Below are 111880 nucleotides of genomic sequence, written 5' to 3' on the forward strand. Positions count from 1 at the left end.
GCCGAGTCGCGTCGGCTTCCACGACGCGACGGGCCCCCACACGCCGTCGTTCGGGCGAAGAGGACAGTCCCTCAGGCGCGACGGTACAGGTACACGTCCGTGAGATGCGGCAGATCGAGTTCCGCGCGCCCTGCGGTGTCGACATGCTCATCGAGCACACGATGGACGTCGGCCAGCATCTCCGCGCGTCGCGGCTCATCGGCGACGAGGAAACTGCTCACCGTGGTCCATCGACCGATGTAGTCGTCCCGTGAGATGACCTCCCGCCAGGTGAGCTCCTCGTGGCGGAAGAAGCGGAATCCGGGAAGCTCCTCCGCGGCGGCGCGCGTGGTGTCGTCTGACGCACCGACGGCCGGGTGCACGATTCGATGGCACGAACGGTCCCAGGCGCATGCAGGATCGGCGCGGTTCCAGATCAGCGCCATCGCGCCTCCGGGAGCGAGTACCCGGGTGATCTCGGCGCACGCCGGCTCGCGATCGAACCAGTGGAACGCCTGAGCGACGGAGACGGCGTCTGCGGCCCCATCCTCCAGCGGAATCCGCTCCGCGGTGCCACTCAGGGCGGTCACCTCGGGCAGCTTGGCGTGCAGCACGTCGAGCATGGCGGTCGACGGCTCGACGGCGACCACACGATCGGCGCGCCCGATCAGCAGTTCGGTGAACTTGCCGGTGCCCGCTCCGAGGTCGAGTATCGTTCCCACCCTGTCGGGGGCGAGGAGCTCGACCGCCCCGACAGGGAACCCTGGTCGGTACCTCTCGTACTCCGACCCGATCCCCTCGAAGGAGCGCGCCAGGGTTTCATCGACCATGACTCGACGCTATCAGCGCAGGGCGCGCCCGGATCGACACGGCTGTGCCATATTGAGTGCATGATTCCCCAGGATCGTCACGTGCCCGACCGCGTGTACCTGGTGCGCCACGGGCAGACGATCTGGAATCTCGAGCACCGCCTCCAAGGGCAGCTCGACTCCCCTCTCACCGTCGACGGCGTGCGTCAGGCCGCGTCCACGGCCCTGCGGGTCAGCGCTGTCGGCATCACGACGATCTGCAGCAGTCCTCTCGGCAGAGCCGTGCACACGGCGGGCATCATCGCCGAAGTCCTCGGAGCGCGCGTCGTGGAGATCGACGAACTCGCGGAGCTGCACCACGGCGAGATGGCGGGGATGACGTGGGACGAGATAGACCTCGCATTCCCGACCGCCCGTGAGGAGCGCGCCGAGAACCGCTACGGCTGGGCGTTCCCCGGCGGCGAGAGCTACGCACAGGTCCGTGCGCGGGCGCGTCGAGCTCTCTCGGCATGCGGGTGGGCTGCTGAGGGTGCACCGCTGATCGTGAGTCACGAGATGATCGGACGGATGCTGCGTGCGGAGCTGCGCGGGCTGGATTCCTCGACGGCCCTGGGCCTCCGGCATCCGCCCGGCGTGGTCTTCGAGATCGACCACGGTGCGGAGAGGATGCTCTAGTCGTCCTGCTCCGACAGGAGGTCGGGTCGGCGCCGAGCGGTGCGCTCGAGCTGCTGCTCGCGGCGCCAGGTCGCGATCGCCGCATGGTTGCCGCTGAGCAGCACGTCCGGCACAGCGCGATCGCGCCACATGGACGGCTTCGTATAGGAGGGGTACTCGAGCAGCCCGTCCTCGTGGGACTCCTCGACGAGGCTCTCGGGGTTGCCGACCACTCCGGGGATCAGTCGACCGATCGCCTCGATCATCGCCATCGTGGCGACCTCTCCGCCGTTGAGGACGTAGTCCCCGAGGCTGATGAGGCGCACCTCGCCGACGGTGTCCGCGTACTCGAAGACGCGCTCGTCGATGCCCTCGTAGCGTCCGCACCCGAAGATCAGGTGCTCGCGCGTCGCGAGATCCCTCGCAGTCGCCTGGGTGAAGACCTCGCCCGCCGGGGACGGGAAGATGATCGTCGGCCGTTCGGATGCCGTGGCGAGCTCGTCGAGTGCGACGCCCCAGGGCTCGGGCTTCATCACCATCCCGGCGCCGCCGCCATACGGTGTGTCATCGACGGTGCGGTGACGGTCGTACGTCCAGTCGCGGAGGTCTCGGACGTTCAGATCGAGGATCCCGGCGTCCTGCGCCTTGCCGAGCAGCGACAGCGTGAGCCCGTCGAAGTACGACGGGAAGATGGAGAGGACGTCGATGCGCACGGCGGCCGCGATCACTCGGCCGCGTCTGCGGCGGCGTCCTCTTCCGAACCTGCGGCATCCGGCAGCTCCTCGAAGAGGCCGGCAGGAGGGGTCACGATGACCTTGCCCGCCGCCACATCGACGGTCGGCACGATGGCCTCGACGAACGGCACCATGATCTCCTGGTCGCCGGCCTTGACGATCAGCAGGTCCTGCGCGGGGAAGTGCTCGATGCGAGCGACCTTCCCGACGACGACGTCATCGCGGACGACATCGAGGCCCACGAGCTGCTGGTCGAACCAGGCGTTCTCCTCGACCTCGGACGTGTCCTGGTCGATCCAGAGGATCGCACGGACGAGTCCTTCGGCGGCGGACCGGTCCTCGACATCGTCGAGGAACACGACGGGGTTGCCGTTCATCACGCGGTACTCGCGGACGGTGACGGTCTTGCCGTGCCACGGAGATGCCTCTGGCACCTGCAACGTGAACTCGGCTCCCGTGACGAATCGACGCTCGGGATTGTCGGTGTACAGCTCCAGCTTGAGCGCGCCCTTCAGGCCGTGGGCCTTGACGAGGCGGCCGACGCGAAGCTGGTTCTTGCCCTGATTGCGGTCCTTCTGCACCACGTCAGTCGTCCGCGACATCGACACGGACACGACGCCCGTCCGCCAGAGCGGAGATGAGGGTGCGAAGTGCCTTCGCGGTGCGGCCGCCGCGCCCGATCACGCGTCCACGGTCGTCGGGATGCACACGCACCTCGAGCAGATCGCCTCGCGGCGAGGTGGATGCGGTGATGTGCACATCTTCGGGGTGATCGACGATCCCCTTGACGATGTGTTCGAGCGCGGCGGCGAGCACGACGATTACTCTGCGTCGGCGGCGGGGGCCTCAGCGGCCTCCGCGTCGGCCTCGACGGCGGCGGGAGCCTCCGCAGCGGGAGCCTCCTTCTTCTCCGCCTTCGGCTTCACGACGGACTTCTTGGACGCGTCGATCTCGAACGCGGCCTTGGGCTCGGCGACCCGAAGGGTGGACTTCGCGTCCTTGTCGCCCTTGAACTTGCCCCAGTCGCCCGTGATCTTGAGGAGGGCGGTGACCTGCTCGGTCGGCTGAGCGCCGACGGAGAGCCAGTACTGGGCACGCTCGGAGTCGACCTCGATGAACGAGGGCTCCTCGGTGGGGTGGTACTTGCCGATCTCCTCGATCACACGACCGTCGCGCTTGGTGCGCGAGTCGGCGACGACAATGCGGTAGTAGGGCGCACGGATCTTGCCCAGGCGCTTGAGACGAATCTTGACAGCCACGATTCTCCTGAATTGTGTGGAAGGAAACGAACCGATCGCCTGGAGAGTGGGGTGCACACCCGGCGGAAGCTCTGAAAGGGTGGATGAGTGCTGGATAGAGGGTCGAGCACGTCGTCCAAACCTCTATTCTGCCAGATGCGGGCTCCTGGCGCGAAACGTGGCGACACGGGGGTTGCCGTGTCGCGAGAGCTGCGTGCGAGACTGTGCTCGTGAAGCTCGAATTCGCTCCATCCGCCAGGTCCACCGTCGGCCTGGAATGGGAGATCATGCTCGCCGATCCGGTGAGCGGCGACCTCGTCGGCCGCGCCCCCGAGCTGCTCGCCGCGCTGGAAGCGGAGAGCGCCGATGAGCGCCACACCGTCACCGGCGAGCTGCTCACCAACACGATCGAGGTGACCAGCGGCGTCGGCACGTCGGTCGCGCACGCGGTGGACGACATCGCGAAGGCGATCGCCGCGGTCCGCGCGGCGACGGACCCGGCGGGCATCGAACTGCTCTCGGCGGGGAGCCATCCGTTCGCGCAGTGGTACGAGCAGCAGGTCACCGACAAGACCCGCTATCACAAGCTCATCGAGCGCACCCAGTGGTGGGGCCGCAACATGATGATCTGGGGCATCCATGTGCACGTGGGCGTCGAAGATCACCGCAAGGTCTTCCCCATCATCAACGCTCTCGCCGGCTTCCTCCCGCATCTCCAGGCTCTGGCCGCGTCCAGCCCGTTCTGGGCGGGCGAGAGCACGGGGTACGCCTCCAACCGCGCTCTCGTCTTTCAGCAGCTCCCCACCGCGGGTCTCCCCTGGCCTCTGCACGACTGGTCGCAGTTCGAGGGGTACCTCGACGACATGATCCGCACCGGCGTGATGGCCGACGCCTCCGAAGTGCGCTGGGACATCAGGCCCGCGCCGCGCTGGGGCACCATCGAAGTGCGCGCATGCGACGGGATGTCGACCCTTCCCGAGCTCGCCGCCGTGGCGTCTCTGGTTCAAGTCCTCGTCGAGCACTTCTCGCGCGAGCTCGACGAAGGACGCACTCTGCCCGAGCTCCCCGCCTGGTACCACCGTGAGAACAAGTGGCGAGCGGCTCGGTACGGGCTCGATGCGCGCGTGATCGTCGATGCCGACGGCATCCAGCGTCCCGTCAGGGACCACCTCGCCGAGACGCTCGAGCAGCTCGCACCGGTGGCGCACGATCTGGGGTGCGCGAAGGAGTACGCGAGCATCGGCACGATCCTGGCCGACGGCGCAAGCCACGCGCGGCAGCTGGCGGTCGCGGATGCCGCAGGTGGCGATCTGTCGGCGGTCGTGCAGCACCTGATCCGCGAGTTCCGCTCAGGGCCGGAGACGTCGACCCACGACTGACCTCAGTCCTCGACGAGCTGGCGGGCGAGCCCCTCGTCGAGGACGACATCGGTGACGAGGTCGGCCGCGATCGCCGATCTCAGGCTGACCAGCTTCGGGATGCCTGAGACGACGCAGACCCGTCGGGGAACGCGACGGAGCCGATCGAGTCCGGGGCCCGTGGCCCTCGCGTTGACCCGGATGTCGCGCCATGACCCGTCCGCACGGAAGAAGACCGTCGCGACGTCGCCGATCGCGTGATCCTCCCGAAGACTCCGGTAGTCGTCCCGGCTCAGATACCCGCCGACGTAGACCCGGCTGGGCACCTCCGCGGCCGGGGAGCCGAGGCTGAAGACCGCGATGTCCATCTTCGCCTGCAGATCGAGCACGCGCCGGGTGCTCCTCTCCCGCCACATCGCCTCACGCGTCGACGGATCGTCGAAGAAAGCGGGAACGGGGAACTGCTGGACCTGCGCGCCGAATGCGCTCCCGAACCTCTGCAGGATGTCGCTCGAGTACTCGACGCCGCTGGTCTGGGTGTTGCCCGCGCCGTTGAGCTGCACGAACGTGGTGTTGTGCGTCTCCTTCTGCGTCAGTCCACGACTCACCGCGCTGATGGTCGACCCCCAGGCGACGCCGATGATCATGTTCGAGTCCACGAACTGCGAGAGCAGCCGCCCCGCGGTGAGGGCCACGCGCTCCAGCCGCTCCACCTCGCTGACGATCTCGGGCATCGGGACCACGTGCGCCGCGACGTGATGGCGGTCGCGGATGCGCTGCTCCAGCATGCCCAGGCGTTCGAGCGGGGAGTTGATGCGGATGTCGACCAGTCCGCTCTCCCTCGCGAAGCTCAGCAGCCGTGACACGGACGACCTGGAGGTGCCCAGCTCCTGGGCGATGACCTCCATCGTCTTGTCCTGCATGTAGTAGAGCTGCGCCGCGGTGAGCGCGGCGATCAGCTTCGAATCGCGTGAATGCGCGTCTGCCTGTGCCATCACGACCTCCCGTACCCCGATCCTTGCACATATGTGCAGCGGACTTGCGCGCGCCGGTCCACCGGGTCGAAGCTGGGGGCAAGCAGAGAAGAGAGGTCGAGGATGATCGAGTCGACACACTCATCGGCGGAGCGCGCCGAGGTCACAGCAGTCCGCGAAGCCGAACGCACCAGCGTCCTGGTCATCGGCGGAGGCATCAACGGCATCTCGACGTTCCGCGATCTGGCGCTCCAGGGCGTCGACGTGGTCCTGGTCGAGCGCGGGGACTTCGCGTCCGGCGCATCGTCGGCGTCGAGCCACATGATCCACGGCGGGATCCGCTACCTCGAGAACGGCGAGTTCCGTCTCGTTCGTGAATCCGTGGAGGAGCGCAACGGCCTGCTGAAGATCGCGCCGCACTACGTGAAGCCGCTGCAGACGACGATCCCGATCTACTCCACGTTCTCCGGCATCCTGTCCGCTCCCCTGCGCTTCCTGACGCACAAGAGCGGGAAGCCCCAGGAGCGCGGCGCGTTCCTGATCAAGGTCGGCCTCACCATCTACGACACGTTCTCGCGTGACGGCGGCATGGTGCCGCGCCACCGCTTCCTCGGTCGCAAGAAGTCCCTCGCGGAGCTGCCCGCGCTCGACCCGCACATCAAGTACACGGCGACCTACTACGACGCCTCGATGCACGACCCCGAGCGTCTGGCCCTCGACGTCCTCCAGGACGGCCGCGCTGCGCACCCTGGAGCGATCGCGCTCAACTACGTCGAGGCCATCGGCCGTGACGGCGACAAGGTCCTGCTGCGCGACCGCGAGAGCGGCACCGAGTTCAGCATCGCCTCCGACGTGGTGGTGAACACCTCCGGCCCGTGGACCGACCTCACGAACGATGCGCTCGGCGACATCACGCGCTTCATGGGCGGCACCAAGGGCTCGCACATCGTGCTCGACCACCCGGAGCTGCTCGAGGCGACCCGCGGTCGCGAGATCTTCTTCGAGCACTCCGACGGCCGCATCGTGCTCATCTACCCGCTCAAGGGCCGCGTGCTCGTCGGCACCACCGACATCGACGCCGACCCTCGCGAGGTCCCGGTGTGCACGGACGAGGAGGTCACGTACTTCTTCGACCTCATCCATCACGTGTTCCCGCAGATCGACGTCTCCCGCGACCAGATCGTCTACAACTTCTCCGGCATCCGTCCGCTGCCCCGCCACGAGGACACCGCGCCCGGTTTCGTCTCCCGCGACTACCGCATCGAGGTGGACGGGAAGGGCGCCACTCCCCTGGTCAGCCTCGTCGGGGGCAAGTGGACCACGTTCCGCGCCCTGGGAGAGTCGCTCTCCGATGTGGTGCTCGGCCTGGTCGGCCGCACCCGCACCGTGTCGACCGCCGGTCGCGCCATCGGCGGCGGTCGTGACTTCCCCCGCACCGAGAAGGCGCGCCGCATCTGGATCCAGGAGAACCTCCCCGGCGCCGGCGCCCGTGCCGATCACCTCCTCGCCCGCTACGGAACGCGAGCGGCTCAGGTCTGGGACTACATCGAGCAGGGAGAAGACGCCCCCCTCGCCGGCGGCGACCTCTCCACTCGCGAGCTCGAGTGGATGGTGAAGAACGAGCTCGTCGCTCGACTGCAGGACGTGATCCTGCGGCGCACGAGCATCGCCTTCACCGGACATGCGAGCGCAGAGGTTCTCGACGAGATCGGCGACGCGCTCGCTCCCCTGCTGGACTGGGATCGCGACCGCCACGATGCAGAGATCGAGCAGACCCGACTCCTCCTCAACGAACGACACGGCCTGAACATCTCGTCCCGCGCACGCGGCTGACGAGATTCCCACCGTCGCCCTCCTCTGCGACGTGAAATCCCTCATAACGCGGCAGGACTGAGGGGTCCTGCCGCACAAGAAAGGTCAATGAAGACATGACTGATGTGAATCTCGGTCTCTACTTCCTGTCTGAGCTCGTCGGCACGGCGATGCTCATCATTCTGGGTTGTGGAGTCGTCGCGAACGTCGCGCTCGCCAAGAACAAGGGCAACGGCGGCGGCTTCCTCATGGTCAACTGGGGGTGGGGCCTCGCGGTGTTCGCGGGTGTGCTCGTCTCCGCATACTCCGGCGCGATCCTGAACCCCGCCGTCGGCATCGGACTCCTGGTCGCCAAGAAGATCGACTTCGCCATGTTCGCCACCGCCACCGGTGCAGAACTGCTCGGCGCGATCATCGGTGCCATCATCGTCTGGCTCGGCTACAAGCAGCACTTCGACGAGGAGCCCGAAGCCGCCAACAAGCTCGGCGTGTTCTCGACCGGTCCCGCGATCCGCTCGTACGGCTGGAACCTCGTCACGGAGATCATCGGCACGTTCGTGCTCGTGTTCGTCATCTTCGCGTTCGCGGACTACGGCGACATCGAGGTCGGAACCCCCGGAGGCCTCGGCCCGCTCACGGCACTGCCGGTCGCCCTCCTCGTCGTCGGCATCGGCGCGTCCCTCGGTGGCCCCACGGGCTACGCCATCAACCCCGCCCGTGACCTCGGTCCGCGCATCGCTCACGCGATCCTGCCCATCAAGGGCAAGGGCTCCAGCGACTGGTCCTACTCGTGGGTCCCGGTCGTCGGTCCGCTCATCGGCGGTGTGATCGCCGCTCTCGTGGCGCCGGCACTGCTCCACCTCGCCTGACCCCTGAATTCAAAGGAGAACACACCATGGCTGACTACATCATCGCCATCGACCAGGGAACCACCTCCAGCCGCGCGATCATCTTCGACAAGAAGGGCAGCATCATCGCGACGGGCCAGAAGGAGCACGAGCAGATCCTGCCGCAGGCCGGCTGGGTCGAGCACGACGCGGCCGAGATCTGGCGCAACGTGCAGGAGGTCATCGGCCTGGCCCTGAGCCGCGCCGACCTGACCCGCCACGACATCGCCGCAGTCGGCATCACCAACCAGCGCGAGACCGCGGTCGTCTGGGACAAGACCACGGGTCAGCCGGTGTACAACGCGATCGTCTGGCAGGACACGCGCACGCAGGCCATCGTCGACCGTCTCGCGGCGGAGGGCGGCGTCGAGCGCTTCAAGCCCGTCGTCGGCCTGCCCCTGGCGACCTACTTCTCCGGCACGAAGATCGCGTGGATCCTCGAGAACGTCGAGGGCGCTCGCGAGAAGGCCGAGGCGGGCGACCTCCTCTTCGGCACCACCGACTGCTGGGTTCTCTGGAACCTCACCGGCGGCGTCGACGGCGGCGTGCACGCCACCGACGTCACGAACGCGTCTCGCACCATGTTCATGGACCTCGAGACGCTGGAGTGGCGCGACGACATCCTCGAGGCGTTCGGCGTGCCGCGCTCGATGATGCCCGAGATCCGCTCCTCTTCCGAGGTCTACGGCGCCGCAGAGGACTCCTCGCTGCTTCGCGAGACGCCGATCGCCGGCATCCTGGGCGACCAGCAGGCCGCGACCTTCGGACAGGCCGCGTTCAACGCCGGCGAGAGCAAGAACACCTACGGCACGGGCTGCTTCCTCATCTTCAACACGGGCGAGGAGATCGTCCACTCGAAGAACGGGCTGCTCACCACCGTCGGCTACAAGCTCGGCGACGGACCGACCCACTACGCTCTCGAAGGTTCGATCGCCGTCACGGGATCGCTGATCCAGTGGCTGCGCGACCAGCTCGGCATCATCGACTCCGCCCCCGAGGTGGAGGAGCTGGCGAAGCAGGTCGACGACAACGGCGGCGTGTACATCGTCCCCGCGTTCTCCGGTCTGTTCGCGCCCTACTGGCGTCCGGACGCCCGCGGTGCGATCGTCGGCCTCACCCGCTACGCGAACAAGAACCACATCGCTCGCGCAGCGCTCGAGGCCGTCGCCTTCCAGACGCGTGATGTGCTGGATGCCGTGAACGCAGACGCCGGTGTCGACCTGACTGAGCTGAAGGTCGACGGCGGCATGGTCGCCAACGACGCGCTCATGCAGTTCCAGGCGGATGTGCTCGGCGTCCCGGTCGTCCGTCCGGTCGTGGCCGAGACCACCGCGCTCGGCGCCGCCTATGCCGCAGGTCTGGCCGTTGGATTCTGGAACGGCCTCGACGACCTGTCCGCGAACTGGCAGGAGGACGAGCGCTGGGAGCCGTCCATGGAGGTCGCTGAGCGCGACCGCCAGCTGCGCCTGTGGCGCAAGGCCGTCACCAAGTCGATGGACTGGGTCGACGACGACGTGAAGTGATCTCGCTTCGCTGAACGACAGGGCGGGTCCGGAGTCCTCTCCGGGCCCGCCCTGCTGCGGTCAGCCGAGATCTGCGGTCTCCAACTCGACGAGAAAGGCCCTGGCGACGGTCCTCGGCGCCTGCTCATCCCACGCCGCGTACTCGACCCGGATCGGACCGTCGTCGACCGGCACCGACTCGACCGCGGCCTGCGACCGGGCGACGACACCCGGAGCGAGCAGGGTCATCGCCAGTCCTGCGGATACGAGGCCGAGGATCAGCTCTGCCGAGTCGGCCTCGAACGCCACATCTCTGACCACACCGGCGCCCGCGAATGCGGAATCGCTCTGCGCGCGCCCTGACGTGCCCGCGGGGAAGTCGGCGAACACCTCGCCGGCGAGATCGGCGAGTCGGATGCTCTTCCGGCGGGCGAGTCGATGATGCGGCGGCATCGCGGCGACGAGCCGCTCCCTGGACAGCGTGCGCAGGGCGACACCGCTCGGGATGCTCTCCTCTCGAAGCCCGAGGAGGGCGACGTCGAGATCGCCGTGTCGGACGGATGAGATCAGGGTGTCGCTGTTGCCCACGGTGAGCTCGACGCGAACGGACGGATGCGCCGCGCGGAACCGCGCGATGAGGGCGGGGACGTCCACCGCGGCGACGGTCGGGATCACACCGAGGCGCAGAGTCCCGATGACCCGTCCCACGGCAGCCGCGGCATCCTCCCTCGCGCCCTCCGCGGCGGCGAGGGCGACTCGTGCCCTCCGCACGAAGGCCTCACCGGCCTCGGTCACCCGGACGCTCCGACTCGTGCGGGTGAACAACCGCTGACCGAGTTCGCTCTCCAGCGCGGCGATCCGATGACTCAATGCGGACTGCGTGACGAAGCAGCGTTCGGCTGCGCGGGTGAAGCTCGATGCGTCCGCGATCTCGACCGCGTATCGCAGTTGCTGAAGGTCCATTCATTCATGATCTCTGCTCATGCATGAGTTGACAACTATGCGTTGGACTCATTCCTCTGCAGCCATCACGCTGGAATCATGAATCGACTGACCACGGTGCTCCTCACCGCTCTGGCTCCGATGGCCTGGGGCACGACATACCTCGTCACCACCGAGCTGCTGCCCGCCGGGCATCCGCTGCTCGCGGGTCTTCTCCGCTCGCTTCCCGCCGGACTGGTCGCCATCGCGATCGGACGGTCCCTTCCCCGCGGCTCCTGGTGGCTCAAGTCGCTCACCCTCGGCGTCCTGAACATCGGGGCGTTCTTCCCCCTGCTGTTCCTCGCGGCCGAGCGTCTTCCCGGTGGAGTGGCGGCGGCCGTCGCCGGCGTGCAGCCGCTGATCATCCTCGCACTCGGTTCTCTCGTGCTGCACGAGAGGATCCGTCCGCTCACCGCGGCGGCGGCGACCGTCGGCGCCGGCGGCGTCGCACTCGTCGTCCTCGGGCCCGCAGCTGAGCTGGACGCCATCGGCATCCTGGCGGCCCTGGGGGGCGTCACGGCGACCGCGGTCGGAATGATCCTCACGAAGCGCTGGGGTCGTCCGGAGGGCGTCGGACCCATCGCCTACGCAGGATGGCAGCTCACCGCCGGAGGACTTCTGCTGCTGCCGCTCACGTTCCTGATCGAGGGCGCGCCGCCGCAGATCGACGGCGGTGCCGCGCTCGGCTACCTGTGGCTGGGCACTGTGGGCGGCCTCTTCGCCTACACGCTGTGGTTCCGCGGCATCCAGCGACTCCCGGTCATCGCCCCGGGGCTGCTCGCGCTGCTCTCGCCCGTCGTCGCGACGATCCTCGGAGCGACCGTCGCCGGAGAGAGCTTCACGCCCCTGCAGGCGATCGGAATGACGCTCGTGCTGGGCGCGCTCGTCTCAGGCCAGCTCGTCACTCGACCGAAGCCCGTGCCGGCCGTTCCCGGCGCAGCCGAGACCGCGCTCGTCCGACGCTGAGGGGATCAGCCCTTGCCGAAGAGCTTCTGGATCTCGGCGAGGTCGGCCTCGCTCGGTGCCGCCTTCGCCCCGCCGAGGCCGAAGCCCGACCCGGTGGGAGTGGTCGGGGCGGTGAGACCGGCGTTCTCCGCGGCGCGCTTGGCCGGGTTGCCCGACCTCGAACCGCCGGAGGACTTGCCCTTCTTGCCGCGCTTCGACGACGCTCCGGGGCGTCCCATCCCGGGGACGGGTCCCATGCCCGGGATGTTCGGCGTCCCCCCACGGGCGACCGTCTTCATCATCTTCGCGGCCTGGTCGAAGCGCTGCACGAGCTGATTCACATCCGTCACCGTCATGCCGGAACCGCGCGCGATGCGCAGTCGTCGGGAGCCGTTGAGGATCTTGGGGTTGCGGCGCTCGACCGGAGTCATGGAGCGGATGATCGCCTCGGTGCGGTCGATCTCGCGCTCGTCGAAGTCCTCGAGCTGCTGCTTCATCTGGCCCATGCCCGGCAGCATGCCGAGCATCTTCTTCATCGAGCCCATCTTCTTCATCTGCTGAAGCTGGCCGAGGAAGTCCTCGAGCGTGAACTGCTCGGTCGCGAGCTTCTCGGCCATCTTCATGGCCTCTTCCTCATCGAAGGCCTGCTGGGCCTGCTCGATGAGTGTGAGGATGTCGCCGAGGTCGAGGATGCGGCTCGCCATGCGATCGGGGTGGAAAGGCTCGAGGTCTTCGAGGCGCTCGCCCGTCGAGGCGAAGATGATGGGGCGCCCGGTCACGGAGGCGACGGACAGAGCCGCACCGCCTCGGGCATCGCCGTCGAGCTTGGAGAGCACGACGCCGGTGAAGTCGACGCCGTCCTGGAAGGCCTTGGCCGTGTTGACGGCGTCTTGACCGATCATCGCGTCGATGACGAAGAGCACCTCGTCGGGGTCTACGGCCTTGCGGATGTCGGCGGCCTGCTTCATGAGCTCCGCGTCGACGCCGAGACGTCCGGCGGTGTCGATGATGACGACGTCGTGCTGGTGGCGACGGGCGTGCTCGACGCCGTCGCGCGAGACCTTGACCGGGTCGCCGATGCCGTTGCCCGGCTCGGGGGCGTAGACGGTCGCGCCGGCTTGTTCCGCGACGACCTGGAGCTGATTCACGGCGTTCGGACGCTGCAGGTCAGCGGCGACGAGGAGCGGGGTGTGCCCCTCGCCTTCGAGCTGCTTCGCGAGCTTTCCGGCGAAGGTCGTCTTTCCCGAGCCCTGAAGGCCGGCGAGCATGATGACCGTCGGCGCCGTCTTCGCGAACTGGAGGCGACGCTGTTCGCCGCCGAGGATCTGGATGAGCTCCTCGTTGACGATCTGCACGACCTGCTGGGCCGGGTTGAGGGCCTTGTTCACCTCATCGCCGAGCGCGCGCTCGCGCACCTTCGCGGTGAACTCCTTCACGACGGACAGCGCGACGTCGGCGTCGAGGAGTGCGCGACGGATCTCGCGCACGGTGCCGTCGACGTCGGCGGCGGTGAGCTTTCCCTTCGTGCGCAGGTTGCGGAAGGTCTCGGTGAGCCGATCGGAGAGCGTGCCAAACGTAGCCATGGTGCTTCGATTCTACGCGAGCGGAACCTCGATGCTCAGCGCGGCACGGAGTTCCTCCTTCGCACGCTGATAGCGGCCTCTGGCCGTCGATGCAGGGATGCCGAGAAGCTCGGCCGCCTCCGTGAGCGAGAAGCCGTCCCAGTGCACGAGACGCACGATCTCGGCGCGATCGGGATCGAGACGCGTGATCGCGTCGCGCACCTCCGCACCTGCATCCGCCGCCGGGCCGCTCCTGCCCTCGGCCGCATCGCCGCGGATCCGATCGACCAGAGCCCAGCGTCGGCGCTGGCCGCGCGCGTGGTTGAGCAGTGTGCCTCGCGCGATGCCGAAGAGCCACATCCGCGCTCGTTCCGCGTCGACGGGGAGTTCCCGTACTCGGCGCCAGGCGACGACCATGGTCTCCCCGAGCAGGTCGGGGGCGTCGTCCGGACCGACGCGGCGCGAGACATAGGAGAGGAGGTCGGATGCGTTGGCCTCGACCGCCGTGGTGAGACGGACGGAATCGGGACTCACTCGGCCTCGCATTTGACTCCGCCATCCGCGCTGAACATCCACGTGTCCTCCGGGAACCCGGCGCCGACGAGATGATCGATCATCGCCTCGTGCACCGCACGGTTCACCGCGAACGCTCGAGCGTCATCGGCATCGGGACGCCCCGGTGCGATCGCGGCGTCGGCGAGCCAACCATCCGCGCCGATCAGCACGGTCATCCCGTACCTGTCCGCCTGTTCCGCGAGGATTCGCGCGGCCTCGTCGTCCGCCGCTTCCAGGTCGAGCTCACGCTCCAGCGCGCCATCGCGCAGCCAGGTCGCGACGGAGTCCTGCACGTCACGTGTCGACACGTCGTCCTGACCGGCATCGGTCGTCGAGGCCGTGCGATCCTCGACGAGCAACCGCACCTCACAGGCTCTGCCGCTGGGAAGCGCGAACCCGTAGGAGCCGTCCGGATGTTCGAGCGAGCCGGGCCACGTGACGAGACCGGCGGCGACGGCGACTCCACCGCCTCCGACGATCAGGGCGAGCGCAGCACCGGCTGTCAGAGCCGTCCTCACGCGCCGTCGGGGTCGCTTCGGCCCCTCAACCACCCGGGCCTCCGCCATCATCGCCCGCACGTCGCGGGGGTCGAGTGACCAGGCGACGGGTGCGGAGGAGTCGAGCAGATCGTCCAACTGTCCTGTGTCCATGAGTGCGTCCCTTCTGGATGGGTTCACTCCGTACGTGTCCGGCATCGCGCCGGATGTCCGCGGACTACTTCCAGCGCAGGTCGTCGAGGCTGTGCAGCGCCTCGTCGAGGACGGCCTCCGGGGTCCGCGACCCCGCACCGTGCTCCGCCCAGACGCGCAGCGACGACATCAGCGCCGCCGCAAAGGCGGCCCCCAGGATGTCGGAACGGATCTCTCCGACCCCGCCGGCTCGCGCCGCATCGGATATGGCGGACGACAGCCGCGCGTGACGCATGCCGGTCTCGCGGACCAGTTCCTCGTCGAGGCCCATGGCCGCACGGTTGCGGAGCGCGAGGGCGAGCGGGTCGGGCGCGAAGTCCTGCACGACCGTGTGCAGCACGCCGCGGACCTGAGCCGCCTCGGCGCCGGTCGAGAGCGCGCCGAGAGCCGCAGCCGCCTCCGCGAGCCGTGCGTCGAACTCCGCCCAGATCACGTCGCTCTTCGAGGCGAAGTAGTTGAAGAAGCTGGAGCGGCTCACGCCCGCGCGCTGCGTGATGTCCGCGATCGACGTGGACTCGTAGCCGCGCTCGAGGAACAGCTCGCAGGCCGCTTCGGCGAGAGTCTCCCTCGACGACGCCTTCGGGCGTCCTGCTCGGCTGATGGTCATGGTCACACGCTACCGCGCGGCGCGCGGAGGCGCGAAAGCCTCCACCTCGGAGTATTGTTAGACCGCATCCAACTAATAGAGCGAAGGTGGCACGAGCATGCTCGACGTCCTCACCGCGGGTCTCGCCCCGGATTTCGTCCCCTACACCGACGGCTGGGATCTGCAGCGCCGCATCCATGCGGATGTCGTCGCGGGAGTCCGCTCCGACACGCTGATCCTCCTCGAGCACGAGGCCGTGTACACCGCGGGGAAGCGCACCGAGGCGCACGAGCGCCCGCAGGACGGCACGCCGGTCGTCGACGTCGATCGCGGCGGCAAGATCACCTGGCACGGGCCGGGGCAGCTGGTCGGCTATCCGATCGTTCGCCTCCCCGAGCCCCTGGACGTCGTGGCGCACGTCCGTCGACTGGAGCGCATCCTGATCGAGGTGCTCCGCCCGCTCGGCGTCGACGGCTACCAGGTCGATGGACGCAGCGGCGTCTGGGTGCGCCGTCCCCTCTCCGAGGACAAGGTCGCGGCGATCGGCGTCCGCGTCCAGCAGGGCGTGACCATGCACGGCTTCGCCGTCAACTGCGACAACACCCTCTCCGGATTCCGCGGCATCATCCCCTGCGGGATCACGGATGCCGGTGTCACCACCGTCAGCGAGGTCGTCGGCGCCGACATCTCGCCGTCCGACATCCTCGGCGGCGTGATCGCCGCCTTCACCGACGAGTACGCATCCGCCGAGTACGCAGGAGCACCCGCATGACCGCCGCCCCGGAAGGCCGCAAACTCCTCCGCCTGGAGATCCGCAACGCCGAGACCCCCATCGAGCGCAAGCCCGCCTGGATCAAGACCAAGGCGAAGATGGGACCGGAGTACACCGCCCTGCACTCGCTCGTGAAGAGCGAGGACCTGCACACGGTGTGCCAGGAGGCCGGGTGCCCCAACATCTACGAATGCTGGGAGGACCGCGAGGCGACGTTCCTGATCGGGGGGTCGCAGTGCACGCGCCGCTGCGACTTCTGCCAGATCGACACGGGCAAGCCCGCCGACTACGACACCGACGAACCGCGTCGCGTCGCCGAGAGCATCGTCCGGATGAACCTCCGCTACGCCACCGTCACCTGCGTCGCCCGTGACGACCTGCCCGACGGCGGGGCATGGCTCAACGCCGAGACCATTCGGCAGATCCACGCGATGAACCCGAACACCGGCGTCGAGCTCCTCGCCACGGACTTCAACGGCGACCCTGCGCTGCTCGGCGAGGTCTTCGAGGCCCGCCCCGAGGTCTTCGCGCACAATGTCGAGACCGTCCCGCGCATCTTCAAGCGCATCCGCCCCGCTTTCCGCTATGAGCGCTCGCTCGACGTGATCACGCAGGCTCGGGATGCCGGTCTCATCACGAAGTCCAACCTCATCCTCGGCATGGGCGAGGAGCCGGAGGAGGTCGTGCAGGCGCTGAACGATCTGCACGACGCCGGGTGCGACATCATCACGATCACGCAGTACCTCCGGCCCTCACCCCGCCACCTCCCCGTGGCCCGCTGGGTCAAGCCAGACGAGTTCGTCGCGTTCAAGGAGGAAGCGGAGCGGATCGGCTTCCTCGGCGTCCTCGCCGGTCCCCTCGTGCGCTCGTCCTACCGCGCCGGGCGGCTGTGGGCGCAGTCGATGATCTCGAAGGGGCGCGAGATCCCTCCGCACCTGGCGCACATCGCGGAGAGCGCCGACCTGGGATTCGCTCAGGCCGTCTGACCGGCCTCGTCTCGCGTCGCCCCGCTCCGGCGGGGCGGCGCGGGAATACGTCTCCGACCTCAGTCGGCGCTCATGACCGACTGCACGCTGCCATCGGAACCGAGGTTCACGAGCAGCACGTCATCGGTGGAATCGGCGTCGAGAGCGTACTCGAGGACGGCGAAGGGCTCGGAGCCCCCGTGCTCGTCGGCGAGGATCGTCATGCTCATGAGGCGCAGGGAGCGGATGATGTCGACCGCGGCATCGCCGCTCACGTCGACGAGGACCTCCTCGAGTTCCTCTCCATAGGCCTCCTGCTGCTGCAGGATGTACTCGGTCACCTCGCTGGTGCGATCGTCCACCTCCGACAGCATCCCTCGCCGTGCGGTGGCGTCGACGTTCTCCAGTCCGGAGATGAGGGATGCGGCGATGTCGAGCGCGTCGGCGGAGACGTCGTCCTGGTCGGGCGCCGTCAGATCCACGGTGACGCTCTGGTCACCGAGCTCCACCGTCTCCGACCAGAAGATCGAGCCGTCGGGACCGGAGGAGAGCAGTCCGAAGTAGTCGTGTTCGATCGCCATACCGCTATGAAACCAGCCTCGTGCTCGCGGCGGTAGTCCCGCTCTCAACCGACAAGGGACTGCACGAACACGTGGGGGGTGAAACCGGTGAGATCGTCGATCCCCTCGCCCTGTCCGAGAAGCTTGACCGGGATGCCGGTGCGCTCCTGAACGGCGAGGACGAAGCCGCCCTTGGCCGAGCCGTCGAGCTTGGTGAGCACGAGTCCGGTGACCCCGGCGTGCTCGAGGAAGGCCTCGGCCTGCATCACGCCGTTCTGGCCGGTGGTCGCGTCGAGAACGAGGAGAACCTCGCTGATGGGAGCCTGCTTCTCGATCACGCGGCGGATCTTGGACAGCTCGTCCATCAGCCCGCCCTTGGTGTGCAGTCGACCCGCGGTGTCGATGATCGCGATCTCGATGCCTTCGCGCTGCGCGAACTCGATCGTCTGGAAGGCGACGGATGCCGGATCCTGCCCCTCCTGCTGCGGGCGGACGATCGCCGCTCCCCCGCGCTGCGCCCAGGTCGCGAGCTGGTCGACCGCGGCCGCGCGGAACGTGTCGGCTGCGCCCACGACGACGCTGCGCTGATATCCCCGGAGGAACTTCGTGAACTTGCCGATGGTGGTCGTCTTGCCGACGCCGTTGACGCCGACGACGAGCACCACCGCGGGGCGTTCCGTGAGCTTGAGAGTGGTGTCGAACTTCGCGAAGTGCTCTTCGAGGGTCTCGCGGAGCATCCGCTGGAGATCCTTGGGATCGGTGGTCCGGTAGCGCTCCACCTTCTCGCGCAGCTCCTCGACCACCCGCTCGCTGATGTCGGGGCCGAAGTCAGCCGTGATCAGCGCCGTCTCGAGGTCCTCCCACGTCGTCTCGTCGATCGTGGGCTTGACGAACATGCCGCGCAGTGCGCGACCGAGGGACCAGGACTTCTCCGCCATGCCTCCAGCCTACGGGTAGCATGCGGGAATGATCCGCGAGCAGCCGCTCCGGTCGAGGCCTCCCTGCCACGCTGACGTCGGGAAACCCAGGACGAGACGGATGCCGGGCGGCGTGTCGCGCCTCGACTCACCGTGTCGACACGGAACGGTCAGGGTTCTCCGACCGGCGACGGCGATGTCAGCTCACTGTGGCCGCCCGGTCGCCCACGCGCTGTCCGACGACGGCCGAGACGCCGTCCTGGCGCATCGAGACGCCGTAGAGGGCGTCGGCGATCTCCATCGTGCGCTTCTGGTGAGTGATCACCAGAAGCTGAGAGCTCTCGCGCAGCTGCTCGAACACGCTCAGAAGCCGGCCGAGGTTGGCGTCATCGAGCGCAGCCTCAACCTCGTCGAGGATGTAGAAGGGGCTGGGCCGCGCCTTGAAGATCGCGACCAGCAGCGCCACCGCCGCGAGCGAGCGCTCCCCACCGGACAGCAGAGACAGGCGTTCGATCTTCTTCCCCACGGGGCGCACAGAGACCTCGATCCCGGTCGTGAGCATGTTGTCGGGATCGGTGAGCGAGATGCTCCCCGTTCCACCGGGGAACAGCAGCGGGAAGACCTCGCCGAAAGCCGTCTTCGTGTCGTCGAATGCGCTCGCGAAGATCGTCTGCATGCGCTCGTCGAGGTCGGCGATGATCGTCAGCAGATCCTGCCGGGTCTGCGTGAGATCGGCGAGCTGCTCGGTGAGGAACGCATGCCTCTGCTCCAGCGCGGCGAACTCCTCCAGAGCGAGCGGATTGACTCGTCCGAGCTGCGCGAGCTTGCGCTCGGCATCCGCCAGTCGACGCTGCTGGATACGGCGATCGAAGGGGATCGCGGTGTCGTCTGCGCCGTCGCCCTCGGGTGGCTCGACGCCAGGATCACGCGGAACGAGCTGATCAGGTCCATATTCCGCAATGAGAATATCTTCGTCGAGTGCGAGTTCTGAGGAGACGCGCTCGAGCAGGCTGTTCAGATGCAGCTTCTTCTCGTGGATCTGCAGCTCGAGCCCGTGGACGCTCTCGGTGAGGCCGGCGAGACGCTCGCGGAGCGAGTTCTCCTGAGTGCGCAGCGCGGTGAGCTCCTCGTTCTGCGCGGAGCGAGCGGCCTCCGCCTCGGCCAGGGCGACACGGGCTTCCGTCACCGAGCGGTCGAGGGAGTCGAGGATGCGCGGAAGCTCCTGCGCGACCCCGGATGCCGACTCGCGCTGAGCGCGGCGCACGACCGCCCTACGAGCAGCTTCGGCCGCGGCATCGCGCTCCTGTTCCCGCTGCCGTTCCAGAGACGCGACGCGGGCTTGGCCCGCTCGCACGCGCTCCCGCAGGGTCTCGATGTCGAGGCGTGCCCGCACCTCCCCCTCACGGGCGAGCTCGAGCGCCTCGAGAAGGCCGTCTCTGGCAGAGGCGTCGAGGACCGGGCGAGGTGCGTCGACGGCCTTCTCCAGCTCCGCTTTCGCGGCGTCGGCCTTCGCCTCGGCCTCGGCGACGGCGGCCTGCGCCTGGTCGAGTCCTGACTTCAGCCGCTCGCACTCCGCGACCGCGGACTCGTGTCGCACCGTGATCCGGTTGACCTGCTCCGCGTGGCTCGCCAGTGCGGCGTCGTGCTCCCGCAGCGCGCGCAGCGCGTCCTTCGCCTGACGGCGGGTCGTCTCCATGAGGTCGTTCGCATCCTCGCGGGCCTCGCGGAGCGAGTCGACGATCACCTGCACCTCGGCGAGCCGCTCCGTGGCGGCGTCGCGCTCGGCGGCGAGTTCGATGCGCGAACGCTCCCCGCCCGAACCGGTGCGCAGGGTCTGGGCGGTGACGACGTCTCCACCCAGCGTGACGATCGTGGTCGTGGTGTCGCCCGTCGCATCCAGGGCCGACCGAGCCGCGCGTGCGGCATCGAGGTCGTCGGCGATCAGGACGTGCGAGAGGATGCCGAGGACTCCCTCTGGCGCGGTGACGGTGTCGATCGCGGGGGTCACCCCGGGCATCGACGGCAACGACGCCGACGGACGCGGCGCCTCGGCGACGACGAAGTCCACGACTCCCCTGCGCTGCTCGGCAGCCTCCGCCGCAAGCGTGAACGCATCGACGGGCGTGTCCACGAGCACGCCCTCCACGAGGGGACCGAGTACGGCGGCGACGGCCGCCTCGAAACCCGAGCGGACCTGCACCGAGTCGCCCACGAGTCCGCGGATGCCCGCGCCCCCTGTCCTGACGATCTCCGCGGCCCCGCCGGACAGGGACAGCGCGCTGCCGAGGGCCGCGGCCTTGGCCGTCAGCGAATCCACCTCGCGCTCGGCCGCGTGCAGCCGTTCACGCAGGGTCTCCCGTTCGGCCTCGGCGGCCGTCGCCGCCTTCTGCGCCGCTTCGTATGCCGCGGCGTGCTCGGCGGCCGTGCCATCAGGCGCCTCGGCGTCATCGATCGACTCCAGAGCCTCCGCCGCTTCCCGGCGACGCGCCTCGGCCGCCTCCAGCGCGTTCTCCTGACGGAGCACAGCGCCGCGGACGGCGGCGAGAGTGGATGCGGCGGCCTCTGCGGCTCCTCGAAGCGCGGTCAGACGCATGTCGTACTCGGAGACGAGCGCGCTCTGCTCGGCGATGTCGACGTCCAGGGTGTCCAGCTCTGCGCGAGCGTGCACGACCTCTCTGCTCGCGACCGTGGCCGCATCCTGCGCGTCGCCCAGACCGGCGGAGATCTCGGTGATCTCGTCCTTCACCTCGTCGATGGTCGCCTGTGTGACGGTCACCGCGGTCACCGCGGCGTCGTCCTCCTCCGATCCGAGGAGCGCGAGGCGCTGATTCGCGAGCGTGTAGAGCCCGCGCATCCGCTCCTGCACCTGCTCCAGGCCGAAGGCGATCCCGCGCGCCCTGTCGACCGCGACGGAGTTCTGATCCTGCTCGAGGCGGGTGATCCCCGCGCGCACCGCCTCCGCCTGGTCGGAGAGCACCAGGCGCTCGGTGTGGCGCTCGTGCTCGGTGCGCGTGTGATCCGCGAGAGCCGCGCGGAGCGCGACGACGTCGTCGGCGAAGATGCGGGCCTTCGCATCGCGCACGACGGCGGCGATCGTCTGCGCCTCGCGGGCGATCTCGGCCTGGCGTCCCAGAGGCTTGAGCTGTCTGCGGATCTCGCCGGCCAGGTCGCTGAGGCGCGTGAGATTCGCCTCCATCGCGTCGAGCTTGCGCAGGGTCTTCTCCTTGCGCCGTCGATGCTTCAGGATGCCGGCGGCCTCCTCGATGAAGCCACGACGGTCTTCGGGCGAAGCCTGGAGAACGGTGTCGAGGCGCCCCTGACCGACGATGACGTGCATCTCACGGCCGAGACCGGAGTCGCTGAGCAGCTCCTGCACATCGAGAAGCCGGCAGTTCTCCCCGTTGATCGCGTACTCGCTGGATCCGTTGCGGAACAGCGTGCGACTGATCGTCACCTCGGCGTAGTCGATCGGGAGGGCTCCGTCGGCGTTGTCGATCGTGAGCTGGACCTCGGCGCGCCCCAGGGGTCCTCGCGTCGAAGTCCCGGCGAAGATGACGTCCTCCATCTTGCCGCCGCGGAGCGTCTTGGCCCCCTGTTCGCCCATGACCCAGGCGAGCGCGTCCACGACGTTCGACTTGCCGGATCCGTTCGGCCCCACGATGCAGGTGACCCCGGGTTCGAAGACGAAGCTCGTCGGCTGCGCGAACGATTTGAACCCCTTGAGCGTCAGGCTCTTCAGATGCATGCGGAGGCCACTCGGTCAGGGAGAATCACGCCCATACGCTACCGGAATCACGGGCGTCGGCGGGGATACCGCGCGGAACGCGACCGAACCCGATCGCCTCGCGACACGCCGTGCGACACGCCCGGTGCTTGACTCCCGATCCGAACGTTCGCTACGGTAACCACCGGATCGCAACACGAAAAGGAGGTTACCGATGATGATTCTGCTCAACGCACAGGCCACTGGCCTCGCCGCGCGTGTTTATGCCGCGCCGCGTTCTGCGTTCTCGGTGACCGCTTTCGGCGACCGTCGCAGCGCGCTCTCGTAGAACCGCACTCTGAGATTCGCCCGCCACAGGTGGGTTCTCTCTTCGTGGTCTCTCCGCGCCCCGTCCTCTGATCTCCTCGCAGATCACGGCCACCGCCGTTCCGGCTCCCGCTCTTCTCAGCGGCATCCGTCGGCGGACCTCCACCGCACCCACCGCTCCCGCCGAACGGCTCCGGTCGTCGTCGGTGGCGTCTCCGCACCCCATCACCATCATTCATCGAAGGAATCACCGTGAATACCACGCTGTACGCCAGCACCACCCACCCGCCGGATACCGAGGACCAGCTGGTCCTGCAGATCCCCGCACCCCGCGATCAGCGGCGCCTGGCGCTCGCCGATCGGCTGTCCCTGAGGATCGGTCTGTGGCTGCTCCAACGGGCGCAGCGGCCTCGTCGGGCACCGCGCGCACTCGCGCTCGCTCCCGACGACGGCTTCTTCATCGAGCGGCGGGAACGTTCTGCCGCCGAGACCCACGCCCTGCTCATGTACGAGCTGCAACGGCAGATGCGCTGACCAACGCGCAGTGAAAGCTGCGCCGACAGGAGAACACACATGAGCATCCCGCTCACCGATACCGCCACGCTGCATCCGCTCGTGCTCCCCGCACGGGCGGATGCGGCGGACGCGGCCGACCTCATCGAGTACGCGCGAGTGCGGAACGCCTCGCTGACCGAGATCACGGGCAGAGACGACGATCACCTCGCGCCGGCTGCCCTGCTGGCGCTCCTCCGGTCGGACGCCGACCTGGAGCGCCGGCAGTGGCTGATCCGCATCGGCGAGGAGGCCGTCGGCGTCGCCGTCCTGAACATCATCGCGGACGACGGCGGCCGCGCGGCCTTCTTCACGATCAACCTGCTCCGCTCCGTATGGAGCAGGGGCATCGGCACTGCGGCGCTGCGCTTCATCGAGCAGCAGGCCGCGATCGCAGGAGTCGCGCGGTTGCTGGTCTGGATCGAGCACACCGACGCCGACGAGTCCCGGCTGGACTCGCCCACCGGCTTCGGAAGCATCCCGAAGGACCACGGCGCTCGTTTCCTGCTCCGCCACGGATTCGCGCTGGAGCAGGTCGAACGCGTCAGCGCCTTCGAGCTGAGTGGCGACGCCGACCGGCTCCGCACTCTGCACGCGGAGGCCGCTGCGCACGCGCCGGGATACCACATCGTGAGCTGGCAGCTGCCCACTCCCGCCGAGTTCGTCGACGGGTACGCCCGCCTGAAGCAGGCCATGTCGACGGACGCCCCTGACGCCGACCTCGACATGCCGGAAGAGGAGTGGGACTCCGAGCGTGTCGCTCGTCACGACGACCGCTACCTCCAGCGTGGGGAGACGGTGCTCGTCACCGCCGCCCAGCACGCGGAGACGGGTGAGCTCTGCGCCTTCAACGAGCTGTCGATCGGCGGGGAGCTGGGTCTCACGACCCACCAGGCCGACACCCTGGTGCGTTCTGCGCACCGCGGGCATCGACTCGGGATGCTCGTCAAGACGGCGGGGCTGCTCGACTGGAGGGATCTCCGACCCGACAGTCCCCGCGTGATCACCTGGAACGCCGAGGAGAACCGGCCGATGCTCTCCATCAACGAAGCCCTCGGCTTCACCCCGATCGCCTACGAAGGCGCCTGGAGGAAGGACCTCTCATGACCACCCCGCCCATCACGATCTCTCCGCTCGTGGTGCCACGAACCCTGAGCGATGACGACGCCGGCGACTTCCTCGCGTTCGCCGCCCTGAACCGCCGCATCTGCGATGAGGCCGTCGGACTGCCCGATCTCTCCCCCTCCGCCGAGGAGCTGCTGCCCTCATGGCTGGACGACACGGACACCCAGGAGGTGGGTTTCGTGGCTCGTGTCGACGGAGAGATCCTCGGCATGGTTTCCGTCGCGTTCGCGCAGGAGGACGGTGCGCAGACGGCCGAGATCGACCTGCTCGTCGCGGAGGAGCACTGGGGCCGCGGCGTCGAGGAGGCGCTCCTCGCAGGCGCCGAGGAGGAGTCCCGGTCGCGCGGACGCAGCATCCTGCAGACGTGGACCCTGCACCGTCCGATCGACGCGGAGCGCATGCTGACGCCCGGCACGGGGTGGGGCCGCATCCCGGCCACTCCCCTGGCCGATCTCTTCGCCGGCGCGGGGTACGGCCTCGAGCAGGTGGAGCGCAACAGCGAGCTCGATCTGCATGCCGACGACACCGGCATCCGGCAGGCGCTGGCGGACGCCGAGGCCTTCGCGGGGGCCGACTACCGCGTCATCTCCTGGAACCTGCCCACCCCTGCCGAACTGCGAGAGGGGTACGCCTCCATCCTCGCCCGGCTGTCGACGGATGCTCCGAGCGGTGACATGGAGTTCGTCGCCGAGCACTGGGACGCCGAGCGCGTGATCCGCCGAGAGTCGCGGCTGCTCGACGGGGGTCAACTGGTCTCCGTCGCCGCGGTGCAGCATGCGCCGACCGGCGCGCTCGTGGCCTACAACGAGCTGGTCATCGCGAAGGAGCGCGCAGGGGTCACCCATCAGTTCGGCACCCTCGTCGCGAAGGAGCACCGCGGGCACAGGCTCGGAACGATCGTGAAGTGCGCCAACCTTCTGCGGTGGCGCGATCTCGTCCCCGCGGCGACGGTGGTCTCCACCTTCAACGCCGAGGAGAACCGGCCGATGCTCGACATCAACGAGGCCATCGGTTTCGTCCCGGTCTCGTACGCCGGCGCGTGGCAGAAGAGGATCTGAGACATCATCCGTCCGATGTAGCCGGATCACTCCTCTGGCCGATGACGGCGGTGAGGGCGTGACGAGAGGCTGGGAAGCATGAACTCCTCCGTCCTCGAAGCTCACGCCCTCACCAAGACCTACGGCACGACCCGTGCCCTCGCCGGGATGGACCTGGCGATCAACCGCGGCGAGTCCGTCGCGATCATGGGCGCGTCGGGGTCGGGCAAGACGACCCTCCTGCACGTGCTCGCGGGGATCGTCACCCCCGACAGCGGCTCGGTGACCTTCCGACCCGCTGTCGGCGACCCCATCCTTCTCACCGGACTCGGCGAGTCCGCGCGCTCGCGCCTGCGGAGAGAGCGTCTCGGCTTCGTCTTCCAGCAGGGTCTCCTCATCCCCGAACTCACCGCCGTCGAGAACGTCGCACTCGCCTCCATGATCAACGGGACCAAGCGAGCGGATGCCGTGCAGCATGCGGCATCCTGGCTGTCCGCGCTCGGACTCGCAGGCATGGAAGACCGGCGCATCGGCGAGCTGTCCGGAGGTCAGGCGCAGCGCGTGGCCATCGCGCGCGCCCAGGCGACCGGCGCCGAACTCGTGTTCGCCGACGAACCGACGGGGGCCCTCGATTCGCGCACCTCGCACGAGGTCATGGACGCGCTGCTGTGGTCGACCACCGGTCAGGGCCGCACGCTCGTCGTCGTCACCCACGATGCGGAGGTCGCCTCCCGCTGCTCACGGACGATCGCGGTCCGCGACGGCCTGATCGTCTCGTCGGCGGTGTCGGCATGAACCCCCGCGTCCTCGCGCTGCTGCTGCGCCCATCCCCCGGGCAGGCGGGAGTGCTGATGCTCCCCGTCGTCGCGTTCGGCGTGGTGACGACGCTCGTGCTCACGGTCGTCGGCGGCGCTCAGTCGTTCTGGTCCTGGACCGACGAGTTCGCGCCCCTCTACCAAGCGCTCGCGGCGATCGCCCTCGCGCTCCTCATCGTCCCCCTCATGAGTCTGGGCGGCGCCGCCGCGCGGCTGTCGGCTCGACGCCGCGACGAGCGCCTGTCGACTCTGCGTCTGCTGGGCGTCACCCCGCTCGGCGTCGGGGTCGCCACGGTGTTCGAGTCCGTGCTCCTGGCCGGTACCGGTGCACTCGTCGGGGTGCTCGGTCATCTCGCCATCAGTCCGCTCATCGCCCTGATCCCGTTCCGGGGTCAGGCGCTCGGGCTCGGCGCGGTCCTGCTCCCGCCCCTGCACGTCCTCGCCGTCATCGCCGGGGTGCTGCTCGTCGCGGCCGCCAGCGCTGCGATCGGCCTGCGTCGAGTCGTGATCTCGCCGCTGGGAGTGCGGATGCGGGCCACGGCATCCGGTGTGCACTGGATCCGCTTCGTGCTCGGCGCCTCCGTGATCGCGATCGCCTTCCTCCTCATCAAGCTCGTTCCGCAGATCGCCGGTCTCGTGACGACCATCGTCGTGCTCGCCGCTCTCTTCGGCGCCGCTCTCGCGGTCCTCAACCTCGTCGGACCGTGGGTGCTCAAGGTGTCGGCGTCCCGTCAGCTGCGCCGAGCCGAGGTGCCCGAGAGACTGCTCGCCGCACGGATCGTGCTCGACTCCCCCAAGTCCGCATGGCGCCAGGTGAGCGGCATCGCGATGGCGAGCTTCATGGCCGTGTTCGCCGGAACCGGAGTCTCGCTCATGAACGTGATGAGTTCCGCGGGCGCCGAGAGCGGAGACATCGCGATCGCGCGCGACATGCGCACCGGACTGATCATCACGCTCGTCGCCTCGTTCCTCATGGTCGCGGCATCCGTCGGAGTGAACCAGGCCTCGTCGATCCTCGACGAGCGCGAGCTGCACCGCAGCCTGCACTATCTCGGTGTGCCCATGGCGACGGTCGACCGAGCCCGTCGGCGGGCGATCATGTCGCCGCTGCTCATCACGTCCATCGGTTCCGCGCTCTGCGCCGGGCTCCTCGTGTTCCCGCTTCTGGGGATCGCCATGATCATCGCCCCGGAGTCGCTCCTCACCATCGCGCTCGTCGTCGCGGTCGGCATCGGGGTGGTCTGGGCGGGTGCACTGGCCACGCGACCGCTCCTCGCCCGCTCGTTCCAGGCGGCCTGAGTCGCCTGCTAGTCTGCTCGCTGACCGTGAGGAGACGAGAGTGTCGGAACGCCGTGTGCCCATTGCCCCGCAGCAGGTCGATGCGCCGCTGACGAGGACGGCGATCTTCCTGGTGGTCACCCTCGCGGACACCGGGACGGATGCCGCGCGGGAGGTCGTCTCCGGCATCGAGGACCTCGTGAAGACCGTCGGCTTCCGAGACCTCGGCGCGCGACTCTCCTGCACCGTCGGGGTCGGCGCGCGGGTGTGGGAACGGCTCACCTCGCACCCGCTGCCGTCGGAACTGCACGCGTTCCCCGAAGTGCAGGGGCAGGTGCATACGGCGGTTTCCACTCCGGGGGATCTGCTGTTCCACATCCGTTCCGAGAGGCAGGATCTCTGCTTCGAACTCGAACGGCTGATCCTGGAGCAGCTCGGCGACGCCGCACACGTCGAAGACGAGACCTGGGGGTTCCGCTACTTCGACGCGCGCGATCTGCTCGGCTTCGTCGACGGGACGGCCAATCCGGTCGGTCCCGATCTGCCCGAGGCCACCCTGGTCGGGGCGGAGGACTCGGCGTTCGCCGGCGGCAGCTACGTCGTGGTGCAGAAGTACCTGCACGACCTCGGTGCGTGGCAGAGTCTGTCGACCGAGCAGCAGGAGGCGATCATCGGGCGACGCAAGGCCGACAACGTCGAACTCGACGATGCGGCGTCGGGCACCCAGCAGGCGCACAAGTCGCTCGCCACGATCGTCGATGAGACGGGCGAGCACGACATCCTCCGCGACAACATGCCGTTCGGGCGGCCAGGCGCCGGTGAGTTCGGCACCTACTTCATCGGCTACTCACGACGTCTCTGGGTCACGGAGAAGATGATCGAGCGCATGTTCATCGGTGACCCGCCGGGCCTGCACGACCGCATCCTCGACTTCTCGACCGCGCGCACGGGGACGACGTTCTTCGCGCCCTCTGCGACGTTCCTGGCCTCGCTCGGCTGACTCCGCCATCGTCGCCCGGCCTGAGCCGCGACCAACGACGCTGATCGAATCTCAGGTGTCGTACTCGCCCGAATCCCAGGGGGCGTAGACCGCCATGTAGTCCCCCGGCTCGACCGTGACGTTCCAGTACCATTCCTCGTCCGGATCGTCGGCGTCGGGGCCGTTCAAGACCATCCCGAACGCGTGTCCGTGCGCCACGATGCTGAACGGGGCGATCGTGATGTCGTCGAAGGTCACGGGACCGAGCTGCGCCAGGAGGGCGGCAAGGGCATCGGACTGCTCCGTGGAGTCCGCAGGATTGCCCGGGAGCGCCGAGTCCTCCGGCCGGGGTCCGAGTGCCACGATCTGCGCGTCCATGAGATCGCCCTCGCCGTCGAACAGGTACCGCGCGACGAACTCGGCGCTCGCTCCGGACGTCACGGCACTCGTGAAGGGCGTGGTGATGAAGAACTGCTGACCGTCCGCGGTCCTGCCGACGTACCGTGCGTGATAGTCGTCATGTGCGATCAGGAACACGTCGGGCGCCGGCGCGTCATCGTGATCGAGGAGGGCTCGGTCGAGAGGGGCGGGCATGCCATCAAGCTACACCGGACGCCGGACCGCTCATTACGCAGTCAGCCTGCCGCTCAGCGTCGTCGCTGACACCTCGGGCAGAAGTGCGATCCTCGGTTCATGAAGCTCTCGCGCACGATGGGTGTCCCGCATCGATGGCACGGCGTGCCCTGCTGCCCGTAGGCGTTGAGCGAGTGCGCGAAGTACCCGGCCTGTCCGTTGACGTTCACGTACTGTGCATCGAAGCTGGTGCCGCCCTCTGCCAGCGCCTTCGCGAGCACCGAGCGCACCTCGGCGAGGAGTCGCCGAACGGCCTGCGTCGACAGCGCGTTCGCCGGTGTCTCGGGGTGGATGCGCGACGCCCACAGCGACTCGTCCGCGTAGATGTTGCCGACGCCGCTGATCACGCCCTGATCGAGCAGCACGCGTTTGACGGCGCTGCCGCGGGTGCGGAGCGCCGCGCGGAACGCACCGTCATCGAACTCGGGATCGATCGGATCGCGAGCGATGTGGACGACCTGGGACGGGATCGACGTCCGTCCGTCGATGACGAGCGGATCGACCGCGAGCGAGCCGAACGTGCGCTGATCGGAGAAGACGACGGCCAGCTCGCCGTGCGTCGGATGTTCCAGATGGATGCGGATGCGCTCATGGCGCTCAGCCGGAGCCTCCGGCGCCCGGAGCAGCATCTGTCCGCTCATGCCGAGGTGCGCGATGAGAGCATCGCTGCCGGTGTCGAGCGGGAGCCAGAGGAACTTGCCACGCCGCTCGGCTCCGGTGAAGGTGCGTCCTTCGAGGCGTCCGACGAAGTCTGCTGCTCCGGCGGGATGCCGGGTCAGTGCGCGCTCGTCGAAGACACTGACCGCGGTGATCTGCGAGCCGATGGCGGCGGGAGCGAGACCCGCTCGCACCACCTCGACCTCTGGCAGCTCAGGCACGCTCGTCGAGCACGCGCCAGGCGTTGAGCGCCGCCGCCATCTCCGCGGTCTTCTTGCTGGTGCCGTTGCCCGTCATGCTGACGTCCCCGACGACGACGGTCGCGGTGAACCGACGGTCGTGATCAGGCCCGCTGGCCTCGATCGAGTACTGCGGCGGCGTCGCGCCGACGCGCGCGGCGAGCTCCTGCAGGCTCGTCTTCGGGTCCATCGCTGCCCCGTACCGTTCGGGGTCGGCGAGGAGCGGCTTGGTCAGCCGGAGCACCAGTTCCGTGGCGGCATCGGGACCAGCCGACAGATAGGTGGCACCGATGACGGCTTCCATCGTGTCGGCGAGGATCGAGTCCTTGTCGCGTCCACCGGTCTGCTCCTCGCCGCGGCCCAGCAGGAGATGATCGCCGAGGCGGATGCCCCGGGCGACCTCTGCCAGTGCCACGGTCGAGACGACACTCGCCCTGCGCTTCGCCAGCTCGCCCTCATCGAGGTCGGGATTCGTCGTGAAGAGCATGACGGTCACCGCCTGCCCGAGGACCGAGTCGCCGAGGAACTCCAGGCGCTCGTTGTGAGGGATCCCGCCGTGCTCGTACGCGTACGAACGGTGGGTCAGGGCCAACTCCAGAAGCTCCGCGTCGATATCGACGCGGAGCTTATCCGGAAGAGGCCGTGCCCCGTCGGGCGCCTCTGTCAGCGACGTGATGAGCGTCTCAGACGTCGGCGACCTTGCGGCCCTTGTACTCGAGGAAGAGCTCGGTGCCCTGCGAGTCTGTGACGACCTTCGCCTGGTGGGGGCGGCTGTAGACGACCTTGCCGTTCTCGATCGTCTTGACGAGGGCAGGAGCCTCCGCCTTCCACTGCGCACGGCGCGAGCGGGTGTTCGAACGGGAAACCTTGCGCTTCGGGGGGTTACCAGCCATGACTAGCTCTCTTCTTTCTCGGCGGCGCGGCTCTCTGCCGTTCCGTCTTGGTCTGTGATCTGCTGGAGCGCACTCCATCGAGGATCGATGGGAGCGGCCTGCTCCGTTCCGGTGCTCACGGTCAGCCTCTCGCCCGTTCTCGGGTCGAGACCCAGGCAATCCGGCTGACACACCGGCTGAAAAGGAAGCGACAACACGGCCGCATCCCTGACCAGAGTTTCAAGATCCACGTGGTCGTCTTGAACCTCGAAGTCAGTTTCTTCCTGACCAGGATACGCGAAAAGCTCCTGGAACTCGACTTCGACAGGCTGTGCGATGTCGATCAGGCATCGGCCGCACACTCCGGAGTACTCGCCTTCGGCCGTTCCGGACACCAGAATGCCCTCGTGGACGGACTCGAGACGCACATCGAGGTCGAGTTCAGAGCCCTCGGCATAGGTGACGATCCCCTCGCCCCACTGCTCGTCGAGACGGACGGTGAAGGCGTGCTCGCGCATCTCTCCCGGGTGGCGGACGATGTCGCGGACAGGGAGGATGAAGGGGCCATTCAGACGGGGACGCACCCCGCCATGTTACCGGCTCTCACCTGGGTGATCGCCGACTCAGATCCCGCGTGCGCCGGTGTCGAGGAAGGCCGCGACGGCCGGAGGCACGAAGGGCGTGACATCTCCGCCGAGGCCCGCCACCTGACGGACCAGCGAGCTGGACACCATCGCGTGCGAGGGGTCGGGCAGCAGGAACACGGTCTCGATGTCGGCCAGGTGCCTGTTCACGATCGCCATGGGTGATTCGTAGGCGACGTCGATCTGCGATCGGATGCCCTTGACGAGCACCCCCGCGTTCACGTCGCGCGCGTAGTCGACGAGCAGGCCCATGCTCCACGAGCCGATGACGATGTTGCCGCCCATGCCGTCTTCGGCGATGGACTGCTCCAGCAGCGCGAGGCGCTGGGCGATGGGCAGCATGGCCTCTTTGCCGGGATTGTGCACGACGAGCACGTGCAGCTCGTCGTACAGCTTCGCCGCACGACGGATCACATCGAGGTGACCCAGGGTCGGCGGATCGAAGGAACCCGGGACGACGGCGATCCGGCTGCTCACTTCGACTCCTTCGATCGCTCAGTGCACCGCATGCCACAAGCCTAAGGCACGTCAGTTCTTCGCCAGCGCCGCACGGTCTTCGTCAGTCACACGTCGCTCGATCGCCGCTCTCAGGCCGGGGTGCGCGTCGAGGGAGGGATCGGATTCGAGGATCGCCTCCGCGAGTTCCCGCGCGCGCACGATGAGGCCGGAGTCCTTCACCACGCGCAGCAGCTTCAGCGAGGAGCGGACGCCGGCCTGAGCCGCTCCGAGCACATCGCCCTCCCCCCTGAGCTCGAGGTCGACCTCCGCCAGCGCGAAGCCGTCGAGGGTGGCGGCGACGGCATCCACCCTCTCGCGCGCGACAGAGCCGGATTCCGCCTCCGTCACCAGCAGGCACAGCCCGGGGACGCCGCCACGCCCGACGCGACCCCGGAGCTGGTGCAGCTGCGAGACGCCGAACCGATCGGCGTCCAGCACGATCATCGTCGAGGCGTTGGGCACGTCGACGCCGACCTCGATGACCGTGGTCGCGAGGAGCAGGTCGATCTCACCTCTCGCGAAGGACTGCATCACGGCGTCCTTCTCATCGGAGGGCATCTTCCCGTGCAGCACCGCACGTCGCAGGCCGCCCAGCGTCGGATGCGTGGCGAGGGCCTCATCGAGCTGCACGACGCCCCAACGGGGCCCGTTCGCGCCCTCGGCCGCGGGAAGCGCTCCGGCCTCGGCGGTCTTCTTGGTCGTGTCGATGGCCGCGCACACGGCGAACACCTGCCGCCCCTGGGCGATCTCCTCGGACGCGCGCTCCCACACGCGGTTGAACCACCCCGGATGCTCTGCGAGGGGCGCCACGAACGATTGGATGCCCGCTCGTCCGGCCGGCATCGTCCGGATGACGGATGTGTCGAGATCGCCGAAGACCGTCATGGCGACGGTCCGCGGGATCGGCGTTGCCGTCAGCACGAGGGCGTGCGGACTCGATCCCTTCGCTCGCAGAGCCTCGCGCTGCTCGACTCCGAAGCGATGCTGCTCGTCGACGACGACGAGGCCGAGATCGGCGAATGTCGTCTTCTCACCGAGCAGCGCATGGGTTCCCACGACGATGAGCGCCTGACCCGATGCCACGCGAAGCGCCGCCTTGCGCCGGTCGGCGGCCGGCATCTGACCGGTGAGGAGCGTCGGCATCACGAGCGGCGCGAGTTCGGGGCCGAGCATCTTCGCGATCGACCGCAGATGCTGGCCTGCAAGAACCTCCGTCGGAGCGATCAGCGCCGCCTGGCCTCCGGACTCCGCCACCTGCAGCATCGCCCTGAGCGCGACCAGCGTCTTGCCCGAGCCGACCTCGCCCTGCACGAGGCGGTTCATGGGCCACGCGCCGACGAGGTCTTCCGCGACCTGCTCGCCGACCGTCTGCTGGTCCGGGGTGAGGGTGTACGGGAGCGCCGCGTCGAATCGTTCGAGAAGCCCACCGGGCCGTGCGGGGCGCGTCGTCGCCGCGAGCGCGCGCACCGCATCGCGCTGCTGCAGCAGTGCCGTCTGAAGGGTCAGCGCCTCGTGCATGCGCAGCGTCCGCACCGCAGGATCGATGTCGTTCCGGGTCTTCGGGCGATGGATCTGGTCGAGAGCCTCTCTCGCGGTGAGCAGCTCCTCTCGACGGCGGACGGCGTCGGGCAGCGGCTCCGGGACATCGCCGAGATCGTCGAGGACTCTGACCACGAACTTCGCGATCTGCCAGGTCTGCAGGCTCGCGGTCGCGGGATAGATCGGGATGAGGACGGCGGCTCGCGCGTCGGCGCGTCGACGCGCCGCATCCTCGTCGTCGAACAGCTCGTACTCCGGATGGGCGAACTGCGTGACGCCGTTGAACTCCCCCACCTTGCCGGAGAAGACCCCGCGTCTCCCGACCGCGAGCTCCTCGGAACGCCACTTCGCCGCACCGAGGTTCTTCGCGAAGAAGGTCAGGGACATCTTGCCGATGCCGTCGCCGATCACCACATCGACCATGGCGCCCTTGCGGTTGCGCATGGCCCGCGCGCTGGACGAGAGGACCTCGGCGACGATCGTGACGGTCTCCCCGAGCGGCAGCTCGCGGATGGGCGTGAGCTCGCCTGGGTCGGCGTAGCGACGTGGGTAGTGCGACAGCAGGTCGCCGACGCTCTGCATCCCGAAGGCGCGGTTCAGCGTCTTCGCGGGCGTCGGCCCGAGCGCCTCGTCCAGCGACGAGTCGAGAGTGAGCGGCATGACAACGACTCTATCGACGCCGACGGACACCGAAACCGGTGACCGGCCCTGGCCATCCCTCCGTCGCCTCTGTCGTATCGTGAACAGGTGACTAGGATCATCGCCGGCAAGGCCAGAGGAGCGCGCCTCGACGTGCCGAGCTCGGGCACCCGCCCGACCAGCGACCGGGTGCGGGAGTCGCTCTTCGGTGCGCTCGAATCCGCGGAGGCGATCGCGGGTGCGCGTGTCCTCGATCTGTACGCCGGCTCCGGTGCGCTGGGCCTCGAGGCGCTGAGTCGAGGGGCCCTGAGCGTCGACCTGGTCGAGCGGGGGCGCCCGGCCGCCGCGATCGTGCGACGCAACGCCGCGACCACGGCGAAGGCCGGAGGTCTCGAGATGGCCCGCGTGCACGAGAGCGCGGTGCATCAGTTCCTCCTGCGCGCCACAGGACCCTACGACCTGGTCTTCTCCGACCCGCCCTACGACATCGAGGACGCGGCGATGAACGCAGACCTCCTCGCGCTCGCCCCGCTCCTCTCCCCCGACGCGCTGGTCATCGTCGAACGCGCGAAGCGGTCGGCCGCACCCGACTTCGACGGCGCCGGACTCTCCCTGTTCCGGGAGAAGAACTACGGCGACACGACGCTCTGGTGGGCCGAGCCCGCCGACGATCAGCCCGCCGCGGAGTCCCAGTCCCGATAGGGATCCCAGCCGCTGATGTCGACGAGTGCCTCATCGCAGAGGAGCGACTCGGCGCCGGCCGTGCGCACGACGCCGATCGTGCGGAAACCGGCCGGAACGGAATCGGCGGGGAAGGTCGCGAGCAGGGCGTGGTCCTCGCCGCCCGCCAGCGCCCTCGTCGGGTCCGCCCCGAGGCGGGCGCCGTCCAGGGCGATCGTCACACCGGATGCCGCCGCCAGGCGCCGCGCGTCCAGCGCGAGGCCGTCGGAGATGTCCATCATCGCCGTCGCCCCGGCGACGGCGGCGAACGGACCGAGTCCGATCGGCGGAGACGGGCGCAGCTGGGCGTCGAGCGCCGCACGCTCCCCCTCGGCGAGCCGCGTGGGGTCGACCGGGACAGGCGTCTCGCCGTCTCGGAAGCGGCCGAACAGCACGGCGAGTCCGCGGGCCGCTGCTCCCAGCTCTCCCGCAACCGCCACGACGTCACCGGGCCGAGCCCCCGCCCGCGTCACGGCAGCTCGACCCTCGAGGTCTCCGAGTGCCGTCACCGCGACCGTGAGCACGTCGGACACGGTCAGGTCACCGCCCACGACCGAGCACCCTGGAGCGAGGGCTGCGCAAGCGTCTCGGAAGCCGTCGGCCAGACTCTCCACGAGGGACAGCCGGAGGTCGCGGGGCACGGCGAGAGCCACCAGCAGCGCGGTCGGGCGCGCCCCCATGGCCGCGACGTCGGCGAGGTTGACAGCGGCCGACTTCCAGCCGAGGTCGTAGCCGCTCGACCAGGCGAGACGGAAGTCCGGACCGTGCACGAGCGTGTCCGTCGTCGCGACGACGGTTCCCGACGGCGCAGCGATCACGGCGGCGTCGTCGCCGGGCCCGATGATCGTGTGCGAGGCGGGAGCGGTCCTGGCGAGGATGGCCCGCAGGATCTCTCCCTCGGACAGCTCTCCGAGGTGCGGATCGTCGGCATCGGGTCGGGAGGGCATGAAGTCAAAGGTAGCCTGGAAGCATGCGCCTCTCTCGCCGTCTCGCCGTCGCCGCGGGTGCAGTGACTCTGCTCGCCGCACTCTCCGGATGCTCGACGACGATCCACCTCGAAGCGGCCAAGGACGCGAACAATCCCGCCTGCGCCGATGTGTCGGTTCTCCTGCCGTCGGCGCTCGGAGAGCTCGACAGGGTGTGGACGGATGCCCAGGCCACCGGAGCCTGGGGAGACGACCCGACGGTGGTGCTCCGCTGCGGCGTCGCCGTGCCTGCTCCCTCTGCGCTGGTCTGCCAGACCTTCAGCGGCGTCGACTGGCTCGTGCTCGACCAGGAGGAGGACCGCCAGCGACTCGTCACGTTCGGCCGCGACCCCGCGATCGAACTGAGCATCCGCCGGGGCACCGAGGTGGACTTCCGCACGATCGTGGACAAGCTCTCCACGAGCATCCAGGCCGGTCTCCAGCCCGCGACGGCGAAGTGCACGGCTCGGGAGGGCTGATGAATCCCCTGATCCCCACGGAGTACGACGTCGCCATGAGCGTGCTGGCCGTCGCGGCGATGCTGTTCACGCTGTGCGCGTTCGTCTCGATGGTGCGCGATCGGAACGCGACCGGGGTGACGTTCCTGGTCTGGCTCCTGATCGTCGTGCTGGCGCCCGTGCTGGGGCCTGCCGCATGGTTCTGCTACGGACGCACGGCCGTCGCCGCACGCCCGTAGCGGGGGACGCTCAGCGGCGCAGGCCGGCCTCGATCAGCTCGGAGATCAGATCGCCGTAGCTCAGCCCTGAGGCGACCCAGCACTTCGGGAACATCGAGATCGGCGTGAAGCCGGGCATCGTGTTCAGCTCGTTGACGACCAGCTCGCCCGCGGGCGTCAGGAACATGTCGACGCGAGCCAGACCACGACCGTCGACGGCCTCGAACGCGCGGACACCGGCCTCCTGGATCGCCGAGACCTCGGCATCCGTGAGCTCCGCCGGGCACACCACGTCGACGCCGTCTCCGCCGAGGTACTTGCCCTCGAAGTCGTAGAAGCCGCGCGAGGTCAGGACGATCTCCCCCGGCAGCGACGCCCGGACGCCCTCCGCGCCCTCGAGAACGGCGACCTCGATCTCGCGGCCGGACACTCCGGTCTCGATGAGCACCTTGTCGTCCTCAGCGAACGCGATGGCCAGAGCCGCATCCAGCTCGGCGAGGTCGTCGACCTTGGACACGCCGACGCTGGACCCCGCACGGGCGGGCTTGACGAAGAGCGGCAGCCCCAGCACCTCAGCCGAGGTGCGCACGCCTGCGGCATCCGTGGCCCATTCGCGGGCGCGCACCGTCACCCAGGGCGCCACGGCGATGCCTGCGGCCCGCAGCGCGATCTTCATGAAGTGCTTGTCCATGCACAGCGCGGAATCGAGCACGCCGCCACCGGCATACGGGACCTCGAGCGTGTCGAAGTAACCCTGGATGGTGCCGTCCTCGCCGTGCGGTCCGTGGAGGATGGGCAGGACGACGTCGATCTCGCCGAGCCCGTCGATCGAGCCGTCGGGCTGCACGACGCGCAGGGTGCGGTCTCCGCCGGGCTCCGGCCACAGCACCCGGGTGCCGTTGTCCACGACCTCGGGAAGGTGCGCGGCATCCAGCGGGAACTTCGCCGGGTCGTCCTCCTCGAGCACGAACGCCCCCTCGCGGGTGATCCCCACGGGGATCACGGCGTAGCGGTCGCGATCAATCGCGCCCAGAACCCCGCCCGCCGTTGCGGAACTGATCGAATGCTCGCTGGAGCGCCCTCCGAAGAGCACCACCACCGTCTGCTTGTCCAAGATTGGTCCTCTCCCCCTGCGGGGTGTCGTCGTCCGTCGTCAGGTGCGGTGCGATGTCACGGGGATCCATCTTCCCGTCCAGCACCATCTTCACCTGTTCGACGATGGGCATGTCGACCTCCGACTCGCGTGCCAGCTGCAGCACCGGAGCGACGGACGCGAGTCCCTCGGCGGTCTGCTGCATCTGCTTCACGACGTCCTGGAAGCTGTACCCCTGGCCGAGCAGGCGCCCGGCCGTGTTGTTGCGGCTCAGCGGAGACTGGCACGTGGCGATCAGATCGCCCAGGCCTGCGAGGCCCTGCAGAGTCTCCGGGTGCGCGCCGTTGGCGACCGCGAAGTCGGTCATCTCCACGAGTCCGCGGGTGATGATCGACGCCTTGGTGTTCTCACCGTACCCGACGCCGTCGACGATGCCGATCGCGACGGCGATGAGGTTCTTCAGCACGCCGCCGAACTCGGTGCCGATGACATCCGTGTTCACGAAGGTGCGGAAGTAGCTGTTGCGCGCCGCCCTGGCGATCGTCTCCGCCGTCTCCAGGCTCCGCGAGGAGATCACGGCCGCGGTGGGCTGCTCACGCGCGATCTCGAGCGCGAGGTTGGGCCCCGAGGCCACCGCGATCCGCTCCGGGTCGCAGCGGAGCTCCTGCTCGATGACCTGGCTCATGCGCAGACCCGTCGAGCGCTCCACGCCCTTCATCAGGCTGACGATCTTCACGTCGCTGTCGGCGAGAAGAGGGCGCAGCGCCTTGAGGTTCTCGCGGAGTGACTGGCTGGGCACCGACAGGTACACCTGCTCGACGTCGCGCATCGCGATCGCGAGCTCATGCGTCGCCGCCATCGTGCGGGGCAGGTTGATGCCCGGAAGGTAGCGGGAGTTCCGCTTCGCCTCGTCGATCTCGTGGGCCAGCTCGGCGCGACGCGCCCACATCGTCACCTGGGCTCCGCCGTCGGCGAGGATCTTGCCGAAGGTCGTCCCCCAGCTTCCGGCGCCGACGACGGCGACCTTCGGCCCCGCCTGCGGGGTTCTCTTAGGAGTCAAGGCGACCCGTCTCCTTCTGACCGTGCGACGCCGGGTTCCAGCGCTCCGCGGGAGCCTTCTCGTCGCGGAGGTCTTCCAACAGCGCAGTGATGGCGTTCATCAGACGGTTGGTGGCCTCGGTGAGCGCGGACTGCTCCCCCGCACGCCCGCGGAGGTCCGAGAGGTCCACGGGGTCGCCGATGACGATGTTCACCGGCTTGCGCAGAGGCCACAGGCTCAGCCCCTTCTGGTAGCGGCCCATGATCGCCTGCGTGCCCCACTGCGCCATCGGGATGAGCGGGATGTCGTCGGCGAGTGCCAGACGCACCGCGCCGGACTTCCCCCGCATCGGCCACAGGTCGGGGTCGCGGGTCAGCGTGCCCTCCGGATAGACGATGACGCCCCTCCCGTGCTCGACGAGCTCCTCGGACTGCTTCATGGTCTGCTTCGCGGCGGTCGCCGACGAGGAGCGTGCGACCGGGATCATCCCGGTGCGGCGGAGCAGCCACCCCAGGACCGGGATCTTGAACAGGCTGTCCTTCGCCATGAACCGCGGAGCACGTCCCAGCCGCCACACGGCGACGGCGACGATCAGCGGATCGAACTCCGAATAGTGGTTGGGCGCGAGCACGAAGGCGCCCTGAGCGGGCAGCTTCTCCTTGCCCGTGACCCGGATCTTCGCGAGCAGCGAGATCAGCGGGACCACGATCACCGCGAGCGGCCAGAACAGGCTCGGCCGCCGGGTCTCCGACCTGGCACCCATTCCGGTCACCGGATGACGTCGAAGTCGGCCCCGAGGGCGTCGAGCTTCGCCAGGAACTTCTCGTAGCCGCGGCTGAGGATGTCGACGCCGGAGACCTTCGACTCGCCGGTCGCCGTGAGCGCGGCGATCACGTGGCTGTAGCCGCCGCGAAGGTCGGGAACCACGATGTCGGCGCCGTGCAGCGGCGTGGGCCCGGTGATCACCGCAGCCTGCTCGAGGTCGCGACGGGGCACCCGACGCGGACCGTCCTGGAGGCCACGCGGATGCACGACGATGTCGGCGCCCATCTTGACGAGCGCGTCAGTGAAGCCCATGCGGTTCTCGTAGACCGTCTCGTGCACGACAGAGCGTCCGTGGGCCTGCGTGAGCGCCACGACCAGCGGCTGCTGCCAGTCGGTCATGAAGCCGGGGTGCACGTCGGTCTCCACGACGACGGGCTTGAGCTCGCCGTCGCGGCGGAAGAGGATGCCGTCCTCCTGGATGTCGAACCAGCCACCCGCCTTGCGGAACACGTTGAGGAAGGTGAGCATCTCCTGCTGCTTGGCGCCTCCGACGAAGATCTCCCCGTCGGTGGCGAGGGCGGCGGAAGCCCAGGATGCGGCCTCGTTGCGGTCGAAGATGGAACGGTGGTCGTAGCCGCGCAGCGTCTCCACGCCCTCGATCACGATGACGCGGTTGGGCTCGTAGGAGATGATCGCGCCCATCTTCTGCAAGACGGCGATGAGATCCATGATCTCCGGCTCGATGGCCGCGTTGCGCAGCTCCGTCGTGCCCTCGGCGCGGACGGCGGTGAGCAGGACCTGCTCGGTCGCCCCGACGCTCGGGTACGGGAGGTGGATGTTGGCCCCGTGCAGTCGGGCGCCGCCGGTGGACAGTCGGATGCCGCTGGGCAGCTTCTCGACGATGGCGCCGAACTTGCGCAGCGCGTCCAGGTGGAAGTCGATCGGACGGTCGCCGATGCGGCAGCCGCCGAGATCGGGGATGAACGCCTGCCCGAGGCGGTGCAGAAGCGGGCCGCAGAACAGGATCGGAATGCGCGACGCACCGGCGTGGGCGTCGATCTCCTCCATGTGCGCGGACTCGACACCGACCGGGTCGAAGACCAGGGAGCCCGGCTCGTCGCCCGGCTTGACCTGGACGCCGTGCACCTCGAGCAGCGAGCGCACCACGGCGACGTCGCTCAGATCAGGCACATCCCGGAGCGTGCTCGCTGTCTCGCCGAGGAGGGTCGCGACCATCGCCTTGGTGGCGAGGTTCTTCGCCCCCTTGACGTCGACGCGGCCGCGCAGCGGGCGCCCTCCGCGAATGGCGAGGACGTCTCCGGTGAGAGCGGGAACTCCGTCCGGAAGAGCATCGCGCACGGGTGTCGTCATTCGGAGCCTCACTTCAATCCACTGTTTCGGGGGCGGGTTTGCCCCTGGCTCGCCCGCCCCTTCCGTGTCACTGAACGGGGAGGGTTCGAGGCCGCCACGACTCGCGTCGGGCCTCGAACTGCGCGATCTTGTCTTCGTTGCGCAGCGTGAGCCCGATGTCATCGAGCCCTTCGAGGAGCCGCCATCTAGTGTAATCGTCGATCCCGATGTCGGCCTGGATCCCGCCGATCGACGCGGTGCGCTCCTCGAGGTTCACGGTGATCCGCGCCCCGGGATTCCGGTCGATCTCGGCCCAGATGCTCTCCAGATCCTCTTCGGAGATCGTGGCTGCGAGCAGGCCCTGCTTGCCCGAGTTCCCCCGGAAGATGTCGGCGAATCGCGGGCTGAGCACGACCGAGAAGCCGAAGTCGCGCAGCGCCCAGACGGCGTGCTCGCGGCTGGACCCGGTGCCGAAGTCGGGCCCGGCGACGAGCACGGATGCGCCCTGGAACGGCTCCTGGTTCAACACGAAGTCGGGGTCCTGACGCCAGGCGTGGAAGAGGGCGTCGTCGAAGCCGGTCTTGGTGACGCGCTTCAGGAACACCGCGGGGATGATCTGGTCGGTGTCGACGTTCGAGCGCTTCAGCGGCGCCGCGATGCCGGTGTGGGTGGTGAACTTCTCCATGATCAGACCTCCGCCGTCTCGTTCAGATCGCTCGGGCTGGACAGGGTTCCGCGGATGGCGGTCGCCGCGGCGACCAGCGGCGAGACCAGATGAGTGCGCCCGCCCTTGCCCTGACGGCCCTCGAAGTTGCGGTTAGACGTCGAGGCGCAGCGCTCCCCCGGAGCGAGCTGATCGGGGTTCATGCCGAGGCACATCGAGCAGCCGGCGAAACGCCACTCCGCACCGAAGTCCGTGATGATCCGGTCCAGGCCCTCGGCCTCGGCCTCGAGGCGCACGCGCGCAGACCCGGGGACCACCATCACGCGGACCCCGTCTGCCTTCTTCTTGCCCTCGATGATGGACGCGAAGGCCCGCAGATCCTCGATGCGGCTGTTGGTGCACGAGCCCATGAACACGGCATCCACGGGCACCTCCTTGAGCGGGGTGCCCGGAGTCAGGTCCATGTACTCGAGCGCGCGCTCGGCGGCCGCGCGCTCGTTCGGGTCGGCGATGTCGGCCGGGTTCGGGACGGATGCCGACAGGGAGCTGCCCTGACCGGGGTTGGTGCCCCACGTGACGAACGGCTCCAGCGCGTCGGCGTCGATGAACACCTCAGCGTCGAAGACCGCACCCTCATCGGTGGGAAGCGTGCGCCAGTAGGCGACGGCGTCCTCCCAGTCCTGACCCTTCGGAGCGTGCGGCTTGTCCTTCACGTACGCGAAGGTCGTCTCGTCGGGGGCGACCATGCCCGCGCGGGCTCCCGCCTCGATCGACATGTTGCAGATCGTCATGCGGCCCTCCATCGAGAGCGCGCGGATGGCGCTTCCGCGGAACTCGAGGACGTACCCCTGACCTCCGCCGGTGCCGATCTTCGCGATGACCGCGAGGATGATGTCCTTGGCCGTGACGCCGGGTCGCAGAGTGCCCTCGACGTTGATCGCCATGGTCTTGAAGGGCTTGAGCGGGAGCGTCTGCGTCGCCATGACGTGCTCGACCTCGCTCGTGCCGATGCCGAACGCCATCGCGCCGAACGCGCCGTGGGTGGAGGTGTGCGAGTCGCCGCAGACGACCGTGATGCCCGGCATGGTCAGTCCCAGCTGGGGGCCGACGACGTGGACGATGCCCTGCTCAGCGTCGCCGAGAGAGTGCAGGCGGACACCGAACTCCGCGGCGTTGCGGCGGAGGGTGTCGATCTGGGTGCGGCTGGTGAGGTCGGCGATCGGCTTGTCGATCTCCCACGTTGGCGTGTTGTGGTCCTCCGTGGCGATCGTGAGGTCGAGCCGCCGCAGCGGGCGCCCCTCGCTGCGGAGACCGTCGAAGGCCTGCGGGCTCGTCACCTCGTGGACGAGGTGCAGATCGATGTAGATGAGGTCCGGTTCGCCGTTCTCACCCTTGACGACGAGGTGATCGTCCCAGACCTTCTCGGCCAGGGTGCGTGCGGAAGCGGATGCTGCTGCGGGGGTGTTCATCGAATGTCTCCTGAAGCTGGCGGTTCGGCCCACAGTGGACTCCGCGACGAGGAGGGGCTCAGAACGAGGTCTCGTCGCGGCCGCTAAGAAGGAGCACGATCCGCATGACGTCAGATTACCACCGGTTCCGCGTGCTCCGGCACGGCGTGACACGCTGAGGAATCCGCACCACCGAGAGGCACCGCATGACCGTCGACACCGCCAGCTTCTTCACCCGAGCGCTGCACGCGGGGCGCGATCGGGAGACGGCTTCATCGCGCGCGACGCCGATCTACCTCACGGCGGGCTTCGAGTTCGACGACTTCGACCACGCGGCCCATCACTTCGGCACCGGAGACGGATTCGGGTACACGCGCACCGGCAACCCGACGGTCCGCGCCGTCGAACGCCAGCTCGCGGCTCTCGAGTCTGGCGCGGACGCCGTCCTCGTGGCCAGCGGCCAGGCGGCCGTCGCCGTCGCCCTGCTCACGGTCGCAGGGGCCGGCGACCACATCGTCTCGTCCGCACACATCTACGAGGGGACCCGCGGGCTGCTCGTCGACAACCTCGCCCGTCTCGGCATCGAGACGACCTTCATCGACGACATCGGCGACCCCGATGCCTGGCGTGCCGCGATCCGCCCCACCACACGCGCGCTGTTCGCGGAGTCGATCGCGAACGCGCGCAACGACATCCTCGACATCGCCGCCATCGCCGCGATCGGCGACGAGCACGCCGTCCCGCTCATCGTCGACAACACCCTCGGCACGCCGTATCTGGTGCGGCCGCTCGAGCACGGGGCATCCATCGTGGTCCACTCCGCGTCGAAGTTCCTCGCCGGCCACGGCTCGGTGCTGGGCGGCGTGGTCGTCGACGACGGACGCTTCGACGCCGATCGCGCGGGTCACAACGCCCCGCACCTGGTGCTCCCCGGGCGCGGCGGACTGCCGAGCGTCGCCGCGCGACACGGCGGCCTCGCCCGCATCGCGTACGCGCGGGAGTCCGTGGCTCCGCGCTTCGGCGCATCGCCGTCGCCGCTCAACGCGTTCCTCATCGGGCAGGGAGCCGAGACGCTGGGGCTGCGCGTCGAGCGCCAGTCCAGGAACGCGCTCGACGTCGCCCGTTGGCTGGAGGCGCACGACGCGGTGGAGAGCGTGGACTACGCGGGGCTGGAGAGCCACCCCGACCATGCTCTCGCGCAGCGGTACCTCGGCGGAGGCCACGGCTCGATCTTCACGTTCACTCTCCGCGGCGGTCTGGAGGCGGCGCGTGATGTCGTCGAGAGCGTGAGCGTGTTCACGCACATGACGCACATCGGCGACGTCCGCTCGCTCGTGCTTCATCCCGCGACCACGAGCCACGCGTACCGGACCCAGGAGGAACGCGACGCGCTCGGCATCCGACCGGGCACCCTCCGTGTGTCCATCGGCATCGAGGACGTCGACGATCTCATCGCCGATCTCTCGCGGGCACTCGCCACCGTCTGGGAGAAGGTCGCATGACGCGCCAACAGCACTTCGGCTGGTTCCTCGCCCGCGGCTTCGGCCCGCAGGGATGGGGATACCCGTCTCTCGACTGGGACTACGACTGGACCCGCCCCGACATCTATCAGGAGGCCGCCCGCACTCTCGAGCAGGCCGGATTCGACCTGGTGATCATCGAGGACGCCCCGTCGCTCGGCTCCGCCGAGACGATCGGCCTCCGCGTACGACACGCCTTCGGCGGCCCCAAGCACGACCCGCTGCTGCTCGCGCCCTACATCTTCCAGGCGACCCGCCACCTGGGCGTCGTGCCGACCGTGAACCCGGCCGCCTATCTCCCCTACACGGCGGCACGGCAGTTCTCGACCCTCCAGCACCTCAGCGGTCACCGACTGGGCCTCAACGTCGTCACCGACACCGGGAGCGCTCGGCACTTCTCCGCCGCACCGCAGCTCGGACACGACGAGGCCTACGACCGCGCCGAGGAGTGGCTCGACGGCATCCGCTCGCTCTGGCGCAGCTGGGACGACGGCGCTCTCCTCGCCGATCGAGCGAGCGACGTGTACGCCGACGGTTCCCGGCTGCGCGCCGTGCAGCACCGTGGCGAGCACTTCGCCTTCGACGGACCGCTCAACGCGATCCCGTTCCCACACGGCGAGCCCGCGATCGTGTCGCCGGGCGGCTCAGGGCGAGGCCTCGGGTTCGCAGGCGCGAACTCCGATGTGCAGCTCGCACTGGCGCCTCTGCATGAGGCTTCTGTGCGCGCCTACCGGGCGAAGATCCACGACGCCGCGATCGCCGCCGGCCGGACGCCCGAGGACATCAAGATCCTGTTCGCGATCCAGCCCGTGATCACCACGTCCGCCGAAGAAGCCGACCGCATCGTGGCGGCCTCGGCTCGACCGGACGACACGGCACTCGTGCAGATCGCGCGCAAGCAGTCCAGCGATCTCGAGACCGACCTCACGGCGCTCGACCTCGACCGCCCTCTGGACGTCTCGATCTTCGGGGCGCATGTGTCGCGGGGCAGCATCCAGCGCCTGATCGGCGACCGCGGAGAGGACGCACCGCTGCGCGCGCACCTGACCGCCCTGGCCAAGGCCGGTCGCATCTCCGACCGCACGGGATTCGTCGGCACCGCGGAGGAGTTCGCCGATCTCATCGAGGAGCTCGGCGAGTGGGGCAACGACGGCGTGCTGCTGTGGGGCGACTTCCACCCCGTGACGTTGCACCGCACACTCGATGAGCTGGTCCCTGTGCTGCGTCGCCGCGGCATCCTCCGCCGGGAGTACGTCGACGGCGGGCTGCAGGCGAACCTGCGCGCCTTCTGAGCGCGCAGGTCCGCCTCAGGACTACTCGCTGATCGACGCCTTCTCCGCACGCTTCTCGCGCGCCGAGGCGATGAGGCTGGCGACGGTCGCACCGACCATCGAGACCAGGATCACCGTCAGCGACAGCCAGATGGGGATGTCGGGGGCCCACTCGATGTGCTGCCCGCCGTTGATGAACGGCAGCTCGTTCACGTGCATGGCGTGCAGCACGAGCTTGATGCCGATGAACCCGAGGATCACGGCGATGCCGTAGTGCAGGTAGCGCAGGCGGTCGAGCAGGTCGCCCAGCAGGAAGTAGAGCTGGCGCAATCCCATGAGAGCGAAGATGTTCGCCGTGAACACCAGGAAGCTGTTGTGCGTGATGCTGAAGATCGCGGGGATCGAGTCGATCGCGAACATGAGGTCGGTGACGCCGATCGCCACGAAGACGATGAGCATGGGCGTCCAGACGCGCTTGCCGTCGACGACGGTGCGGAGCTTGTTGCCGTCGTACTCGTCGCTGATGTCGACACGACGACGCAGCAGACGCACGATGAAGTTCTCGCGCTGCACCTCTCCGTCGTGGTCGCCCTCGGGCATCGCCTGCCTGATCGCCGTCCAGATGAGGAACGCGCCGAAGATGTAGAACACCGGCGAGAAGTTCTCGATGATCGCGACGCCGAGGAGGATGAAGATGCCGCGCAGGACGAGCGCGATGATGATGCCGACCATCAGCACCATCTGCTGCAGTCGCCGTGGAACCGCGAACTGCGCCATGATCAGCACGAACACGAAGAGGTTGTCGATGGAGAGGCTGTACTCCAGCGCCCACCCGGTGAGGAACTCGCCCGCGTACTGACCGCCGGCGAACAGATAGAGCAGACCGGCGAAGATCAACGCCAGCGCGACGTAGAAGACCACCCAGAGCGTGGATTCCTTGGTCGACGGGATGTGCGGTCGGAATTTGGCGAGCAGCAGATCGCCGATGAGGATGAGCACGAGGACGACGAGGGCGCCTACCTCGAACCAGACGGGGATGTTCACGGGTGCGCAGCACCTTTCGGGGAGGGTCGGAAAAGAACCGAAAGTCTCTCCCCCGCACAGTGTGCGTCGCGCGCCCGGAGCAGCTCAGTCGATGCTCGTGATGACGTTACGCGCGGAATCGGGATACTCCCTCTCGCTTCTGCAATGCTAGCGGAGTTTTCTGAGACGATCGGAGCTCAGCCGACACTTTCCGGGTGAGAGACACCGAACGGAAGAACGATGCCCGTACAGACGAGTGATCAGAAGTGGGCGGCGAAGGCCGCTGGAGGCGACGAGAGCGCCTTCCGCGAGCTCTACCGCGCCTACATCCGCCCGGTCTACTGGATCGCCCACGGCATCCTCGGCTCCGCACCGGATGCAGAGGACGTGGCCCAGGAGACCTTCGTCGCCGCGTGGCGGAAGCTCCCCGGCTTCGAGCTGCAGGGACAGTCGATCCTGCCCTGGCTCGCGACGATCTGCCGCTTCCAGGCCGCGAACAGGCTGCGCCAGAAGCGACGGGACCAGGCCTACACCGCGGAGGCGATGGACGAGAACCTGCCTGCGACGGTCAGCGTCGAGGACCAGGTGATCACCTCGGCGCTCGCGGAGCGGATCGCGCAGGAGGTGGGCTCGCTGAGCGAGCTCGATCGCGAGATCTTCCGCCTGTGCGCCGCCGAGGGGTACGCCTACCAGGCCGCCGCAAAGGAGCTGGGCGTCAGTCACGCCGTGGTTCGGAACCGTCTCTCGCGAGTGCGCACCCGACTGCGCGGTGCCGTCAAGGAAGCGAGCGAGGCATGACCGACAACACCACCACCCCAGACCTCCCCGAGCTGTCGGATGCCGCGATCGCACGCATCGAGTCGGCCGTGTTCGACGAGATCGAGAGCGAGCGCGCCCCCAGGAGGACGCCCGCGGAGCGCTCCCGTGCGCGCCGTCGCGGCTGGCTCACCGGCGCCGGGGTCGCCGCGGCCTTCGCCGTCGGCGTCCTCGTGACACCGCCGATCCTCTCCGCCGTCGGCGGGTTGGCATCGAGCACGGCGGACGGCGCGATCTACTCCAACGGAGTGGCGTCGGACACCTCCGGCGGCTCGCAGGACAAGAGCACCGAGCTCGCCCCAGGGACCGCCCCTGACGGCGCCCTGCAGAGCGCCGATACCGGAACCGGTCGAGAGATCATCGCGACCGCCGACGCGACCGTTCAGGTGAAGGACATCGCGAAGGCCGCCGAGGGCATCGCCGCGCTCGCGGAGAAGCACGGCGGGTTCGTGGAGAGCACCCAGATCGGCAAGGGCGGAGGCGTCGTGTACGACACGACTCAGCCGGCCGCACCCGACGACGGCGGATACGGCTGGATCAGCATCCGCGTCCCCTCGGCCGACCTCACCGCGGTCATCGACGCCCTGTCGGAGTCGGGAGAGGTGCTGTCGACGTCGATCTCGAAGCAGGACGTCACGTCGACGGCCATCGACCTCCGCGCTCGCGTCGATGCGACCAAGACCTCCGTGCAGAGGCTCACCGAGCTGATGGCGCAGTCAGGGTCCGTGTCCGAGCTCATCGAGGCCGAGGTCGCTCTGACAGATCGTCAGGCGCAGCTCGAGTCCTACGAGCAGCAGCTCGCATCCCTCGAGGATCAGATCGCGATGTCGACGCTGCAGGTGCAGCTCACCCGCGCCTCCGCTCCGACGACGGCGGACCCCGCAGGGTTCGGCGACGGCCTCCTCGCCGGCTGGAACGGCCTCGTGGTCTCCCTGAACGCCCTCGTCATCGCGATCGGGTTCATCCTCCCCTGGCTCGGGATCGCCGCGATCGTCGTGCTGCTCGTGTGGCTGATCCGGCGTGTGCGCCGCTCGCGCCGAACGGCAGCATCGGACGCCACCGCCGACGAAGGCTGAGAAGCAGCATCCGAAGAAGCCGTTCCCGCACGGGCGGGAGCGGCTTCTTCGTTGTCTTTCCGGGGTATACAAGAAGTCTTGTGCGTCTGTGCATCCGCCTCTAGCGTTGCATCCCGTGGAAGACATCTCCGTGATCACCGCTGTGCATCACCCGCTGCGCCGGCGCATCTACGACTATCTGCTGCTCTACGGGGCGTCTCAGGTCACGACGCTGGCCCGCACGCTCCACAGCCAGGTGGGCAGCATCAGCCACCACCTCCGGATGCTCGAGCGCGCAGGAGTCGTGGAACGCGCGGACGACCCGACCGGCGACAGGCGGACCAGCTGGTGGAAACTCGCGCGCAGAGGGTTGACGTGGTCGGCGGATGACTTCGCCGACTCCCCCGCCGACGCCCTCCTCGCTCGCGAAGCGCAGCGCCAGGGCATCCGCATGCAGATCGAACGCCTGCAGCGCTGGCACCGCAGGCACGGCGATCCCGCGGTGGCCGCCTACGACGGCTCGAACACCGAGACGACGGCGTGGGCCTCACCTGACGAGCTGCGCGATCTGAGCGCCAGGCTGCTCACGACGCTGCGGGAGTGGCAGGAGTCGATCGACCTCGACGACGGCCAGGAGCGCACGCCGATCTTCTTCTTCGCCCACGCGTTCCCCACGGAGCCCTGATGACCACGGCAGAGCCTCGCCAACTCGTCGAACCTCCCGAGTTCCGGCGCGACGCCCGTGTTCACGCCTGGATCGGCGTCAAAGCCCTCTCCGACGCCGGAGACGCGCTGTGGAGCATCGCCCTCGCGTGGACGGCCGTGCAGATCGCCTCTCCCGCCGTCGCGGGGCTCGTCGTCGCCGCGGGCACGGTGCCGCGCGCGCTCGTCCTGCTCTTCGGCGGCGTGCTCGCAGACAGGGCGAACGCGCGGAGAGTGATGATGCTGTTCAACGCGCTGCGCGTCGTCGTGCTGATCGCGGTCGCCCTGTGGGTCCTGGCGGAACCTCCCTCCATCGCCGTGCTGCTGTTCGCCGCCATCGCGTTCGGGGTGTGCGACGCCTTCTACGAGCCGTCGGCTGGCACCATCGCGCGGCAGCTCGTGCGGCCATCGGATCTGCCTGCGTACGGAGCCGTGGCGCAGACCGCCTCCCGCCTCGGCACGATGGCGGGCGCCGCGGCGGGCGGCGTGCTGGTGGCGTACGCCGGGCTCGGCGGGAGCGCGACGGCGAACGCGCTCACCTTCACACTCGTCGTCGCGTTCATCGCGATCTGGCTGCGGCCGCGCTTCGCCCTCGCTCGAGCGCCCAGGGAGTCGGCGCTGCGCGGCATCGCTCAGGGCTTCGCCCACCTGGGGCAGAACGCGACGACCCGCACCCTGGTGCTGGCGCTCTCCGGTCTGAATCTGGCCGTCGGCCCCGCCGTCGGCATCGGACTCGCTCTGCGCGCCCACGAGCAGCACTGGGGTGCGCAGGCGGTGGGACTCTTCGAGGCGCTCCTCGGACTCGGCGCCGCGCTCGGCGCGATCTCGGTGGCACGCTGGCGACCGCGCAGAGAGGCGCGGGGCGGGTTCTGGGCGCTCGTCGTGCAGGGCGCGGCGATCGTCGCCCTGGGCCTCGGTCCGCTGTGGTCGGTCGCCGCGGCCGCATTCGTGATCGGATGCACGGCGGGGTACGCCTCCGTCCTGCTCAGCGCGACGTTCTCGGCGACCGTCGACACGGCCTATCTCGGCCGCATGAGCTCGCTGACCCGGCTCGGCGACGACTGCCTGATGCCGCTCGCCATGGCCGTCTTCGGGCTGATCGCGTCGTCGTCGGCCCTGTGGCTGCCGTTCGCCCTGTTCGGCGGAGGGATGATGGCGCTGATGATCCTGCCGCTGCGCAATCCGCTGTTCCGTGCCCTGTCGCTCCGCCCCGCGGCGGCGTGAAGCGCCACGGCATCCCCGTCTCGCGACGACGCCCACCCGGACGGAGAAGGGACCGACGCAGGAGCACTCCCCCCGGAGACGACGAAAGCCCTCGGAGAACCGAGGGCTTTCGTGTGTTGTGTGACCCCAGCGGGATTCGAACCCGCGTTACCGCCGTGAGAGGGCGGCGTACTAGGCCGCTATACGATGGGGCCGTCTTGCGGAGCGTTTCCGTCCCGCGACAACTGTTCAAGTATGCCACGACGATTCTCGCGTCGCCAAATCGGGGCCGCGCCGACCAGAATCCCGGGCGTGGCGCACGCTCGCGGATCCGGTTTGCCACCGACGCGGAACAGGAGTTGACTCATCCCATGCGCGTCACGAAGTACGAACATGCCACCCTCCGCATAGACGAGAACGGCGAGACCCTCCTGGTCGATCCGGGCTCGTTCACCGCTCCCCTCGACGACCTCGGCGATCTCGTCGCCGTGGTGCTCACCCACGAGCATCCAGACCATTGGACGCCCGAGCACCTCGATCGCATCCTGCGCGCCGCACCGGGAACGCCGATCTTCGCTCCCTCCGGCGTCGCACGAGCAGCGGACGGCTACGAGATCACCGAGGTGGCTCCAGGCGACACCGTCCAGGCAGGACAGTTCACGCTCAGATTCTTCGGCGGACGGCACGAGGTGATCCACTCCTCCCTCCCCCTCGTCGAGAACGTCGGAGTCCTCGTGAACGACGACTTCTACTACCCCGGCGACTCCTACGCCGTCCCGGAGGGCGTCGAAGTGGGCACTCTGGCCGCGCCGCTGGGCGCCCCCTGGCTCAAGATCGGCGAGGCCATGGACTACGTCCTGGCCGTGAAGCCGCGTCGCGCCTTCGGCACCCACGACATGACCCTCTCGGTCGCGGGGAAGACCATGCACCGGCAGCGCCTGCAGTGGGCGACCGAGCAGAACGGCGGCGAGTTCTTCGTGCTCGAGCCGGGCGAGTCCCTCGACCTGTGAGCGTCAGACGGCTTCTGCCGGCTCCGACGGCGCGGCTGCGATTCCGGGAGATGGCGCTCGACGATCTCGACGACATGGCGGCCTTACTCGGAGACCCTGACGTCATGTCGTTCTACCCGGCGCCGAAGAGCCGTGCCGAGTCCCTCGACTGGATCGAGCGGATGCAGCTCGGGTACGCGGAGCACGGGCATGCGCTCTGGATCATCGAAACGCACGACGGCGCGTTCATCGGCGACTGCGGGATCACCTGGCAGTCATACAACTCGGTACCCGTCCGCGAGGTGGGCTATCACGTCCGCAGGGATCAGCAGCGAAAGGGATACGCGACGGAAGCCGCTCTCGCGTGCGTCGAGCTGTTCCGTCAGGAGTTCGCGCCAGGGGTGCTGACCGCGATCATCCATCCTGACAACGACGCGTCCCGCGGGGTCGCGGAGAACCTCGGCATGACGCACATCGCTGACGATCACGCCCACCCCTGGATCGTTCGCACGGTCATGGGGATGGACGTGTCGCCCGTCTAGCTCTGCGCCGCCCGTACCCGCAGGTCGCGGGCGAGGTGGTCCCTCTGCTCCACGACGATCCGGGTCAGCGCCGCCGGCGCATCTTCGTTCTGTGCGAGCCAGGCGTCGACGAGGTCGAGGGACTCCGTCGCGGGGAACAGTCCGACCACGAGCCGCTGGGCGAGCTCGATGCTGCGGGTGCGCCATGCGTCGGCGATGCGGGAGAAGTACTCCTCGTCGAACTCTGCGATGAGGTCGCGGCGCCCACCGGCACGGAAACCGCCGATCGACGCATCGAGATGATCGTTGCTGAGAGTCAGATCGTTCCAGGCCGCATCCCAGGCGGCTGCGCGCACCGAGGCGCTCGGACGCGATGCCAGCGCACGTCGCGCCGCCGTACGGCCGCTCCCCGTGTCGTCGCGCTGCTCTTCGGCGGCGATGTCGTCGGCGGTGGCGTGACCCGTGGCCGCCAGTGCCGTGAGCAGCTGCCAGCGCAGGTCGGGATCGATCGTCAGGCCCTCCGGGGACTCGCCGTCCAGCATCGCGCGCACCTCGACGTGACGGGCGTCGTCCAGCACGGATGCCGCCGCGAGCGCTCGTGCCCATGAGAGCTGCGCGTCGCTTCCCACGTCGGCCGCGCTCATCGTGCGCCACGTGCACTCGGTCCATGCGCGCTGCTCCTCATCGCGACGCGCATCCGAGACGAAATGGCGGAGGGCGAACGCCGCGTTGGCGAGGATCCCGGCAAGGAGCCCGACGTTGGGCTCACCGGGGGCATGATCACGCACGATCGCCAGGTAGCGGGCGGCATCCAGTTCGCCGTCTCGCGTGGCATTCCACAGCGACGACCAGAGGAGCGCCCTCGCGAGGGGATCCTCCACGGAGGACAGCGAGGACGCGACGGTCGCGAGCGACTTCTCGTCGAGCCGTACCTTCGCATAGGTCAGGTCGTCGTCGTTCACGATGACGAGCTCCGCATCCGGCAGCTCGAAGGGCGTGCGCTCCTCGGCGATGTCGAGCGCCGTCTGCCCGATGCGCACCAGACGGCCGTCGCTCCAGCCGTACGCCCCGACACGAAGGCGATGCGGGCGCGCATCGCTCTGCACGAGCACCCTGCGTCCGTCGGCGTCGCTCTCGAGGTGGAGCGTCGACACGCCGGATGTCTCCAGCCACGCGCGAGACCATCCCCTCATGTCACGCCCTGACACATCGCTCAGCTGCACGAGGAAGTCGTCGAGCGTCGTATTGCCGAAGGCGTTCGCGGCGAAGTACCTGCGCGCACCCTCGAAGAACGCGTCATCACCGACGAAGGCGACCAGCTGCTTGAGCACCGCAGCGCCCTTGGCGTAGGTGATGCCGTCGAAGTTCAGCTTCGCCGCTTCCAGATCGGTGATGTCGGCCACGATCGGATGCGTGGTCGGCAGCTGGTCCTGCTGGTACGCCCACGCCTTGCGATTGGCGGCGAACTTCACCCAGGCGTCGCGGAACCGGGTGGCGGCGGCCGAGGCATGGGAGCCCATGTAATCGGCGAAGGACTCCTTGAGCCACAGGTCGTCCCACCACTTCATGGTGACGAGATCGCCGAACCACATGTGCGCCATCTCGTGGAGGATCGTGTTGGCGCGAGCCGCGCGCTGCGCATCCGTCGCGGCCCCGCGGGAGAGATACGACTCGGTGAAGGTGACGAGGCCGGGGTTCTCCATCGCGCCGAGGTTGTACTCGGGCACGAAGATCTGGTCGTACTTGCCCCAGGGGTACGGGTACGCGAACGCGTCGGTGAAGAAGTCGAGCCCCTGCCGCGTGATCTCGAGGATCTCGTCCGATTCGAGGTGCTGTGCGAGCGAGCGGCGCGCGAAGACCCCCAGCTCGATGCGCTGATCGTCGCGAGCCCATTCGCCGTCGACGCGCGCGTAAGGACCGGCGGCCACGGACGTGATGTAGCTGGAGATCGGAGGGGTCGGAGCGAACTCGACGCGCTGGACGCCGACGCCGACGTCGACCTTCGCCGGGGACTGATTCGACAGCACCTCCCACCCCGCTGGAGCGTCCACCACGAACGTGTAGGACGCCTTCATGTCGGGCTGCTCGAAGCACGCCATGACACGACGGGAATCGGCCGGCTCGTACTGCGTGTAGAGGTAGGTGTGCTGGTCGACGGGGTCGTGGAAACGATGCATCCCCTCCCCGGAGCGGCTGTAGGCGCCGACGGCGTCGACGATCACGACGTTCGTCGAGGAGAGACCACGCAGTCGGATGCGCGCGCCGTCAAAGTCGACGTCCACCTCGCTGCCGTTGAGCTCGACACGATCGACGGACTCCCCGATGAAGTCCAGCCAGGTCTCCCCCGTCGCCGCCTCGAACTCGACGACCGTCCTCGTCGGGAATCCGGTGCGGGCGCGCTCCGGCGCTCCCGTGAGGTCGAGTTCGACGCGGATGCTGCGCACGGTGACCGCTGCGGATCGCGCTGCGGTCTCCTCGCGGGTGAGGTTGGCTGTGTCCATGCCTCCATCCTGTCATCTGACGCCGGAAGCTATTCCTCCCGCGATCGCGACGGCGGCGATGATGCCGACGATGATCCAGCCGGCGACCGCGAGGTAGCCCAGCACCAGTCCGGTGATCGCGAGACCGGCGCCGGCATCCCCGCGCTCGCGGATCTGACGGAGGGCGATGTGCCCGAGGATCACCGGGAGGATCGCGAATCCGCAGATGCCGAGGACGAGGGTCGCGATGGCGAGACCGTTGGTCGGTCGGGGCGCCGGGACGGCGGGGTGCAGGGGGGCGGCGGGCGGTACCGGCGCAGCAGGTGTGGTCATGCCTCCAGCGTACGAACGAGAGCACCGCTCGTGGTCGCGCCGCTGTCGCAGTCCTGTCGCGGTCCTGCGACAATCCCTCAGTTGCGGAATGCAACATACGAGCGTAGCGTTGCATAAGACAACAGGAGGTCGATATGGACAGCAGGAAGAACGACAGTGCGACGGTCCTGCGCAGCCTCGTCGCGATCTCCCGCCGCGGTCTGGTCGATGCGAGCTTCGGCGACGCCCCGCTCTCGATCACCGATCAGTCGATCGTGATGGCCATCGCCGAGCGCCCCGGCATCCGCTCGATCGACATCGCCAGGATGTTCCGTTTGAACCGCTCGACGGTGTCACGGCAGCTGGCCGGACTCATCGCGCTCGGTATCGTGCGCGACACCGCTCCTCCGTCCGGCCGAGGGCGCCCGCTCGAACTCACACCCGAGGGGATGGATGCGTATCGCGGCACCCTCGGAGCTCTCCAGCAGATCATCGACCAGCACCTCGCCCGCTGGACGGATGCCGAGGTGTCCCGCTTCGCGCACGACCTCGAGCGATTCGATCGAGGCGACGCCTGAACTCCGGCCGACACGGCCGCCCCAGAGACCCACGAGGTCGCAACAGAAGGAAGAGAAATGAAGAACATCACCGTTCTCGGCACCGGCGTGCTCGGATCGCAGATCGCGTTCCAGACCGCCTTCCACGGATTCGACGTCGTCGCCTACGACATCGATCAGCCTGCGCTCGACCGTGCGGCCGACCGGTTCCGCGGCCTCGCCGCCCGCTACACCGCCGACGGCGTCGCGGGAGCGGCCGACGGCGGCGCCGACGCGGCGATCAGCCGCATCCGGCTCTCCTCGGATCTCGCCGACGCGGCGCGTGACGCGGACCTGATCATCGAGGCCGTTCCCGAGAACCTGGAGCTCAAGCAGGGCATCTACCGCACCCTCGCCGAGACGGCCCCCGCGAAGACGATCTTCGCGACCAACTCCTCGACGCTGCTGCCCAGCGACATCGTGGACTCGACAGGACGCCCCGACCGGTTCCTCGCCCTCCACTTCGCCAATGAGATCTGGGCCCACAACACGGCGGAGGTCATGGGGACCCCCGCGACCGACCCCGCCGTGTACGCCGAGGTCGTCGAGTTCGCCGCGCAGATCGGCATGGTCCCGATCGAGATCAAGAAGGAGAAGGCGGGCTACCTGCTGAACTCGCTCCTGGTGCCGTTCCTGCAGGCGGGCGCGGAGCTGCTCGTCGACGGGATCGCCGAGCCCGCCGCGATCGACGCCACCTGGCGCATCGGGACAGGGGCTCCGAAGGGGCCGTTCGAGATCTACGACATCGTGGGCCTCACGACCGCGTACAACATCTCCCGAATGGGCGGAGAGAAGCAGCAGCGCTTCGCAGACCTGCTCAAGGAGCAGTACATCGACAAGGGCAAGCTGGGCATCGCCACCGGCGAGGGCTTCTACACGTACCCTCGCAAGAGCTGAGTCGCGGCATCCACGCCCTCGGGCCGGTCGTCGCTTATCGTGCGACGACCGGCCCGACGCGCATCAGCCGAGGAGCCGGCGTATCGCCGTCTCGGGTGCCACCGACAGGTCGAGCGTCCTGCCGCGCGCGTACTCTCGGAACACCCTCGGGTCGATGTAGCTCCCCCGCGCCACCGCGACGGTGTTCCCGAGCGCTCCGGCCGTCGCCTGCACGGCGAGCCTCTCGGCCCGTCGTCGCTCCTGACGCGCGTCGAGCACCCCTATCCTCGCGAGAGCGTCCGCGGCGAGGATCGTGCCGTGGAGCGTGCGGAAGTCCTTCGCCGAGTACGCGGCGCCGGCGATCTCCCTCAGGTATCTGTTGATCTCGCCTGACGTGATCCTGACGCGTCGACGCCCCTTGCGATAGGCGAGCAGCGCCGAGCGAGGCGATCCGGCGGAGAACTCCGCGATCGCGTCCGCGAGGTCGGCGTCGTCGACCTCGATCGCCGCGATCCGACCGCTCTTCGCGGGGAAGCGGAGAGACACCCTCGCGCCGTCCACCCGCACGTCCTGCCGCTGCAGGGTGCTGAGCCCTCGGCTTCCGTGCGTTCTCAGATAGCGCTCCGACCCGATGCGCAGCGCTGCGTCGTCGAGCAGGCGGAACGCGACGGCAAGCGCACGCTCGCGCGTGAGACCCTCGGCCCGCAGAGCCCCGGTCGCGCGCCGTCTCGCGAGCGGCAGCGCCTCGGCCAGCATCAGCGCTCGGGAGAACTTGCGACGATCACGGCGAGTGCGCCACAGCGAGTGGTAGAGATACTGCCGCCGTCCCGCATCGTCGACGCCCACCGCCTGGATGTGGGCGTGCGCGTCGGCGGCGATCCAGACGTCCGTCCAGGCCGGCGGGATCACGAGCTCGCGGATGCGCGTGCGATCCTCATCCCCCGCCGCTTCGCCCTGCGCGTCGAGATAGCGGAACCCGCGCCCCGCACGCACTCTGCGGAACCCGGGGTCCTCTCCAGGCACGACCCGCACCAGCGTGACCATGCGCGCTCCCTCCGCCCGAGCTCCTCCGGTCGACCTTGCCCCGTCTTACCGGGCGCCGTGAAGGGCGTGGCGCGCAGCGAGAGGTCGTGCTAAGTGCCGCGCTTCTCGGGTGCGGCGAAGACCGCGCGCATGTGATCACTCGTGAGGAAGTCGGCGATGCCGATCATGATCAGACTGAACACGATCTGCTCGGTCACCATCCACAGCGGGTACAGGCCGGGGATCGCCGCCAGCACCAGGGTGATCACGGGGAAGATCTGGGCGAACAGCCTCAGACGCAGGTATGCCCAGCGCCATCCGAGCGACGCCCGCCATGCGAAGTAGAACAGGGTCGCCGTCATCGCGAGCACGACCAGCGTGCGCATCCACACCGAGAACGGCACGGGCTCGCCCTGCGTCGCAAGGATCAGCGCCACGACCACGGCCCCCACCCCGAGCACCAGCTCGACGACGAGCAGCCAGATGATCCAGGTGAACGCGCGTCGCGTCCGAGGATGCGTCCGGTCCCCCTCGTCGATCGCGTAGCCGGCCTGACGCCCGCCCGCGATGCGGTCCAAGCGGAGGAACAGGGATTCGAGAGGCATACGCGAAGCCTATTCCGGGCAGACCTCTCCCCCATCGTCCGAACGATGGAGATCAGCGGATGCCGAAGCGCGGCACCTCGTTCAGACGGTTCATCGGACCTCCCCTGGGCCGCCATCGGCTGCGGTGCTAGTTTGTGCGGATGACCGACGTCGCCCTCATCACCGGAACCTCCTCAGGCATGGGCCTGTTCACCGCCGTCGAACTCGCGAAACGAGGGCTGCAGGTCGTCGCGACCCTGCGCGACACCGGACGATCGGATCGTCTTCGCGCCGCTGCAGCCGCCGCGGGTGTCGACCTCGACATCCGCGCACTCGACGTCGTCGACCATGCCGCCGCCGCAGAGCTCGTCGACGCCGTGACGCGCGACCACGGGCACATCGACCTGCTCATCAACAACGCAGGCCAGGGCAACGTCGGCACCGCGGAGCTGTTGCCCATGTCGCAGATCCGCTCCCAGCTCGAGGTCAACTACCTGGCGCCGGTCAACCTCACCAAGCTGGTGCTGCCCGGCATGCGCGAGCGCGGTCGAGGGAGGATCCTCACGGTGACGAGCGTCGGGGGCGCCGTAGGGCAGCCGTTCGCCGATGCCTACTGCGGCGCGAAGTTCGCGGTCGAGGGCTTCATGCAGTCTCTCGCGGTGGTCGCCGAGCGGTTCGGCGTGCAGGTCGGGGTCATCGAGCCGGCGGCGGTCGCGAGCGAGTTCGTCACGAATGTGGAACGGCCTTCGGATGCGGGCCCGTACACTCCGCTGCTCGCCGCGTACATCGCGCGCTCCACGGGTGCGTTCGCCAACGCGCAGTCCGCGGAGAGCGCCGCGGTCGCGATCGCCGACGCGGCGACCGCGCAGGACTTCCGGTTCCGCACCCAGACCTCACCCGGTGCGACCGCCTTCGTGAGCACCTCGCTGGCGGATGCCGACGGCGAACGCGTCCTCGGTTTCACTCGACCCTGGATCGTCTGATCACCGTCACGCGTCGACGGTCACGCCGTTCGCCGCCTGCGGAACGACCCGCTCGAGCGCGAGCGCGAGGAGGCAGACGATCAACGCGCCGGCGACCATCACGCCGATGAACCAGCCGCCCAGCCCCTCCCCGAGCATGACCCCGGCGACGAGAGGCCCCGTGATCGCGCCGCCCTGGAACGCCGCCGCGTTGATCGCGTTGTAACGTCCGCGCGTCCTGTCACTGGCGAGGTCGTTGTAGATCGCGGGGACGGTCGGCTGCAGCATGGTCTCGCCGAACGCGAAGACCCCCATGTACGCGATCACGCCGATCGCCGCCGCGAGCGTACCGGGGAGGAAGCCCGTTGCGCCGAGGATGATCCAGGACGCCGCCCAGATCAGCGCCATCACCTGCATCACGCGGGTGCGTCGCCTGCCGTTGATGAGCTTGAGCACCGCGAACTGCAGCAGCACGATCACCGCCGTGTTGACGGCGAACGCGAAGCCCACGACCTGCGTGGAGACACCGGAGACCTGCCGCGCGAAGGCCGGGAATCCCGCCTCCATCTGGCCGTAGCCGATGAACACGGAGATGAACGTCAGAAGCGTGAGCCAGAGCACGGCCGGACGCCGCAGTATCTCGCGATACCCGCCGGACTTCGCCTCGCCGTCGGACTCCTCCGAGTGGGTGCGGACGTTGCGCAGCGGGCCCAGCAGCAGGCCGAGCGGGATGAGGCATGACAGCGCGTCGACGAGGAAGATCGCGGTGAACGTGCCCGGGTCGTCGACGTTCACGAAGAAACCGCCGATCACGCCGCCGACCCCGATCCCGAGGTTGACGAGGGCGAAGTTGACGCCGAAGTACTGCTGGCGCACCTCCCCGTCGACGACGGCTGCGATGAGGGCGTTGAATCCGGGCCACGAGACGCCGAAGTTCACACCGATCAGCATGACCGCGATCGTCGCGACCGCAGGGTGGGTGGCGAAGGCGAGCAGCACGCAGCCGGCGATCATGGCGAGAAGCCCGACGATCAGGACGCGTTTCGCCCCGATGCGGTCGATCAGCGTGCCTCCCGGCCCCGTCACGACGAGACCGGTGATGGCGATGAGACTCATCAGCGCGCCGGCGAAGCCGAGGTCGAACCCGCGCACCTCATGCAGATAGATGATCGTGAACGGCAGCGTGAGTCCGCGTCCGAGCGTCTGGATCGCGACGGTGGACAGCAGCCACCGCCCCTCGACGGGCAGGGCGTTCCAGAAGCTTCTCATTCCGACCACCCGTGCATTCTTCCGGATGCCGGGGACATTCTCGGACCACGCCGGATTGTCCACGCCGTCCCCTGTCTGAGATCATCCTGAGTATGGCCATGTCTTTCGAGGATTTCCGCGCATCACTCCTGAACGCCGATCAGCGGGCAGCGCTGGGGATCCAGCTGTCGGACGCCGACGCCCAGCTCGTCGTCGCCGATCCGGCATCCGCGCAGAACTGGTACGGATACTGGCTCTCCACGCTCCCGCAGACCCCGCCCCCGCCTGCCGCGCCTGCACCGGCTCCGCAGCCGACGCCCGCCCCGGAGACGACGCAGCAGCCTGCGCCGTCGCCCGAGCCACAGCATGCCGCCACGTTGCCGTACGAGGCGACCCCTGCGCCCTTCCCCGGCGACGTCCAGCAGACTCTCCCGATCCACGACACCACGGTCCACGATCCGCAGCAGCCGACCGCCTACGCCGCGGCGTCTCCGTACCCCGGCTACGCTGCATCGCCCGCGGAAGCCCCTGCGAAGAAGTCGCGCGTCGGGCTCTGGGTCACGCTCTCGATCCTGTTCGCACTGATCCTGATCGCCGTGGTCGTGGTGGTCTTCGCGCTCGTGACCGCGCGGCACTGGGTCAAGACCGACGTGGCGGCGCAGCCCGAGACGTTCCACAGCGAGGAGTACAAGACCGGAAGCTACGACGTCACGATGGACACGGTGGACCCCTGCTGGGTCGACCAGGACTGGACCGACTGCATCAACGCGATGGCGGCGCAGTACGACGCCAACTGCGCCGGCGTCACCCTGACCGACACCGCGACCTCCCTCTGCAGTGACTACCTCGCCGAGATCGATCGCATGAGGGCCGAGGACACGGGAGACTTCATCGTGGCGACGCTCGGCGGCTGGGGCAGCCTCCACCGTACCGAGGAGGTCTCGACCAGGCAGGTGTCGAACAACGACGACAAGCCGGCCGTGACGCACAAGGCCGTCTGCTACCTGGGCTTCCTCGGAGAGTGCAAGTAGCGCCTACACGCGTGCGATGTCCGCTGCGCCGCGTATCGACTGCGCGGCGACCTGATCGAACGCGTCGATGGAGTGCTCCGCACGCGCCATCGCCACAGCGCCCTCCGTGGAGGCCAGCAGCTGAGCGGCGAACGCGTTCGCCGCTCCCGCTTCGGCCCCGCCGTCGACGAGGAGACGCGCGAGCACGGCCCGCCACTCCCTGAAGAGGTCTCCGGTCTTCGCCCTCAGCGCGCCCTGACCGGCGGATGTGGCGACCGCGAGAAGGGAGCACCCGACCGCGAAGTCCGTGAGCAGGAGCCCCTGCCTCCATCCGTCCACGAAGCTCCTCGCTACCTCCTCCGGAGGCTGTCCCGACAGCGCCTCCAGCCGGTCGAACGTGCGCGCGATCTGGACGTCGAGGGCAGCTGCGACGAGTTCATCCTTGCCGCCGGGGAAGTGATGATAGATCGAACCTCTGGGCGCACCCGACCGTGCCAGCACCTCGCTGAACGACGTGGAGCGGTAGCCGTCTTCGGCGAGCAGCCGAATCGCGGCATCGATCATCGCCTCTCTCGCATCGGACGCCACGGGTCACGCTCCCCCGAGCTTCGCGATCTCCGCACGCGCCGCACCCACCAGTTCGTCATTCGTGTGCGCGTGGCCCCAGAGGCCCCAGCCGCCCTCGGCCGCTTCTGTGAGCAGGACCCACGTCCTGTCGACGAGGGTCGGATCTCCCGCCGCCTTCGCGACCGCCTCGGTCAGCTGCTCCACGACGGCGATCTGCTTGGATCGATCGAGCGCTCCGGCGTTCGTGAGCACCTGGATGCGGACGTGGTCGTGATCTCCGTCGACGTTGCGGATCGCCCCTGACGGGAGTTCGTGCACGAACGCGGCGGTGTTCTTGCGGAACATCGGAATGTCCGGCACCTGCTCCACACCCATGACGATCTCGGCGAGCCGACGCGCCACGACCTGCGGCTCGGCGAGAAGACCCTCGGTCACGTACAGATCGATCATCGGCATGTCGTCCTCCTGAAGAATATGATGCCCGTCATACTATGACGTACGTCATAAACGCGTCAAGCACTGCGCCTCGGCACCGTACCGACATAGTGTGGAGTCGCTGACTGCGACGGAGACGAGGACCGATGACGGAACTGCAGAACACCCTGGATGGCCACATCGCACGCGGCACGGCTCCGGGAATCGTCGTCGCCGACGGCGACCGCTCCGGGTCGATCGCGATCACCTCGTCGGGCGACCTCTCCCCCGACGCCATCGTGCGGATCCAGTCGATGACGAAGCCCGTCGTCGCCGTCGCCGCTCTTCGCCTCGTGCAGGACGGACGTCTCGACCTGGATGCCGCCGTGCACGACTGGCTCCCTGAGCTGCGCGACCGGCGCGTGCTCCGCACCCCGGGGTCGCCCCTGGATGACGTCGTCGCGGCGGAGGGTCCGATCACCGTCAGGCATCTGCTCACCAACACCTCCGGGTACGGGATGACGACCACGCCATGTCCTCTGCACGACGCGATGGTCGCGAACCGCACGGAGGCCGGGCAGGAGGCCGTCGAGCTCGGTGCGCAGGACTGGCTCGATGCTCTCGCGACCCTTCCGTTGATGTGCGAGCCGGGACACGGGTGGCGCTACCACCACTCGTTCGGCATCCTCGGCATCCTCCTGTCCCGCCTCGTGGGTCGACCGCTGGAGGAGCACCTCGCGGTCGATGTCTTCGAGCCGCTGGAGATGATCGACACGGGGTTCACCGTCCCGGCCGAGAAGGCCCATCGACTCCCTGCCGCCTACCGCCACGATGACGAGCAGGGCCTGATCGAGATCGAGCCGGCCGGCGCGGGCTTCTACGTGGCACCCGCCCCCTTCGATCTCAGTCACGCCGAACTCGTCTCGACGGCCGCCGACTACTCGGCGTTCGCGACGATGCTCGCGAACAGCGGGCGAGTCGGAGACGACACGTTCCTGAGCGACGACCTGGCCGCGCTGCTGCGCAGCGATCAGGTGCCCGCGTCGGTCAAGACCCCGGACAGCTTCTTCCCGGGGTTCTGGGACGGCATGGGGTGGGGATTCGGCGTCGTCGTGCACACCGAAGGCCCGCGCCGCGGACGCTACGGGTGGTCGGGCGGACTCGGCACCGACTTCTACGTCGACGCGAACGGTTCCTTCCGCGTCGTGTTGACGCAGGTCGAGATGGGCGCGCAGGTGATGGGTCTCTTCGCAGACCTCAGCTGACCTCGCCGCGCGACGACCCGCCGCCGTCGATCAGAGCCAGCTGCGTGCCGTCGAGATCGACGAGATAAGCGATGCGCAGCCCCGAGCTCTCCAGCCGGGGTGCGTGCAGGCGCGGAAACCCCGTCTGCGCGATGGGGATGCCCGCCCCCGTCGCCGCGGCCCACAGGTCTTCGAGGTCGGCGGCGCGGATGCTGCAGCGGAACGAACTCGACTGGGGGTCGAGATCGGGGTACGGGAAGAACTCGAGCTCGACCGAGCCCCGTTCGAGGATCAGCCAGCCGTCGTCTCGAAACGTCTCGCGGAAGCCCATCCGCCCGTAGAAGCGACTGGTCGCCGGGAAGTCCCGCGACGGCAGGTTCGGAACCGCGCGGTCCTGGCTCATGACTGGCCCTCGTTCTCGACGAGGAGCCTTTCGAGATCCGCGCGCAACGCTGTCGCCCGTTCCGGAACGCGAGGGAGAGCCACGTCGACGATCCGACGCGCCAGCCCCCGATCCCCCACCAGGAGCGCGACGCGCGCCCAGGTGCGCAGCTGCGCCGGATGGAGGTCCCCGTCCAAGGAGCGGCGAGCCTGCTCATGGAAGCCGGCGGGGAAGTCGCTCAGCGGTCCGAAGAAGGCGACCGACTGCCTCTCCCACTCGGACACCATGAAGGCGACGGACTCGGAGGCCTCGGCATCCGTCCGCCCGTACGCGAACTCGGCGTCGGAAGCGTTGCGGAAGCCGGAGATGATCGAGCCGCGCCACGCGCAGTCGTACTCGCGCATCGACGCGACCGGAACAGCATCCCCACCGGCGACACCCCCGAGCGCCGGCAGGTGGGCGCCGAGGTTGATCTGGAAGACCGCGCTGCGCGGGCGGTGCTGCACCTCCACGACGTGCACGACGGGACCGTCGAGCTCGCGTCGGAGCACGTCGCCCGTGCGGGCGAACCCGGCAGCGGTGAGCAGCGGGAAGAACTGCCTGCGCAGCTCGCTCGTGATGGTCTTGCGATCCATGAAGCACTCCCCGGTTCGTCTGCGGCTCAGCTTAGCGATCAGACCCCGCCCGAGAAACGACAAAACCCCCGGGTGACCGGGGGTTTTCATCGTGCTGGGGTACCTGGACTCGAACCAAGAACAACTGAACCAGAATCAGCCGTGTTGCCAATTACACCATACCCCAAGGGCGAAACCTGAGCCTCGCACCGAGATTCAAGCTTACCCGAGCGGTGGCCGAACGCCAAAACCGCCGCTCCGGCACACCGCCCGGGCGCGTCGTCAGCTCTGGAGCGAGGACGACAGCGCGCGAAGGCGACGCAGCGACTCGTCCTTGCCGAGCAGCTCCATCGACTCGAACAGCGGCGGAGACACGCGGCGGCCCGTGATCGCGACGCGCGGAGGACCGTAGGCGACGCGCGGCTTGAGCTCCAGGTTCTCGACGAGTGCGGTCGCGAGGGCGTCCTGGATCTTCTCGGGCGTGAACTCCTCGACCGGCTCGAGCGCGGCGACGCACGCGTCGAGCACCTCGGCGGCGTTCGCGGGGAGACCCTTGAGCGCATCAGCCTCGTAGGAGATCTCGTCGGTGAAGAGGAAGCCGAGCATGCCCGGCACCTCGCCCAGCAGCTGCACGCGCTCCTGGACGAGCGGCGCGGCGCGGAACGCCAGCACCAGCTGCTCGTGCGTCGGCTCGTCGAACAGACCGGCGGCGGCGAGGTACGGGATCGTCCGCTCGGCGAAGTCCTTCACATCCAGCATCCGGATGTGGTCGCCGTTGATCGACTCCGCCTTCTTCTGATCGAAGCGCGCCGGGTTCGGGTTCACGTTCACGATGTCGAAGGCCGCCGTGAACTCCTCCAGCGAGAAGACGTCGCGGTCGGGGCCGATGGACCAGCCGAGCAGCGCGAGGTAGTTCAGCAGACCCTCGTGGATGAAGCCGCGGTCACGGTGCAGGAACAGGTCGGCCTGCGGGTCGCGCTTGGAGAGCTTCTTGTTGCCGGTCTCCCCCAGCACGAGCGGCATATGCGCGAAGCGCGGCACGAAGGTCGTCACACCCGCGTCGATGAGAGCCGCGTACAGCGCCAGCTGGCGCGCGGTGGACGGCATGAGGTCCTCGCCGCGCAACACGTGGGTGATGCCCATGAGCGCGTCGTCGACCGGGTTCACGAACGTGTAGAGCGGCACCCCGTTGGGGCGCACGACCACGAAGTCGGGGAAAGAGCCGGCCGGGAAGGTGACCTCGCCGCGGATCAGGTCGACGTAGGTGAGGTCTTCATCGGGGACGCGCAGACGCAGCGCGGGCTGGCGGCCCTCTGCACGGAACGCCTCCTTCTGCTCCTCGGTGAGGTCGCGGTCGAAGTTGTCGTAGCCGAGCTGCTTGGCGCGGCCGTTGGCCTCGTTGCGCGCATCGATCTCGGCGGCGTCGGAGTAGCTCTCGTAGAGGGCGCCGCTCGCGACGAGCTTGTCGATCACGCCGCGGTAGATGTCGTGGCGCTGCGACTGGCGGTACGGCTCGTGCGGGCCGCCGACCTCGACGCCCTCGTCCCAGTCGATCTTGAGCCAGGTGAGCGCGTCGACGAGCTGACGGAAACTCTCCTCGCTGTCGCGGGCCGCATCGGTGTCCTCGATGCGGAACACCATCTTGCCGCCGGTGTGGCGGGCGTACGCCCAGTTGTAGAGCGCGGTGCGCACCATGCCGACGTGCGGCAGGCCGGTCGGAGAGGGGCAGAAGCGGACGCGGACGTCGGCACCGCTGGCGGTCGTGGTGAGGGGGTGAGGATTAGCCATATCCCCTCGATTCTACCGGGAGCGGATGCCGTCTCCCGGTCTGCTCCGTGGGCTCAGCGGGCCGCGCTCACCGCGATCGCCGCGGTGTGCTCCAGTGGCAGCTGGTCATCGATGACGCGTTCGGCCACCACGGCGTCGAACGCGTGGCGGAAGCGCTCCCTGTCGGCGGCACCGAGAGAGGCATAGAGCGCACCGGCGCCCGCCACACCGCCCTCCACCGACGTCCACAGCGCGCCGGGATCGACCTTCCAGATCCAGGTGTGCTCTGCCACATCGAGTGCAGCGAGGCCCGCCTCGCGCAGCATCCGTTCGAAGCCCTCTGGCGTGCGCTCGAACTCCTCCTCCGGGGCCAGGCGCCCTCCGGCCAGAGGCACGACACCGGCCCGCTCCGTGACCTCGGCCCACAGCCAGGAGGGCGACCGCGTCCAGATCGAGGCGATGACGGCGCCTCGACTCACCCTGCGCAGCTCGGCCGCGGCGGAGCGCGGCGAGTCGACGTGGTTGAGCACGAAGTTCGCGACGGCGACGTCGAAGTCCTCGTCATCGAACGGAAGAGACGGCAATCGCCCCGCGAATGTCCGGATGTGCGGATGCCGGCGCAGCGACGCGTTCCGCATGGTCTCCTCCGGCTCGCAGGCCGTGACACTCCAGCCCTGCTCCGCCCACGCGCCCGCCAGGGTGCCGTCACCGGACCCCACATCGACCAGGTCGCGACCGACCGCCGGTCCGAGCATCGCGCTCATGACGGGCAGCGTGCCGGCGCAGAGCGCCGCATACGAGGCGGAGTAGGCCTCCCCGACGCCCGCCCAGTCCTTCATCGCGAACCGGAGCGGCCGAACGGCGACATCACGACGATCGCGAACACGATGACGGATGCCGCGATCCCGAGTCCCGCGTACTGGAAGTTCGACAGGATCACCCCGGCGAGGACCGCCCCCGCCGCGGCGGACAGGCTCATGAGCGAGTCGCTGCGGCCCTGTCGACGCGTGCGCAGCTCGGGGGCGCTCGCCTCCGTGAGCAGCGCCGCACCAGCGACGGTCGCCGCGCTCCATCCGAGGCCGAGGAGGATCAGAGCGACGATGACGCCCCACGCCTGATCGTTCGCGAAGACGGCGAACCCGAGGGCTCCGGCCAGCAGCGCCTGCCCCAGCAGGACGACGCGCAGCCGACCCCAGCGGTCGGCGAGGATGCCGAAGAGAGGCGACAGCGCGTACATGCCTCCCACATGGAGAGCGATCGTGACACCGACGAGCGCGGAGACGTCGGCGGGCGTGGTGTCCATGCCGTGCATCGCGTGCGCCATGTGCGAGAGATGTACGGGCGTCATCGCCATCACCGAGGCCATCACCACGTGAGAACCCGCGACCGCGAAGATCGCGTACCGCGCGACGACGGGGCTGTCCTTCCTGACGACCCCCGCGGCAGCCGCGGCGGCCGCAGTGGCGAGCTTCTGCGCAGCCAGCAGCGGATCGGGGCGCAGCGCCACCAGGTACAGGATCAGCGCGGCGCACTGGGCGACGAAGGAGAAGGCGTACGAGCCCGTCTGCGGCGGCATCCCGAGCGCGTGCCCCACCACCTCGCCCGGCCCCAGCAGCAGCGGCCCAGCCACTCCTCCGATCGTGGTGGACCACACGACGATCGACAGGTCACGGCCGCGATGCTGCGGCGCCGCGAGGTCGGTCGCGGCGAACCGCGACTGGAGGTTGCCCGCGTTGCCTGCCCCGATCGTCAGTGTGCCCAGCAGGAGCAGCGGGAAGATGCGCAGCGCGACGGCCAGCACGACGATCGCGATGCCGATCAGCGCGAACACGTTGCCGAGGGTCAGCGCGCGACGGCGCCCGAACCGTGCCGCCATGCGGGCGAGCGGGATCGAGCACAGCGCGGGCCCGAGCGTCACCGACGCGGTGGCGAGTCCGGAGAGGCCGTCGTTGCCGGAGAGGTCTGCGGCGAGCAGCGCTCCGAGGGAGACCGTGGCGCCGAACGCGATGCCACCCAGCACCTGCCCGAGCGACAGGACGAGGACCGTGCGGCGCTGGACCTCGACCTGTCGTTCGGGAGTGAGGGTGGTCACTGCGCGTCGCGGACGGAGTTGCGCAGGATGCCGAGGCCGGTGATCTCCACCTCGACCGTGTCGCCCGCCCCGAAGGCGCCGACTCCGGCCGGAGTCCCGGTGAGGATCACGTCGCCGGGGAGCAGCGTGAACACCGCGGAGGCGTACTCGATGATCGCGGGGACGGAGTGGATCATGTCGGTCAGCGGCGCATGCTGACGCACCTCGCCGTTCACACGGGTCTCGATGGTGGCGGATGCCGGGTCGAAGTCGGTCTCGATCACGGGGCCCAGAGGGCAGAACGTGTCGAACCCCTTGGCGCGCGACCACTGGCCGTCCTTGCGCTGGAGGTCGCGCGCGGTGACATCGTTGCCGATCGTGTAGCCGAGCACGTGGTTCAGCGCGTCCGCCGCCTTCACGTTCTTCGCGACCCTGCCGATCACGACGGCGAGCTCGCCCTCGTACTCCGTCTGCTGCGACAGCGCGGGCCGGATGATCGCATCACCCGGACCGATCACGGCCGTGTTCGGCTTCAGGAAAAGCAGCGGCTCCTCCGGCGCCACTCCCCCCATCTCGGCGGCGTGGTCGTGGTAGTTCTTGCCGACGCACACCACCTTCGAGCGCGGGATCACGGGAGCCAGCAGCACGGCATCCGCCAGCGGCACGCGGGCGCCTGTCGTCTCGTATCCCGTGAACAGGGGGTCACCGGCGAGCACGACCAGGTCGGACTCGTCGACGATCCCGTACATGATGGCGTCGTCGTGGCTGAATCGTGCGATCTTCACCCGTTCAGCCTAGCCAGCCGCGCTCCTCTTCGAGACCCCGACCGACGTCGAGACCCCCGCCGGCCCGGTGGGGCAGACGGGGGTCTCGGAGATGCGGCGCGCTCGGGACGCGAGCGGCGTCAGGCGTCCAGACGGACCAGCCAGCCGTGCCGGTCCTCGCGGCGGCCGTACTGGATGTCGGTGAGCTCCTCGCGCAGGGAGAGTGCCAGCTCGCCGAGGGGCTGCGGCTCGTCGAACCCCTCTCCGACCAGCGCGCCGATCGGTGTGACGACCGCGGCGGTGCCGCAGGCGAAGACCTCGACGATGTCACCGGAGGCCACGCCCTGGCGCCACTCGTCGATCGAGATCGGCCGCTTCTCCACGGTGTAGCCGCGGTCCTCCGCGAGCTGCAGCAGCGAGTCGCGTGTGATGCCCTCCAGGATGCTGTCGGACTCGGGCGTCACCACGCGGCCGTCCTTGAAGACGAACACGACGTTCATGCCGCCGAGCTCCTCGACGTAGCGGTTCTCGTTCAGGAACACGACCTGGTCGCAGCCCTTCGCGCTCGCCTCGCTCTGCGCGAGCAGGCTCGAGGCGTAGTTGCCTCCGGTCTTCGCCTTGCCCGTGCCGCCCTTGCCCGCACGCGCGTAGTCCTCGGACAGCCAGATGCGCACCGGCTTCACGCCACCGGAGAAGTACGCCCCGGCGGGGCTCGCGATCACGTAGTAGGCGACCTTCTGCGCCGCGCGGACACCGAGGAAGGCCTCCTTGGCGAACATGAACGGGCGCAGGTACAGGCTCTGATCGGCGCCGGACGGAACCCAGCGGCCGTCGACGGCGATGATCTCGCGCAGCGACTGGATGAAGTACTCGGTCGGCAGCTCCGGCAGCGCCAGGCGACGGGCGCTCGCCTGCAGCCGCGCTGCGTTGCGATCGGGGCGGAACGTGTGGATCGACCCGTCGGCGTGACGGTAGGCCTTGATGCCCTCGAAGATCTCCTGCGCGTAATGCAGCACGGAGGCTGCGGGGTCGAGCGGGATCGGGCCGTAGGGCTGCACCCGGGGGCGGTGCCAGCCGCCGTTCACCGACCAGCAGATGTCGACCATGTGGTCTGTGAACACCACGCCGAAGCCGGGGTTCTCCAGGACCTCGGCGACCCTCGCCGGCGTCGCCGCGTTCAGGTTCTTCGTGACCGCGAACTCCAGCGGAGCCACGGTCGCCTCGGTGTCGATCGTCGTCATGTCGTCATCCGTTCCTCGTGGGTGGGCGCATCATCGCGCTGCTTCAGCCTACGCCTGTCGTTCAGAGGCGCGCGGCGATCGCGGAGCCGATCTCCGCCGTGCTGCGGGCGCCGGTGCGCGCCGCGATATCGGCCTCGACGGCCGCGCTGACCCTCGCCGACTCCTCCGCCAGACCGAGGTGGTCGAGCAGGAGAGCGATCGACAGGATCGCCGCGGTCGGGTCGGCCTTCTGCTGGCCCGCGATGTCGGGCGCGGAGCCGTGCACCGGCTCGAACATCGAGGGGAAGGCGCCGTCGGGGTTGATATTGCCCGACGCGGCGAGACCGATGCCGCCGGTGACCGCGCCGGCGAGGTCGGTGAGGATGTCGCCGAACAGGTTGTCGGTGACGATCACGTCGAACCGCGACGGGTCGGTGACCAGGAAGATCGTCGCGGCGTCGACGTGCAGATAGTCGACCGCCACATCCGGGTGCGAAGCGGCGACCTCGTTCACGATCCGCTGCCAGATGGCGCCCGCGTGCACGAGGACGTTGGTCTTGTGGACGAGCGTGACCTTCTTGCGACGGCGCTCGGCGAGCTCGAAGGCGTAGCGGACGACGCGCTCGACGCCGAACGCCGTGTTCACGCTGGTCTCGTTGGCGACCTCGTGCGGAGTGCCCGTGCGGATCGCGCCCCCGTTGCCGACGTACGGCCCCTCGGTGCCCTCTCGCACGACGACGAAGTCGATGTCGCCGGGGTTCGCGAGCGGTCCGGGGGCGCCGGTGAAGAGCTTCGACGGACGCAGGTTGACGTAGTGGTCGAGCGTGAACCGCAGGCGCAGCAACAGTCCCCGCTCGATGTTCGCGTCCTTGAGGCGCGGGTCTCCGGGCTGGCCGCCGACCGCCCCGAGGAGGATCGCGTCGTGTGCGGCGATCGCCGACAGGTCGTCGTCCGTCAGGGTGTCGCCGGTCTCCAGGAAGCGCGCTGCTCCCAGCGAGAACCGGGTCTTGTCGAACGTGACATCGCTCGCGGCGGTCACGGCGTCGAGGACCTTCTCCGCCTCGGCGATGACCTCGGGTCCGATGCCGTCACCCGGGATGACGGCCAGCTTCACGACACGCGACATGACACTCCTTGCATGAGGGAACCGGCACCCATCGGAACGGATGCCGGTCCCCCCAGCGTACTGGTCAGTGAGACGGGGTCGTGCGCAGTGTGACAGCGGCGATGGCACCCGCCGCGACGACGAGGCCCGCACCGATCAGAGACGTCACCATGACGCCCGACCCGAAGGCCGTCGCCGCGGCATCCCACAGCGCGCCCCCGAGCTGCTCCGGCAGTTTCGCGGCCGCGGTGTAGGCGCCGGCGAGGGTCTCGCGGGCGGCGACGGCCGCATCCTCCGGCAGTCCGGGCGGGAGCACGAGGGCTCCGCGGTAGAACGCGGTGATGATGCCGCCGAGGATCGCCGTGCCCAGCACGGCACCCAGCTCGTAGGCGGTCTCGGAGACCGCGCTCGCGGCTCCCGCCTTCTCCGCGGGGGCGCTCGACAGGATCAGCTCGTTCGAGATCGTCTCGGCCGCGCCGATGCCGATGCCGAGCACGATGAAGGCGACGACGAGCGGCAGGACGCCGTGATCGGAGGTCGTGAACGCCACCAGCAGGTACCCGGCCACCGAGAACAGCAGCGCGGCGGGGATCAGCACCCGCGGACGCACCCGTCTCGAGATCGGGACGACGAGGAGACCGGCGATGATCATCGCCGCCATGCCGGGGACCAGCGCGAAACCGGCCTCCATCGGAGAGAGACCGAGCACGAGCTGCACGTGCTGGGAGACGAAGTAGAGGAAGCCGACGAGGGCGACGACGCTCAGGAGGTTCACCATGATCGCCCCGGAGAAGGATCCGCGGCGGAACAGACCCATGTCGAGCATCGGGATCTCGGCGCGGTTCTGCCGACGCACGAACAGGTATCCCATGAGGAGGCCGAACGCCGCAAAGGCACCCGCCTTCCACGAGGGGCCGTCCACGGCCAGCGTCTTGATCGCGTAGACGACCGGGATCATCGCGGCCATCGACAGCACGATGCTGACGGGATCGATGCGACCGGGATTCGGGTCACGGCTCTCCGGCACCAGCAGCGGCGCGAGGATCAGCAGAGGGATCAGAACCGGGACCGCGACGAGGAACACGGAACCCCAGGCGAAGTGCTCGAGGAGGAAGCCTCCGACGATAGGTCCGAGTGCGGCGCCCGCCGAGAAACCGGCCGCCCAGACGGCGATGGCCATGCGGCGCTGCTCGCGATTGCGGAAGATGGAGCGCAGCAGCGACAGCGTCGACGGCATCAGCATCGCGCCGAAGAAGCCGAGCAGTGCGCGCGCACCGATCAACAGGCCCGCCGTCGGGACGAAGGCGGCCAGCGCCGAGACGGCCGCGAAGCCGGTCGCGCCGATGAGCAGGAGTTTGCGGCGGCCGAAGCGGTCGCCCATGGTCCCCATCGTGACGAGGAGTCCGGCGAGGACGAGCGGGTAGACGTCGATGATCCACAGCTGCTCGGCGCCCGACGGCGAGAGCGCCATCGAGATCTCAGGCAGCGCGAAGCTCAGCACGGTGTTGTCCACCGACACCAGCAGCACTGGCAGCATGAGCACGACGAGCGCGGCCCAGCCTCGCGCCCCTACACGGGGAGCATCGGTCTCGGCGTTGTCGACGACAGTGGGGATCGACGCTGTGCGCGTCATGAGGCACCTCTCAGGATCTTCTGCGGCTCAGTTACTGAACCGTCCAGATGGTATAGTAACAGATATGCCCCGACCTCCTCTCGCCCGAGAACGCGTCCTGGACGCGTTCGAGTCGATCCTCATCGCCGACGGAGAGCGGGCGGCGACCCTCGATGCGACCGCGAAGGCGGCAGGAGTGTCGAAGGGTGGACTGCTCTACCACTTCGGCTCGAAGGAAGAGCTCGCCGCAGGGCTCCTCGAGCGGCTCGACGCGCTCACGACGGCCGATCTGGAGCGTATGACGGCGGCGGAGGAGGGTCCGGTGGCCTACTACGTCCGTACCTCGGTCATGGAGGACGATGCGCTGGACCGCGCTCTCATCGCCGCCACCCGCCTGGCCCAGGGCGGATCCGCGGCGGCAGCGGACATGCTGCGCCACACCCGTCACCGCTGGGAGGACACGATCCGCCCTCACGTCCGCGACAGGGCGAGCCTCGACCTCGTCATGCTGCTCAGCGACGGGCTCTACTTCAACAACTCCCTCGACGTGCACGGCCCCGAGCGCCTGGTGCCGCGCAGCGAGGAGCTCGCCGAGCTGATCGCGCTCGTGCTGAGCGTCACGTCACGCTAGTCCCCCAGAGACGCGATGCGCCTCTCCAGGTGACGCCGCACCACCGGGTCAGCGATCCGCACACGCGAGAGGCGGGAGAGGCATCGCGCCTCCCCCGCCTCTCGTGGGCCCTGGTCAGACCTCGGTGAGCTCGATCTGACGGAACAGGTCGGCGTCGATCGCCGTGCGGACGTCGTCGAGGAGCTCCTCGGACACGGGCGAATCGAGGGTCAGCACGCTGAGCGCCTGGTCGCCCGCCGCGAGGCGGCCGATCTGCATACCGGCGATGTTGATACCGGCCTCGCCGAACTTCTGTCCGTAGACCGCGACGATGCCGGGTCGGTCGGTGTAGAGCATCACGACGTGGTGCTTCTCGATCGGGAGCTCGAGCGCGTGGTCGTTGATCCCGACCAGCTTCTCCGTCTGCTTCGGGCCGGTCAGCGTGCCGGAGACCGAGAGCTGCGTGCCGTCGGAGAGCGCGCCGCGCAGCGTGATGACGTTGCGGTACTCGTCACTGACGTCATCCTTCAGCAGGCGCACCGCGATGCCGCGCTGGTCGGCGAGCAGCGGAGCGTTCACGTACGACACGGTCTCGCTGACGATGTTGGTGAAGACGCCCTTGAGCGCGGCGAGCTTCAGCACGCTCACGTCGTAGTCGTTCAGCTCGCCGTGCACCTCGACGTCGAGGCTGGTGAGGGGCGAGGTCGCGAGCGCCGAGAAGATCTGGCCGAGCTTCTCGACCAGGGAGATGCCGGGGCGCACATAGGGATCGATCACGCCGCCGGCGACGTTCACGGCGTCGGGGACGAGGTCGCCGCCGAGGGCCAGGCGCACCGAGCGGGCGACCGAGACGCCCGCCTTCTCCTGCGCCTCGTCGGTGCTGGCTCCGAGGTGTGGGGTGACGACGACGTTCGGCAGCGCGGTGAGGGCGCGCGCGGAGCTGCCCTCCGCCGGGGGCTCCGAGGTGAAGACGTCGAGTCCGGCGCCGGCGATCTCGCCGGCGTTGAGCGCCTCGATGAGCGCCGCCTCGTCGATCAGGCCGCCGCGGGCGACGTTGACGACGTAGGCGGTCTTCTTCATGGCCTGGAACTGCTCGGTGCTGAGCATGCCCGTGGTCTCGGGCGTCTTGGGCATGTGGATCGTGATGAAGTCGGACTCGGCGATCAGCTCGTCGAGCGACAGGAGCTGCACGCCCAGCTGCTGGGCGCGCGCCGACGTGACATAGGGGTCGTAGGCGACCACGCGCATGTCGAAGGCCGCGAGACGCGCGGCGACGAGAGCCCCGATGCGCCCGAGGCCGATGATGCCGACCGTCTTCTCGAAGAGCTCTGCGCCGGTGTAGGAGCTGCGCTTCCACTGCCCCGCGGAGAGCGAGGCGTGCGCCGCGGGGATGCGACGGGCGAGGCTGAGGATGTGGCCGATCGTGAGCTCGGCGGCGGAGACGATGTTCGACGTCGGCGCGTTGACGACCATCACGCCAGCGGCCGTCGCCGCCTTGATGTCGACGTTGTCGAGGCCGACGCCCGCGCGGGCGACCACCTTGAGCTGCGGTGCGTGCGACAGCGCCTCCTCGTCGATGCGGGTCGCCGAGCGGATGAGAACGGCGTCCGCCTCCGCGAGCGAGGCGAAAAGTGCCTCGCGGTCGGTGCCGTCGACGCTGCGGACGTCGAAGTCGGGGCCCAGAGCCTCGATCGTGGCGGGAGAGAGTTCTTCGGCGATGAGCACAACAGGCTTCGGCACAGTGGATCCTTCGGGGCAGCGCGACATGCGGGAGAGGGCCGATGCGCCGCACACCATCGGGGGCGCGATCACGTCAACTGTACCGGAGCAGGATCGCTGCCCCGTGCCGTGTGACGGCAGGATCAGGCAGCCACCAGCTGAGACATGTTGAGGATGCTGTAGCCGAGCAGGCTCAGCCAGAACACCGCCACGACGCCCAGACCGGCGAGCAGCACGAGGCTGAGCTCACCCACGCGGCGCCGACGGCCGATCACGAGGGCGAACACGAAGACGAGGGCAGGGAACACGACCCCGAAGAGCAGCGTCGCCCACCCCGTCGCCGTCAGGCCGCTCTGCGCCATGGACACCAGGTGCGCCACGGCGTTCCACACCGCATAGGCGTAGAAGAGGCCGCTGAGACCGATGACCAGCCAGACGATCCACCGCGGAGAACCCGCCGAGATCGAGGGCGTCGTCGTGGATGCGGTCATGATCCGATCACCCCCACGGTGACGAAGGGCCAGGGAACGAGGAGCACCACGCCCAGGAGGAGAACGAGCACGCGGATCCACGCGGCCCTGCCGCGCGTCAGCACCCACGTCGCGAGGAACCACAGGGCGGGGGCCGCGACGGCCAGCACGAACCAGGGCACGTACATGCTGTCGGCGACGATCAGGTTCGCCAGCGGCTTGAGACGGAGCCCGCCGACGACCCAGCCCACGGTGTACAGCAGGTAGACCCCGCCGACCACTCCCAGGGTGAGGAGCATCCCGGTGCCCAGTGCGGCGGGCGCCTCGTCAGCCTCGGTCGGATCGTCGGATGCCGCGGCATCCGACTCCCCACCCTCCTCGACGACCCTGTCGCTGCCCTTGCCGACGGCGTTCCAGCCCGCGGGCAGGGCGGGTTCCTTCGGCGACGTGCCGTCGTCGCCCTCCCATGTCAGGGCGTCATCGGGATCGGTGCTCATGTCCTCCAGCGTAGGACACCGCGTCCACTAGGCTCAGGGGTGCAAATCGGCTGTGCACGCGGGTGCGCAGGGGGAAAGGGTGTTGATCGTGGCAGAGAGCAAGAGCGGCGAGTCCGTCGAACCGGCGGCGAACTGGAAGCCGACGGCCGAAGCCAAGTCCAAGGCGACCACCTTCCGCTGGATCGCCGCCGTGCTCTGGGCCGTCGCCATCGCGAGCGAGGCCGTCGCGATCTTCTGGCTGCTGCGCCAGCGCGACTACGTCGGCGAAGACGGCGTGCTCGTCCGCGATCCCGACACGGGGCTCCTCTCCGACCCTGGCGTGACCGCGCAGTTCCCGCAGTGGGCCTTCATCACCCTCCTCGTGATGCTCGTCGTCATCGCCGCGCTGTCGATCACCGGTTCCCTCCTCTGGAAGAAGGCGAACCGCCTCGACCCCGCGCGCAAGTCGGAGACCCTCCGCTTCTTCGTGCAGAACCAGCTCGGCGCGATCATCGCGATCGTCGCCTTCCTCCCGCTGATCATCCTCATCTTCCTGAACAAGGACATGAACAAGGGCCAGAAGGCCACCGCCGGCATCGTGGGCATCGCGCTCGCTGTCCTGGCGACCGTGATCGGCGTCGACTTCAACCCGCCGTCCGTCGAGCAGTACACGGCCGATCAGTCGGCCGTCATCCAGCTGCTCGGCAAGGACGAGGTCGTGTGGGTCGACGGCGGCTCGGTGTACCACGTGTGCGACCAGGTCTCCGACATCCAGACCGGCAGCGAGAAGCGCACCGGCACCACCGCTCAGGCGATCGAGGCAGGCAAGATCCGCCTCACCCTGAAGTTCGCCTCCGAGCTGAAGACCTGCGGCCTCGCCGTGCCCGACAACGCCGACGCGATCACCGAGGCGCTGCGGTCCATCCAGGCCGGCCAGGTCGACACGCCGCTGCCGGCCCCGGTCTGGGCAGACCCGACCGACGCCCCCATCGAGATCGAGGACGCCGCGCCCGCGAACTGAGCGCTCACCGGGCGCCGAGCGCCTCCACGAGCCGCTGCTCCGCGGCGGAGAGATGGGCGTGGAGCAGCTCGGCGGCCCGCTCGCCGTCTCCCCCGGCGAGGGCGTCGAGAATTCCCGCGTGCTGCTCGGCGATCGCCGAGGCGTCCAGCAGCTGCCTCCCCTGCACCTGCGCCATGCACAGCCGCACCTCGTCGATCACGCTGCGGTACATGCGCGCGGTGCGTTCGCTCTCCAGCGCGTCGATCAACGCCGTGTGGAATCGCAGATCGGGATCGACGGTCGCGGCGTCCGGCCCCGGCGGCATCGCCGCGATCTCCTCGTTCGCGGCGACCGCAGACGCGGGGACCGTCCGGGAGAGAGCGAGCTCCCGAAGGGCGGCACTCTCCACCCTCGCCCTGGTGCGGTAGACGTCGCGCACAGTCTCCGGGTCGATGCCGACGACCCGGGCGCTGCGATGAGCGGTCCTGGCGAGGAGGCCGGAGGCCACGAGCTGCTCGATCGCCGCCTTCGCGCTCGGACGCGCGACCCCGTAGGCCATCGACACCGCGGCCTCGGTGAGCGGCGCCCCCGAGCGGATGTCTCCGCTGAGGATGCGGGAGCGCAGTCGCGCCGTCACGGCATCCACTACGCCGATCACTCCGAGGTCGGCATCCGTCGTCGTCATGCGGCCATGTTATCGAGACCTGCGCCCATCGGTACACTTGTCAGACAATCCGTCCCGCACTGTCGAGGAGCACCGTGCCCACCACGCTCGCCGAACCCCTGAATCCGGAACTGCTCGGCCCGTCGACGGCGGTGCACCTCCGCTCGATCGACCGCTTCGCCCGCGCGCACGACGCCTCCCACTACCTGCTGGTGCCGGATGCGGTCCTGTCCCCCGTCGATGCCGCCGGGGTCGCTCGCGCCTTCGATGCCGTACGAGCGGCCGGGCGGACGCTCACGTTCCGCTCCGGCGGCACGAGCCTGTCGGGCCAGGGCGTGAGCGGCGACATCCTCGTCGACACGCGCAGCGGCTTCCGCACCATCGCGATCGAGGACGAGGGGCGCTCGGTCCGGGTCGAACCAGGGGCGACCGTGCGTCAGGTCAACACCCGACTGGCACGGTACGGCCGCAAGCTCGGCCCCGACCCCGCGAGCGAGATCGCCTGCACCATCGGCGGAGTCGTCGCGAACAACTCCAGCGGCATGGCCTGCGGCATCGTCGAGAACTCGTACCGGACGATCGAGTCCCTGCTGCTGGTCCTGCCCAGCGGCACGGTCCTCGACACCGCCGCCCCCGATGCCGATGACCGGCTGCGCGCGGCCGAGCCCGAGATCGCCGACGGTCTTCTCGCCCTGCGTCGACGACTCCTCGACTCGCCGGCGAACGTCGAGATCGTGCGTCGGCAGTTCTCCATGAAGAACACGATGGGCTACGGGCTCAACGCGCTGCTCGACTTCGACGACCCCGTGCGAATCCTCGAGCACCTGGTCATCGGCTCGGAGGGCACGCTCGCCTTCGTCGCCGAAGCGCGGTTCCGGACGATCGAGATCAAGCCGGCGATCGCGACGGGACTCCTCGTCTTCGACACGCTCTCCGACGCGATGGCCGCCCTGCCCGGGCTCACCGCGCTCGGCCTCGCCACGATCGAGCTGCTGGATGCCGCGTCCCTCCGCGTCGCACAGGGGCTCAGCGATGTGCCGCCCGCGATCGCGTCGATCGAGGTGCGCGACCACGCCGCCCTCCTCGTCGAGGTGCACGCGCAGGACGCGGAGGCGCTGGCCGTGGACACGACGACGGCCCTCGGACACTTCGCCGCGCTCCCGCTCGCGATCGACGCGACCCTCACCACCGACGCGGCCGAGCGCGCCGCCCTGTGGCACGTGCGCAAGGGCCTCTACACCGCGATCGCCGGGGCGCGCCCTTCGGGCACGACCGCCCTGCTCGAAGACATCGTCGTCCCCGTGGAGCGTCTCCTCGTCACCTGCGAGCGGCTCATCGAGCTCTTCTCCGCGCACGGATACGAGGACTCCGTCATCTTCGGACACGCCAAGGACGGCAACGTGCACTTCCTGCTCAACGAGCGCTTCGACGATCCGGAGAGCCTCGCCCGCTACCGCCGCTTCACCGACGATCTCGTCGAGCTGGTGCTGGAGCAGCAGGGCTCCCTGAAGGCGGAGCACGGCACCGGTCGCATCATGGCGCCCTTCGTGCGCCGCCAGTACGGCGACGAGCTCACCGACATCATGTGGGACGTCAAGCGGCTGCTCGACCCCTCCGGCATCCTCAATCCCGGTGTCGTGCTCTCCGACGACCCCGATTCCTACCTGCACGATCTGAAGCGCGTGCCGACGGTGGAGAAGGAGGTCGACCGCTGCGTGGAGTGCGGGTACTGCGAGCCGTCATGCCCGAGCAAGAGCATCACGCTCACCCCGCGGCAGCGCATCGTCCTCCGCCGCGACATGGCCTGGGCGGAGGAGCGCGGCGATGACGCGCTCCTGGCCGAGTTGCGCGCCGACTACGACTACGAGGGCGTGCAGACGTGCGCGGTCGACGGCATGTGCGGCGTCGCCTGCCCCGTCGACATCAACACGGGCGATCTCGTGCGGCGCCTGCGCGCCGATCAGGCCTCGACGATCGAGGACGGCCTGTGGGACGTCGCCGCGAAGAGCTGGGGCACGGTCACGAAGGTCGGCGGCGTCGCCCTCACGGTGGCCGATGCCCTGCCCTCGCCTCTCGTGACGGCCGCGACCCGAGTCGGCCGCGCGGTGCTCGGCGCCGACACCGTGCCGCTGTACGACGCCGGGCTCCCCCGAGGCGGCTCGACGCCTCCGCGTCCGGACTCGCCCGCCGACGCCAGGGCGGTCTTCTTCGGGGCGTGCATCGGCACGATGTTCGGCGCGGAGGGGCACGGGGAAGGATCGAGGGATGCCGTATCGGCGCTGCTCGACCGTGCGGGCATCCCCGTCGTGATCCCCGACGACGCCGGAGGCCTGTGCTGCGGAACGCCGTGGAAGTCGAAGGGACATCTCGCCGGATACGACCGCATGACCGAGCGCGTGCTCGCATCGCTGTGGGCCGCGAGCCGGCAGGGCGCCCTTCCCGTCGTGTGCGACGCCGCCTCCTGCACGGAGGGCCTGCACGTCATGCTCGCGAAGGGCGTGGACGCGCACCCCGAGTACGCCGGACTCGTCATCGAGGACGCGACGACCTTCGTCGCCCGCGAGGTGCTGCCCCGCCTGGACGTGCGGAGGAGGCTCGACCGGATCGCGGTGCATCCGACCTGCTCCACCACCGCGCTCGGTGCGACGGGGGCGCTGACCGCGCTCGCATCCGCCGTCGCCGAGGACGTCTACGTTCCCGACGGCTGGGGATGCTGCGCGTTCGCCGGGGACCGCGGCATGCTCCATCCCGAGCTCACCGCCAGCGCCACGGCGGTCGAGGCCGCAGAGCTGCGCGACGCCGAGAGGGAGCGCGGATTCGACGCCTTCGTGTCGGCGAACCGCACGTGCGAGATCGGGATGACCCGTGCCACCGGCCGCGGGTATCGACACGTGGTCGAGGTGCTCGAGGAGCTCACGCGCCCCTGAGACGCGGCGATCGGCGCCGGCCCCGCCCGTCGCGGGCAGTTCGGCCGGCGCCGACCGGGAGATCAGCGTTCCGCGTGGAGGGCGGCCGCAGCGCGCGCGACGATCCCGCCGTCCGTGATGTCGAAGCCGGTGTCTCCACCGCCGGGTCCGCTGGGCGCGAGGTCTCCGGACGACGTCTTGGCGGAGAGGTGGACCGCGTGCACACCGCACGCGCGCAGGGCGACGATGTCCTCCACGCGCACTCCTCCGCCCGCCATGATCTGCAGGCGTCCGGCGGCCTCGTCGACGAGACCGGCGAGGACTCCGGCGCCGTCGATGCTGCGTGCGGCTCCCCCGCTGGTGAGGATGCGATCCACGCCGCAGTCGACGAGCTCTCCGATCACGGATCTCGGGTCGCTCAGGGTGTCGATCGCCCGATGGAACACGAACTCGGCAGTGCCCGCGGCGCTCTTCCAGAGATCGAGCGCGCGACGGTCCACGCCGCCGTCGCGGGTCAGCGCGCCGACGACCACGGCACCGGCACCCCGGCGCACGACCTCGGCGACATCCGCCGCGACGAGCGCCACGTCCTCGTCGTCGTAGACGAACCCTCCGGTGCGCGGACGGACGAGCACCGCGAGCCGCTCGGGGCGACCGACTGCGGCGAGGACGGCATCCACGGTCGCGGGCGACGGCGTCAGCCCGCCCGTCGCGCTCAGCGCCTGGCACAGCTCGACGCGATCGGCGCCCGCCGCCCGCGCGACCCGTGCGCCCGCGGCATCCTGCACGGCGATCTCGAGGGCGGGAACGGACATCATGGCGCCACGGTAACCGTGGCCACCGGGGTCTCGCGCAGGGCGTCGGGGATGCGCGCGCTCGTGGAGCCGTCCGCCGCACGGATCACCTCCGCGTGAGACCCGTCGGCCCACCGCGCCTCGCCCGCGGACAGTTCGGACGGGATCGGCAGCTCGCCGGCGCTCGGATCGAGCGCGTGCACGTGGACGCCCGCATCCGATCGCGTGTACCGGACGGGCGCGCCCGCGGCCTCGCCGAAGCGCACCCACGGACGTGTGCCGTAGATCGCCGAGCCGTTGACCCGGAGCCAGGCGCCGAGCTCCTGCATGGTCTGGCGCTGCAGCTCGGGGATCCGTCCTGCCGCGTCGGGTCCGACGTTGATGAGGAGGTTGCCGTTCTTCGACACCACGTCGACGAGCATCCGGATGAGGTCGGGACCCGACAGCGTGTGGCGCGTGTCCTCCGCGCTGTTGTAGCCGAAGGAGTACCCGAGCCCCCTGGTCGACTCCCACGGCCGCGGGATGATCTCGTCGATGCGGGTGTACTCGCGGGTGAGGAAGCCGTGGTACGGGACTCCCCACCGGTCGTTGACGACGCCGTCGGGGACCGCGGCGAAGTACCGCGACAGCGTCTCGGCGACGCCGTAGTCCTCACGGCCCTTGCCGCCGTCCGGCCACTCGATGTCGTTCCACAGGAGGTCGGGCGAGAAGCGCTCGACGAGCTCGTCCAGCTGCGCGGCGGCGTAGCGGGCGAAGTGCTCGTCGTTGCGACGGTACCGGAAGAGATCGGTGTCGGACTCGATGGCCGGGAAGTCGCTCACGTGCCAGTCCAGCGCCCCCGAGTAGTACACGCCGAACTTCGCCCCCGCCCTGCGGGTCGCGTCGTGGAACTCCGCGATCAGGTCGCGGCGGGGCCCGCGTGCGATCGCGTTGAATCCCGTCGTCCCTGTCCCCCAGAGGCAGAACCCCTCGTGGTGCTTGGTGGTCGGGACGACGTACTTCGCCCCCGCGTCGACGAGCTCGCCGACGAACGCATCCGCGTCGAAGGCGGAGGCGTCCCACACATCGGCGAGGTCCTCGTAGGACGTGCCCGGTCCGTAGAGGCGCTGATGCCGCTCCCAGGTCGGGCTGCCCGCGATGCGCACGGTGTTGCCGTACCACTCCGCGTACTGGTGCCAGGCGTAGGCGTCCTCGGTGGGGATGTTCACTCCCTCGCCGTGCTGCACGGCCCACGCGGGCACCGAGTACAGCCCCCAGTGCACGAAGAAGCCGAGCTTCGCGTCGCGATACCAGTCGGGAACGCCGTTGGTCGGGTAGACGGGGGCCTCGGCACCGAAGTCGGGTCCGGTGCGCTTCTCGAAGTTCATCATCAGCGGATCTCCTCGCCGCGTCGCACGACGACGGCGGTCAGGTCGGGGGCTCCCGACGTGTCGAAGGGGTAGACCCCCGGCGCGAGTCGGTGGTGGCCGAGGCGCAGCAGGTCCTGGTCGACGCCACCGGGGGTCAGCGCGAGAGTCCAGTCGGCGGCGAGGTCGTACAGCTCTGGCTCCAGGTAGCCGATCTTCACGACGACAATGTCCGCCGTGGTCGGCTCCAGACCGAGCATCCGGAAGTCGTCGAGGTGATGGAACGGCTTGCGGCGCTCCGTGATGATCGCGTGGAGTCCACCGACCGCGATCACGACCTGCGTCCCCGCATCGTGGTCGTCCTCGGTGATCGAGAAGACGGAGCCGGTGATCTCGACGGGACCGTGGGGGCCGTCATCCACCCGCGCACCCGCCGAGAGGGTGACGGTGGCGCCGACACCCGCCGCGACGGCCTGCGCGACCGCGTCCCTGTCGAAGATCGAGGCCACGAGTGTCGTGCGAGAGCCGTCGGTCAGCTCTGCACGGCTGAGCAGTTGCGCGAGCGTCCAGGTCACGTCGCCCGCTCCCCCGGCCGTCGGGTTGTCTCCGGAGTCGGAGATCAGATAGGGATGCCGGGCCTCCGGCGCGAGCGCCTTCGCGAGGGCCTCGTCGAGCGAACCGGTTTCCGCGACGAAGACGAAGTCCTCGCGTGCGTCCCAGAACAACCGTGCGACGCGCTCGGCCTCGCGCGCGATCAGGTCCCGGTCGTCGCCCGTGACCACCACGTAGGCCTGGCAGCGCGGCTCATCAGCCCAGGCGTAGCCGATCCACACCGAGGCGTCCACGACGCCGTCGAGGGCCTCGATGCCGGGCAGCTCCGCATAGATGCCGCGGGCGGGCTCGAGGCGCGTGCTCGTCTTCTCGCCGGGGAGCAGGACCGGCACGGGGACCCAGGCGCTGAACGGGCGACGACGCAGCGGGTCGGCGCCGTGCTCGCCGCGGAGTCGCGCCAGCAGATTCCAGACCGCGCGCTCTTTCGTGTTCAGCCAGTCCTCGTGGGGGGCCATGCGGTAGCAGGTGAGGAGGTCGACCGCATCGCGGAGCGTCTCGGACACGTTCCCGTGGAGATCCATCGAGGTGGACACGAGCGTGTCGGGTCCGAGGGCCTCGCGCACGGCCAGGGCCAGGTCGCCCTCGGCGTCGTCCATACCCACGACGCTCATCGCGCCGTGGATGTCGAAGAAGAAGCCGTCGAACGGCCCCTGCTCGCGGATGCCCGCGACGATCGCCTCCTTCATCCGCCGATACGTCGCCGGATCGACCGCGCCTCCTGGCAGTGAGCGTCCGTGGGTGAGGGGGATCCACTCCGCTACCTCCGCGAGCTCGCGCCCTGCATCGAGGAACGGGTAGTACGCGCGCAGATCCTCGCCCGTGCGGATCGTGAACGCCTCGTCGCCGGAGATGTGCGGGGAGAAGGTGCTCGATTCGATCGAGATCCCGCCGATGCCGATGCGCGGCGTCGCGAGACCTCCGTCGGCGACGGGCGGGAGGGCGCCCATCCAGATGTCGCTGGCTTCGGGGCGTTCGGTCACGTGCTGCTCCTTGGTCTGTGTCGTCGTCTTCAGTGTGCGTCGGCGGGGACGAGGGCGCGACGCACGGCCTCGATCGCACCGAGGGCCACGGCATCCCCGCCCAGTGTCGCGGGGACGATGCGCAGCGGCAGCCCGGACACGGGGGCGTCGGTCCGCAGGGTCTCCTCGATCGTCGGCGCCAGGAGGTCCCAGGCTTCTGCGACTCCCCCGCCGACAATCGCGCACGGGAGGTCGAGAAGGGTCGCCGCGCTCGCGCAGGCGAGGGCGAGGGCGCGGCCCGCCGCCCGGAACACCGCGACGGCGTCGGGATCGCCGCCACGCGCACGGTCGGCGACCTGGCGGGCGTCCAACGGCGTCGCGCCGATCCGCTCGGCGTAGCGCCGCCCGATCGACGTTCCAGACGCGAGGGTCTCGAGATGTCCGATCTGGCCGCACGTGCACACCAGATCGCTGTACCCGGGCGTGTGTCCGATCTCCCCCGCGGCGCCGTGCGGTCCGTGCCGCAGTGCGCCGTCGATGATGACCGCTCCGCCCACGCCGGTGCCGAGCATCACGCCGAGCACATCGCGCTCGCCTGGGGCCGTGCGCGCCGCCTCGCCGAGGAGGAACGCGTTGACGTCGTTCTCGACACGCACCGGCACGGAGAGTCGTGCGGAGAGCTCGTCTCCGAGCGGGAACCCTGCCCAGTCGGCGAAGGTCGCGGAGGCGGCGCGCACGACACCGGTCTCGTGATCGATGACTCCCGCCGCGCCCACCCCCACCGCGGTCAGCGGAGAGCCGGAGCGGGCGGCGATATCGAGGGCGAGAGAGGCGGCGGCATCCGCCATCGCCGCCCCGCCGACACTCGCCGGTGCAGGCACGCTGCCCCGCGCCAGCACGGAGCCGTCCGCGGCCACGGCGATCCCGGCGATCTTCGTGCCGCCGATGTCGATGCCGATCACGCCATCGACCGACGCGATGGGCAGGGCTGTCCCCTCCACCTGCGCGCCCACGGTCAACGGCCGCCGAGCCCGGCCATGGCGATGCCCTTGACCAGGTGCTTCTGCAGCACGATCACGAGCACGGTCGTCGGGACCATCGAGATGATCGCCGCGGCCATCTGAAGGTCCCACCGTGTGCCGGTGAGTCCAGAGAAGCTCGCGAGCCCGACCGGCAGCGTGCCGTGGGCGTTGTAGTCCACGGTCACGATCAGCGGCCACAGGTAGCTGTTCCAGAACGACAGGAACGTGAACACCGAGAGCACGGCCACGGCGGACTTCGCCAGCGGAAGGATGATCTGCACGAAGGTGCGGACGGGACCCGCACCGTCGACGCGCGCGGCCTCCTCCAGCTCGTAGGGGATGCCGCGGAAGAACTGCCGCATGAGGAAGGTGCCGAACGCGGTGAAGGCGAACGGGAAGATCAGCGCCTGATAGGTGTCGACCCAGTTGAACCACTGCATGACCTGGAACATCGGGATGACGAGAACCTCGGCCGGCACCATGAGGGTGGCGAGGAAGAGCACGAACACGGCATCCCTCCCCTTCCAGCGCAGGCGCCCGAACGCGTACCCGGCCGTCGTCGAGACGAACAGCACCACCAGGGTGCCGGCGATCGCCACGAAGAACGAGTTCCCGATGTAGGTGAGGAACGGTCCGTAGGCGAACACGTCGAGGAAGTTCGTCCACCGCACCTCGGACGCGATCAGCGACGGAGGCATCGTGAACATCTCGGAGTTGGGCTTGAGCGCCGAGAAGAACGCGTACACGATGGGCGACACGAAGATCGCGGCGGCCAGATACACGAGCACGTGCGCGATGACCAGGCGCACGCGCTCCGGCCCGCTCAGCGGTGCCTTGGTGCGTCCGGTGCGCTCGGTCTCGACGTGGTCGTCGTCGAGGACGACGGATGCCGTCGACAGGTCAGTGCTCATAGTGCACCCACTTCTTCTGCGCGCCGAACTGGAGCGCAGTGATCACGATGATGAGGGCGAAGAGGATCCAGGCGCCGGCTGCGGCGAGTCCCAGCTCCTGGAACTTGAAGCCCTGGTTGTAGATGAACTGCACGAGCGGCTGGGTCGCGTTGCCCGGGCCGCCGCCGGTGAGCAGCTGCGGCTGCACGAAGACCTGGAGTGCGGTGATCATGGTCATGATGGTCGCGAAGAAGATCGCCGGGGAGATCATCGGGATGACCACGCTGAGCTGCATGCGCAGTCCGCTCGCTCCGTCGATCCGGGCCGCCTCCATGACGGACTCGGGGAGCTGCTCGAGCGCAGCCGAGAAGATCAGCATGTTGTAGCCGACTCCCTGCCACACGCTCATCACGACGACCATGATCATGGCCCACTGCGGGTCGGCGAGGAAGTTCGGCAGCGTCGTGCCGAACCAGGTCTCGGAGACGCCGTTGAAGAGACCCTGCGGCTGCAGGAGCATCTTCCACACCAGCACGTTCGCGACCATCGGGGTCACGACCGGGACGAAGAAGAGCACCCGGAGGGCCCCGCGTCCGCGGATGCGCGGACCGAGCGCCATCGCGAGGACGAGCGAGAGTGCCACGTTCAGCGGGACGTAGAGGATCGTGAACACCGCGGTGTTCCGCAGCGCCGGCCAGAAGTCCGGGCTGGAGGTGAACAGTCGGATGTAGTTGTCGATACCGATGAAGGTCTTCTCGCCGAACGTCGGCCAGTCGAAGAAGCTCATCACGATGGAGAGCACGACGGGCACGACGGTGAACACGGCGAGGCCCGCCAGGGCCGGGGTTGCGAACCCCAGCGCCTGACGGCCCTCAGCCTTGGCGAGAGACCCCCGACGTCGCGCGTTGGTGGTCATCACTCGTCTTCCTGGATTGCTTACTTGCCGAACTGCTGCTGAGCGGAGTCGAGGACGTTCGCCATCGTCTCCTGCCCGTTGTACACGCTGACCAGCTGCGGCTGGATGTACGTGCCGACCTTCGCCCAGTTGTCGCTGACGTACTGGCCCTGGACGTTCTCGAAGGCGGCCGTGAAGACCTCCTTCACCTGTTCGCGGTACTTCTCGTCGATCGACTCGAAGTAGAGCGGCTGGCTCTCGGCGCGCGCCGGGTAGCTGCGACCGGACGACGCGATGTAGTCCTGGGAGTCCTTGCTCAGGAGCGAGCCGAGCACCTTGATCGCGGCGTCCTTGTTGTCGCAGGTCTTCGAGATGCCGTAGCCCGAGCCGAGGATCAGGCTCAGCGGGGTCCCGTCCTCGGACGGCAGCGGCGCCATGCCCGCCGTGAAACCGGACTCGTTGTTGAGGTAGCTGACCGCGTTCCAGGTGCCGTCGACGGCCATCGCCGCGTTGCCGCTGGAGTACTGGTTCTCACCCCAGCCCCCGTCGGACGCCGAGGCGACCGGGAGGGCGACCTTCTGGTCGGTGACGAGACCGGCGTACCAGGTCGACGCCTCGACGAACTTCTCGTCGGTGAGCTGCAGGGTGCCGTCCTCCGTCACCGGCTGCACGCCGGCCTTGGCGATCGGCAGGGCCTGCCACTGGAAGTCGCCCATCCCCACCGCGAACCCGGACTTGCCTCCGGTGGTCGCCGTCTTGGCGGTCTTCTCGAAGTCCTCGAAGGTCCAGCCGGTGGCGGGGGTCTGTGCGCCGGCAGCGGTCAGCTGATCGGCGTTGTAATAGACGAGCATCGTGGAGACGTCGTACGGCAGGCCGTAGAGCTCGCCCTTGTTCTTCAGGATCTCGGTCGCTCCGGGCGCGAAGTCGCTCTCGGCGAGGCCGGCCGCCTTGAGGTCCGCGTCGGTGAGGGTGGCGAACCCGTCGGTGTAGCTGGAGAGCATCCCGCTGTTCATGCCGGTGATGCACGCCATGTTTCCGGAGGCCATGTTGGTGGTGAGCTTCGTGAAGAAGTCACCCCACGGCGCCGTGCGCAGCTCGATCTTGAGGTCGGGGTTCTGCTCCTGGGCGACCTTGATCTGCGCTTCGAGCGCCTTGGTGTCGTCGGCGGAACCTGCCCACATGTCGACGACGATCGTGTCGTCCGAGCCGGAGCCGGTCGAGCCGGCGCAGCCCGTCATGGCGACGGCGACGCCGGCGATGGCGACGACGGCTCCCATACGCATCTTCTTCATTGAATGACTCCTAGCGGATCGGGAAGGTTGCTTCGCGGGTCGAAGCAACCTAGTAGGATTTCGTATGAAGTTACCGTGTCATACTTCACGGGCCGCCGCAAGCGGAACATCCGATGTTTATAGATCCTTGACCTTCCGCGTCATGACCGACATCACGACCCGACACCGATAGCCTGACGAGATTCGCCGACGAAGGAACGACATGCCCCGTACCGCCGATCGCTCTGCCGAGGATCTCCACTCACGACGCATTCTCGACCTCGTCGCCCGCGGCGAGGCCCGCTCCCGGAGCGAGCTCGCCGCTCGGCTCGGCATCGCCGCCTCCACCATCGGCCTCCGCGTCCAGGCGCTGTTGGATGCCGGGATGCTCGAGGAGGCGGGAGACGGCGTCTCCCGCGGCGGCCGGCGGCCACGTGTGCTCCGCGTGGCCGAAGAGGGCGGGATCGTGCTGTCCGCCGATCTCGGCGGCGGGCACGCGCGCATCGGGCGCCACGGTCTCGACGGCCACCTGCAGGAGGTGCGGACGACACGCATCGACCTGACGGACGGACCGCAGGCGACGCTCGCGACGGTGGCCGCGGTCTTCCGGCAGCTTGCGGACGGCTCGACCCTCCGGGCGATCGGGGTGAGCCTCCCCGGTCCGGTCGACATCGAGTCCGGATCCGTCGAACAGCCGTCCCGGATGCCGGGATGGCCGGGGTTCCGGGTCGGCGAGCATCTGCGGGAAGCCTTCGGCGTGCCGGTCGCCGTCGACAACGACGCCAATCTGGCGGCGCTCGGCGAGCATCGCCTGCAGCTCGGCTACACGCAGCACAGCATCACCGTGAAGGCGGGCACCGCGATCGGCAGCGGCGTGATCGTGGAGGGCCACGTGCACCGCGGCGCCACCGGCGCGGCCGGAGACATCACCCACACGCGCATCGACGGGAGCGGGGACATCCCCTGCTCGTGCGGGAACACGGGGTGCCTCGAGACGGTGGCGAGCGGTGCCAGCCTCGTCAGGCAGATGCGAGAGCGCGGACGCACCGAGGTGGCCACGACGGCCGATGTGCTCGCGCTGGCGCGCGACTCCGACCCTGAGGCGACCATGCTGGTGCGGACGGCGGGCACGCACCTCGGGCAGGCTCTGTCCGGCGTCGTCAACTTCTTCAACCCGAACGCGGTGTTCCTCACCGGGAGCATGAGCGCATCGGAGCCGTTCATCGCCGCCGTACGCAGCCGCGTCTACGAGGCCTGCCACCCGCTCGCGACGCAGCGCCTGCGCATCGAGGCAGCCGCGACCGGCGCCGACGCGATCCTGCACGGAGCGGCCAGGCTCGCCCTCGACGATCTCGAGCTGCCGGTCACCTGAGCGGAGCTATTCCCCCGTCAGAACCAACTCGATCACGGGGAGTACCACGTCCGGCCTGCGGACCGGGAGGTGCACGGTGAGCGTTCCCTCCGCCTCCCCCGCCGGAGTCATGTGCGAGGCGCGCTGGTCGGGATCCGAGACGGACGTGCGCAGCCAGGATCCGTCGCTCAGCAGGCGCGCGTAGGAGACCTTTCCCGCGAGCCCGGGGAGATGCACGAATCCGAGCGGCCACGCGAGCAGATGCAGATACAGGCGGTCCCCTCGCTGCGTGTACACGCCCTCACGGGGCGGGGCGAACGGGGCGTGTCCGGCGCCGACCACGGAGCCGCGGTGCAGGCGCATCCACTCCCCGATCTCCGACAGGGTCGCCGCATCCCGCGGCACGACGGCGCCGCGGCCGTCAGGACCGATGTTGAGGAGCATGTTTCCGTCCATGGACACCGAGTCGACGAGCATCTGCACGAGCAGCTGCGCGGACTTCTGATCGGTGTTGTCGCGGTCATAGCCCCATGAGCCGTTCAGGGTCTGACACGCCTCCCACACCACGGGCCGACCGTCCCTCATGAGGGGCGAGGTGGGCTGGTACTGCTCGGGCGTGACGAAGTCCGCCGGGATGCCGAGCCGGTCGTTCACCAGCATCCCCGGCTGGAGCTCGCGGCACATCGCGAGCAGCGCCTCGGCGTCCCAGTCCTGAGGGCCCTTGCCCAGCCACCCCTGCTTCTCCTCCGGATACGTGAAGTCGAAGAACAGGTAGTCGATGTCGCCGTAGCCGGTGAGCAGCTCGCGGATCTGTCCGTGCAGATGGTCGCGGTACCGCGACATGTCGCGGCCCGCGTTGAGGGCCGCTGCATCGGGGTCATCCCGACGGGGATGGTTCCAGTCGATCGTGAAGTCGGGGTGATGCCAGTCGATCAGCGAGTGGTAGAGCCCGACCTTGAGCCCCTCGCCCCGCACGGCGTCGACGAACTCTCGCACGAGATCGCGCGAGACGGCGGTGGCCGAGGTGAAGTCGGTCAGTGCCGAGTCCCACAGGCAGAATCCGTCGTGGTGCTTGGTGGTCAGAACGACGTACCCCATCCCCGTCTCCTTCGCCCGCCGGGCGATCGCGCGCGCATCGAAGAGATCGGGGTCGAAGTGGTCGAAGTAGGGCCGGTACTCGGCATCCGTCAGCCGCTCGCGATTCTGCACCCATTCGTGTCGCGCGGCGGCGCTGTAGAGGCCGAAATGCACGAACATCCCGAAGCGGGCGCGGTCGAACCAGTCCTGTCGCATACCCTCATCTTAGCGTCAGACATCGGATGTCTAAGGCTCTGAGCGCGAAAAAGGGCGCCCCCCGAAGGGGCGCCCCTCTCACGGTGCTCGTCGTCAGCGCGCAGCGCTGCCGTCGACGTAGTCTTCGTCCTGCTGCTTCCAGGCGAAGAGAGCGCGAAGCTCCTTGCCGGTCGCCTCGATGGGGTGCGTCTCCTCCTTGGCGCGAAGCGCCAGGAACTCCTGACCGCCGTTGTCCTGGTCGTCGATGAAGCGCTTCGCGAAGGCACCCGACTGGATGTCCGCGAGCACGGCCTTCATCGACTCCTTGACCTCGGGGGTCACGATGCGCGGGCCGGAGACGTAGTCGCCGTACTCCGCCGTGTCGGACACCGACCAGCGCTGCTTGGCGATGCCGCCCTCCCACATGAGGTCGACGATCAGCTTCAGCTCGTGGAGCACCTCGAAGTAGGCGATCTGCGGCTGGTAGCCCGCCTCGGTGAGGGTCTCGAAGCCGGCCTGCACGAGGTGGCTGACGCCACCGCAGAGCACGGCCTGCTCGCCGAACAGGTCGGTCTCGGTCTCCTCGGTGAAGGTCGTCTTGATGACACCGGCGCGGGTGCCTCCGATCGCCTTCGCGTACGAGAGAGCCGTCGCCCACGCGGTGCCGGACGCGTCGCGCTCGACGGCGATGATGTCCGGGATGCCGCGGCCGGCGACGAACTCGCGACGGACCGTGTGACCGGGCGCCTTCGGGGCGACCAGGATCACATCGACGCCCTCGGGCGCCTCGATGTAGCCGAAGCGGATGTTGAAGCCGTGCGCGAAGGCGAGGGTCTTGCCCGCGGCGAGGTTCGGCGCGATCGACTCGCTGTAGATGCCGCGCTGGTGCTGGTCGGGAGCGAGGATCATGATCAGGTCGGCCCACTGGGTCGCCTCAGCAACGGACTTGACCGCGAAGCCGGCCTCCTCAGCCTTGGGCGCGGACTTCGAGCCCTCCTTGAGGGCGATCGCGACCTCGACACCCGAGTCGCGCAGGTTCTGCGCGTGGGCGTGACCCTGCGAGCCGTAGCCGACGATCGCGACCTTCTTGCCCTGGATGATGGACAGGTCGGCGTCTGCGTCGTAGAAGATCTCGGTGCTCACTTGTTTCTTTCTCCTTGATAGTTGCGTTTCGTCTCGCTTCGCTCGCTCAACGAACGGCGAAGGTCTTGTAGGTGCTCAGCCGCGCAGGACGCGCTCGGTGATGCTCTTGCCGCCCCGGCCGATGGCGAGGAGACCGGACTGCGCGATCTCCTTGATGCCGAAGGGCTCGAGCGCCCGCAGCATCGCATCGACCTTGCCCTTGTCGCCCGTGACCTCGATCACCAGCGCGTCGGCGGCGTAGTCGACGACCGAGGCGCGGAAGAGGTTCACGACCTCGATCACGTTCGATCGGGTGGTGTTGTCCGTGCGCACCTTCACGAGCATGTGCTCGCGCTGCACGGAGGTGGCGAAATCGAGCTCGACGATCTTGATCACGTTGATCAGCTTGTTGAGCTGCTTGGTGACCTGCTCGAGCGGGAGCTCGTCCACATCGACGACGACCGTGATGCGGGAGATCCCCGGCACCTCGGTCACCCCCACCGCGAGCGAGTCGATGTTGAAGCCGCGTCGGGCGAAGAGCCCCGCGACACGGGTCAGCAGGCCGGGGGTGTTCTCCACCAGCAGGCTCAGCACGTGAGTCGACATGGTCAGATCTCCTCGTCGAAGGAAGGCGCGTGTTCGCGGGCGTACTGGACGTAGCTGTTGCTCACGCCCTGCGGAACCATCGGCCACACCATCGCGTCAGCCGACACCACGAAGTCGATCACCACGGGGCGGTCGTTCGTGTCGAGGGCGAGCTGGATGGCGGCATCCACGTCCTCCTCTTTCTCCACTCGGATGCCGAGGCAGCCGTACGCCTCGGCGAGCTTGACGAAGTCGGGGATGCGGACGGTGCCGTGGCCCGTGTTCAGGTCGGTGTTGGAGTGGCGTCCGTCGTAGAACAGCGTCTGCCACTGACGCACCATGCCGAGCGAGGAGTTGTTGATGATCGCGACCTTGATCGGGATGTTGTTGATCGCGCAGGTGGCGAGCTCCTGGTTCGTCATCTGGAAGCATCCGTCGCCGTCGATCGACCACACCACCCGGTGCGGCTCGGCGACCTTCGCGCCCATCGCGGCGGGCACCGAGTAGCCCATGGTGCCTGCGCCTCCCGAGTTCAGCCAGGAGTTCGGACGCTCGTACTTGATGAACTGCGCCGCCCACATCTGGTGCTGGCCGACGCCGGCCGCGTACACGGCCTCGGGGCCGGTCAGCTCGCCGATCCGCTGGATCACGTGCTGCGGCGAGAGGTGTCCGTCGGTCGTCGGCTGGAACCCGAGCGGGAACTCCTTACGGAGGCCGTCGAGGTAGGACCACCACTCCTCGATGTCGGGCGTGGTCTGCGCCGTCGCGCCGCGGAAGGCGGTCTCGAGGTCGACGAGCACGTCGCGCACATCACCGACGATCGGCACGTCGGCCGTGCGGATCTTCGAGATCTCGGCGGGGTCGATGTCGACGTGCACGACCTTCGCGTTCGGAGCGAAGAGCGCGGCCTTGCCGGTCACGCGGTCGTCGAAGCGTGCGCCGAGCGCGACGATGAGGTCGGACTCCTGCAGCGCGAGCACGGCCGGCACGGTGCCGTGCATGCCGGGCATCCCGAGGTGCTGCGGGTGCGAGTCGGGGAACGCCCCGCGTGCCATCAGTGTGGTCACGACGGGGGCGCCCGTGAGCTCGGCGAGACTCTTCAGCTCCGCCGAGGCGCGGCCGCGGATCACGCCGCCGCCCACGTACAGCACGGGCTTCTTGGACTCGGCCAGCATCGCGGCCGCGGCCTGGATCTGCTTGCCGTGGGCCTTCGTCACCGGGCGGTATCCGGGCAGGTCGATCTTCGGCGGCCAGATGAACGGCGCCTTGGCCTGCTGAGCGTCCTTGGTGATGTCGACCAGCACGGGACCGGGGCGACCGGTCGAGGCGATCTCGAACGCGGCGGCGACCGCGCCGGGGATCTCGGCGACGTCCTTCACGAGGATCGAGTGCTTGGTCACCGGCATCGTGATGCCGACGATGTCGGCCTCCTGGAAGGCGTCGGTGCCCATGAGAGTGGAGAACACCTGTCCCGTGATCGCGACGATCGGGATCGAGTCCATGTAGGCGTCCGCGATCGCGGTGACGAGGTTCGTCGCTCCGGGGCCGGAGGTGGCGATCGTGACGCCGACGCGCCCCGACGCAGTCGCGTAGCCCTCGGCGGCGTGCCCGCCACCCTGCTCGTGACGCACGAGGATGTGGCGCAGCTCGGTGGAGTCGAGCAGGGGGTCGTAGACCTCCATGATCGCCCCGCCGGGGATGCCGAACACATCGGTCACGCCGATGAGCTCGAGCGAGCGGACGAGCGCCTGCGCTCCGGTGAGCACGGGCGCCGCGGAGTTCTGGGCCGGAGGCCTCGGCACGGCCGAGACGGAGTCAGTGGTCATGGGACTTCCTTCTGGTGGTCTGTGAGCGACGTCGGATGCCTGGGGCTGCCGACGCGATTCAGCCGGTCGTCGCGCCCTCGGCGGCGGACCGCACGAGACGCGAATACTTGGCAAGTACGCCACGGGTATAGCGCGGGGGAAGCGGCTCCCAGCCAGAGCGGCGGGAGGCGAGCTCCGCCTCGTCGACGAGTAGGTCGAGAGAGCGAGCTGCGATATCGACCCGTATCAGATCACCATCGCGCACGAAGGCGATGGGACCTGCGTCCACCGCTTCGGGTGCTATGTGGCCGATGCACAGGCCGGTTGTGCCGCCTGAGAATCGTCCGTCCGTCAAGAGTAGTACATCTTTTCCGAGCCCCGCGCCCTTGATGGCCGCGGTGATCGCGAGCATCTCGCGCATCCCGGGTCCGCCCTTGGGGCCTTCGTAGCGGATCACGATGACGGTGTTCTTCTCGATCTCGCCGTTCGCCACGGCATCCATCGCCGCCCGCTCGCGTTCGAAGACGCGCGCGGTGCCCTCGAAGACGGCGGCGTCGAAGCCGGCCGTCTTCACGACGGCGCCCTCGGGTGCGAGCGATCCGTGCAGGATCGTCAGGCCGCCGGTCGCGTGGATCGGGTTGTCGAAGGTGTGGATGACCTCGCCGTCGATCGGCATGGGGTCGAGCTCTGCGAGGTTCTCGGCCAGAGTCTTGCCGGTCACGGTGAGCGCGTCGCCGTGCAGCAGCCCCTCGTCGAGCATCGCCTTCATGATCACGGGGATGCCGCCGTGCCGGTCGACGTCGTTCATGACGTACTTGCCGAAGGGCTTCATGTCGGCCACGTGCGGGACGCGGTCGCCGATGCGGTTGAAGTCGTGCAGGCTCAGCTCGACCTCCGCCTCGCGCGCGATGGCGAGCAGGTGCAGCACCACGTTGGTCGAGCCGCCGAGGGCCATCGCCAGCGCGATCGCGTTCTCGAACGCCTCCTTGGTGAGGATGTCGCGGGTCGTGATGCCCTGACGGAGCAGGTTCACGACGGCCTCCCCCGAGCGGTGGGCGAAGTAGTCGCGGCGGCGGTCAGCCGCGGGCGGAGCGGCCGAACCGGGAAGGCTGAGACCGAGGGCCTCGGCGACCGACGCCATCGTGTTCGCGGTGTACATGCCGCCGCACGCGCCCTCACCGGGGGCGATCGCGCACTCGATGCGCTTGAGGTCCTCTTCGCTCATGAGCCCCGCACGGCACGCGCCGACGGCCTCGAACGAGTCGATGATCGTGACGTCCTTCTCGGTGCCGTCCGACAGCTTCACCCAGCCCGGCGCGATGGAGCCGGCGTAGAGGAAGACGCTGGAGAGGTCGAGTCGGGCGCTGGCCATCAGCATGCCGGGGATCGACTTGTCGCAGCCCGCGAGCAGCACGGAGCCGTCGAGGCGCTCCGCCATCATGACGGTCTCGACCGAATCGGCGATGACCTCACGCGACACGAGCGAGAAGTGCATGCCCTCGTGCCCCATCGAGATGCCGTCGGACACCGAGATCGTGCCGAACTGGAGCGGGTAGCCGCCCCCGGAGTGCACGCCCTCCTTGGCGCCCTGCGCCAGGCGGTCGAGGCTCAGGTTGCAGGGGGTGATCTCGTTCCAGCTGGACGCGATGCCGATCTGCGGCTTGTCCCAGTCGGCGTCGCCCATGCCGACGGCACGGAGCATGCCTCGGGAGGTCGTGGCCTCGATGCCGTCGGTGACGACACGGCTGCGGGGTTTGATGTCGATGGGCGCGGGAGACTCGGGATCAAGCGAGGTCATGACGGAAGTCTATTCCCGTCGCGCCGCGCGTTCGTCCGCCAGTGCCTCCAGAAGCTGGGCGATCTCTTGTGGGTTGCGCACACGGAGCCCGGCTGCTGTCTCACCCTCGCCCACTCGCACGCCCAGATCGCCGTCGACGAGCACGCGCATGGCGTCCTCGTCGGTGACGTCATCGCCGGCGAAGAGGATGCCGGTGGCGTCGTAGCGCTCGCGCAGGGCCGTCATCGCGGCGTCCTTGCCCTCGAGGCGCGACGAGAACTCGAGCACGTGGTGGCCCTTGCGGCGCCTCCAGTGCGGGAACCGCTCCGCGACGAGCGCGTCGATCTCGGCGAACAGCTCGCGCTCCACCTCGGGAGTCGCGGCCCTGGTGTGCACGCCCATCCCGAAGGTCTTGGGCTCGAGCTCGGCGCCGTCGAACCGGTCGATGATCGGACGCGCGGCCTCCCACAGCTCCTCCTTCGTGCCGTCCTCCTCCGCCGCCGCGGACTCGACACCGGACTCGCCCGAGCCGGGGTACCAGTACTGGGCGCCGTGCGACCCGGCGAGGGCGACCGGGGACTCGTCGGTGTGCTCAGTGATCTCGCGGAGATCGTGCATGCTGCGCCCGGAGACGTACGCCACCACCGTGTCGGGCATCGCGCTCAGACGCTCCATCTGCGCGGCGACCTCCGGAATCGCGCGCGCGGCCATCGGGTCGAGCACAAACGGCGACGCCGTGCCGTCGAAGTCGAGGGCGACCACGAGTCGAGGGGTGGCTGCGATGGCGCTGAGCGCGGCATCCGTCGTTCCTGGCGTCCAGCTGCGGGTCACGAGATCTCCGATCGAGGGGAAGGGTGCCCTTCCAGTATGGCCGCCGGTCTCAGCGCCCATGCACCTCGGCGAGGGCGCGGAGGAACGACGACGACCACGCGTTCACGTCGTTCTCCAGAACACGGCGACGCAGCGCCCGCATCCGTCTCCCCTGCTCGCGCGGCGTCATCTCCACCGCCTGCATGATCGCGTCCTTCAGCCCCTCGATGTCGTGGGGGTTCACACGCACCGCCTGGCGAAGCTCGTCGGCAGCGCCGGTGAACTCGCTCAGCACGAGCACGCCCCGGTTGTCGGCCCTCGTCGCGATGTACTCCTTCGCCACGAGGTTCATCCCGTCTCGCAGCGCGGTGACCAGCATGACGTCGGCGGCGAGGTACAGCGCGACCATCTCCTCCCTGGGGTAGCCCTGGTGGAGGTAGCGGATCGCCGTGTGGCCCATCGTGTCGGTATCGCCGTTGATGCGGCTCACCGCGAGCTCGATCTCATCCCTGAGGTGGACGTAGGCGTCCACGCGCTCGCGGCTGGGGCTCGCGACCTGGACCAGCGTCACGTCCTCGACGTGCAGCCGTCCCTCGGCGAGGAGCTCGCCGTACGCCTTGATCCGGTGTCTGATGCCCTTGGTGTAGTCGAGACGGTCGACCCCGAGGAAGATGCGCGCCGGATTGCCGAGGCTCTCCCTGATCTCGGCGGCCCGCGCCTGCACGTCAGGACGCGCGGCGAGCTCGAGGTAGGGCGTCGTGTCGATCGAGATGGGGAACGCCTTCGCGACCGCTGTGCGCGTCTCCCCCGGCGCACTGGGCACCGCCACGGCGGAGCCCTTGACCTCGTATCGCAGGCGGCGCCGCACGGCGGTGAGGAAGTACGTCGCGTCCTGCGCGCGCTGGAACCCGATCACATCGGCGCCCAGCAGCCCGCGGAGCACCTGATCCCGCCACGGCAGCTGCGCGTACAGCCCGTGAGCCGGGAACGGGATGTGATGGAAGTAGCCGATGGTCACATCGGGGCGCAGCTCACGCACGAACTGCGGGACGAGCTGCAGCTGGTAGTCGTGCACCCAGACCGTTCCGTTCTCGGACACGGCGGATGCCGCGGCCTCGGCGAAGCGGCGATTCACCGTGACGTAGGCGTCCCACCACTCGCGGTGGTACTGGGGCGGGGCGATCACGTCGTGGTACAGCGGCCAGATCGTGTCGTTCGAGAACCCCTCGTAGTACTCGGCGACCTCTTGGGCGCTCAGCGTGACGGGGATCAGGTCGATGCCGCCGATCTCGAAGGGTGCGAGCTCGAGGTCGGCCTGTCCCGGCCAGCCCACCCACGCTCCGTGGGCGCTGCGCATCATCGGCTCCAGAGCGGCGACGAGGCCGCCGGGCGAGGTCCGCCACTCCTCCTCGCCGTCGGGTCCCTCGATCCGGTCGACCGGAAGGCGGTTGGCGACGACGACGAAATCTGCGACGGCCATGATGGGTCTCCTCACACGAGCGGTTCGGTGTCCCCAGGCTATCGAGGTCGACTACGCCGTGGCGGCAGCGGCGGGTCGGATCGCGCTGAGCCGCCAGTTGAGCAGGCCCGCCGCGAACGTGATGAGAGCGGCGATGATCGGCAGCACCAGCGCCGCGGACGTGCCGACGCTCTCCGCGAGCTCCCCTGCGACCGCCGCGCCGATCGACTGTCCGACCACCACGCCGGAGCCGAGCATCGTCATGACGGTGGCCGAACGGCCGAGCGGGCTGCGCGCCGCGCCGAAGCTGTACTGCGTCACGAGCGTGGGGCCGATGCCGACGCCCATGATCGCGAGGGCGACCATCATCGTCGCTGGCGAGTCGACGAACGGCAGCAGCAAGGTCCCCGCCAGCAGGATGCCGGCGAAGACCAGCCACCGCGCGCGCATCGAGAAGCGCGGAGGCAGCCAGGCGACGCCGAGCGCGAGCACGGCGGAGCCGACGCCCATGACGCCGTAGAGCAGACCGGCCTGCTCCGGCGCGTCGCGGTCGGCCATGAACGACGTGAGCGCGGTCAGCATCGTGCCGAAGAAGATGCCGACGCCGAGGATGCCCAGCACGACGATGAGGAGCTGCGGCCGGAAGAGCTCGGACACGGCAGACGGCGCTCTGCCGTCGGCGTCGCGGTGCAGGGAGACCGCGCGTGCGCTCGGATGCAGGGCGAACGCGCCGACGAAGAGCACGGTGAGTCCGGCGGCGACGACCAGAGGCGCCCACGGCGCGATGGCGGAGGCCAGGATGCCGACGAGGAACGGACCGAACACGAACACGGTCTCGTCGGCGGCGGACTCGTACGCCATCGTCCCTGAGATCGTGCGGGAGCGGCCGACCTCCGGCATCCGATCGGTGATCATGGTGACGAGACGCGAGCGGGACAGCGGCGCGACCTGCGGTGCCGTCGCGCCGATGCCGAAGGCGCTCAGGAGCACGAACGGGTCGGCGGCGGCCCCGTAGACGACGACGGTGAACAGCACCAGCATCGCCGCGTTCGCGACCGCGAGCAGCGTGAGCACCGCGCGCTGACCGAATCGGTCGGCCGCGGCACCCAGGAGCGGGCCGAAGCACGCGGTGCCGAGGCCGACGGCCGCGGAGGTGAGGCCTCCGAGCGACAGCGATCCGCGCGCGGAGACGACGACGGTCAGGACGCCGACCACCATCATCGCGAACGGGAGACGCGCGATGAACGCGATGAGGAAGTAGGGAAGACCGGCTATGCGGAGCAGGGTGGGCTCTGCGGAGGAGTGCGTGTGTGTCATGGCTCTCGCGCGCCCAGAGGACGCGGGGTGGGGTGCCGCCGCTGTCCGTCGGAGAGCCGACGGCCGGTAGATACACGGGTGCGACTGCGGCGGACCGCAGCCCCTCCAGAATACCGCGTCATGGAGAATCCGGCAGATCCCGAGGCGCAGTAGGGTGGTCGTCACCCGCGCACCCAGGAGGTCCCATGCCCAGCCCAGAGACGCTCGTCGCGCTGCCCGGCCGCTCCGAGCGTGCCGGATCCGCGAAGACCTCCCCCGTCCGGGATCTGCTCGCCCTCACCGAACGGCCCGAGGTCATCTCGTTCGCCGGGGGGCTGCCCGCGCCGGAGCTCTTCGACCTCGACGGCATCCGCGCGTCCTTCGACGAGGCCCTCGGCGCACCGGCCGTGCTGCAGTACTCGACGTCGGAGGGCAATCCCGCTCTGCGCGAGATCGTCGCCGGGCAGTACACGGCAAACGGCCTCCCGACGGATGCCGGCGACCTGATCATCACGACCGGTTCCCAGCAGGGCCTCGGACTCCTCTCCACGGCTCTGCTCGACCCTGGCGACGTGATCCTCGTCGAGGAGCCCTGCTATCTCGCCGCGCTGCAGACCTTCGCCCTCGCGGGAGCACGCGTGGTCGGCGTCCCCTATCTCGGAGACGAGCTCGACCTCGACGCCCTCGACGCCCTCGCCTCGGCTCATGCCCCGAAGTTCTTCTACACGGTGCCGACGTTCCAGAACCCCACGGGGCGGACGCACGGCCTCGCCGCCAGACAGCGGATCGCGGATGCCGCGATCCGCCACGGATTCCGCATCATCGAGGACGAGCCGTACCGGCAGCTGCGGTACTCCGGAGACCCGCTCCCCTCCCTCGCGACCTTCGCACCCGATCATGTGCTGAGCCTCGGCAGCTTCTCGAAGGTCATCGCACCCGGCCTGCGCATCGGCTGGGTGCGCACGACCGCGGACATCCGCCCCACCGTCACGATCGCGAAGCAGGCCGCTGATCTGCACACGTCGACCATCGATCAGGCCGCCGCGGCGCACTACCTGGCGTCGGGGCGAAGCGATGCCGCCCTCGCGCAGATCCGCGCGGCCTACGCCGATCGACGGGACGCGATGGTCGACGCCCTCGCGACAGCGCTCCCGGCGGGCAGCTCCTGGAACAGCCCCGACGGGGGCATGTTCGTGTGGGCGCGCCTCCCCGAGGGCATGGACGCCACCGCGGCCCTCCCGCATGTCCTCCGTCATGACGTGGCTTTCGTCCCCGGAGCGCCGTTCTACGCCGGCCCGGCCGACGCCCGGGCGATGCGACTGTCATTCACGACGTATGCTCCCGATCGCATACGCGAGGGCATCGCTCGCCTCGGCATGGGGCTCGCGGGGGTAGCGTAGGGGTATGCGCTACCTGTTCAGCACGGGACTGTTCGCCGCGATCTCCGCGGGGATCTCGCTGCTCCGCGGCACTCGAGAGGCGCCGATCACCTGGCGCGCGGTGCTCGCGTGGGTGAGCTGGGGCATCACCCTGGCCCTGGCCATCGGCGCCGTGATCGACACCAGACGCGACGAGCGCGGCGACATCGTCGCCCCCGACTCGCCGCTGGCGCCGACGCAGGCGAAGCGTGCCAAGAAGGCGGAGAAGGCCGCGGCGAAGGCGCTCAAGCGCTGATCCGCCGGACGGCCCTCGCCGACCGACGAGAAGAGGCCGAAACGTCCCTCACCTCGTCAGGATGAGCGCTTCGCCCTGTCCCCCACCCCCGCACAGCCCGACCGCGGCCGTGCCGTGCCCTCGCCGGGCGAGTTCATGCGCGGCGTGCACGACCAGGCGTGTGCCCGAGGCGCCGATCGGGTGACCGATCGCGATGCCCCCGCCGTGGATGTTCACGATGCCGCTGTCGAGGCCCAGCTCCTGCTGCGACCGGGCGACGACCGCTCCGAAGGCCTCGTTGATCTCCACCAGATCGAGATCCGACGGCGTGATCCCCTGCTTCTCGCAGGCGCGCTCGATCGCGCGCGCCGGCTGCGCCTGCAGCGAGTTGTCCGGCCCTGCGGTCTGACCGCTCGCCCCGACGGTGACCAGCACGGGCCAGCCCTTGGACTCGGCGTTCGCGCGGGTGGTCACCACGACCGCCGACGCGCCGTCGGAGATCTGCGAGGAGTTGCCCGCGGTGATCGAGCCGCCTTCGGCGAAGGCCGGGCGAAGACCCGCGAGGGATTCGACGGTGGTGTCGGGGCGGACGCCCTCATCCGCCGTCACCCGCACGGCAGGGCCACGGCGCTGAGGCACCTCGACGGCGACGATCTCCGCGTCGAACACACCAGCGCCCTGCGCGGCGGCGGCCCTCTGGTGAGACAGCGCGGCCACGGTGTCCTGCGCCTCTCTCGTGAGCTCGTACCTCGCGTTGTGCCGCTCGGTGGAGGCGCCCATGCTCTCCCTGTCGTAGGCATCGGTGAGTCCGTCGAACGCCATGTGATCGAGCACCTCGACGCTGCCGTAGGTCCAGCCGTCACGCGAGCCCATCAGCATGTGCGGGGCGCGGGTCATGGACTCCATCCCGGCGGCGACGACGACCTCCGCGTCACCGGTGCGGATCATCCTCGCGGCGTCGATGATCGCGGTCAGCCCCGAGAGGCAGACCTTGTTCACGGAGTGCGCGGGCACATCCCAGCCGATCCCGGCCCCGATCGCCGCCTGACGGGCAGCGTTCTGCCCTGACCCGGCCGCGAGGACCTGGCCGACGATGACCGCGTCCACCTCGGCCGGGTCGATCCGGGCCTGCTCCAGAGCGCCGCGAATCGCGAACGATCCGAGCTGCGGGGCCGTGAACGACGCGAGCTGGCCTTTCAGGCGCCCCTGGGGCGTACGGGCGGCGGCGACGATGACGATGTCGGTCATGGGTTCACTCCTTCGTGAGGATCAAAACGGGTTCGGTGGCGGCGATGACGTCGGCGGCGGTGACTCCCGGCGCGGTCTCGATCAGGACCAGGCCCGCATCCGTCACGTCGATCACCGCCAGGTCGGTGATGATCCGGTCGACGACGCCGCGGCCGGTGAGCGGCAGAGAGCAGTCGTTCACGATCTTCGCCGAGCCGTCCTTGGCGACGTGCTCCATCAGCACGATCACGCGGGCGGCTCCGTGCACCAGGTCCATCGCACCGCCCGGGCCCTTCACCATCTTGCCCGGGATCATCCAGTTCGCGAGATCTCCCGACGCCGACACCTGCATGGCGCCGAGGATGGCCGCATCGATCTTGCCACCGCGGATCATCCCGAAGCTCGCGGCCGAGTCGAAGAACGCCGCGCCGGGAAGCGTGGTGACCGTCTCCTTGCCCGCGTTGATCAGGTCGGGGTCGACCTCCTCCTCGCGCGGATACGGCCCCACGCCGAGGATCCCGTTCTCGGACTGCAGGACGACGGTGACGCCCTCGGGGACGAAGTTGGGGACCAGCGTCGGCAGGCCGATGCCGAGGTTCACGTAGGAGCCGTCCTGCAGCTCGGCGGCGGCGCGCGCGGCCATCTGCTCTCTGCTGAGTGCCATGTCAGGCTCCTTCCGCGGCGACCGTACGTCGCTCGATGCGCTTGGGGATGTCGGTGCCGACCTCGACGACGCGGTGCACGTACACCCCGGGGAGATGGATGCGATCGGGGTCCAGCTCGCCCGGCTCGACCAGTCGCTCGACCTGGGCGATGCACACCCGCCCTGCCATCGCGGCGAGGGGGTTGAAGTTGCGGGCGGCCTTGTTGAAGACCAGGTTGCCGTGACGGTCACCCGCCGCGGCGTGCACCAGCGAGAAGTCGGTTCTGATCGCCTCTTCGAGCACGAACTCGCGGGGCGCGCCGTCGATCTCGAAGGTCCGCACATCCTTGACCGGCGAGGCGACGGCGATCGACCCGTCCGACGCGTAGAGGCGGGGCAGTCCGCCCTCGGCGACCTGGGTGCCGACGCCCGTCTGCGTGTAGAACGCGGCGATGCCCGAACCGCCTGCGCGCAGCTTCTCGGCGAGCGTGCCCTGCGGGGTGAGCTCGAGCTCCAGCTCCCCGGAGAGGAACTGCCGTTCGAACTCCCGGTTCTCCCCGACGTACGAAGAGGTCATCTTGCGGATGCGCCGCGCCGCCAGGAGGACGCCGAGGCCCCAGTCGTCGACGCCGCAGTTGTTGCTCACGACGCTGAGCTCCTTCGTACCCTGCGCGAGCAGCGCCTCGATGAGCGCGATCGGGTTGCCGGAGAGCCCGAAGCCGCCGACCGCGATCGAGGCCCCGTCGGGGATGTCGGCGACGGCCTCGGCGGCTGTGGACCAGTTCTTGTCGATCACGCGTGCTCCTTCGAAGACGTGTACCCCTCCAGCATCCACCCGCCGACCACGAGGCGACAGCAGGCTCTTGCGATGTGGGCGAACTCGGCGATAGCGTCCACATTATGGAATCCACCCGCAGCGTTCCGGGCGCGCAGGCGATCGCCCGCGCCGCCCGTCTGCTGCGCCTGGTGACAGCGGGCGGGTCCGACGGCGCGACCCTGCAGGATCTCGCCCGGAGCGCGGACCTGTCGCGCTCCACGACCCACCGGCTGCTCAGCGCGCTCAAAGCCGAAGGACTCGTCGATCGTGACGGCGAGAGCACGAGATGGATGCCTGGGCCCGAGCTCTTCCTCATGGGAACCGTGGCGGCTGCGCGCTACGACGTGACCGCGCTCGCCCGCGACATCGTCCGATCCCTGGCCGTGAAGACGGAGGAGAGCGCGTTCTTCTCCGTGCGCAGGGCCGACGAGACCGTGTGCCTGCTGAGAGAGGAGGGGTCGTTCCCGATCCGCTCCTTCGTGCTCAGCGAAGGGGTCAGATTCCCGCTCGGCGTCGCGAGCGCAGGGCTGGCCATCCTGGCCTTCCTTCCTGACCACGATGTGGATGCCTATCTCGACCGGCATCCCGAGCTCGCACAGGAGTGGGGGCGGCAGCATGCTCCCGACCCGCTGCGGGCACGGCTCGCCGACACGAAGGAGCGCGGCTACGCGGTGAACCCCGGTCTCATCGTGGAGGGCAGCTGGGGGCTCGGCGCCGCGGTCTTCGACCGCAGCGGACGGCCGGAGTGGGCGCTGAGCCTCACGGGGGTCGAGTTCCGCTTCGGTCCTGAGCGCCTCGCAGACCTCGGTCGCACGCTGCTGGCGCACGCCCATCAGCTCTCCGCGCGCATCGCGAACGGTCGCCGCTGACATTTACATACCATTGGGTATATACTCATTGGTATGCAACGCGCGGATGTCATCCCCTCCCTCGTCCTCTCCGGGTACGCTCTGGGCAGAATCGCCGCACAGGATGCCGGAAACGACGCCCCGGCGGCGCAGTGGCGCGTGCTCAGCCTCCTCGATCAGAACGGCTCTCGCCGGGTCGGGGAGCTCGCGGCGGCGTCACGCACCACGCAGCCGGGGATGACCCGCCTCATCGGAGGCCTGGAGCGAGAAGGACTCGTGCTCCGCTCCCCCGATCCGGAGGATTCCCGAGCGATCGTCGTCGACATCACCCCTCAAGGCTCCCAGGCGCTGAGCGCCTGGCGCGAGGAGTTCCGCGACACGCTCGCCCCCCGCTTCGCCGATCTCGTCGACGAGGACTGGGCCGCCCTGACCCGCGCCGCGGAGATCCTCGCCGCGCACACCACCACCGAACCGACAGGAGCAGTACGTTGAACACCGCCGCACCATCCGTGTGGAAGCAGCCCGCACAGGTCTGGGCCGTCGCCTTCGCGTGTGTCGTCGCCTTCATGGGCATCGGCCTCGTCGACCCGATCCTCCCCGCCATCGCCGAATCGCTCGAGGCGACCCCGGTGCAGACCGAGCTGCTCTTCACGAGCTACCTCGCGGTCACGGGCATCGCGATGCTGGTCACGAGCTGGATCTCGAGCCGCGTCGGCGCGAAGAAGACGCTCCTGATCGGCCTCGCGCTCATCGTGGTGTTCGCACTCCTGTGCGCCCTCAGCGGCAGCGTCGATGCCGTGATCGGCTTCCGCGCCGGCTGGGGCCTCGGCAATGCCCTCTTCATCTCGACCGCGCTCGCGACGATCGTCGGCGCCGCCTCCGGAGGCAGCGGAGCGGCGATCGTGCTGTACGAGGCCGCCCTCGGACTCGGCATCGCCATCGGCCCGCTCCTGGGCGGACTGCTCGGAGAGCAGAGCTGGCGCGCCCCGTTCTTCGGCGTCGTCGTGCTGATGGCCATCGCCTTCGTCGCCATCCTCGCGCTGCTGCGCGGTCCGAGCGAGAAGCGCGAACCCGTGCCCTTCTCCGCCCCCTTCACGGCTCTCCGGCAGCCCGCACTCGCCGTCCTCGCCGTCGCGGCCCTCTTCTACAACATCGGCTTCTTCGTGCTCCTGGCGTTCTCGCCGTTCCCCCTCGGGTTCGGCGCCATGGGGATCGGCTTCACGTTCTTCGGGTGGGGCGTCGCACTCGCGGTCACGAGCGTCTGGGTCGCACCGCTTCTGATGCGCCGCATGAAGCGCACGCACATCATCCTCGTTGTGCTGCCGCTGCTGGCTCTGGATCTGGTAGCGGCGGGTCTGCTGGTGTCCTCCGCCACCGCCCTGGTCGTATGCATCATCGTGGGCGGACTGCTGCTCGGCGTGATGAACACCGTGCTCACCGAGGCCGTGATGGAGGCGACCGACCTGCCGCGCTCCGTGGCGTCCTCGGCGTACTCGGCGGTGCGATTCCTCGGTGGAGCCATGGCGCCGCCGATCGCGGCGGCACTGTGGCACGCGTTCAACGCGACGGTCCCGTACCTCTTCGCCGCCGTGTCCGTGCTCGTCGCGGCGCTCACGATCCTCCTCGGTCGAAAGGCTCTCGCGCACATCGACGACGAGTCTGAGGGCGGTGCTGCCGAGGACGCGGAGGCGATCCTCCTCGGGGACGCCGCGTAGCACGTCGCCGCCTGACACACGAGCCTGCCGCGTTCGATACGGTGGGGCGATGACCGCCCTCGACCTCCCTGAACGCAGCAGGCTCGTGCTCCGCCACCTCGAGGATGCCGGTGTCGACACCGTCATCCGTGTACTCCCCGACTCCGCTCGCACGGCCGCAGAAGCCGCGGCGGCGATCGGATGCGACGTCGCCGCGATCGCGAACAGCCTCGTCCTCCTCGCCGACGGCGCGCCGATCCTCGTCATGACGAGCGGTGGTCATCGCGTCGACCCGACAGCCCTCGCTCGGAACGTCGGAGCGCAGGAGGTCGTGATGGCTCCCGCCGCTGTCGTCCGGGAGTCCACCGGGCAGGCCATCGGCGGCGTCGCTCCTGTCGGACACCCCGCGCCCCTGCGCACCTACATCGACGCCGACCTGGAGGATCACGGTGAGATCTGGGCGGCCGCCGGCCACCCGCACACTGTGATGCCCCTCACCTTCGACACGCTGAAGGCTCTCACCGGTGGAAAGGTGATCTCCGTCGTCTGAGCGGAATTGCACCGCGACCGGAACCACCGCCACCGGGCCTACCGTGACGAGGTGCACGACGGCCCGTTCCCCGCTCGATCTCGGCGATGGGGAACGGGCCGCGCACCTCAACGACGTCGACGGCGCAGAGTCGCACCCGTCGTCATCGCAAGACCGAGCAGCAGGGCCGCAGCGCCTGCCAGGAGAAGCGGAGTCGGCACGTCCGAACCCGTCGATGCAAGCGAGCCGGTCAGCGGCAGCTCCTTCGGCGGCGCGGGCTTCTCCGGCGTCGCCGGGGTGGGCGGGGTCACCGGCGGCGTTGCGGTCGCCGTGTTGGTCAAGGTGATCGACGCCGCAGCGCCCTCCCCGATGGTGAGCTGTGCCTTCCCACCGTCGAGTACGCGCACTCCGGTGCCGCCGAACACGGGCGTGTTCCACACGACACCGTCCACGACAGGAGGAGCCGCCTCCTCGAGCGTCACGACCGTACCGAGGGGAAGCGCGATGCTCTGCACCGGGGTGCCCGGAACGAGCGTGATCGTCTTCGTCACGACGGGGTCGCCGTACGAGTACGTCACCGTGTACGCGGCATCTGCGGGCACCTTTCCGGCGCCGTCTCCGGCCACTGCCTTGACGAGCGTGAAGGCGCCGGTCTCCTTGCCCGTTCCGGCGCCACCACCCGCGGTCGTCCACACCTGGTTGTCGTGCACGGTGATGCCGTTGACCGTGGCGGTGTTCGCGTAGGTCGCGCCCTCCACCGGGTTGGTCGGCTCCGTCGTGTACTTGACCATGTAGTACTTGGTCGCATCGATGGGACCCGGGATCTCGAGATGGAACGCCGTACCCGTGGCGTTCCACTCCCCCGTCCATCCCGGCACGGTGAAGGGCTTGGTGTTCGTCTCGTCCGTGCCCCACACCGTGAGCACGCCGTCGACGTTGTGGTGCTCCGCGGTACCAGCACCCGCCGGGGTGAGCTCGTCGTCGACGGTGATCTTGCCGGCGTCAGCGAAGGCCGAACCGGGAATCGCGACCACCCACGCGATCTTCCCGTCATCGGTCAGCGACGACCACTTCGCCGGAGTCCCCGGCAGCGGCTTGCCCGGGATGATGCCGCCTCCGGGAATGTCGACGGGTGTGATCTTGCCGTCGACAACGAAGTCGACCGTGGTGTCGGTCGTGGCCTTGTCGGCCTTCGCGACGAACCAGAGCGTTCCTTCGATACCGGTGCGCCCGGTGACGTAGTCGGTCAGCGTGCAGGTTACGACGGGCGCCGCGTCGGATGACACGGTGCAGTTCGCGACGGTCTGACTCGGATCATCCTTCGACGGAATGGAGAACGTGCCGTTGAAGCCGGCGAACTCCTCCGGAAGCGTGAACCCGAACGTCTGTCCTGCGGCGGCGCCGTCGGGCACGGACCAGGCCGCGTCGATCCTGATCTGCTCGCCGACGTTGACCCCGCCGGTGCCGTCGACCGTGGTCACCGAGATCGACGCAGGGTCGATCGCCCCCGGATAGTCGTACTCCGCGGCGGACGCGGGCGCGATTCCGAGCCCGATCGTCGCCCCGAGAGCGATGAGAGCGCCGATCGCGGCGCGCACGCCGAAGCGCTTTCTGTTGCTGAGCATGGTGTTGTCCTCCAGTCACCGTTGCTCCCTCGCGTCCCCACGCGAAGGTCCCCATACGTAAGTAGACCGCAGAAGGTGCGATCCGTTACGCGGAATACCAGCATCTGCTTCAGATCAGGCATTTCTGCCGGTGAAGCCCGCCGCTAGCGCCCTTCGGAGACGAGCACCGCAGCGCGTCGCGTGGATACCCCGAACTTCCGGTAGATCGCGCGGATGTGGGACTTCACCGTGGGATAGGCGACTCCGAGGCGCGCCGCGATCTCCTCGGCGGTCATCGTGGTGCGCAGGAACGCCAGCACCTCCCGCTCGCGGTCCGTGAGTATCCCGGCGAGCGCGGCCGCGTGCGCTCCGCGCCTCTCGAACACGGCGAGCAGGAAGGACTGCTCGCTCGATCCCCAATGGGCATGGGCGCTGAGAAGGTCGGCGATCACCGGGTCGTCCGCGAGGAACGGCGCGAAGACGTGCTCGGACGCGGCGGTCTCCAGTGCTCTCTCGAGCTGCTCGTGGGCATGGGAGCCGCGCCCGGCGACGGAGTGGAGTGCGGCGGAGGTCACCAGCGTGCTCACCCTCGCGTACCGGGGCATCCCCGCAGCGGCGGCGAGCCGGAAGGCCTGGGTCGACATCACCGGCTCACCCATCACCCGATACAGCTCGGCGAGAAGAGCGTGGGCGACGGCGGCGCCGGTCCGAGTGAGCACGGGCGCCGAGAGAGCACGGGCGCGTTCGTCCTGCCCCTCTGCGTGCGCGAGCCAGGCCGAGACCACGCGACGGAGAGTGTCCCAGGGGATGCCGTGCTTGTCGGCCTTGCTGATCCCCCTGAGGAGGCCCGCCGCCGTGTGGTAGCGGTCCTCGCGCTTCGTCGCCACGAGGCTCATCACGTAGTACAGGCGCGCCAGCGCCTCGAAGTTGTTGCCGGGGCTCTCCTCGACGATGACCGATTCGAAGAGCACGATCGCCCGTTCGAAGTCGCCCCGCCAGTAGGCGATGCATCCGCGATTCGTTTCGGGGAGACCCCCCTCGAAGCGATCCCAATCAGACGGGTGCTCCGACGGCGGGAGCGCATCGAGCACCCTCTCGGCATCCGAGAAAAGCCCGGCCTGAGTGAGTGCGAACGCCAGGTTGGACTGGGCGAGTCGATGGGTCTCCGGCCGGTTCCGCAGACGAGCCTCGTCGGCGGCGGAGCGCAGGAGCGCGATGGCCCTGGCGAAATCCCTGCGGAGCCTGACCTCGGTCCACCCGAGCAGGAAAAGCGCCGACGGATAGTCGTCGTCCGCACCGCATTCGGCGAGCGCGACGTGGGCACGATCGGCGACGGCGGCCTTGGCTGCGGCGTCCGGAGCGAGCAGGAGGTCGGTGAAGCACGCGACGAAGTCGTCCTGAGCGACGCGCAGGCCCTGACCGCGCAGGTACTCCGCCCCGTACGAGTCGCCGGCGAGGTCGCGGCAGCAGGCTCTGATGAGGAGGATGTGCGGGTCGTGCGGGTCCTGGTGATCCACGCACAGCTGCTCGAGCTCTGCGGAATGGGACTCGATGATCAACCGCAACCAGTTCTTGCGCAGGATGCTCCGAGCCGCCTCGGGGTCCGCGAGCGCCAGCTCCTCGCGAATCGCCTCGATCATGCCTCCACGATAGCGGCGTCCGGAATATCGGAGCCGGCCGGCGTCTCATCCGCCGAGGATGAGACGCCGGCCGCAGCCGCCATCCGCACGCCAGGCTGGCAGCGATGAACCGTCTGCTCCCCGGCCTGAGTCGCCGGAACCTCGGCCGAGAGCTGCTCGCCGGGGTCACCCTGATCGCGATCTCCATCCCGATCAACATCGGCTACGCGCAGATCGCCGGTCTGCCCCCGGTCGCTGGCCTGTACGCGCTCGTGCTTCCGACGATCGTGTGGGCGATCGTCACCTCGTCGCGTCAGCTCGTGGCCTCGCCCGATGCCTCGGCGGCGGCGCTGGTCGCCTCCTCCATCGGCGGACTCGCGGCGGCCGGATCACAGGGCTATGCGACGATGGCGCTCGCGCAGGCGATCATCTGCGGTGTGCTCTTCCTCGCGATGTCCGCGTTCAAGCTCGGCTTTCTCGCGAACTTCCTCTCCACTCCCATCCTCGTCGGATTCATCGCGGGCCTCGCCCTCGACGTGCTCGTCTCCCAGGTCGCCAAGATGCTCGGCATCCACATCGACTCCGGCGCCGAGTTCGCGGAGAAGTGCGGGGCACTCGTCACCGGTCTCCTCGGCGCGAACGTCTGGTCGATCCTGATCTCGGCAACCGCTGTCGTCGTGCTCCTCCTGGGGCGAAAGACCCTCCCTATCGTCCCCTGGGCGCTGGTCGTGCTCGTGGTCGCGACGGCGGTCGTCGCTCTCACGCACGCCGGTGATGCGGGTGTCGCGGTCCTCGGCGCCGTGCCCTCAGGGCCGCCGGTGATCACCTGGCCGGTGCTCGACTGGCATCAGTGGATCGCTCTCGTTCCTTCGGCCCTCGCCCTCACGGCCGTGGCGACGACGGAGGGGCTGCTCGTCTCCCGCTCCTACGGGGAGCGGCACCGCTATCCGACACGACCGAACCGCGACCTCCTGGCGTTCGGGGTGGCGAACATCGCCGCGGGCGCGAGCGGCTCCTTCTCCGTCGGCGCATCCACGAGCCGGACGGCGGCGATGGATCAGGCCGGATCGCGGACCCAGCTCCCCTCTCTCGTCCTGGCCGCCGGCACCGTCCTCCTGCTCCTCTTCGGTACGGCTCTGCTCGCGGAGATCCCCTCGCCCGCGATCGGGGCGATCGTCGGCGTCGCCGTGGTCCCGCTGCTCGGCGTCTCGGAGTTCCGCGGGCTCTGGCGCCTGTCGCGCTTCGAGTTCTGGATCGCGGCCGTGTGCCTCCTGGTCACCGTGCTGGTGGGGGCCATCGCCGGGATCGTGGTCGCCTTCGTGCTGGCCCTGGTGAACCTCGTCCGTCGCGCCGCGAATCCCGCGATCGATGTGCTCGCCGAGAACGACGACCCCGGTGCGTCCCTGCTGGACGAGGCGCCGACCGGTGTCCTCACCGCAGACGGGGTG

110 protein-coding genes and 2 tRNA genes (1 of these 112 running past the window's edge) are annotated in these 111880 nt (G+C 69.0%); 41 read left to right on the forward strand and 71 right to left on the reverse strand.

All coding sequences use genetic code 11. The annotated features are described in order from the left end of the window. Positions 1-71 precede the first annotated feature (71 nt). Positions 72-809: a class I SAM-dependent methyltransferase gene (locus tag MRBLWH10_RS07780; protein WP_341942241.1), complete on the reverse strand. Its 738-nt coding sequence runs from the start codon at positions 807-809 to the stop codon at positions 72-74. Between the two features lie 81 nt (positions 810-890). On the opposite strand from MRBLWH10_RS07780, the gene MRBLWH10_RS07785 reads away from it, so the two are divergent. Beyond that, entirely contained in the window at positions 891-1463 is a 573-nt protein-coding gene (locus tag MRBLWH10_RS07785; protein ID WP_341942242.1) for a histidine phosphatase family protein, read from the forward strand. Here the strand turns inward: MRBLWH10_RS07785 and trmD are convergent. The 4 genes from trmD to rpsP are packed head-to-tail and all read right to left on the reverse strand — an operon-like array spanning position 1460 to position 3435. Continuing rightward, the gene (gene trmD, locus MRBLWH10_RS07790) at positions 1460-2155 is read right to left on the reverse strand and encodes a tRNA (guanosine(37)-N1)-methyltransferase TrmD (RefSeq protein WP_105673380.1); all 696 of its coding nucleotides are present in this window, start codon (positions 2153-2155) and stop codon (positions 1460-1462) included. The genes MRBLWH10_RS07785 and trmD overlap by 4 nt on opposite strands. An 11-nt stretch (positions 2156-2166) precedes the next feature. Next, complete coding sequence (gene rimM / locus MRBLWH10_RS07795) at positions 2167-2778, reverse strand: ribosome maturation factor RimM (protein ID WP_341942243.1); 612 nt, start codon at positions 2776-2778, stop codon at positions 2167-2169. Further along, complete coding sequence (locus MRBLWH10_RS07800; protein ID WP_105673355.1) at positions 2762-2992, reverse strand: RNA-binding protein; 231 nt, start codon at positions 2990-2992, stop codon at positions 2762-2764. The genes rimM and MRBLWH10_RS07800 overlap by 17 nt, the downstream gene beginning before the upstream one ends. 5 nt (positions 2993-2997) lie before the next feature. Then, positions 2998-3435, reverse strand: a complete 438-nt coding sequence (rpsP, locus tag MRBLWH10_RS07805; RefSeq protein WP_105673354.1) for a 30S ribosomal protein S16 — start codon at positions 3433-3435, stop codon at positions 2998-3000. A 209-nt stretch (positions 3436-3644) separates the two neighbouring features. Here rpsP and MRBLWH10_RS07810 point away from each other — a divergent pair, with 209 nt between their 5' ends. Further along, positions 3645-4793, forward strand: a complete 1149-nt coding sequence (locus MRBLWH10_RS07810; RefSeq protein ID WP_341942244.1) for a glutamate--cysteine ligase — start codon at positions 3645-3647, stop codon at positions 4791-4793. 2 nt (positions 4794-4795) lie between these two features. Here the strand turns inward: MRBLWH10_RS07810 and MRBLWH10_RS07815 are convergent, their stop codons facing one another. Continuing rightward, entirely contained in the window at positions 4796-5767 is a 972-nt protein-coding gene (locus MRBLWH10_RS07815; protein ID WP_105673353.1) for a sugar-binding domain-containing protein, read from the reverse strand. A 102-nt stretch (positions 5768-5869) separates the two neighbouring features. Between MRBLWH10_RS07815 and MRBLWH10_RS07820 the strand changes: the two genes are divergently transcribed. From MRBLWH10_RS07820 to glpK, 3 genes are all read left to right on the forward strand, one after another. Continuing rightward, a complete protein-coding gene (locus MRBLWH10_RS07820; protein WP_341942245.1) occupies positions 5870-7579 on the forward strand; it encodes a glycerol-3-phosphate dehydrogenase/oxidase in 1710 nt (569 codons plus the stop codon). Positions 7580-7674: 95 nt separating this feature from the next. Beyond that, complete coding sequence (locus MRBLWH10_RS07825) at positions 7675-8427, forward strand: MIP/aquaporin family protein (protein WP_341942246.1); 753 nt, start codon at positions 7675-7677, stop codon at positions 8425-8427. A 26-nt stretch (positions 8428-8453) separates the two neighbouring features. After that, complete coding sequence (gene glpK, locus MRBLWH10_RS07830) at positions 8454-9968, forward strand: glycerol kinase GlpK (RefSeq protein ID WP_341942247.1); 1515 nt, start codon at positions 8454-8456, stop codon at positions 9966-9968. 60 nt (positions 9969-10028) lie between these two features. On the opposite strand, the gene MRBLWH10_RS07835 is transcribed toward glpK, so the two are convergent. Further along, positions 10029-10910, reverse strand: a complete 882-nt coding sequence (locus MRBLWH10_RS07835) for a LysR family transcriptional regulator (protein WP_341942248.1) — start codon at positions 10908-10910, stop codon at positions 10029-10031. 78 nt (positions 10911-10988) lie between these two features. Between MRBLWH10_RS07835 and MRBLWH10_RS07840 the strand changes: the two genes are divergently transcribed. Beyond that, entirely contained in the window at positions 10989-11894 is a 906-nt protein-coding gene (locus MRBLWH10_RS07840) for an EamA family transporter (protein WP_341942249.1), read from the forward strand. Positions 11895-11899: 5 nt separating this feature from the next. Here the strand turns inward: MRBLWH10_RS07840 and ffh are convergent, their stop codons facing one another. From ffh to MRBLWH10_RS07860, 4 genes are all read right to left on the reverse strand, one after another. After that, positions 11900-13456, reverse strand: coding sequence for a signal recognition particle protein (ffh, locus tag MRBLWH10_RS07845; protein WP_341942250.1), 1557 nt, complete (start codon positions 13454-13456; stop codon positions 11900-11902). A gap of 12 nt (positions 13457-13468) precedes the next feature. Continuing rightward, entirely contained in the window at positions 13469-13969 is a 501-nt protein-coding gene (locus MRBLWH10_RS07850) for an RNA polymerase sigma factor (protein ID WP_341942251.1), read from the reverse strand. Beyond that, positions 13966-14640, reverse strand: a complete 675-nt coding sequence (locus MRBLWH10_RS07855; RefSeq protein WP_341942252.1) for a hypothetical protein — start codon at positions 14638-14640, stop codon at positions 13966-13968. Before MRBLWH10_RS07855 ends, MRBLWH10_RS07850 begins: the two co-directional genes overlap by 4 nt. Positions 14641-14704: 64 nt before the next feature. Next, the gene (locus MRBLWH10_RS07860; RefSeq protein WP_341942253.1) at positions 14705-15286 is read right to left on the reverse strand and encodes a TetR/AcrR family transcriptional regulator; all 582 of its coding nucleotides are present in this window, start codon (positions 15284-15286) and stop codon (positions 14705-14707) included. A 97-nt stretch (positions 15287-15383) separates the two neighbouring features. Here MRBLWH10_RS07860 and lipB point away from each other — a divergent pair, with 97 nt between their 5' ends. Next, positions 15384-16037, forward strand: coding sequence for a lipoyl(octanoyl) transferase LipB (gene lipB / locus MRBLWH10_RS07865; RefSeq protein WP_341942254.1), 654 nt, complete (start codon positions 15384-15386; stop codon positions 16035-16037). Beyond that, a complete protein-coding gene (lipA, locus tag MRBLWH10_RS07870; RefSeq protein ID WP_341942255.1) occupies positions 16034-17023 on the forward strand; it encodes a lipoyl synthase in 990 nt (329 codons plus the stop codon). The genes lipB and lipA overlap by 4 nt, the downstream gene beginning before the upstream one ends. A 59-nt stretch (positions 17024-17082) precedes the next feature. Here the strand turns inward: lipA and MRBLWH10_RS07875 are convergent, their stop codons facing one another. The 3 genes from MRBLWH10_RS07875 to smc all read right to left on the reverse strand — a co-directional run bounded on the left by MRBLWH10_RS07875 (position 17083) and on the right by smc (position 22224). Then, entirely contained in the window at positions 17083-17583 is a 501-nt protein-coding gene (locus MRBLWH10_RS07875; protein ID WP_105673342.1) for a DUF2004 domain-containing protein, read from the reverse strand. A 44-nt stretch (positions 17584-17627) separates the two neighbouring features. After that, complete coding sequence (gene ftsY, locus MRBLWH10_RS07880) at positions 17628-18500, reverse strand: signal recognition particle-docking protein FtsY (protein WP_105673341.1); 873 nt, start codon at positions 18498-18500, stop codon at positions 17628-17630. A 178-nt stretch (positions 18501-18678) separates the two neighbouring features. Beyond that, positions 18679-22224: a chromosome segregation protein SMC gene (gene smc, locus MRBLWH10_RS07885; protein ID WP_341942256.1), complete on the reverse strand. Its 3546-nt coding sequence runs from the start codon at positions 22222-22224 to the stop codon at positions 18679-18681. A 537-nt stretch (positions 22225-22761) separates the two neighbouring features. On the opposite strand from smc, the gene MRBLWH10_RS07890 reads away from it, so the two are divergent. The 6 genes from MRBLWH10_RS07890 to MRBLWH10_RS07915 all read left to right on the forward strand — a co-directional run bounded on the left by MRBLWH10_RS07890 (position 22762) and on the right by MRBLWH10_RS07915 (position 28316). After that, entirely contained in the window at positions 22762-23043 is a 282-nt protein-coding gene (locus tag MRBLWH10_RS07890) for a hypothetical protein (RefSeq protein WP_223586489.1), read from the forward strand. 39 nt (positions 23044-23082) lie between these two features. Beyond that, positions 23083-24168: a GNAT family N-acetyltransferase gene (locus tag MRBLWH10_RS07895; protein WP_341942257.1), complete on the forward strand. Its 1086-nt coding sequence runs from the start codon at positions 23083-23085 to the stop codon at positions 24166-24168. Then, positions 24165-25244 carry a GNAT family N-acetyltransferase gene (locus MRBLWH10_RS07900; RefSeq protein WP_341942258.1) on the forward strand — a complete coding sequence of 360 codons (1080 nt, stop codon included), beginning with the start codon at positions 24165-24167 and terminating at the stop codon, positions 25242-25244. The genes MRBLWH10_RS07895 and MRBLWH10_RS07900 overlap by 4 nt, the downstream gene beginning before the upstream one ends. A 78-nt stretch (positions 25245-25322) precedes the next feature. Then, positions 25323-26018 (forward strand): ABC transporter ATP-binding protein, encoded by a 696-nt coding sequence (locus MRBLWH10_RS07905; RefSeq protein WP_341942259.1) that lies wholly within the window; start codon positions 25323-25325, stop codon positions 26016-26018. Next, positions 26015-27337 (forward strand): FtsX-like permease family protein, encoded by a 1323-nt coding sequence (locus tag MRBLWH10_RS07910; RefSeq protein ID WP_341942260.1) that lies wholly within the window; start codon positions 26015-26017, stop codon positions 27335-27337. Before MRBLWH10_RS07905 ends, MRBLWH10_RS07910 begins: the two co-directional genes overlap by 4 nt. Before the next feature lie 40 nt (positions 27338-27377). Beyond that, positions 27378-28316: a Dyp-type peroxidase gene (locus MRBLWH10_RS07915; protein ID WP_341942261.1), complete on the forward strand. Its 939-nt coding sequence runs from the start codon at positions 27378-27380 to the stop codon at positions 28314-28316. A 51-nt stretch (positions 28317-28367) separates the two neighbouring features. Here MRBLWH10_RS07915 and MRBLWH10_RS07920 read toward each other — a convergent pair whose 3' ends face one another. Genes MRBLWH10_RS07920 through MRBLWH10_RS07950 form a run of 7 tightly spaced genes read right to left on the reverse strand, consistent with a single transcriptional unit; the run spans position 28368 to position 34037 of the window. Then, positions 28368-28889, reverse strand: coding sequence for a hypothetical protein (locus MRBLWH10_RS07920; protein ID WP_341942262.1), 522 nt, complete (start codon positions 28887-28889; stop codon positions 28368-28370). A 53-nt stretch (positions 28890-28942) separates the two neighbouring features. After that, positions 28943-29806, reverse strand: coding sequence for a bifunctional DNA-formamidopyrimidine glycosylase/DNA-(apurinic or apyrimidinic site) lyase (mutM, locus tag MRBLWH10_RS07925; protein WP_341942263.1), 864 nt, complete (start codon positions 29804-29806; stop codon positions 28943-28945). Next, complete coding sequence (gene rnc / locus MRBLWH10_RS07930; RefSeq protein ID WP_105673331.1) at positions 29799-30491, reverse strand: ribonuclease III; 693 nt, start codon at positions 30489-30491, stop codon at positions 29799-29801. Before rnc ends, mutM begins: the two co-directional genes overlap by 8 nt. A gap of 16 nt (positions 30492-30507) precedes the next feature. Next, a complete protein-coding gene (gene rpmF / locus MRBLWH10_RS07935) occupies positions 30508-30717 on the reverse strand; it encodes a 50S ribosomal protein L32 (protein ID WP_013586329.1) in 210 nt (69 codons plus the stop codon). Positions 30718-30719: 2 nt separating this feature from the next. Further along, on the reverse strand, positions 30720-31268 hold the full coding sequence (locus MRBLWH10_RS07940; protein ID WP_105673377.1) for a DUF177 domain-containing protein: 549 nt from the start codon (positions 31266-31268) through the stop codon (positions 30720-30722). 51 nt (positions 31269-31319) lie between these two features. Continuing rightward, on the reverse strand, positions 31320-31817 hold the full coding sequence (gene coaD / locus MRBLWH10_RS07945; RefSeq protein WP_105673330.1) for a pantetheine-phosphate adenylyltransferase: 498 nt from the start codon (positions 31815-31817) through the stop codon (positions 31320-31322). 51 nt (positions 31818-31868) lie between these two features. After that, positions 31869-34037, reverse strand: a complete 2169-nt coding sequence (locus MRBLWH10_RS07950; RefSeq protein WP_341942265.1) for an ATP-dependent DNA helicase RecG — start codon at positions 34035-34037, stop codon at positions 31869-31871. Between the two features lie 87 nt (positions 34038-34124). Between MRBLWH10_RS07950 and rsmD the strand changes: the two genes are divergently transcribed. After that, positions 34125-34718 (forward strand): 16S rRNA (guanine(966)-N(2))-methyltransferase RsmD, encoded by a 594-nt coding sequence (rsmD, locus tag MRBLWH10_RS07955; RefSeq protein WP_341942266.1) that lies wholly within the window; start codon positions 34125-34127, stop codon positions 34716-34718. On the opposite strand, the gene thiL is transcribed toward rsmD, so the two are convergent. Next, entirely contained in the window at positions 34688-35683 is a 996-nt protein-coding gene (thiL, locus tag MRBLWH10_RS07960) for a thiamine-phosphate kinase (RefSeq protein ID WP_341942267.1), read from the reverse strand. The genes rsmD and thiL overlap by 31 nt on opposite strands. 23 nt (positions 35684-35706) lie before the next feature. On the opposite strand from thiL, the gene MRBLWH10_RS07965 reads away from it, so the two are divergent. Together MRBLWH10_RS07965 and MRBLWH10_RS07970 are read left to right on the forward strand one after the other, a co-directional pair. After that, positions 35707-36180: a DUF3515 family protein gene (locus MRBLWH10_RS07965; protein ID WP_341942268.1), complete on the forward strand. Its 474-nt coding sequence runs from the start codon at positions 35707-35709 to the stop codon at positions 36178-36180. Continuing rightward, positions 36180-36398, forward strand: coding sequence for a PLDc N-terminal domain-containing protein (locus MRBLWH10_RS07970; RefSeq protein WP_341942269.1), 219 nt, complete (start codon positions 36180-36182; stop codon positions 36396-36398). The genes MRBLWH10_RS07965 and MRBLWH10_RS07970 overlap by 1 nt, the downstream gene beginning before the upstream one ends. A 10-nt stretch (positions 36399-36408) precedes the next feature. On the opposite strand, the gene MRBLWH10_RS07975 is transcribed toward MRBLWH10_RS07970, so the two are convergent. The 6 genes from MRBLWH10_RS07975 to leuC form a co-directional block, all read right to left on the reverse strand. After that, positions 36409-37491 (reverse strand): D-alanine--D-alanine ligase family protein, encoded by a 1083-nt coding sequence (locus MRBLWH10_RS07975; RefSeq protein ID WP_341942270.1) that lies wholly within the window; start codon positions 37489-37491, stop codon positions 36409-36411. Continuing rightward, positions 37397-38530, reverse strand: a complete 1134-nt coding sequence (locus MRBLWH10_RS07980) for an NAD(P)H-dependent glycerol-3-phosphate dehydrogenase (RefSeq protein WP_105673323.1) — start codon at positions 38528-38530, stop codon at positions 37397-37399. The genes MRBLWH10_RS07975 and MRBLWH10_RS07980 overlap by 95 nt, the downstream gene beginning before the upstream one ends. Beyond that, a complete protein-coding gene (locus MRBLWH10_RS07985) occupies positions 38520-39272 on the reverse strand; it encodes a lysophospholipid acyltransferase family protein (protein ID WP_341942271.1) in 753 nt (250 codons plus the stop codon). The genes MRBLWH10_RS07980 and MRBLWH10_RS07985 overlap by 11 nt, the downstream gene beginning before the upstream one ends. Before the next feature lie 5 nt (positions 39273-39277). Next, entirely contained in the window at positions 39278-40645 is a 1368-nt protein-coding gene (gene murA / locus MRBLWH10_RS07990; protein ID WP_341942272.1) for a UDP-N-acetylglucosamine 1-carboxyvinyltransferase, read from the reverse strand. Positions 40646-40712: 67 nt separating this feature from the next. Beyond that, positions 40713-41309 carry a 3-isopropylmalate dehydratase small subunit gene (leuD, locus tag MRBLWH10_RS07995; protein WP_341942273.1) on the reverse strand — a complete coding sequence of 199 codons (597 nt, stop codon included), beginning with the start codon at positions 41307-41309 and terminating at the stop codon, positions 40713-40715. Positions 41310-41311: 2 nt separating this feature from the next. Then, positions 41312-42757, reverse strand: coding sequence for a 3-isopropylmalate dehydratase large subunit (gene leuC / locus MRBLWH10_RS08000; protein WP_105673319.1), 1446 nt, complete (start codon positions 42755-42757; stop codon positions 41312-41314). A 185-nt stretch (positions 42758-42942) separates the two neighbouring features. Here leuC and MRBLWH10_RS08005 point away from each other — a divergent pair, with 185 nt between their 5' ends. Together MRBLWH10_RS08005 and MRBLWH10_RS08010 are read left to right on the forward strand one after the other, a co-directional pair. Continuing rightward, on the forward strand, positions 42943-44238 hold the full coding sequence (locus MRBLWH10_RS08005; protein WP_341942274.1) for a PLP-dependent transferase: 1296 nt from the start codon (positions 42943-42945) through the stop codon (positions 44236-44238). Next, positions 44235-45548, forward strand: coding sequence for an LLM class flavin-dependent oxidoreductase (locus MRBLWH10_RS08010; protein ID WP_341942275.1), 1314 nt, complete (start codon positions 44235-44237; stop codon positions 45546-45548). The genes MRBLWH10_RS08005 and MRBLWH10_RS08010 overlap by 4 nt, the downstream gene beginning before the upstream one ends. A 21-nt stretch (positions 45549-45569) precedes the next feature. On the opposite strand, the gene MRBLWH10_RS08015 is transcribed toward MRBLWH10_RS08010, so the two are convergent. Continuing rightward, on the reverse strand, positions 45570-46571 hold the full coding sequence (locus tag MRBLWH10_RS08015) for a TerC family protein (RefSeq protein ID WP_341942276.1): 1002 nt from the start codon (positions 46569-46571) through the stop codon (positions 45570-45572). A 219-nt stretch (positions 46572-46790) separates the two neighbouring features. Here MRBLWH10_RS08015 and MRBLWH10_RS08020 point away from each other — a divergent pair, with 219 nt between their 5' ends. From MRBLWH10_RS08020 to MRBLWH10_RS08035, 4 genes are all read left to right on the forward strand, one after another. Further along, positions 46791-47348, forward strand: coding sequence for an RNA polymerase sigma factor (locus MRBLWH10_RS08020; RefSeq protein WP_341942277.1), 558 nt, complete (start codon positions 46791-46793; stop codon positions 47346-47348). Then, complete coding sequence (locus tag MRBLWH10_RS08025; RefSeq protein ID WP_341942278.1) at positions 47345-48442, forward strand: DUF4349 domain-containing protein; 1098 nt, start codon at positions 47345-47347, stop codon at positions 48440-48442. Before MRBLWH10_RS08020 ends, MRBLWH10_RS08025 begins: the two co-directional genes overlap by 4 nt. Positions 48443-48557: 115 nt before the next feature. After that, positions 48558-49106, forward strand: a complete 549-nt coding sequence (locus tag MRBLWH10_RS08030; RefSeq protein ID WP_341942279.1) for a helix-turn-helix domain-containing protein — start codon at positions 48558-48560, stop codon at positions 49104-49106. Further along, entirely contained in the window at positions 49106-50347 is a 1242-nt protein-coding gene (locus tag MRBLWH10_RS08035) for an MFS transporter (RefSeq protein ID WP_341942280.1), read from the forward strand. The genes MRBLWH10_RS08030 and MRBLWH10_RS08035 overlap by 1 nt, the downstream gene beginning before the upstream one ends. A 121-nt stretch (positions 50348-50468) precedes the next feature. Here the strand turns inward: MRBLWH10_RS08035 and MRBLWH10_RS08040 are convergent. Continuing rightward, positions 50469-50541, reverse strand: a tRNA-Glu gene (locus tag MRBLWH10_RS08040). A 156-nt stretch (positions 50542-50697) separates the two neighbouring features. On the opposite strand from MRBLWH10_RS08040, the gene MRBLWH10_RS08045 reads away from it, so the two are divergent. Together MRBLWH10_RS08045 and MRBLWH10_RS08050 are read left to right on the forward strand one after the other, a co-directional pair. Then, positions 50698-51336 (forward strand): MBL fold metallo-hydrolase, encoded by a 639-nt coding sequence (locus MRBLWH10_RS08045; RefSeq protein WP_341942281.1) that lies wholly within the window; start codon positions 50698-50700, stop codon positions 51334-51336. After that, the gene (locus tag MRBLWH10_RS08050; RefSeq protein ID WP_341942282.1) at positions 51333-51857 is read left to right on the forward strand and encodes a GNAT family N-acetyltransferase; all 525 of its coding nucleotides are present in this window, start codon (positions 51333-51335) and stop codon (positions 51855-51857) included. Before MRBLWH10_RS08045 ends, MRBLWH10_RS08050 begins: the two co-directional genes overlap by 4 nt. On the opposite strand, the gene pepN is transcribed toward MRBLWH10_RS08050, so the two are convergent. Together pepN and MRBLWH10_RS08060 are read right to left on the reverse strand one after the other, a co-directional pair. Beyond that, entirely contained in the window at positions 51854-54337 is a 2484-nt protein-coding gene (gene pepN / locus MRBLWH10_RS08055; RefSeq protein ID WP_341942283.1) for an aminopeptidase N, read from the reverse strand. The genes MRBLWH10_RS08050 and pepN overlap by 4 nt on opposite strands. A 12-nt stretch (positions 54338-54349) precedes the next feature. Beyond that, positions 54350-54649: a DUF4190 domain-containing protein gene (locus MRBLWH10_RS08060; protein WP_341942284.1), complete on the reverse strand. Its 300-nt coding sequence runs from the start codon at positions 54647-54649 to the stop codon at positions 54350-54352. Between the two features lie 134 nt (positions 54650-54783). Here MRBLWH10_RS08060 and MRBLWH10_RS08065 point away from each other — a divergent pair, with 134 nt between their 5' ends. Together MRBLWH10_RS08065 and MRBLWH10_RS08070 are read left to right on the forward strand one after the other, a co-directional pair. Beyond that, positions 54784-55206, forward strand: a complete 423-nt coding sequence (locus MRBLWH10_RS08065) for a MarR family transcriptional regulator (RefSeq protein WP_105673308.1) — start codon at positions 54784-54786, stop codon at positions 55204-55206. A gap of 57 nt (positions 55207-55263) precedes the next feature. Continuing rightward, positions 55264-56121, forward strand: a complete 858-nt coding sequence (locus MRBLWH10_RS08070; protein ID WP_341942285.1) for a 3-hydroxyacyl-CoA dehydrogenase — start codon at positions 55264-55266, stop codon at positions 56119-56121. A 63-nt stretch (positions 56122-56184) separates the two neighbouring features. On the opposite strand, the gene MRBLWH10_RS08075 is transcribed toward MRBLWH10_RS08070, so the two are convergent. Together MRBLWH10_RS08075 and MRBLWH10_RS08080 are read right to left on the reverse strand one after the other, a co-directional pair. After that, the gene (locus tag MRBLWH10_RS08075; RefSeq protein WP_341942286.1) at positions 56185-57144 is read right to left on the reverse strand and encodes a DNA topoisomerase IB; all 960 of its coding nucleotides are present in this window, start codon (positions 57142-57144) and stop codon (positions 56185-56187) included. An 89-nt stretch (positions 57145-57233) separates the two neighbouring features. Next, a complete protein-coding gene (locus MRBLWH10_RS08080; protein WP_341942287.1) occupies positions 57234-57728 on the reverse strand; it encodes a hypothetical protein in 495 nt (164 codons plus the stop codon). A gap of 140 nt (positions 57729-57868) precedes the next feature. Here MRBLWH10_RS08080 and MRBLWH10_RS08085 point away from each other — a divergent pair, with 140 nt between their 5' ends. Beyond that, positions 57869-58690 (forward strand): SDR family NAD(P)-dependent oxidoreductase, encoded by an 822-nt coding sequence (locus MRBLWH10_RS08085; RefSeq protein ID WP_341942288.1) that lies wholly within the window; start codon positions 57869-57871, stop codon positions 58688-58690. 6 nt (positions 58691-58696) lie between these two features. Here the strand turns inward: MRBLWH10_RS08085 and MRBLWH10_RS08090 are convergent, their stop codons facing one another. Next, entirely contained in the window at positions 58697-59938 is a 1242-nt protein-coding gene (locus MRBLWH10_RS08090; protein ID WP_341942578.1) for an MFS transporter, read from the reverse strand. Between the two features lie 98 nt (positions 59939-60036). Here MRBLWH10_RS08090 and MRBLWH10_RS08095 point away from each other — a divergent pair, with 98 nt between their 5' ends. Further along, positions 60037-60948: a hypothetical protein gene (locus MRBLWH10_RS08095; RefSeq protein WP_341942289.1), complete on the forward strand. Its 912-nt coding sequence runs from the start codon at positions 60037-60039 to the stop codon at positions 60946-60948. A 3-nt stretch (positions 60949-60951) separates the two neighbouring features. Here the strand turns inward: MRBLWH10_RS08095 and MRBLWH10_RS08100 are convergent, their stop codons facing one another. Next, entirely contained in the window at positions 60952-61515 is a 564-nt protein-coding gene (locus tag MRBLWH10_RS08100; protein WP_341942290.1) for a TetR/AcrR family transcriptional regulator, read from the reverse strand. Positions 61516-61518: 3 nt separating this feature from the next. After that, entirely contained in the window at positions 61519-61950 is a 432-nt protein-coding gene (locus MRBLWH10_RS08105; protein WP_341942291.1) for a hypothetical protein, read from the reverse strand. 125 nt (positions 61951-62075) lie between these two features. Between MRBLWH10_RS08105 and MRBLWH10_RS08110 the strand changes: the two genes are divergently transcribed. After that, positions 62076-63173: a serine hydrolase domain-containing protein gene (locus MRBLWH10_RS08110; protein WP_341942292.1), complete on the forward strand. Its 1098-nt coding sequence runs from the start codon at positions 62076-62078 to the stop codon at positions 63171-63173. Here the strand turns inward: MRBLWH10_RS08110 and MRBLWH10_RS08115 are convergent. The 10 genes from MRBLWH10_RS08115 to MRBLWH10_RS08160 form a co-directional block, all read right to left on the reverse strand. Further along, positions 63166-63555 (reverse strand): bleomycin resistance protein, encoded by a 390-nt coding sequence (locus tag MRBLWH10_RS08115; protein ID WP_341942293.1) that lies wholly within the window; start codon positions 63553-63555, stop codon positions 63166-63168. The genes MRBLWH10_RS08110 and MRBLWH10_RS08115 overlap by 8 nt on opposite strands. Continuing rightward, positions 63552-64169, reverse strand: coding sequence for a DUF4304 domain-containing protein (locus MRBLWH10_RS08120; RefSeq protein WP_341942294.1), 618 nt, complete (start codon positions 64167-64169; stop codon positions 63552-63554). Before MRBLWH10_RS08120 ends, MRBLWH10_RS08115 begins: the two co-directional genes overlap by 4 nt. A gap of 94 nt (positions 64170-64263) precedes the next feature. Then, positions 64264-64335 (reverse strand) — tRNA-Gln (locus tag MRBLWH10_RS08125). Between the two features lie 95 nt (positions 64336-64430). Further along, positions 64431-65936 (reverse strand): glutamate--tRNA ligase, encoded by a 1506-nt coding sequence (gltX, locus tag MRBLWH10_RS08130; protein ID WP_341942295.1) that lies wholly within the window; start codon positions 65934-65936, stop codon positions 64431-64433. Between the two features lie 53 nt (positions 65937-65989). Further along, positions 65990-66754 (reverse strand): class I SAM-dependent methyltransferase, encoded by a 765-nt coding sequence (locus tag MRBLWH10_RS08135; protein WP_341942296.1) that lies wholly within the window; start codon positions 66752-66754, stop codon positions 65990-65992. Next, a complete protein-coding gene (locus MRBLWH10_RS08140) occupies positions 66751-68007 on the reverse strand; it encodes an MFS transporter (protein ID WP_341942297.1) in 1257 nt (418 codons plus the stop codon). The genes MRBLWH10_RS08135 and MRBLWH10_RS08140 overlap by 4 nt, the downstream gene beginning before the upstream one ends. Beyond that, positions 68004-68771 (reverse strand): fumarylacetoacetate hydrolase family protein, encoded by a 768-nt coding sequence (locus MRBLWH10_RS08145; protein ID WP_341942298.1) that lies wholly within the window; start codon positions 68769-68771, stop codon positions 68004-68006. The genes MRBLWH10_RS08140 and MRBLWH10_RS08145 overlap by 4 nt, the downstream gene beginning before the upstream one ends. A 119-nt stretch (positions 68772-68890) precedes the next feature. After that, positions 68891-69991, reverse strand: a complete 1101-nt coding sequence (locus tag MRBLWH10_RS08150; RefSeq protein ID WP_223586523.1) for a branched-chain amino acid aminotransferase — start codon at positions 69989-69991, stop codon at positions 68891-68893. Positions 69992-70052: 61 nt separating this feature from the next. Continuing rightward, a complete protein-coding gene (locus MRBLWH10_RS08155; RefSeq protein WP_341942299.1) occupies positions 70053-71096 on the reverse strand; it encodes a 3-isopropylmalate dehydrogenase in 1044 nt (347 codons plus the stop codon). Between the two features lie 64 nt (positions 71097-71160). Beyond that, on the reverse strand, positions 71161-72708 hold the full coding sequence (locus MRBLWH10_RS08160) for an MFS transporter (protein WP_223586525.1): 1548 nt from the start codon (positions 72706-72708) through the stop codon (positions 71161-71163). 64 nt (positions 72709-72772) lie between these two features. Here MRBLWH10_RS08160 and MRBLWH10_RS08165 point away from each other — a divergent pair, with 64 nt between their 5' ends. Then, positions 72773-73318, forward strand: coding sequence for a helix-turn-helix domain-containing protein (locus MRBLWH10_RS08165; RefSeq protein WP_341942300.1), 546 nt, complete (start codon positions 72773-72775; stop codon positions 73316-73318). Between the two features lie 114 nt (positions 73319-73432). Here the strand turns inward: MRBLWH10_RS08165 and serA are convergent, their stop codons facing one another. From serA to MRBLWH10_RS08180, 3 genes are all read right to left on the reverse strand, one after another. Further along, positions 73433-75037: a phosphoglycerate dehydrogenase gene (serA, locus tag MRBLWH10_RS08170; RefSeq protein WP_341942301.1), complete on the reverse strand. Its 1605-nt coding sequence runs from the start codon at positions 75035-75037 to the stop codon at positions 73433-73435. Positions 75038-75159: 122 nt separating this feature from the next. After that, entirely contained in the window at positions 75160-75507 is a 348-nt protein-coding gene (locus MRBLWH10_RS08175) for a hypothetical protein (protein ID WP_223586527.1), read from the reverse strand. Beyond that, complete coding sequence (locus MRBLWH10_RS08180; RefSeq protein ID WP_105673287.1) at positions 75504-75983, reverse strand: hypothetical protein; 480 nt, start codon at positions 75981-75983, stop codon at positions 75504-75506. Before MRBLWH10_RS08180 ends, MRBLWH10_RS08175 begins: the two co-directional genes overlap by 4 nt. An 88-nt stretch (positions 75984-76071) precedes the next feature. Between MRBLWH10_RS08180 and MRBLWH10_RS08185 the strand changes: the two genes are divergently transcribed. Next, on the forward strand, positions 76072-76983 hold the full coding sequence (locus MRBLWH10_RS08185) for a hypothetical protein (RefSeq protein WP_341942302.1): 912 nt from the start codon (positions 76072-76074) through the stop codon (positions 76981-76983). A gap of 4 nt (positions 76984-76987) precedes the next feature. Here the strand turns inward: MRBLWH10_RS08185 and MRBLWH10_RS08190 are convergent, their stop codons facing one another. Then, a complete protein-coding gene (locus MRBLWH10_RS08190) occupies positions 76988-77647 on the reverse strand; it encodes a GntR family transcriptional regulator (RefSeq protein WP_341942303.1) in 660 nt (219 codons plus the stop codon). A gap of 74 nt (positions 77648-77721) precedes the next feature. On the opposite strand from MRBLWH10_RS08190, the gene MRBLWH10_RS08195 reads away from it, so the two are divergent. After that, the gene (locus MRBLWH10_RS08195; protein ID WP_341942305.1) at positions 77722-80553 is read left to right on the forward strand and encodes an FAD-binding and (Fe-S)-binding domain-containing protein; all 2832 of its coding nucleotides are present in this window, start codon (positions 77722-77724) and stop codon (positions 80551-80553) included. Positions 80554-80615: 62 nt separating this feature from the next. On the opposite strand, the gene MRBLWH10_RS08200 is transcribed toward MRBLWH10_RS08195, so the two are convergent. The 7 genes from MRBLWH10_RS08200 to MRBLWH10_RS08230 form a co-directional block, all read right to left on the reverse strand. After that, positions 80616-81350 carry a copper homeostasis protein CutC gene (locus MRBLWH10_RS08200; RefSeq protein WP_341942306.1) on the reverse strand — a complete coding sequence of 245 codons (735 nt, stop codon included), beginning with the start codon at positions 81348-81350 and terminating at the stop codon, positions 80616-80618. Further along, positions 81347-82696: an alpha-L-fucosidase gene (locus MRBLWH10_RS08205; RefSeq protein ID WP_341942307.1), complete on the reverse strand. Its 1350-nt coding sequence runs from the start codon at positions 82694-82696 to the stop codon at positions 81347-81349. The genes MRBLWH10_RS08200 and MRBLWH10_RS08205 overlap by 4 nt, the downstream gene beginning before the upstream one ends. Then, positions 82696-84231, reverse strand: coding sequence for a M81 family metallopeptidase (locus MRBLWH10_RS08210; RefSeq protein ID WP_341942579.1), 1536 nt, complete (start codon positions 84229-84231; stop codon positions 82696-82698). Before MRBLWH10_RS08210 ends, MRBLWH10_RS08205 begins: the two co-directional genes overlap by 1 nt. A gap of 62 nt (positions 84232-84293) precedes the next feature. Further along, on the reverse strand, positions 84294-85244 hold the full coding sequence (locus MRBLWH10_RS08215) for an ROK family protein (protein ID WP_341942308.1): 951 nt from the start codon (positions 85242-85244) through the stop codon (positions 84294-84296). 14 nt (positions 85245-85258) lie between these two features. Continuing rightward, a complete protein-coding gene (locus tag MRBLWH10_RS08220) occupies positions 85259-86176 on the reverse strand; it encodes a carbohydrate ABC transporter permease (RefSeq protein ID WP_105673281.1) in 918 nt (305 codons plus the stop codon). Beyond that, the gene (locus MRBLWH10_RS08225; RefSeq protein ID WP_341942310.1) at positions 86166-87071 is read right to left on the reverse strand and encodes a sugar ABC transporter permease; all 906 of its coding nucleotides are present in this window, start codon (positions 87069-87071) and stop codon (positions 86166-86168) included. Before MRBLWH10_RS08225 ends, MRBLWH10_RS08220 begins: the two co-directional genes overlap by 11 nt. Before the next feature lie 20 nt (positions 87072-87091). Beyond that, positions 87092-88342 (reverse strand): sugar ABC transporter substrate-binding protein, encoded by a 1251-nt coding sequence (locus tag MRBLWH10_RS08230; protein ID WP_341942311.1) that lies wholly within the window; start codon positions 88340-88342, stop codon positions 87092-87094. Positions 88343-88544: 202 nt separating this feature from the next. Between MRBLWH10_RS08230 and MRBLWH10_RS08235 the strand changes: the two genes are divergently transcribed. Beyond that, positions 88545-89693 carry an ROK family transcriptional regulator gene (locus MRBLWH10_RS08235; protein ID WP_341942312.1) on the forward strand — a complete coding sequence of 383 codons (1149 nt, stop codon included), beginning with the start codon at positions 88545-88547 and terminating at the stop codon, positions 89691-89693. Between the two features lie 6 nt (positions 89694-89699). Here MRBLWH10_RS08235 and MRBLWH10_RS08240 read toward each other — a convergent pair whose 3' ends face one another. From MRBLWH10_RS08240 to MRBLWH10_RS08275, 8 genes are all read right to left on the reverse strand, one after another. Continuing rightward, on the reverse strand, positions 89700-90965 hold the full coding sequence (locus MRBLWH10_RS08240; protein ID WP_341942313.1) for an alpha-L-fucosidase: 1266 nt from the start codon (positions 90963-90965) through the stop codon (positions 89700-89702). 93 nt (positions 90966-91058) lie between these two features. Next, positions 91059-92087, reverse strand: a complete 1029-nt coding sequence (gene ilvC, locus MRBLWH10_RS08245; protein ID WP_105673277.1) for a ketol-acid reductoisomerase — start codon at positions 92085-92087, stop codon at positions 91059-91061. Between the two features lie 75 nt (positions 92088-92162). Beyond that, complete coding sequence (ilvN, locus tag MRBLWH10_RS08250; protein WP_105673276.1) at positions 92163-92672, reverse strand: acetolactate synthase small subunit; 510 nt, start codon at positions 92670-92672, stop codon at positions 92163-92165. Between the two features lie 2 nt (positions 92673-92674). Continuing rightward, positions 92675-94477 carry an acetolactate synthase large subunit gene (locus tag MRBLWH10_RS08255; protein WP_341942314.1) on the reverse strand — a complete coding sequence of 601 codons (1803 nt, stop codon included), beginning with the start codon at positions 94475-94477 and terminating at the stop codon, positions 92675-92677. A 58-nt stretch (positions 94478-94535) separates the two neighbouring features. Then, entirely contained in the window at positions 94536-96254 is a 1719-nt protein-coding gene (gene ilvD / locus MRBLWH10_RS08260) for a dihydroxy-acid dehydratase (protein ID WP_105673274.1), read from the reverse strand. 9 nt (positions 96255-96263) lie between these two features. Further along, positions 96264-97064: a trehalose-phosphatase gene (gene otsB / locus MRBLWH10_RS08265; protein WP_341942315.1), complete on the reverse strand. Its 801-nt coding sequence runs from the start codon at positions 97062-97064 to the stop codon at positions 96264-96266. Between the two features lie 49 nt (positions 97065-97113). Continuing rightward, on the reverse strand, positions 97114-98523 hold the full coding sequence (locus MRBLWH10_RS08270; protein ID WP_105673272.1) for a trehalose-6-phosphate synthase: 1410 nt from the start codon (positions 98521-98523) through the stop codon (positions 97114-97116). 51 nt (positions 98524-98574) lie between these two features. After that, positions 98575-99819 (reverse strand): MFS transporter, encoded by a 1245-nt coding sequence (locus MRBLWH10_RS08275; protein WP_105673271.1) that lies wholly within the window; start codon positions 99817-99819, stop codon positions 98575-98577. Positions 99820-100004: 185 nt separating this feature from the next. Here MRBLWH10_RS08275 and MRBLWH10_RS08280 point away from each other — a divergent pair, with 185 nt between their 5' ends. Then, complete coding sequence (locus MRBLWH10_RS08280; RefSeq protein ID WP_341942316.1) at positions 100005-101198, forward strand: PLP-dependent aminotransferase family protein; 1194 nt, start codon at positions 100005-100007, stop codon at positions 101196-101198. 4 nt (positions 101199-101202) lie between these two features. After that, entirely contained in the window at positions 101203-101472 is a 270-nt protein-coding gene (locus tag MRBLWH10_RS08285; RefSeq protein ID WP_341942317.1) for a hypothetical protein, read from the forward strand. Positions 101473-101520: 48 nt separating this feature from the next. Here MRBLWH10_RS08285 and MRBLWH10_RS08290 read toward each other — a convergent pair whose 3' ends face one another. Genes MRBLWH10_RS08290 through MRBLWH10_RS08300 form a run of 3 tightly spaced genes read right to left on the reverse strand, consistent with a single transcriptional unit; the run spans position 101521 to position 104117 of the window. Next, positions 101521-102699: an acetyl-CoA C-acetyltransferase gene (locus MRBLWH10_RS08290; RefSeq protein ID WP_341942318.1), complete on the reverse strand. Its 1179-nt coding sequence runs from the start codon at positions 102697-102699 to the stop codon at positions 101521-101523. A 4-nt stretch (positions 102700-102703) separates the two neighbouring features. Continuing rightward, complete coding sequence (locus tag MRBLWH10_RS08295) at positions 102704-103342, reverse strand: CoA transferase subunit B (RefSeq protein ID WP_341942319.1); 639 nt, start codon at positions 103340-103342, stop codon at positions 102704-102706. A 1-nt stretch (position 103343) separates the two neighbouring features. Then, on the reverse strand, positions 103344-104117 hold the full coding sequence (locus MRBLWH10_RS08300; protein WP_341942320.1) for a CoA transferase subunit A: 774 nt from the start codon (positions 104115-104117) through the stop codon (positions 103344-103346). A 104-nt stretch (positions 104118-104221) separates the two neighbouring features. On the opposite strand from MRBLWH10_RS08300, the gene MRBLWH10_RS08305 reads away from it, so the two are divergent. From MRBLWH10_RS08305 to MRBLWH10_RS08320, 4 genes are read left to right on the forward strand one after another with little or no spacing between them, the layout of a single operon-like run. Then, positions 104222-105007, forward strand: coding sequence for an IclR family transcriptional regulator (locus MRBLWH10_RS08305; protein WP_341942321.1), 786 nt, complete (start codon positions 104222-104224; stop codon positions 105005-105007). Between the two features lie 33 nt (positions 105008-105040). Further along, positions 105041-105478: a MarR family transcriptional regulator gene (locus MRBLWH10_RS08310; protein ID WP_341942322.1), complete on the forward strand. Its 438-nt coding sequence runs from the start codon at positions 105041-105043 to the stop codon at positions 105476-105478. Next, positions 105475-106701 (forward strand): MFS transporter, encoded by a 1227-nt coding sequence (locus MRBLWH10_RS08315; RefSeq protein ID WP_341942323.1) that lies wholly within the window; start codon positions 105475-105477, stop codon positions 106699-106701. The genes MRBLWH10_RS08310 and MRBLWH10_RS08315 overlap by 4 nt, the downstream gene beginning before the upstream one ends. Positions 106702-106750: 49 nt before the next feature. Beyond that, positions 106751-107230, forward strand: a complete 480-nt coding sequence (locus MRBLWH10_RS08320) for a YbaK/EbsC family protein (protein WP_223586542.1) — start codon at positions 106751-106753, stop codon at positions 107228-107230. Between the two features lie 107 nt (positions 107231-107337). Here MRBLWH10_RS08320 and MRBLWH10_RS08325 read toward each other — a convergent pair whose 3' ends face one another. Together MRBLWH10_RS08325 and MRBLWH10_RS08330 are read right to left on the reverse strand one after the other, a co-directional pair. Beyond that, positions 107338-108834: an Ig-like domain-containing protein gene (locus MRBLWH10_RS08325; protein WP_341942324.1), complete on the reverse strand. Its 1497-nt coding sequence runs from the start codon at positions 108832-108834 to the stop codon at positions 107338-107340. Positions 108835-108977: 143 nt separating this feature from the next. Beyond that, the gene (locus MRBLWH10_RS08330; RefSeq protein WP_341942325.1) at positions 108978-110453 is read right to left on the reverse strand and encodes a helix-turn-helix transcriptional regulator; all 1476 of its coding nucleotides are present in this window, start codon (positions 110451-110453) and stop codon (positions 108978-108980) included. 104 nt (positions 110454-110557) lie between these two features. Here MRBLWH10_RS08330 and MRBLWH10_RS08335 point away from each other — a divergent pair, with 104 nt between their 5' ends. After that, a protein-coding gene (locus MRBLWH10_RS08335; protein ID WP_341942326.1) for a SulP family inorganic anion transporter crosses the window boundary here: on the forward strand, positions 110558-111880 show its 5' portion. It continues 354 nt past the right edge of the window; 1323 of the gene's 1677 nt are visible here — the first part of the coding sequence; its start codon is at positions 110558-110560; its stop codon lies beyond the right edge, outside the window.

The organism is Microbacterium sp. LWH10-1.2 (genome assembly GCF_038397765.1).
Classification (GTDB): domain Bacteria; phylum Actinomycetota; class Actinomycetes; order Actinomycetales; family Microbacteriaceae; genus Microbacterium; species Microbacterium natoriense.

Coding starts and splice junctions, on each gene's coding strand:
- MRBLWH10_RS07780 (WP_341942241.1), bottom strand. CDS start 809: ATGGTCGATGAAACCCTGGCGCGCTCCTTCGAGGGGATCGGGTCGGAG.
- rimM (WP_341942243.1), bottom strand. CDS start 2,778: ATGTCGCGGACGACTGACGTGGTGCAGAAGGACCGCAATCAGGGCAAG.
- MRBLWH10_RS07815 (WP_105673353.1), bottom strand. CDS start 5,767: ATGGCACAGGCAGACGCGCATTCACGCGATTCGAAGCTGATCGCCGCG.
- MRBLWH10_RS07820 (WP_341942245.1), top strand. CDS start 5,870: ATGATCGAGTCGACACACTCATCGGCGGAGCGCGCCGAGGTCACAGCA.
- MRBLWH10_RS07825 (WP_341942246.1), top strand. CDS start 7,675: ATGACTGATGTGAATCTCGGTCTCTACTTCCTGTCTGAGCTCGTCGGC.
- glpK (WP_341942247.1), top strand. CDS start 8,454: ATGGCTGACTACATCATCGCCATCGACCAGGGAACCACCTCCAGCCGC.
- MRBLWH10_RS07835 (WP_341942248.1), bottom strand. CDS start 10,910: ATGGACCTTCAGCAACTGCGATACGCGGTCGAGATCGCGGACGCATCG.
- MRBLWH10_RS07840 (WP_341942249.1), top strand. CDS start 10,989: ATGAATCGACTGACCACGGTGCTCCTCACCGCTCTGGCTCCGATGGCC.
- ffh (WP_341942250.1), bottom strand. CDS start 13,456: ATGGCTACGTTTGGCACGCTCTCCGATCGGCTCACCGAGACCTTCCGC.
- MRBLWH10_RS07855 (WP_341942252.1), bottom strand. CDS start 14,640: ATGGACACAGGACAGTTGGACGATCTGCTCGACTCCTCCGCACCCGTC.
- MRBLWH10_RS07860 (WP_341942253.1), bottom strand. CDS start 15,286: ATGACCATCAGCCGAGCAGGACGCCCGAAGGCGTCGTCGAGGGAGACT.
- lipB (WP_341942254.1), top strand. CDS start 15,384: ATGCTCGACGTCCTCACCGCGGGTCTCGCCCCGGATTTCGTCCCCTAC.
- lipA (WP_341942255.1), top strand. CDS start 16,034: ATGACCGCCGCCCCGGAAGGCCGCAAACTCCTCCGCCTGGAGATCCGC.
- MRBLWH10_RS07875 (WP_105673342.1), bottom strand. CDS start 17,583: ATGGCGATCGAACACGACTACTTCGGACTGCTCTCCTCCGGTCCCGAC.
- ftsY (WP_105673341.1), bottom strand. CDS start 18,500: ATGGCGGAGAAGTCCTGGTCCCTCGGTCGCGCACTGCGCGGCATGTTC.
- smc (WP_341942256.1), bottom strand. CDS start 22,224: ATGCATCTGAAGAGCCTGACGCTCAAGGGGTTCAAATCGTTCGCGCAG.
- MRBLWH10_RS07895 (WP_341942257.1), top strand. CDS start 23,083: ATGAGCATCCCGCTCACCGATACCGCCACGCTGCATCCGCTCGTGCTC.
- MRBLWH10_RS07900 (WP_341942258.1), top strand. CDS start 24,165: ATGACCACCCCGCCCATCACGATCTCTCCGCTCGTGGTGCCACGAACC.
- MRBLWH10_RS07905 (WP_341942259.1), top strand. CDS start 25,323: ATGAACTCCTCCGTCCTCGAAGCTCACGCCCTCACCAAGACCTACGGC.
- MRBLWH10_RS07910 (WP_341942260.1), top strand. CDS start 26,015: ATGAACCCCCGCGTCCTCGCGCTGCTGCTGCGCCCATCCCCCGGGCAG.
- MRBLWH10_RS07920 (WP_341942262.1), bottom strand. CDS start 28,889: ATGCCCGCCCCTCTCGACCGAGCCCTCCTCGATCACGATGACGCGCCG.
- rpmF (WP_013586329.1), bottom strand. CDS start 30,717: ATGGCTGGTAACCCCCCGAAGCGCAAGGTTTCCCGTTCGAACACCCGC.
- MRBLWH10_RS07950 (WP_341942265.1), bottom strand. CDS start 34,037: ATGCCGCTCACTCTCGACTCGTCGCTGGACGAGGCGCTCGGGCCGACG.
- thiL (WP_341942267.1), bottom strand. CDS start 35,683: ATGCCCTCCCGACCCGATGCCGACGATCCGCACCTCGGAGAGCTGTCC.
- MRBLWH10_RS07965 (WP_341942268.1), top strand. CDS start 35,707: ATGCGCCTCTCTCGCCGTCTCGCCGTCGCCGCGGGTGCAGTGACTCTG.
- MRBLWH10_RS07970 (WP_341942269.1), top strand. CDS start 36,180: ATGAATCCCCTGATCCCCACGGAGTACGACGTCGCCATGAGCGTGCTG.
- MRBLWH10_RS07985 (WP_341942271.1), bottom strand. CDS start 39,272: ATGGGTGCCAGGTCGGAGACCCGGCGGCCGAGCCTGTTCTGGCCGCTC.
- murA (WP_341942272.1), bottom strand. CDS start 40,645: ATGACGACACCCGTGCGCGATGCTCTTCCGGACGGAGTTCCCGCTCTC.
- leuD (WP_341942273.1), bottom strand. CDS start 41,309: ATGGAGAAGTTCACCACCCACACCGGCATCGCGGCGCCGCTGAAGCGC.
- leuC (WP_105673319.1), bottom strand. CDS start 42,757: ATGAACACCCCCGCAGCAGCATCCGCTTCCGCACGCACCCTGGCCGAG.
- MRBLWH10_RS08005 (WP_341942274.1), top strand. CDS start 42,943: ATGACCGTCGACACCGCCAGCTTCTTCACCCGAGCGCTGCACGCGGGG.
- MRBLWH10_RS08010 (WP_341942275.1), top strand. CDS start 44,235: ATGACGCGCCAACAGCACTTCGGCTGGTTCCTCGCCCGCGGCTTCGGC.
- MRBLWH10_RS08020 (WP_341942277.1), top strand. CDS start 46,791: ATGCCCGTACAGACGAGTGATCAGAAGTGGGCGGCGAAGGCCGCTGGA.
- MRBLWH10_RS08025 (WP_341942278.1), top strand. CDS start 47,345: ATGACCGACAACACCACCACCCCAGACCTCCCCGAGCTGTCGGATGCC.
- MRBLWH10_RS08035 (WP_341942280.1), top strand. CDS start 49,106: ATGACCACGGCAGAGCCTCGCCAACTCGTCGAACCTCCCGAGTTCCGG.
- MRBLWH10_RS08045 (WP_341942281.1), top strand. CDS start 50,698: ATGCGCGTCACGAAGTACGAACATGCCACCCTCCGCATAGACGAGAAC.
- pepN (WP_341942283.1), bottom strand. CDS start 54,337: ATGGACACAGCCAACCTCACCCGCGAGGAGACCGCAGCGCGATCCGCA.
- MRBLWH10_RS08060 (WP_341942284.1), bottom strand. CDS start 54,649: ATGACCACACCTGCTGCGCCGGTACCGCCCGCCGCCCCCCTGCACCCC.
- MRBLWH10_RS08065 (WP_105673308.1), top strand. CDS start 54,784: ATGGACAGCAGGAAGAACGACAGTGCGACGGTCCTGCGCAGCCTCGTC.
- MRBLWH10_RS08070 (WP_341942285.1), top strand. CDS start 55,264: ATGAAGAACATCACCGTTCTCGGCACCGGCGTGCTCGGATCGCAGATC.
- MRBLWH10_RS08075 (WP_341942286.1), bottom strand. CDS start 57,144: ATGGTCACGCTGGTGCGGGTCGTGCCTGGAGAGGACCCCGGGTTCCGC.
- MRBLWH10_RS08080 (WP_341942287.1), bottom strand. CDS start 57,728: ATGCCTCTCGAATCCCTGTTCCTCCGCTTGGACCGCATCGCGGGCGGG.
- MRBLWH10_RS08085 (WP_341942288.1), top strand. CDS start 57,869: ATGACCGACGTCGCCCTCATCACCGGAACCTCCTCAGGCATGGGCCTG.
- MRBLWH10_RS08090 (WP_341942578.1), bottom strand. CDS start 59,938: ATGAGAAGCTTCTGGAACGCCCTGCCCGTCGAGGGGCGGTGGCTGCTG.
- MRBLWH10_RS08095 (WP_341942289.1), top strand. CDS start 60,037: ATGTCTTTCGAGGATTTCCGCGCATCACTCCTGAACGCCGATCAGCGG.
- MRBLWH10_RS08105 (WP_341942291.1), bottom strand. CDS start 61,950: ATGCCGATGATCGATCTGTACGTGACCGAGGGTCTTCTCGCCGAGCCG.
- MRBLWH10_RS08110 (WP_341942292.1), top strand. CDS start 62,076: ATGACGGAACTGCAGAACACCCTGGATGGCCACATCGCACGCGGCACG.
- MRBLWH10_RS08115 (WP_341942293.1), bottom strand. CDS start 63,555: ATGAGCCAGGACCGCGCGGTTCCGAACCTGCCGTCGCGGGACTTCCCG.
- MRBLWH10_RS08120 (WP_341942294.1), bottom strand. CDS start 64,169: ATGGATCGCAAGACCATCACGAGCGAGCTGCGCAGGCAGTTCTTCCCG.
- gltX (WP_341942295.1), bottom strand. CDS start 65,936: ATGGCTAATCCTCACCCCCTCACCACGACCGCCAGCGGTGCCGACGTC.
- MRBLWH10_RS08135 (WP_341942296.1), bottom strand. CDS start 66,754: ATGAAGGACTGGGCGGGCGTCGGGGAGGCCTACTCCGCCTCGTATGCG.
- MRBLWH10_RS08150 (WP_223586523.1), bottom strand. CDS start 69,991: ATGACGACGATCGACACCGAGGCGACCGTGGCTCCGCTGGAGTTCGCG.
- MRBLWH10_RS08155 (WP_341942299.1), bottom strand. CDS start 71,096: ATGTCGCGTGTCGTGAAGCTGGCCGTCATCCCGGGTGACGGCATCGGA.
- MRBLWH10_RS08160 (WP_223586525.1), bottom strand. CDS start 72,708: ATGACGCGCACAGCGTCGATCCCCACTGTCGTCGACAACGCCGAGACC.
- MRBLWH10_RS08165 (WP_341942300.1), top strand. CDS start 72,773: ATGCCCCGACCTCCTCTCGCCCGAGAACGCGTCCTGGACGCGTTCGAG.
- MRBLWH10_RS08175 (WP_223586527.1), bottom strand. CDS start 75,507: ATGACCGCATCCACGACGACGCCCTCGATCTCGGCGGGTTCTCCGCGG.
- MRBLWH10_RS08180 (WP_105673287.1), bottom strand. CDS start 75,983: ATGAGCACCGATCCCGATGACGCCCTGACATGGGAGGGCGACGACGGC.
- MRBLWH10_RS08190 (WP_341942303.1), bottom strand. CDS start 77,647: ATGACGACGACGGATGCCGACCTCGGAGTGATCGGCGTAGTGGATGCC.
- MRBLWH10_RS08200 (WP_341942306.1), bottom strand. CDS start 81,350: ATGATGTCCGTTCCCGCCCTCGAGATCGCCGTGCAGGATGCCGCGGGC.
- MRBLWH10_RS08205 (WP_341942307.1), bottom strand. CDS start 82,696: ATGATGAACTTCGAGAAGCGCACCGGACCCGACTTCGGTGCCGAGGCC.
- MRBLWH10_RS08210 (WP_341942579.1), bottom strand. CDS start 84,231: ATGGGCGCCCTCCCGCCCGTCGCCGACGGAGGTCTCGCGACGCCGCGC.
- MRBLWH10_RS08220 (WP_105673281.1), bottom strand. CDS start 86,176: ATGAGCACTGACCTGTCGACGGCATCCGTCGTCCTCGACGACGACCAC.
- MRBLWH10_RS08225 (WP_341942310.1), bottom strand. CDS start 87,071: ATGACCACCAACGCGCGACGTCGGGGGTCTCTCGCCAAGGCTGAGGGC.
- MRBLWH10_RS08230 (WP_341942311.1), bottom strand. CDS start 88,342: ATGAAGAAGATGCGTATGGGAGCCGTCGTCGCCATCGCCGGCGTCGCC.
- MRBLWH10_RS08235 (WP_341942312.1), top strand. CDS start 88,545: ATGCCCCGTACCGCCGATCGCTCTGCCGAGGATCTCCACTCACGACGC.
- MRBLWH10_RS08240 (WP_341942313.1), bottom strand. CDS start 90,965: ATGCGACAGGACTGGTTCGACCGCGCCCGCTTCGGGATGTTCGTGCAT.
- ilvN (WP_105673276.1), bottom strand. CDS start 92,672: ATGTCGACTCACGTGCTGAGCCTGCTGGTGGAGAACACCCCCGGCCTG.
- MRBLWH10_RS08255 (WP_341942314.1), bottom strand. CDS start 94,477: ATGACCACTGACTCCGTCTCGGCCGTGCCGAGGCCTCCGGCCCAGAAC.
- ilvD (WP_105673274.1), bottom strand. CDS start 96,254: ATGACCTCGCTTGATCCCGAGTCTCCCGCGCCCATCGACATCAAACCC.
- MRBLWH10_RS08270 (WP_105673272.1), bottom strand. CDS start 98,523: ATGGCCGTCGCAGATTTCGTCGTCGTCGCCAACCGCCTTCCGGTCGAC.
- MRBLWH10_RS08275 (WP_105673271.1), bottom strand. CDS start 99,819: ATGACACACACGCACTCCTCCGCAGAGCCCACCCTGCTCCGCATAGCC.
- MRBLWH10_RS08280 (WP_341942316.1), top strand. CDS start 100,005: ATGCCCAGCCCAGAGACGCTCGTCGCGCTGCCCGGCCGCTCCGAGCGT.
- MRBLWH10_RS08285 (WP_341942317.1), top strand. CDS start 101,203: ATGCGCTACCTGTTCAGCACGGGACTGTTCGCCGCGATCTCCGCGGGG.
- MRBLWH10_RS08290 (WP_341942318.1), bottom strand. CDS start 102,699: ATGACCGACATCGTCATCGTCGCCGCCGCCCGTACGCCCCAGGGGCGC.
- MRBLWH10_RS08295 (WP_341942319.1), bottom strand. CDS start 103,342: ATGGCACTCAGCAGAGAGCAGATGGCCGCGCGCGCCGCCGCCGAGCTG.
- MRBLWH10_RS08305 (WP_341942321.1), top strand. CDS start 104,222: ATGGAATCCACCCGCAGCGTTCCGGGCGCGCAGGCGATCGCCCGCGCC.
- MRBLWH10_RS08310 (WP_341942322.1), top strand. CDS start 105,041: ATGCAACGCGCGGATGTCATCCCCTCCCTCGTCCTCTCCGGGTACGCT.
- MRBLWH10_RS08320 (WP_223586542.1), top strand. CDS start 106,751: ATGACCGCCCTCGACCTCCCTGAACGCAGCAGGCTCGTGCTCCGCCAC.
- MRBLWH10_RS08325 (WP_341942324.1), bottom strand. CDS start 108,834: ATGCTCAGCAACAGAAAGCGCTTCGGCGTGCGCGCCGCGATCGGCGCT.
- MRBLWH10_RS08330 (WP_341942325.1), bottom strand. CDS start 110,453: ATGATCGAGGCGATTCGCGAGGAGCTGGCGCTCGCGGACCCCGAGGCG.